Genomic DNA, 115,343 nt, shown 5'->3' on the forward strand with positions numbered 1-115,343 from the left:
GCTTTACGACCCGAAGGCCTTCATCGCTCACGCGGCGTTGCTCCGTCAGACTTTCGTCCATTGCGGAAGATTCCCTACTGCTGCCTCCCGTAGGAGTCTGGGCCGTGTCTCAGTCCCAGTGTGGCCGATCACCCTCTCAGGTCGGCTACGCATCGTCGCCTTGGTAAGCCGTTACCTTACCAACTAGCTAATGCGACGCGGGCCCATCCTGTAGTGTTAGGTAAACCCAACTTTCACTTTGGAACCATGAGGTTCCAAAAATTATCCGGTATTAGCTTCGGTTTCCCGAAGTTATCCCAGTCTACAGGGCAGGTTGCCCACGTGTTACTCACCCGTCCGCCGCTAACTCTCATAAAGCAAGCTTTAATTGAGTTCGCTCGACTTGCATGTATTAGGCACGCCGCCAGCGTTCGTCCTGAGCCAGGATCAAACTCTCCATATAAGTGTTTGATAAAGCTCAAAATAAAACATTGACGAGATAATGTTATCTCTTTAATTGTCTAGCTTCAGACACCATCAACTCGAGACGCTTCAGTTCATCAAACGAAGTCAAAAACCACGACTTCTTTTTGTTGACCTTCCAGCGCTTGTCGTTGATAAGCGGGTGTCTTCCGCCTTTCATATTCGCTTGGCTGTGTGTTCAGTTTTCAAAGAACAATCATTATGTTTTACGCCGTTGTTTTTCAGCGATAAGAATTATTGTATCACAACATTCAATTCTACGCAAGTTATTTTTAAAAACTTTTTTTATCAAAACAACAAGTCATTCAACTTCGCTTTTTAGCGACAAGGAATATCTTATCACATCAAACAGTTCGACGCAATACCTTTTTTAAAAACGTTTAAAAGGTAACTGCTTTTTAAGACGTAATAAAAAGTTCTGCGCAAACACCTTTTGAAGTGACGGTTTTATTAATCTATCATACAACTATTAAAATAGCAAGTAAAATAAACCATAGCTTATTTTCTTTATATTTAATATAGAAAGAGAAAATTCACCTCTACTCATAACTTGAAGAAGTTTAAGTTTATTCGATTATTATAATTAGGGATAAATCCGTTATCTTTTCAAAGGAAACGGACCAACAGCGAGCAAAGCCGGGGTAGGCGTTCATTTTTGTTCAAACAAAAAAGTAGATACACCTATCCTTTATAGGTTTCTAAAAAATTAATTCTCTCTTTTTGAATGTTGATAACATATCTTGAAATCAACTCATTTTGCTAACTCCTTAATTTAAGCCTCTCAGTAGCCCTCTCACGCATTCTAAGGGCTATCTTATTTTTCTATTTCCGCCAAAAAGTAGAACAGTTTGCCTTGTCCAAAATATTAAACTCAATCATTTTCTCAAGTAGTGGGTAATCAACTGGACCATTCCAAGGGATACGTATCAGCTCTTTTGTGTAGTCATATCCAGCCTTCACAATATCATCCTCTACATGAGTGATCGTCACACTTTCAGGGGCGACAGCTAAATGTTTTTTAGATACACTAAAGCCAATAATAAATGTACCATGATCCGTAAACATCGGTTGTTTCCATTTAATTTCTGTGTTTAAATTTGGATATTTCTTTTTTATCCAAGTTTACACATCTTCCACTCTTTCTCGGTGGAACGGGTCATCAATCCCCGCTAAAAATTCAGAAAAAACTTCCATGTTATTCCCTCCAAAATAAAATTTATGCCGTTTCTTGTTACAGAAACACTAACCCACTAAGTTAACTACCATACGTCACATATTATAGATTATTTATTCTTTAAATGATAACCCTTCTTCTTCTAATGAACTTCTCATTATAGGTAAGGAAGCTGGTCCAATACCATGAATTTTTAATATTTCTTTTTCAGTATACTTCGATAGTTCTTGCAAAGTATCAATTCCTTCATAAATCAGTGCATTTCTTGCAGGTGAACTAAGTTTCGAAAGGAAGCCGCTATGAGGCTTACTCTCTTTATCACAGGTAGGGCAACTTGGACAATCACTACTTTTGTAATACTTATGCCCTTTTTCACAAATCCTTAAACTTTTTTCAACAACCAAAATAATCCCCCCTAACAAATTCTGTATTCAATTTTAACATATTTTATTTTGTATATTTCAGTATATGGGGTGAAACTTTAAACATAAGGAAATTTATATCAGCTACAACGCCTATTGTAAACAGTAATATCATCGTACCAAATGAAGCTATTGATGGAATTCAAAAGGGTTTAATCATAACTCCGCCTCTCATTCACTTGCTTAACTAAAGCTTTCGTTTGTTTAATAAAGTAAATTATTGTTTTGGATTATCTTGAACTTCTTTTCCTTCCTTTTCATAGAACAAAAAAGACGGACATCCCAGATAAAATCCAAAAGGCTAATGTAGCTATAAAGTTATCTACTAAAAACGTAATAATTATTACGTTAATTAGTATCGTTATTGAAGCCAGTATTTTGGCAAACATGTTACTCCCCCTTTTATTACAGGAATACTGTTCATTAGCAGAACAGCGATAGCCTTATTCAGCAATCGCATCCGTTCAACAACAAAATCACTTTTCAATTTCCTTTATTTGAATATCAGAGCAATTTATTACAGATAATAACTCTTCTAAATCCGTTATTTCAAAAGGGCAAACTATACCTTTCACTTCATTTCCGATTGCAATTTTTGCTAATGAAGCCGTTACCATAGCTGTTGTATGATAATCAGAAAAAGTTGATAACGCTAACACTTTTACCATTTCTTTGTTTCCTATTGTTCCCTTTACCTCCACAGTTAGAAAAACAGTTTCACTTTCTTTAGGATTATGTTTTACAACCTTAGAAAGCAATTTATTAAACTTATGTACATATTTCAAGAAGCAAATTTTTCTTAATAAAGATAAAAGTATATTAAAGCCATTTGAGTTCCAAGAAGTCCAATAGCTTATCGGTGCAGTTATTAACTTTTCCTTTATCAACAACTTCTCTGAATGGTCAATTAGTCTTATATCTTGTTCTTTAGAATGATTTAGAAAATACATTTTTCTCTTTTTAGTAAATCCAGAAAGAATTTTATTTTGAAACACAATTGGTTGAGCAATTATATTTAACATATCTAAAATCCCAGACACTCCTGCTCTGGCATTTGTACTTTGTAATAATGCTACATTTATCTCTTTTACTTCTTGAAATTTCGAAATAGCTTTTTTTATCATTAAGCCTGACAATCCTGGAAAAAAGCCTGACATTATTATCGAGCCTACATCATTTTTTTCTGCAATTTGATTTAGCTCAATTACTTTCTCCACAAAGTCATAAAACGGTGTAACATCTATACATAATATTCTATTTTGAATACATGCTTGTTGAATATGTGGAATCCTCTGCTTTAAAACAACTACTACAATATCCAAGTTCTTTATAACTTGTTTTATATTTTCTTCATCATTAACATCTAACAATTCAAAGGCAACTTCACTGTCAAGAGAATTTGCTAACTCATTTCCTCTTTCAGTCTTATAATCTGTAACTATCAAATTTATTTGGTTTTCAAATATCCTTAGAAGTTCATTACAAACCAATTTTCCAAGCACGCCAGAAGCCCCAATAACCATAACTTTCTTCATGATTTTTTAGCCCACTTCCATTAAATCTTTACCTAATTTCAAAATATTTTAATTGGCTTTTAGTTTATATTCTGAAATCTTTGCTTTCGATAGATGAATAAAAATAAAGCTGAACTTCAATAAGTGTGGGTTTTCTTTCATACCCCACTGATTGTTAGTTCAACTTATACCACAGGCATAAGAATAACGATTTTTAATAGGATTTACTTTTTTCTTCGAGTTCTCCCCAAACTATGTACGCTATTCCCGTAATCAAAGTAAATAAACTGAAGATATTTAATGTATAACCAACTTCACTTACCATATCCCCTATTATGCTCCCATTACCTATACCTATGGCAGAACCGAAAATGGCAACACTTAAATATTTTATGGATATTAAAAATGCCGATATTGCTATAAATGTTACACCAGCTCCTCGTTTTGTCATAAAAATCCCCTCCATCTCAAAAATAAAAGTACATTCTTAACAAGAAAAGCGCAAGCGCCTTGGGCACGAGCGATAGGCACTGGAAGGCCTTTGACAGAAGCCGCTCTTTGGCTTCTGAAAAGGCCTGAAGTGACCGAGCTCGTAGGCGCTGAAGCTAGACAGTTTCCAAATTAGAAATTTATAAATTCTGGTTATGTAAAAAAATCTTTCATTAACCTGCTCGTAAAAAGCATTGATTCTTTACTTTATTTAACGTAAGTAACGATATAAAATCAGCCTATTTTCTACCTTTGTTTACTTATTATATTGAGTAAATAATTATAGTTTTCAACGTAAACAACGATAGGACTTTACTTGGAGAAGTGGGTATGATAGGCTCATATGCCTGATGAAACTTTAGCTTCGCCTTTCAAGACAAATCGTACCCATTGAGGCTCCAAGTCAAGTCCTTAAACGCTTATCTGTGGTTACATGTAAACATAGATATAAGGTGCTTTCTATCAATCTTTTTAGGACTAATACTAAATATAAGCCTTCGGTTAGTGAATCAAGGATTATTTATCATTATTAAAATTAGCTAAACTTTCTCCAATCGGTGTAACTATCCCATCCATACTTATAGAATTCTTCTGTTTACGATATTCCTCTAAGTCTTGTTCACTTTTATTGGTAGCCCATTGTTGAAGAGTATCTCGTTCACCTTCGTATGAGTAAAAAGGTACACTAAATCCACATGATGTTTTTACTGTTTCAATCTTTGCATGAATAATTTGTCGAGCACCAGGAAGTATGTCAAAATGTTTAGCCATACCTGCCCATTCTGGTGTGCCAGGTAATATTACACTACCGCTACCATAAAGCCTTAAAATCATAGGAGGTCCTTCAAAAGCTAAGAACATAAAAGTAATTCTACCGTTTTCTTTTAAATGTGCACTTGTTTCATTCCCACTACCAGTTAAATCTAAATAAGCTACGTCATTTGAGGAAAATATTCTTAATACATCATGACCTTTTGGCGAAATATTAACATGACCTTCTGCTGTTAAAGGTGCTGAACCAACAAAAAAAATCCGTTGTTTTCTTATAAATTCTTCGTGTTTTGGAAGTATTGATGAATAAACTGTTCCCATAATAAATTCCTCCTCATCTAAAAAATATAAAATTAAAAGCCTACCATCTCATAAGAGACGATAGGCTTTTACCTTCGCGGTACCACTCTTGTTGATTTGTTATTACACAAATCCACTTTATAACAGATTACGGATGTCAACCGTTAAGACTTACATATCAGTCTTACCACTCATGGGCGAGTTGGGGACTTTATTGACTGCCTTTCACCAATCGACAGCTCTCTACACAATAAACATTCCTTAATACTCCCAATCATTGCGTTTCAATATTTTGAATTTTCTTAATTTTATATTGTGCAATTTGATAAGTCAACTTATATTTTAGTATTTCTTATTAAATTCAGGTTCCATCCTAATTTATTTAATAAAATAAATTACCATTTTACAGTATTTTTACATCACACCATATTTTTTTTAAGGGTTGTCCGTCCAATAAGGCTTGTTCTAATAGTTCTACTGTTGAATCGAAAATCTGTATATTATTTGGTCCTTCAAGATTCAACGTACTTTCTCCGTAAATGTGATTATATATTCTTTTGGAACATAAAACTAACTATCTCATAGCCAACATACTCAACGCAGCGGTCTATATCCCTTTTTAAATCATCAAATGAATAATTAATTTTCTCGATAATCATCTTAGCATATCCTTGTACATCACTATCATTATCATTTTTAAAATTTCTATAAAACTATGTAAGGTTTCACCATCCAATTGATGCGTTAAAAAGTTCCATACACTGTTTGCATTTTGGTTTCTAATATTTTCATTAGGATAATTTGTTAACTTTAACAACTGATTACCTAACCAATCAATATCGAGTTCAAATTGCGAAAAATAATTTATTGCCTTAACTAATTCATCAACATTATCCAGTTCTAAAAGACGTGCAAATGTTTCTTTGGTGTATACAGGCATCTCGTATTCTTCATCTTCTCCAACTCCGTACTCTACCGTGAATAAACTTCTGTTAAGGTGTTCAACTTAAACAGATCATTATCTTTTTTCCAAATACTACTTTTCACAAATTTCACCTCGAATTATTACTACTTGTCCACTGAAAATATTGATAGAGTTATAAATATACATTCCACAAACCTCCCCGTTCGACACAAGGGCAACGATTGCTTGTTCAGCTTAAGCTCCCGTTAATTTAAAAGGAAACGAAAACCTTGTAGTTTCTTAATATGAATATTTGTTGTTTATAGGATAACGACACAACCTATAGATTGTCAACAATTTATTTGTTAATATATAAAAATGTTTCATATTAGAAAACTACGAGGTGGTTAGTCTTGGATATTGGTACTAAAATTCGCGCAATACGAAACCGCAAAAAAGTTACCATTGCACAAATGTGTGAAGGAACTGGACTTTCAAAAGGCTTCATTAGCAACGTTGAAAACAATAATACTTCACCTTCCATTAACACATTAAATACAATAGCTTCATTTCTTGGAGTTCCCCTATCGTACTTACTTTTGGAAAAAAAGCAGCATATGCGAGTAGTTCGCAAAGACACAAGGTCACAATCAACTTTTAATGACCTAAAGATCGAACACCTAACCTCTAAGGGTGGTTTACGAATGATGATTGTAGAATTTCCTCCTGGAGCAACGATAGGGGAGCCACATGCCCACGAGGGTGAAGAATGCCATCTAGTTTTGGAAGGGAAAATCCTAGCTGAACAAGGTGAGGACTCTGTTATTATTGAAGCAGGTGATTCATTTAGCTGGAATGCAAGTGTCCCACACTTTGTAAAAAACGTTGGGGATGAGAAAGCTGTGGTATTAGTCTCCATTTATTCAGATACGGAATTAATGGATGTCTTGTAAAAGATAATATAAATAGGAAATCCAATACAAATTAATCGTACTGGATTTCCTACTTATAAACCTTATTAGACTATTGTTTGAAATCACATCCGTTTCTTATCAGACTCTCGCTTTTTTACAAAGCTAGTTATAATAAAAGACTTTTTTTATACAGTAAGGGTCAAATAAATGAAGCTGCAGGAGAATTGGACCAAATTTGGGATGCGCAAGTTTTGTATCAGAAGCCTTGTCAACTGACTCTGCGTATTTTCAGATTAAACTTCTAATCTCTTTTTCAACATTCTCTTGGTCGTGGTTATTTAGGGTCATTTGTATTTTCCCAGATTTTAGTTTGTTTTTGAAATTTGATTAACAAGTTGAGTCAGTGCTTCGTTGATCGGTGTAACTGGACGATTAAGAACTTTCTCAAGATCTTTGCTTTCAACTTCTAGTGAACCGTTCCTAATACTTTCTTGTATTCCTACTACAATCGGAATTACAAAATCAGGTAAACCTAAGCCTTTCATGATCTCTGCATATTTTTCGTCATTTACTTGATGTACAGGTATTTTTTTCCCCAATACAATACCAAGAGCCGAGGCCAATTCTTCTTGAGTTAAAAGAGGTCCAGAAAGTTCATACACTGTATTTTCGTGACCGTTTCCAACTAGAACTGCTGCTGCTGCATCTGCGTAATCTTGTTGTAGCGCCCAACCTACTTTACCTTCTCCAGCAGAAGTTACCCATGGAGCTCCTGCCACGGCACCTTGAATGCTTCCGATTTCGTTTTCAAAATACCAATTGTTACGCAAGAAAGAGTATGGGATACCCGTCTTAATGATGGCTGCTTCTGTAGCAACATGAGGAGGAGCCATTAAATTTTTGCTTTCTGTTGCATTTGCTAAACTTGTGTAAGCAATAAATTTTACCCCTGCACGTTCAGCTGCTTGCACAGCATTAGAATGTTGCATAATTCTTGTTTCATTGTCACCATCAGCAGAAATAATTAATAAGCGGTCAATCCCTTTAAAAGCAGTATCTAAGCTTTGGGGCTGGTCAAAATCTCCCTGACGAACTTCCACTCCACGAGCGCGAAGTCCTTCTGCTTTCTCTGGATTTCGAACACTTACTGCCAACTCACTTGCTGGTATAGATTTTAATAATGCTTCTACAACCTTTGTACCTAATTTCCCTGTTGCTCCTGTAACTAATATTTTCATTTTTAATTCCTCCTATTGAGTTTATCCTGTAACTAAATTTATTACATGTATTCATCTTAATTACCTGTATCGATTTTGTCAACAGGTTAAATGCTATTTTTTATTTTGTTCGTAATTTGGTATAATACACTTGTAATCAAACAAATTACATGATAAACAGATAAATTAAATAACAGGATTGTTAATAAGGGTGGTGACTTAACATGTCCATCAGCAGTCGATTCGCTGTCGGAATTCATATATTGACACTAATTGAATTAAATAAAGAAGGTGTAACATCTTCGGAATTTTTAGCTTCAAGTGTTAACACGAATCCAGCCGTTATAAGAAAACTAATGGGAATGTTAAAAAAAGCTGGTTTAATTGAAGTGCATCCAGGCATTGCAGGGGCTAAACTTGCAAAGGAATTATCTGATATAACACTGTTCGACGTTTATAAGGCTGTGAATGTTGTACAGGAAAAAGAATTGTTTAGCAAACATGAAAATCCTAACCCAGCTTGTCCTGTAGGTAGGAACATCCAGAATACAATTGAACCATTATTCACAGCAGCTCAATTGGCAATGGAGAAGGTTTTAAGAAATGTTACTATAGAAGATGTTGTGAAGGATATTGCTACTAAAGATAATATTTGTTAGAAAAGGCATTCCAAAAAGAATGTCTTTCTCTTTGTTTTTTAACTAACCTTCCTCGGAGATTTAAGTGAATCTCTTTACAAAATGACTAAAAATAAAGATAATTGTTGCACAGTATAAAGTCTAATAGTACAAAGCTTTATCTTCTGATTCCTTACTAATGTCTTCATAATAGTATTTGTCTGATAAATTCCCAAATATCCTCCAACCTTCTTTTTGTTCTATAAAGCTGAACTTCAATCAGTGGGGGGTTCATTCACCCCCCACTGATGAAAGTTATTCTATATCGGACCATAAGGGGCAGTTTATCCCCCACCTAAACTTCTTGATTTTCTTACGTTTTGAAGTGGGGGTCTTACTGCCCCTTAAGAGTGGATAAAGAAAAGAACATATCAACATTTAATTATATGTTCATACGTGTTGTCTATTTAATTTTCCCCTGGGAAAAGACGTCTAAAATAACAATATCCTTATCAAATCAATATCCCCAATCATCAACACGCCAATTATCAACACGCCAATTATCCGAATTATTATCCCTAACTAATATCCAGTTCCAATCGGAATAAATTGAGTTTGGTTCTAAGCTTCCATCGCCGCCGCGAGAATTCACTTCAAAGTTGGATAACAGAACAATTACATTTTCTTCCGTTATACCGTTTGATGAACCTTTGCCATATTTCAAATAGCCATCAATAAATTCATTTGATTTATTTTCTGAATACCATAAATCTGTAAGCTTACAACCCTTAAAATCCTTAATTTTTTTCTTTACAGCAACGACGGCTTCATTTATTTCCTCCTCAGAAAATTTAATAGATTCTTCAATACTTACTTGAACATTATTGGTTTTACCAAATTGGTTATAAAATACAATTGACCCGAAAACAATTATCAAACAAAGAGAAAATATGGTCTTTTTCATATTACCGCCCTCAATAGTTAAGTTTTAATTTGTTGGAAATGTAATTTCATTAACTAGTTTATTTTAACATCATTTTCCAAATGGAGTTGGAGGAATTTATTTCTTTAAGACAAAAGAAACAGCTGAAAAATATTTAGACATGCACTCTAAAAGATTAGCTAGTTTTGGAATAGCAGATGTAAACGCAAAGGTCTTTGCCATCAATTCTAAACTAACTGAGATTACTAAAGATCTAGTTAGATAATAAAGCTGAACTTCAATCAGTGGGGGTTTTCCTTCATCCCCCACTGATTGTTAGTTCAACTTATCGGACCTTTAGGGGCAGTTTATCCCCCACCTAAACTTCTCGATTTTCTTAAGTTTTGAGGTGGGGGTCTTACTCAATGTCATCAGGCTAAGGATACAAATATTGGAATGTTACTTTCTGCTTCTTTTTTTGTAATGAGCTACTATCAAAGTCCCGTAAAATAATCATTGAAATATAGAGAAATAACTTGACTTTTGAAAAAACGCCTAACAATCGATTTGAATACCTTTCGTTGGTATATCAAATGTGATGGTGGGGATTTTGATATGGAAAATAAGACTTTTTTAGAGGCAGTACGTGTNCAATCAGTGGGGGTTTTCCTTCATCCCCCACTGATTGTTAGTTTAACTTATACCACAGGCATAAGAATAACTAATCATCAGCTATCACTGATGAAAGTTATTCTATATCGGACATTTAGGGGCAGTTAATCCCCCACCTAAACTTTCCGATTTTCTTTCGTTTTGAGGTGGGGGTCTTACTCAATGTCATCAGGCTAAGGATACAAATATTGGAATGTTACTTTCTGCTTCTTTTTTTGTAATGAGCTACTATCAAAGTCCCGTAAAATAATCATTGAAATATAGAGAAATAACTTGACTTTTGAAAAAACGCCTAACAATCGATTTGAATACCTTTCGTTGGTATATCAAATGTGATGGTGGGGATTTTGATATGGAAAATAAGACTTTTTTAGAGGCAGTACGTGTGACAGAACGGCTTTTGAACGATGTAATATTTATGTGTGAGTCACGGATGAAGTCGACCTACTTTACACGTCTTGGAAACAACAAAATGGATTTTTCAAGCCTTATATTATTTTGTTTGAATTTCGTGAAAAAATCGTTTCAACTTGAATTAGATGATTTTCACAAGCTACTAAATCTGCCCGATGTAAGTATATCGAAGCAGGGGTTTTCTGAAGCTCGACAGAAAATATCTCCGAACGCATTTATGAAATTAGTAGACGTTGTGACAGAGTGGTTTTATGAAGATGGCGTCATAAATACGTTTAAAGGGTATAGGCTTTCCGCTATTGATGCCTCTATCTTAGAATTAAATAATTCTGAACGATTAAGAATGGCATTCGGCTTTTGTGAAAATAAAACGAAAAAATTTGCCCGTGCTCTCGCTTCCGGTATATATGATATCGAAAACAAAATCATGATCGCATCAATAATCACTCGGTACAATACTAGTGAGCGAGATGTGGCCATTGAACTGATTGAAAAACTTAAGGAAATGGGTTTGAAAAATGACCTTATCCTCTTTGATCGGGGATATCCCTCTAGACATTTCATCTCATACTTACACAGTAACACCATTAAGTTTTTAATGCGCGTTTCTTCTTCAACATTGAAAGAAATCAATGAGAGCAAGGGTCCAGACCAACGAATTCAGATAAAAGGTGTGGATGGAGAAGTGATTGCTTTACGTGTTCTACGATTCACTTTAGATTCTGGAATTGAAGAAATCCTCGTTACAAATGTAATGCATGAAGACTGGGGTATTCAAGAATTCAAAGAGCTTTATTTTAAAAGGTGGGGAATTGAAGTTAAATACATGGAATTAAAAAGTAGGCTTCAACTTGAAAATTTTACAGGTGACACTGCCATCTCTGTGGAACAGGACTTTTACGCTTCGGTTTATTTAGGCAATATGATGGCGCTTTTGAAACACGAAGCGAATGAANAGATTACAGAGGAAAATGACGGAAAAGACCTAAAACATAAGTATGAAGTAAATACAAATATCCTTGTTGGAAAGTTGAAAAATTCGTTGATTCTTATGTTTCTAGAAAAGCAGCCGGAAAAACGCACCTCTCTCTTCCATCGCATCATGCAAGAAATCGTACGAAATAAGGTGCCTATACGGCCTGGGAGATGTTTTAAGCGTAATATGGGATTGAAGGCAAATAAATATTCACTTAATAGAAAGAGATGTCTGTGAGGATTATCGTTTTAGCTTGAAAGAGTAACGTATAAGCTTTTAATAGAATTGGAGAGCAAGAAAACAAGGACTTGTAAAAAAATGACATACAAGCCCCGGGTATCCTATTGCCTTTTTTCCTAAGTTGATTGATCAACTTTTCTTTAGGCTGTATTATATTTTCCTAATTTAGAGGTTTAGATGTAATTTGTAAGTTATTGGCTCTTTAGCCTGATGACATTGGGGTCTTACTNGAAAGAGATGTCTGTGAGGATTATCGTTTTAGCTTGAAAGAGTAACGTATAAGCTTTTAATAGAATTGGAGAGCAAGAAAACAAGGACTTGTAAAAAAATGACATACAAGCCCCGGGTATCCTATTGCCTTTTTTCCTAAGTTGATTGATCAACTTTTCTTTAGGCTGTATTATATTTTCCTAATTTAGAGGTTTAGATGTAATTTGTAAGTTATTGGCTCTTTAGCCTGATGACATTGGGGTCTTACTGCCCCTTAAGAGTGGGATAAAAATAGTAATCTTTAGATAGATGAAAATGCAAAAGAATAGTCCCTATTACAAAATGCCTCTACTCTTTGGATGAAAAACGAGCCTTAGAATCAATTTCGTAGGTTCGCTTTTTCATTACTAACCACTTTTATAGTAGACTTTTCGTTACTTCTTTTTATTCCTTCCACGAGCACTATTTGCTCCTGAATTAACTGCATTTGCTCCAGACGTTGTCGAATTTGTTTTTGTCTGACCCATTGCTCCAGTTTGACTTGATACGTTGCTATTATTAGTCATAAAAAACCTCCTCCTTTAAAAATAAAATTTTGTCCATAACGTACCTCACTATAATGTGTATTTTTACTAAAATTATTAGTAATTAATCTTCTATGGGGACTAAATTTCAATTTTCCCCGCTTTCATAAGTTATTTTATTAAAAGGTCTAACTATTCCAAAATAACATAGTATATGAACAAACAGATTATAGGAGGAATCTATGTTTAGTCGTTACCCATTTTTGGTGAGACCATATTTAAAGACACTTGATTTAGATCCTGAAAATCAGGAGACACCGATACATTTTATAGATAGTAGTATTGTAAGTAATCATTTATTTTATAGAAGAAATCACTTTTCTTCCCCCAAAATTTCTTATCCTAATTTTTGGTTTTCAATAAACGGTTCCGTTAAAACTCCCCTATTACTTTCATTACACAATTTGAAGAGTTTACCCTCTAAAACAATTAAGGTCGTTCTTGAATGTGCGGGAAATAAACGGAACTTATTTGAACCTAAAGTATATGGAGAACAATGGGAAAAGGGTGCGATTAGTCAAGGATATTGGCGAGGAGTTTCATTACAAACTCTTCTTAAATTAGCTGGATTAAATAAAGAAGCCAAAGAGGTTGTTATTGAAGGACATGATTTCGGAAAAAGAACTGACTTAGATAATGTTTACAGTTACACTAGAAGCTTACCGATAGAAAAAGCTCTTCATCCAGACACTATTATTGCATACGAATATAACAATAAACCAATTAGCCCTTTCTTTTTTTAGAATGGGTCTTTTTTTACAATGTAAGAAATTCCTTACCTGGAAACTGTCTAGCTGCAGGCGCCATCGGCTCGAACACTTCAGATCGTCAATTGCGGTTAAGGAGCAGACCGCTTCTTGCCGACCTTCCAGTGTTTGTCGCCAATAGGTGGGCGCCTTGCTCTTTTCTTGTATAATGTGCCATTGATACGTTAAATTCGTTTCTCTGTTATCTTATCGTAAACCCTTCTGGAATTATCACAACCAACCAAATTACTCCATTTAATGAATGATCTTACTATTATAAAGTTGTTGTAATGAATCAAGGAAAGCTTGGAATGATAATAATGCATGTAAAATAGGAGGTGTAATGATGACAAAACGTAATAATAAAGGTAGTAAAAATCAAAGCTCACCAAGTAGAGGCGGTAAATTAGACACGGAATTTGGTCAAGAGATAGCTAGTGGTGATAATAATAAAGGAACGGAATATAACTCTAAACGAGGTAGCAAATCTCAATTAAAAAACTCAAATAATCATTAATTGTATTAGGAACCAGGTGCTGGTTCCTAATTTATTCAAATGCATATCACTCAAACAAGGAAAAGACTCCCCTTCTACAGACAATCAGAAATATTTATTTCAAAAAAGCGATAACCTTTATACAGTTATCGCTTGATCCGAATACGGAGATTAATTCTTATTTTTCTCTTTTCCCTAAACGGAGTGCCTGCTTCATGCCGTCTTTAAACGAAAACTTACCATACATGAGCACACCACCTTTATAAATACGTGCCGCTAAAATATTAATAAGAATGACACTTATCATAAGAACAGTTAGAATGATTAAGATTTCCCATGTAGGTACCGTGGTCATTCCCATACGAAGGAATAACAATTGTGGAGTAAAGAACGGTATATAAGATAAAACTGTAATGTAGCTCGCATCTGGTACGTTAAGACCGAAAATCGAGACGAAAAATGCAATCATCGCAAGAAAGATAAGCGGTTGTATAGCTTGATTTACTTCTTCTGCTCGACTTACTAGCGCACCGAGCATAGCTGCTACTCCACCGTATAATAAATACCCTAATACGATAAGTAAAAAGGCATAGCCTAATAGTGAAATGTCAATGACGTCACTAAAGAGCGTTCTAAGGTAAGTCGCACCGCTAATAATGTAACCAACATAAGAAGCAACTAAGAGAATTAATAAGTTAACAATTCCAGAAAGTCCGATCCCAATGATTTTACCAAACATTTGTGTTACTGGGTTTACACTTGATACAATTAGTTCCATTACCCTTGACGATTTCTCTGTAGCTACTTCGGTAGCGATCATTGATCCGAATAATATTATGATCATATAAATAGCAAATACTAGTCCGTAAACCATCCAGTAAGATTGCATATGACTTTCCTCAGTTTGTACAGTTCCATTTTCACTAAGAGGTAATTCGCGAAAATTAATCGGATTGTAAATCATCGCTAATTCTTCTTCATTTAAACCTAGTTTATTCGTAACAACGGTTTCCTTTATACGTTGAACATCCATTCTTACTTGCTGGGACAACATAAAGTTAGTACCAGCGCCGAAAAGTTCCGCTTCTAGATTTAGATTGTCTCCAGATAATGCAAGCACATAATCATATTCATTATTTTCTGCGGCTGTTTTTGCCGAATTTAAATCACCATCCCTATAATGTATATAGTTAAATTCCCCTTCCTTAAAAGAAACGAGTAACTCTACAATCTCATTATTTACCGTATCACTAACGATCGCAATAGTAGATTTTTCTTTTTCATCGTCTCCTGAAAAAAGATCTACAATCGTTCCAATATTCATTAATCCAATGACAATGACAGACATAATAATGGTCGACCACATAAATGCTTTCGATTTAAGTCTTTTGGCTGTTGTATGTGTCACCGTTATCCAAAAATTATTCATCTGCATCACCCCCAACCTTATCAATGAAAATATCATGTAACGACGGTTCTTCCATTTCAAACTTACGGACAAAACCTTTTTCCGTAATCTTACGGAAAATATCTTCTGCCACATTTTCGTTTTCCACTTTTACTACTACGCCGTGTTTTGATTTCTCCATTGAATAAACTCCATTGACAGACTCGATAAAATCTAACTCATAGTCGGCACGAATACTAACGCTTTTAATCCCATAGGATCGCTTAATTTCTCTTAAGTTTCCGTGCAAAACTGGCTTCCCACGTTTTAACATAATTAGATCTTCACATAGTTCCTCTACATTACTCATTTGATGGCTTGAAAAAACAATCGTCGTACCTTCTCGTTGAAGATCAAGTACTGCTTTTTTTAGCATATCTGAGTTGACAGGGTCAAGACCGCTAAAAGGCTCATCTAAAATTAGTAGCTCAGGCTTATGTAACACCGCAGCCATAAATTGAATCTTTTGTTGATTTCCTTTTGAAAGCTCCTCTACCTTCTTATTTTCATATTCAGGAACTTGAAATCGCTCAAGCCAATGGCGCATTTCTTTCATTATTTCTGGCTTTGTCATACCTTTTAGCCTCATTAAATAAAGTAATTGTTCCTTAACTGTTAATTTCGGAAATAATCCTCGTTCTTCCGGTAGATACCCCACTAAATGCGTACGTTTATAAGTGATCCGCTCTCCATCCCAAGTGACCGTTCCTTCTGTAGGGTCAAGCAGCCCAAGAATCATTCGAAAAGATGTTGTCTTGCCTGCCCCATTCGCTCCAAGCATTCCAAACATTTCTCCTTTTTCTACTCTAAGAGAGATACCATCAACAGCATAATGATGGTCAAACTTCTTTTTAATACCTTTTATTTCTAATGTCATGTCCTTCTCCTTCCTACTTACCTTAGTAAACTCTGATTCTTCGAAAAATAAAGCAATGTTGTTCAACAAGATATATTTTTCTCATACACTTCTTTTGGTTGCGCCGAAATAGGTTTCCATTGATTAATACGTTTAAAAATAACAAAAGTTTCGAGATTTATAATTTTTTTACCTGAGCATCAGAAAAATGGAATTGGAAGTCCATTAATTCATTATGCAGTGAAAAAGGCAAAAATTTTTTTATTACTGCTCCTGTTACCTTTTAATCAAACTGATTTGTACTTAAGGGTCAGAGACACCCACCTCTAAGCGCAGCGTAGGTGGGAACTTCATTTAGGTGGAGTTGAGACTCCATCTGAATTTCCAATGTTTTAGCGAAGCAAGAACGAGTTCTCTTATACAAACGCGTATTGATTTAGCTGACATACTGAAAAACTTATTGGACACGACAATGTTTTTCAACAAATTGTAATACCTATTATATATGCTACAAGTTAAATTTAGACTTAAGGTAATGATATACACCGTCTTCATCACAAGTATATTCCGTTACATCATTGGCGATTTCTTTAATATGGTCCGGTGCATTTTTCATGGCAACAGCATGCCCAACAAAGTTTAACATTGGTAAATCATTGTCACTATCGCCAATGGCCATAATTTCAGTTTCAGATAAATTAAATCGTTGTAAGATTTGATTTATTCCTGTTGCTTTATTTACGTTTGCTACCATTACTTCTACATTGTGTTTGGAAGATATAGAGGTAGAAAAATCGATCTCTTCCTTTAATAGATCAAGCTCCTGTTTCCATCTATTAATATGTTCTTCCGTTCTAGCAAAGAAATAAAATTTCGAAAACTTAGTTCCTTCAATTCTTTCATTCCAATTAATTTTTTCTTTAATTGCTTGTTTTCGTGAAAGCCACTCATTTATGCCAACGCTTTCTGGTTTCGGCTCTCTTATTTCTGCTTCTACATAATGTTTATCTTTTGTTAACGTAACTCTGGGGTTTTCGTATGGGAAAAGCTCGTAATATACTTTGTTTTCTCTTGCTTTTTCTATAATGGTTTCCACTAATTCAAGAGAAAGAGAATGTTCAAATACTACTTCCTCCCCCACATAACCGGCCATGCCATTTGAAGTAATAAATCCATCTACTTGAAAACCTTCAGGTACTACACTTTCAATTTCACCATAAGCTCTGCCAGTTGCGATAAATACATATATTCCTTGTTCTCGTAAGTCATCGATAATTTCTTTTGTACATATACTTACCTTGTTCAGATGATTTAAGATTGTACCATCCATATCTAAAAAAATAGCTTTTGGATTTTCTGCCACTACTTTCTCCTCCTACTGTATTTAAGTTCCTTTTATTTTATCATACACTAAGAAACAGATGGGCTTGTTTAACTTATTTACGTTTCAATCCAATTAACTTCCTTCACTAAAATGCTTCTTTATTTAGCTTCTTCTAGATACATATACTGGTTGGAAAAGGACGTTGGAAAGTTGGAATATGAAATAAAGCTGAACTTCAATCAGTGGGGGGTTCTTTCATCTCCCACCTAAACTTTTCGATTTACTTACGTTTTGAGGTGGAGGTCTTACTGCCCCTTGAGAGTGGGATAAACTTATCATAGGAAGAACAAACAGAAGATATAAAACAGTTGAATAAAAGCTAGAAAATCTCAATTAGTCATAAGGCATATAATTTCAGAAATTGTTCTAGATTTGCTAGATTAATACAGTTGAATGGTAAGACACTGACAAGCAAACCTATAACTTTATCGATTTCCTAACTTAAAGAAATATTTATTAGTATTGTCCTTCCCTCTGGCTACACCTAAGTATGTAAGGGTTTTTATAAAATAATTCAAAGTAAATCTTAAACTCTCAGTTCATACATATAAAAAATTTACTTTTTTATTAACTAATCATCGGGATTTACATTTTAACTATTTGGGCTTGGAGAAAATTCATCCTGAAAATTTATTTTGTGGAATGAAAAAAAGCTTCAACATAATTAAATGGTACAGGTTTACCGAAATAATAACCTTGCATAAAATGACAACCTATACTACATAAATATTGATACTGTTCAATCTCCTCTACACCTTCTGCCAATACTTTTATTTTCAAACTTTTTGTCATTGCAACTATTGCTCTAGTGATCGCTGCTCTTTTTTTGTGCTGAGTGATATCTTTAATAAACGACTTATCAATCTTTATTAAACTAACAGGAAGCTTTTCAAAATAGCTTAATGACGAAAATCCAGTTCCAAAATCATCAAGAAAAATTTCAATCCCAAGATTATTTAATTCATTTAATTTAGACAAAATTTCCTCACTATTTTTCATAGCCGTACTCTCGGTAATTTCAATTTTTATCAAATCTACATTTACACCAAAATCCTCAATATGTTGTTCTAATTTTGGAACTAAATTATGTTGTTCAAACTGCTTTATCGACATGTTTAATGAAATGTAAAAAGATGGAACCGCTTTTTTTGACCATGTGCTTAAGTGCTCACACACCTCTAAAAATACCCATTCTCCAATCTTAAATATTAAATCGGATTCTTCAGCAATAGGTATAAACTCACCAGGAGAAATTGAACCGAGTTTTTCACTCTTCCACCTTAGTAATGCTTCGAATCCTACTATTTTTTTGTTATATACATTTACGATTGGTTGATATTCAAGATACAATTCATTATTGTCAATTGCTTTTTTAAGATTCTGCTCAATTTTTGCTTTCCTATCTATTTCATTCGCAATTTCGACATTGAAAAATTCAACTCTGTTTTTACCTTTCTTTTTTGCGCTATACATGGCTTGATCCGCACGAAGTACAAGTTCATCTAAATGATTTGTATGTTCGGGGAAAATACTAATGCCAATACTTGCACTTACACTATACTCATTATTCAATAATCTTATTGGTTCAGTTAACTTTTGCTGAATCCTCTCTGCCACCTTGTTTATATGTTCTCTATCAGTAACACCTTTAAACAAAACGACGAATTCATCACCACTGTATCTTGCAACTAAGTTTTCAGACCCAACAACATTGTTTATTCGGTCAGCAACAATTTTTAAGACTTTGTCTCCAGCATTATGTCCAAGGGAGTCATTGAAGAATTTAAAACGGTCTAGATCAATAAACATTAGTACAATTGTATTTTCATGAATATCAGCTTCACCTAATATCAACTCTACTAGTACATTTTCAAAGTTCCTTCGATTAGGTAATTCTGTTAAATAATCATACTCTGCCATAAATCGCAAATTTTCTTTACCATTGTATTTTAGCTTTAAATTTTTTCTTTCATTCTTTTTATCTATTAATTGTTGTTCATCTCTACTATTACTTATTTTTTTCCCCATAATCCCCCCCATTCACGCTAATAATTCAGAGAAAACCCTACTAGCGTAAATATGTATTTTAGGCCCAAATTTTTCCCTTATCATTTCTCTATTTAAATTTTGGTACTTTTAGCTCTGTTTTCATATATTATATAAAAAAGTTAAGGTAACCACAACGAGTTTGTTAAATTTTGGAGCGGAAAGATCATTGTTACCCGACATTATCATTTAGGTATTTCTTTACATATTTGCGACATTTTTCAGTGGTGCTACCTTGGCCCTTGTCCACCAAACAACTGATCATATTGGAGAAGATGGTAGCGTTTGGCATCTTCAGGAGAAAATTCATTTACATCTCTACGACTTGAAAAAACAACGGCCCCTTTTGTTGCAGTTTTATTTAAAAACCTCATTATGGGTGTTTGTGGCTGTGAATATTTTTCTAAAACAAATGCTCCTAGGAAAGATGAACTCATACGTAGGTCGGCATTCTTTTCATCTGAGAAATTATCCCAAATAACAAACGGGACACTATACATCTTTTCATAATCATCCTTTTCCCAAAAACGAGGGTTGGCATCATTTAAATAGCCAGTTATTGTATACCCCTCATAGGCAGCACCTAAATATGGTAAATGATCACCAAAAAACACAATAACCGTTGGATCGTCAATCTTTCTAAAATAGTTGACTAAAAGTTGAAGCGAATCATCTGCATCTTTCACTCCAGTACTATAGTTATTCAATACTTTCGTAATGTCCTCAGGCATATCGGTTACTTGGATCCGATCCTCTGGATAGTGACGCATATTATACGGACCATGATTTTGCATCGTTACGGCAAAAATAAATAAAGGTCCTTCAGAATTTTGATGTTCATTAATGATTTGTTTTGACACTTCCAAATCTGAGATGAAGTTGCGTCGATACTCCGGGTTTTTAAAAGATCGATAACTTTCAAAACGATCAAAGTCAAAAAAAGTGTATACTTCATTACGACGGTAAAACCAATCATGATAGCTATGAATCGCGACTGTTTCATAGCCATGATTTTTTAAAGTCGAAGCGAGAGAAGGGTGCGGATGGTTTACAAATTGAGAATATGCAAGTGAGCCTTGTGGAAGCAAATGAATACTGTTTCCTGTTAACACTTCAAATTCTGTATTCGCTGTACTGCCTCCCAACACTGGCACGATTAGTTCGCCAGATGTATGATTCTTTTGAAGACTACGGAAAAATGGAATAGGGTCCTCGCTAAATGTAAGATTAGGTAATCGTGTCGGATCCCAAAAGGATTCATTCATAACAAAGATAAAATTCGGTCTAATTTCAGTTTCAATTTCTTCTTCTAATTGTGTCGACAACTCATTGAACGTTACATCATAATAGCCATCCGGTGGTTCAATCGTTACTTTTTGCAACGAATGAATAAAACCTACTTGTACCCCTTTTCTTTGATATGCAATCGACTTGTTCCAATCATCATCATGAATTCCCCCGAACTTAAATGGTGAAAACGGCTTCTCGAAAAAAAATATAGAAAATACAACAAGTGGGATGAAACAAAACAGAATTCTAGTTTTAGATTCGAACCTCTTTTTACTAAAAAAAGTGGGAAAACTATAAAAATAAAAACGAGACATCCTAATATTGCTTGCTCTGCACTAGTCATTGAAACAAAAGAACCACCTATGTCAGCAGCTTCTTTTCTTAATACTCCAGCGGTTCGCCCTTCAAATTTAGTTTGATTTTACTTGCAGTAAAAAAAAATAGAAAAACACTAGTCGATATCCATAATGCCAACCTACGTTGTCCAGTCAATGATTGCATGAGATAGACTATTGATAAAATAAATATAAAGTTTAAAAACACAATATATGGATTAGTGATCAGCCATTCGAAAACGTGAATAATATTTGAACGATGCCATACTTCCAAGATGAGTAAGACAAAGAAAATATAGCTAATGAATAAGATTTCTTGTAACATATCCCTCATTTTAATAGTACCCCTTATCACCAAATGATAATAGTAACCAAATTCAATAACATCTCCAAATTTACCTTTAACAGATAATTTATGTACTTTTATCCATCTTATTCATAACTACCTGAGTCCATAGTAGACATATAGGGAGGTTTAGAACTTTTGGACTTTGGTTTTCTGTTTCGGCTGTGGTACGTAACGTTTGGGGCCTGTTTCGGTATCGACTGTGAAATGCAACAAGCGGAGGTATTTTGTGCACGACTCCGGTTGATTTCTGAACGAATATCTTTCTGCTTACGCGTTGCTCATTTTGCGCAAGTATACGCTGGGAGGAAAATGCTACTAAAAATAAGAAAAGACTACTATTCGAAACGAAAGTAGCCTAAATAATTATTAACTATGAACCGCAAATTTTGTGAAGATAGTAAGTAAATTGTTGGAAGATTACGTAGAGGATTTATCCTCCGCATACTCTGGTTTCTCTTTTGGCAGAAAGCTAGCTACTAAAAGTACACAGATCAGTGCAATTACAGCTAATATAATGAACACTGAATGTAGTCCTGTCGCAAGGATTTCAGGAGCTACATCGGTACCATTATTTGTATGACCTCCAATATGTTGATTTAGTACAGCTCCCAGAACAGCAATACCCAACGTTTGTCCTAACGTACGTAAAAATGCATTGGACGAAGCAGCTGTACCGCGAAAGTGCCATTGTACTGAGGATTGAACGATTACAGTAAATACAGTAAACGATAGACCAAAACCAAGTCCAATAATAAACATAATAATGACCAAAATAAAATTTGGGGTCGTACTTGTAATAAAAGCTAACGCACTCGTACCTAGAAAAATTAAAATCACTCCAGAAAGCGAAAGTGGTTTTGTCCCTATCTTTACAATAAAGCGACCACTGAAAAATGCGGCAATTGGCCAGCCGATGGACATCGGAATTAAGGTTAACCCAGATGAAGTCGCAGCTAAAAGAAGTACACCTTGTATCCAAAGTGGTAAGTACGCGGTTAACCCAATTAAAATGGCACCAAGTAGTAATCCACTCAAATTAACAATTAATAAGTGACGATTTTTCAGCAATTGAAATGGTAACATCGGTTCTGATACCTTTAATTGAACAATGATAAATAGGGCTAAAAATACAAATGCGACACTAAACAGTACTATCATTTGAAAATCGTTCCACGCAATTTCATTTCCGCCAGTTAGAAGAGCATATAATAATGCAGTTGTACCAATGATAAATGTGACCGCCCCACCATAATCAATGGAACGTTTACGTTTCTCAATTTTTTCATCTAAGTTTTTCCAGATTAAAAACATTGCGATGAAACCAAATGGAATGTTAATAAAAAATATCCAATGCCACGTGAAATAATCGACAAAGAAACCACCTACTAACGGACCGAAAATACCGGCAATTCCCCAAATTGAACCGATAATTGCTTGAGCTTTTGCCCGTTGCTCATATTTAAAAACATCTCCAACAATTGTGAAAGTCATTGGCATTAGAGCCCCTGCCCCGACCCCTTGTAGAGCACGAAACAGAATTAGTTGTTCCATTGATTGTGAAAAACCACAGAGTGCCGAGCCAAGTAAAAATAAAGTTACTCCAGTGATAAAAATCCTTTTTCTACCATATAAATCAGCGAGTTTTCCAAAAATTGGTGTCATAACTGCATAAGTTAATAAATAAATGGCAAAAACCCAACTGATCAAATCTATTCCACCTAGTTCCCTTGTAATAACTGGCATAGCTGTACTAATAACAGTTACCTCGATCGCAGCTAAGAAGGTGGCAATAATAAGTGCAATTGTAATGTTACGCTGATAACGATTCATAAATCTCCTTTTTTGTGTTTGTTATTTGGATCAAGCCCGACTACCATCGTACTAGTGTAATAATAAACCATTTTAAAAAACTGATTTCACTCTCAACATTAATAATTTACCAGTTGTCTTTAAAAATATCTAATAATTAAGCCTTTGACTTTCAAAACGTTGGAGAACTCGTTCTAGCTTAGCTAGAACATCGGAAATTCAGATGGAGACTCAACTCTAACTGAATGGAAGTTCCCACCTACGCTACGCTTAGAGGTGGTGGTCTATGACCCTGAAGTACGAATAAGTTTGAGTAATAGCTTTAATAAGGTATATAAATATCACTTAATACCCACTGCCATTTATTATTGTCGAAAATTAAAAATTTAGTTCCTTCATTTGATTCATTTTTTACCGAATATACAGTATATACTTTTCCATTAACTTTGTTTTTCACTTTGAAGAATGCTTTATTTTGTTCATTTATTAGGCATAGTTTTTCTTTAATGGAAAAACAGACTAATACGATAATGACAACACCTATCATAATAACAAACTCCATAAAATACCACCTTTTTTGTAAACTTAAGTTTTTACTTGCTATGTATTACTTTTTTACTAATCGCATAATTCCAAAGACTATCATTATTATTGAAGTTGGAAGTGTGTACATTAGATTTATAGGTGTAAGGACCCCTAGAAAAAATGTAATTACACCCAATATAATTAATCCAATTCCCACTTTCATTCCTCCGTTTCTCTACCAATTGATTTTGAACATAAAGTGCAACCATTTTCTTTACTATCATTCAACTCGTTTGTCTATTATTATATCAATCCAATATAGACGAATAACATAAAATATACAATATGCTACAAAAACACCGAAAGCTAGTGACCTACATAGTGGTCGCCACCTACCTTTCAAAAAAAACGAGATGATTATAGTTGCTGTAATAAGACACGCGAAAACTATTAACTGTATCATTTCTATTGGATGCAGCTTCTGCCCGTTCAAATCTTACCAGTTAATACAAAATAAAAAGCAGTTCTGTCTTCAACGATCCTATCCTCCAATACTATTTTTTTAGAAATTCATCTTCTAATTCTTTTTCAATTTGTTCATTAGGTATAGATTCTTCAACTTCTTCTTTAATATCAAGGTTCTTTATTATTAAATTTAACTGATACTTTATCGTTGAAAGACTACTAATGACATAAAAAAGAATTAGTAATGGTAACACAATCGAAATAATAGTAAGAAAAGTCATGATTGTTCTCCTTTTGTTATCTTACATAGTAATTTATGGCTCGTCCAAACAACAATAAAACAACATACGGACACCAGATCCGTTAATTCGAAAAAAAATCTTGATTTTTGATTTTTTCGGACAGAGCTTCCGTTATCCAGTCTTGAAATAGCGATTTTATGATGATTTTGATTAAATAGAGGATCTGATGTCCGTTAAAATATATAAAAACGTTTTTTTCAATAAATAACGGATTCTCTGTCCTAAAGGGCAGCTAGAGTTCAAGTTTCATATCTTTCAAATAAAATTATCCTATTATTTTATGAAACAACCTCTCTTCAGATATCACTTTATTGGATCAATAGTTTTGAGCCGTCCTTTATTCGGAGATCGTTTATTCCAAACAAAACTAATTAAATACTGTTGTTTTTCTTCAACTAAATGAAATTCATTATAAGAAACTCTAACTTTTTTATCATTGAGTACTAAATAATATTTTCTGTCCTCATGCTTCTTTTGTTCGACCTCAAACACTCCTACAGTCGATACTTCAAAAGATTGAGAAACAGTTATAGAAACAACAATGATGATCGATGTAATTACTACTATTGCTTGAACAACTGTTTTTAGATTTGTCTTTTGTCTTCCTCTTTTTCGTAAATAATTAATTAAAAAAAAATGTAAATAAGAAACAACACAGGTACAATAAATTGCGCAAAGAAAAAAGGGACATACATTATTTCATGGAGACCATAATTAATATCTGCAATCGCTTGAATTCTACCAAGCTGTAACCCTATAAAGCTGAACTTCAATCAGTGGGGGTTTTCCTTCATCCCCCACTGATTGTTAGTTCAACTTATCGGACCTTTAGGGGCAGTTTATCCCCCACCTAAACTTCTCGATTTTCTTAAGTTTTGAGGTGGGGGTCTTACTTGCACCTTAAGAGTGGGATAAACGCTGAATAAATAAGTCCTAGCAACCAATACAATGCCTACTTTTGAGCTTTGAAAAATCTCTGAATATCCTTCTCGTCATTTTTATTTACATTCATTTTAATCCAGCTCCCAAATTTTCATAAAGACAAAGGGAATAAGTCCCTTTAATACTCACTCGACCCCAATATTCACAAATAAATTATTTATGATTGTTTCCATGATTAAAACTCTTTCCTAAACCACTCAGATGAAAATATTAAAATACAAAATACTTTCAAACATTAGTTAAGTACCTCATTGGGAACCTCCCAAAGAAAATATTTTTTTGTAAATAGCCTTGTTACTATAATAGTGGTCATTTCATCTTTCTCAAAGATATACCCAGACCCCATTTGTTCTTTAAACTCAAATTCCTTTTCTACCATAAACTCCTTAATGATCTTTTCTTGGGATCCACTACCATTCTTTGATACAAATTTTATCCCTTGTTTAGTATCGGTGACTTGTTCGTAATGACTATTTGAGAACTCTAACTTCATAATAGCTGTCAAAACGGGAGTGGGATTTCCTTCTTGACCCAATGCGCTACCAAACTTAATCCCAATAATCCCTATTAAAAGAATAACGATCACTAAAATAATGACTAATAACCTTTTCAAGTCATTCACCACCTAAACAACATTTTTTTACAAACCATTTCACTCTTTAATGTTATCACTGCGTTACTTTATTATTAGGGATACAAAGACTAGTGTCACTGCCATAAACAAGCGCATTTAACTAGTTCTCCTTTGAAAAGTAATAGATTGTTTTACCACTCTTAAAGGGCAGTAGGACCCCCACTTATTGAAGTTCAGCTTTATAATTTTGTATCACTTTATGAATCTATATAATTTACTAACGAATATTACAAAGAACGACATAAAAAGAAGACGTCCAATAAACCATCCAACTTCTCCGTTTTTCAAGTCCGCAAAGTAACCCCAAATTATTGCTATAACTAACGTAATAAGAAAATAAATTGTTTGTTTATTCATTTTTATCCCCGCTTTCGTTTTATCCAAATTTATTTATGGCGATTTAAAATTCTACCGTAAAGAACCAGGTTCATTTACGTACTGAAACTAGTGGAGTAATTCATAGTCTTTAACTTTGGTTCAGTCTACCCTACTGCTTTTGTTGTAGTTCTCTCATTTTTTTCGATTTATAACAGAATATTTTCCTATCCAAAATATTAGTAACGAAATAAAGATTATGTAAGGCTTTGTAGATTGATTTATTACAAAAAAAGAATTTGATACAATATAAACAAAAAATAAAATAATGAACGCTGCTAATAATTCATAGAATGCTATTTTAATTTTTTTCAAACAAAACCATTCCTTTTTTCAATAAGATAGAGGTTCTTTGCTCCCCTTCCAAAAAACGGTGTAAGTTTAACTAATCACCTGATCTAATTGGTTCTTCTCAACTTACTTGCTTTTTTATCAATTACTTTTATATAATCGTTCTTTCCTTCTATGTACATAGCTATGTTTGTGGGGAATTTCTCAGCTAACGTTTGCTTTAATTGACTATATTTCAAGGCTTCCTCTGGATGTGCAATCATATAATCCCTAAATGCTAAGTGACGGTCAATTTCTCCATTTCCATGTTCAAAAATATGAACGTGATGAGTCCGGTTGTCACCACCCTTACTAAAAAAACGCCTATTTGGAATTCCATATTCACCATGAGATTCATAGCCTAGCTCTTCCATTTCGCTAGTAAACTTATCAACTTTACTAATGTTTGTAACTTCTACCATAATATCAACTATCGGTTTAGCATATATAGTTGGAATAGCAGTACTTCCTATATGATATACATGAATAAGTTCATCTTTAAAAACAGTTTTAAGTTTCTCACTTTCTTCTTGAAACATCTCTATCCATTTCTGTTTATGTGGAAAAACCTTAACTTTACGCATTACATTCACCTCGCTTGAATTAGCAACATTTATTTTATAAATCTAAACTTCAATCAGGGGGTATTTTCCTTCATTCTCCACTGATAAAAGTTATTCTATATCGGACTTTTAGGAATAGTTAAGCCCCCACATAACCTTTTTGATTTTCTTACGTTTTGAGGTGGGCTACTTCCCCTTAAAAGTGGGGGAAAAGTGTAGGTTAAATCGACTTAAGTTTCTCATTATTGTTTTTACATAACCAGAATTTGTAAATTTCTAACTTGGAAACTGTCTAGCTTCAGCGCCTATCGCTCGTGACCAAGGCGCTTGCGCTTTTCTTATCAATATAGCAATTTTTAGGGCGACAATTATTCACGTTAGATTCATTAATTCCAACTCAATATTACCACTAATTCCCTTCTATTTGGGAATATAACAAGAAAAAGGGCCTCCGCTTTATCTGAATTTTATTAGGGTAAAAGACCCCCACCTCTAAGCGTAGCTTAGGTGGGATTTTACAATCAGATGGAGTAGACTCTCCACCTGATTTACTCCTTTTTATAAACATTTTTTATATACGGAACAATAGTCCTATTTTTCATCTCTTTAAATTTGTTTTTTTATGTATAATTTTTCATTTTTTAAAAGATAATATAATTGTCAAGTCATTTTTTTCTTGACAACTCCACAAAAAAACCGCTGACGGGAAAGGCGGTTTTTTTGTGTTACGATTAAATTTTAGAATAGTTGCAATTTGTAAAGGACGACAGTAAATATAAAAACTAATTATTTATTTTTGTTTTCTCGCGCTGCTCTTTTTCTTGCTTTTTTACTTTGAACAACTTCTGAACCAAATTCCGTATCGGCTGCTTTATTCCCCCCAGTATGAGGCTGCTTTCGATTATCATTACGATTAGTCATTATTTTCCTCCTTCTTTCACTCATGTTCCTATAATTCCTTATAATAATTAAAACTTTACTTGCAACTAAGTTTATAATGCATTAGTACTATAGAATTTATTCCTGAAATGAATTAAATACATTTGCTCGGTGGAAATATAACTAAAGTTTATAACAGGTTTATATTGGGATTAGGATTGAATTTCCGTTCAAATAACTCAAATAAATATGCTATTAATCATTTTGCAAAGCTATACGCAATGCTTTTTTCAAGATAAAAAATAGCCCGCTCATATTTGACTGAGCTATTCTATATTGGTAAAACCAATTCCTTGAAAGTTATTTTTGATACAGGTGGAGTGCCCTTTTCCCACTTTAAATAAAATTATTTAAAAACTCTTCAAAGCAGTTTGCTAAAGATTCTACCTGCTGTTTTTCATGACTCCAAAAAACGATTGTTGGCTCCTTTCTTGAAGTTTCATAATTGAAGCAGAAATAATTACCAAAGGGATCATTTGCAAAAGGAATCATATCTTTTGGAAGCTGGTTGACCAACCACTCACTTACATCTTTGACTCCACCTTTTGTTGGATGCACTGTTAAAAAGGTTTTTACGACTCTGTCGTTCCCGTTACTAGTTTTTATTACATTCGGTCTCGGTCTTGCTCCGTTATGCTGTTTTACAAGTTGTTGATATGAAAAAGGTAATGTAACTTTCAAATCATTTTCTAGCTGCTTGAGCACTCGATCTGTCGCTACTGGCTTTTCAAATTTCCATTCTACCTTAACGGGCATTTGAACCACCTCCCCAAATTGATCGTCCACCACTATGTCCTGACTTAGCGTGTAGCTCCTCGTCTACTAACTGCAGCTTGCCCAACTGTTCATGGTGGTGCCACGTATAACCGTCTGGTGTTTCACTCTCATATATTTGCTCGAGCTGCTCTACTGTGAATTGACTTGCCATTCCAGGGTCTTTACTAACAGCATCTACTAATTCACTGTTTGCATAGGAAAAATGACGATAGTCACTACTTTCATACATTTTTGCTGGCAGCTCCACTTCAGCTACAGCATCAAATACAGGAAAAACCCCAATAACCTCATTCTCATTCTCTAACACGACCGTTTGTGCTTCGTAAGGAACTCCTGTTTCTGGGTGTAACTGACCATCTAGATGACTATTATGTGTCAATAAAAAATCGCCATTTTCAGCAGCAGACACGTCATCCCCTTCGATAAGATCAAACACCGTAATAGCTACTGCACCAACTATCACCACTTTACCGACACCTTTTATGCCAGTTAACGCCTTATGATAGTCTTTGTGATATACTCCATTAATGACTGCTGCACTATTTTGTAATGTATAAGCACTTGTTTTATAAACAGCTCCCATTGTTTTCCCAGCCGCAGTAGCAAACTCACCTAATCCTTCATAAAGATCAGCTTTGTTTCTACTTACAAAACCTTGTGTTGTTTTCCAGGTTCCTTGGCCTACTTGTCCTGCAATATTACCACTAAACTTAGTTGCACCATGAAGGTTTTTACCAATTTCATCGACAAAGGGACTCTTAACTTTCTTACCAATATAGCTAACGGGTGTCCCGATAACCTTTCCAGCCAAATCGCCGCCTTTTTCAGTATATGTATGGAAAATGCCTTTTCCGGTTGATGATTTCAAATTCCGGTCCTTTTCATCAAATGTCTGATATAACTTTTTCGCACGTCGCAACGTTTTGTCAGCACCAGATTTCACTTGCTTTTTCAACCATTCCTTTTTATCCATAACGACCCCACCTTACATTTTCATAATGATTGAATGTGAGACAAACCGTGATGTAAGGGATTGCTTTTTTCTTTTGACTACTACCAGATTTTTCGTCTATCACTATATAAGCTAGTAATCTTTTCTTGAAATTAGTCCTTAACCATTGGAAAAAATCCCTTTAAAAACTATTAGCCTCGAGGCTGCTTTTCATTATTGTACGTTATATATGAGCAAAATTTGAACTTCAAATAGTTGAGGTTTTTCCTTCCCCACTTATGGTTAGTTAGAGGGTATCTCAAAAGTGTTTGACACCACGCGAATTCTAATTATTATATATCGAGGCAGTATTATCATCTGACAATTTGGTTGGGACAGTTAATCCCCCACCTAAACTTTCCGATTTTCTTACGTTTTGAGGTGGGAGTCTTACTGACCCTTAAGAGTGGGATAAAAGTAGAATCGTTCACTTTATTTGCTTTATCTTTTCAGTCAATTGTTCAATATCTTCGAATAAAACTTCCAACTGAAGATTTAATTTTTGATCAATTTGGGCGAATGTTAACTCTCTTGTCTCACCATTGCTATAACGGATACTGATCGTTTCTATCGTTTTCTGCTTTGGTTTAGTAGTCTTGCTTTCCAAATATGCCTTTTCGTTTTCAGAAATGATCGTTTCGCTTTCAGTATGAGTAATTACTTTACTTTCACTTTCATCCTTACTATCTTCCGCTCTTATTTCTTCTAGTACAGATGTCTGGCTATGACTATTTGGCTTGTCTTCTAATTGAGAAATTTCCGTGGGTCTATTTGTGTCAGAAGTACTAGGTTCACTAGTCTGAGTATCCGCATTATGAGGTACCGTTTCAGTTTTGTCAGTGGCAGGTCTTACTGCTACTCCTTCACTCGGTTTCCTTTGCGAACTCAAAATCTCTCTTTCATCTAATTCAGTTGATAGACTGGCATGAACTTTTTCACTGTTGTTCCCCTGAATACTAGGTTTTACCTCATCGCTAAACTTACTTTGTTTAGCTATTTGTTCACTTGCTTTACTTTCTTTACTTCCTCTTTCTTCCCTAGCTACTGTTGGTGAATTAGCTACCGCAATCATCCGTTCACTTTTTGTTTTTATCACTTCATGCTCTTCATCTTTTTGCGCTATTTCAGGCATATGGTTATAGTAGGTGATATAACTAACAATACACTGAGAAAAATAGTCTTTGTATTGCCTAAACATGTCATCAATTATAGAAAATATATTTTCTTCGGAGCTACCTTTTAATTCATCAATAACTCTTGGGTCGCGAATATACTGAAATAATTTATTTAATTCATCAAAATTTTCACAATAACCATATCTAATTTCTTGATTTATGGCTGATACAACTCGATAAAGATGTGATTTGTTAGTATATGACACATCTAATTCTTCACGTAAAATGTAATCCACATTTCGTCTGAAACGCTTCGTTGAACCATTTCCAATTTCCAAATGAAAACCACGAGAGTTTTTAATTAATATGTTTAATTCATTTATAAGCTTGTTAGAAACAGATACAAGTTTACTTTTAACCTTTTCTACATCATCAAATCGCTCAACGTCTACAAACTTAATTTTAGGCTTTTGGATTTTCTTTTCGATGTCGTTGTTTGTTGATTTGTTTTCTAGTTTAAGTAATTCATTAATTTCAAAGTGAAAATTACTTGCATACTGGTCAAGCTTTTTTATAGTCAGGTTTATGCCTCGGGGATTTAGTTGCAAGCTTTTTTTTTGCTTGTCTAAATATTTCATCACATTTTGATCTATTCGTTGAAAATCCACTTTATCACCTACATAATCCAAACAATGATACTTTGTTCGTTTTGTTTGGCCCTTTCTAAAAAGAAAATTAAATTTGTGAGAGCAGTTGTTTCACGGATCGTCGATAATGAAACAATGAGTGCCTCTAGTTGTAAGTAGGGAATGAAATTTGAACGTAGCATTCCCTTTATCTCTTCGCTGTTGATGTTTTCGATTTCTGTTTCAACTGCCTCTATTTGTTCAGAGTTTAAAAAACCAAGGATCATTCCAGAATTAGAAAGTTGTTGTTGTATCGCCTTTTTTAACGCTTCTTTCTCGACCAATAAGGCTTGTTTTTGAGTCTTATCCAATGCTCGATTGAATGAATTTCTTGTTAGCTGACTATAAAGATTGATATCCTTCTCTAATTGTTGATAGACAGTTGAACTTACCCCGTAATACGTTTGCCTCATGTTCATTCACCTCTCTTATAACCTTAAGCTATTGGTTAATCCAATACTTACATCTGTTGCAGTCACATCCACTACGTATACGGAACTATTTTTTTCGGCTAATTTCTTTTCAAATTCAGCACGAACATCTGGGTTAATGTCTAAATAGTCCTTTGTCACAACAACTAATGAGTTTCCGTCATGACCTTCTACCTGTTTTAACATATGCCCCATTTCATTACGAATATAATCACTTGATCCACATTTGGCTTCAATAAAGAGATCTTCACCTTTGTTAATCTCTAATTCACCAATTTTTATATCGTCTAATGACCCTCGTAAAATGACGTCGGGTTTCGTTTCGCCCCATTCAACTTGTACAACCTGCTGCTTATCTTCAACCTTATCAAAATGATCTTTTAGTGTATCTTTCAACTGATGTTCGAATACAGTTCCTTTATACCGTTCTAACTGCTCATCAACACGTTGGTAATTCAAATCAGAATTATTGGTTTTGAGGGATTCCTCTTGCCTAGTCAAAACCTGGTCTACATTTTCATTTTTAGCGCGAATTTCATCAATGTAAGTTGGGTCAGAAAACTCACGGGTCTTTTCATTGAGGCCGATATCATCTGACATATAGCGCTCTGCATCATTAGCATTTTGCAATTCTTGCTCTAATGGATTCATATATTCAACTTTGTACTTCCACTGATCTTCAAGAGGTAATTTCTCCATTTCGATATCTTTTTGATCCCACTCTTTTATTTTTTCGATTTTATACACTTCTTGCGTTGACTCTGTCTTTGTCGCAATATTTTTTAAACCTTCCACCATCGCTGAGAATTCAAACAATGTAGTCACCACCTAGCTTTTTTTGATTAATTGACAAAAGAGTGTATTCTTTTCTGTGATGCTCGTATTGCTTTGATAAAAGAGCGAGACAAACTTCAAGGTATTTTTCAATAAAAATCCGCTTGTTTATCTGTTTGTTAATTTTCTTGTTCGTTTTAACTAGCTTAAACAAGGCTTCCTTTACAAACGAAAAGACAAATTCATCTACATTAATCCTCATATCAAAACCATATTCACTTGCATGGCTAATAATCATTTCTTTTGTACGTTGATAGTTATTGTGCAATTGTTGAAGTGGTTCTTGAAGCAATGAAAAATAAAATTTTTCCACTTCCTTGGTAAGCTCAGTATACAGAGACATATTCTGAATAATGATTTCCGTTAAAGGGTGCATCTGCTTTGTATCTAAATGATTGTACGAAACACTTTTTTGCTTTAAATCTTGATCGGACATAAAATGAAAATGTTCTTTACCATGTAAAATTTGTAAATGAGCTGGTGCATTCATACCATCGCTATACAAAAGAGCGGCTCCGTTTGTAAGTTTACTAATAAAATGAATTTTCTCGTTAGGTAAGGCAAGTGAATTTGCAACATATTCAGCATCATCCTTTGAAACAATTCTATGAATGATTTTTGTATTCGTATTTTTCAAAACGTCTGGGGCTAATTTTGTTGGCACCTGATCGACAATAATCATCCCTTCGCCATAGGCACGAATTTCAGATAGTATGTTACTTAAACTTTCGACCGCCTTTCCTTTAATGTTCACATGTTCTTGATTACCATGTTGATTGACATTAGCAAAAATCCGGTGTGCTTCCTCTAAAACGAGCAAATGCTTTAATTCCCCCGTAAATTCTGTTTCCTTTGCCTTTAAATACTCATAAATAAAGATGGAAATAAATCCGATGATCAGTGATTTTTCATCATCATCAGCCACGGCTTCAAGTTCTAAAACAGTTGGATATTGTAAAAGTGTCTTAATATCCATCGTTTCTGAAGTGTTAAGCATAAAGCCTTTTCCACCAGTCATTAAACTTTTTATTCGTGTTAATAGAGCCGCACGAATATTATGCATTTGTTCTTGAGCGTAGCCTAGTTCTTTCGTGTAATCATCAATTTCATAGTAAAGGTCTTCGATGGTAGGAAAATATTTCTCATAATTATAATGATCATTTTGGTATATATTTGCGGAAGTCGTTAAACTCCAACCTTTTTTCATATAAATATTATTTATACATTGTTCTAATATGTTAGGCATGGAGGCATACATCGTAAACGAAGCGTTAAATATCACTTTTAGGTGATCAATATGCTGCTGGATGTTCACATGAGCCGGAAAATAAAACGGGTTAATTCGAAGAGGTGAAACCGCCTCATTTCCCATTGTATATACCCGTAAATTAGGAATTACGTTTTGGAGTGCACGGTATTCCTTTTTCGCTGGTTCAATAATTAAAAAGGGTACGTCAACATTTTTTAATAAATTAAATAGTGTGTTTGTTTTTCCACTACCTGTGATACCAGCCACTAAAACGTGCTTAACAAGCTTGCTTTTGTCGAGATGAAATAACGTAGTCGTTTTCTTTTCTCCGTCATAAAGATTTCCTAATGGAATTCCTTTCGTCGCCGTTATGTTTTGGCTAAATCTTGGAACTTGAGAAAATTCATACCCGTTATACTCTTCCTTTGGAACATCTATGGCATACGATAGTTCATCACCTGTTAAAAACGAGAACTCACGAAATTGCTCATGGAATAAATCCATTGTTTGTCCCAAAGCTTCTTTTTCTAACAATCCGATAGTCGGGTACGTATCCTTTAGCAAAAAAATTTGATATGGCTCTACTGCGTCTTTACAATATGTTGACTTATATACTTCACTAGCACTAGAAACGTCGGCATGATCTTTGGCATAAATGGACACAGACGTTTTCCATAGCCCAGATGAAAGAGATTGTTGCAAACGGGCTACATGTACTTCTAACAGAGCATCTACTTCTAATGCTTGATGATCAGATTTTTCCATGTTTTTTGTTAACGTTTCTGTCGTTCCTTTTGTGTCCGAACTGGAACTCGTTGTTCCTTCACTGGTTGAATTACTTGAATTAACGACTAACAATCCACCACCACTATTGCTTCCATCAGTGTATGTTTGTCCTAAACTTGTAGAAGACGAATCAGAAGTAGCCGTGCTTTCTGAATAACTCTGTTTTAATTCAAGTGAGTTTTTTGTTCGTTGCTCAGTTACGTTTTCTAACTGCCGCAGAATCGTTGATTTATTTATAGGTTTCGCTACGATCTCAAGCATCACATCTTTATCGCGAATAAACCTAACGAACGGTTCGATATAGTTAACATATTTTGTATCATTATAGGCTGGGATTCCAGTAATGATAGCTTGGGCTTTATAGTCAGAAACTACGCTTTTTTCATTTACTTCATGAAAATCTACAGATTGAAAAAATGAACTAAATCTTTCTGCAATAGAGGTACCACTCTTTCGGCTTGTCCCAAGCAAAAATGCCAAGGATCGTTTCTCGCGATTGCTTTTCACTCGAAAAATTAGCGGTGCCGTGGAGTCTGCCAATGACGCAACAAACTGCTTTACACAGTGATTGACAAAGCTTTGAATTTCACCTATTTCGAGCTGATCAGAAATGGCGATTTTCATAATTTGAAAAAATTGATAATCAGATAAGTTACTACTTGAGCGACGTAAGCGCTGCTCTTGCAAAGGAGTCTGAATTCGTTTTAATTGAACTATATCTTCTTGCACAATAAATGCAACCCTCTTCCTATGTTAATATCGGCGGCAGGCTTCCTCTAATTGTTGAATGTATTGCATAAACAGAGCTTGGATGACTGCTTTTCTTTGATGAACGACTGTTTCAAACTTTTCTTTATTCACCTTACCAAACCGTCGGACTGGTTTTTCGATACTCGCTGAAAGTTCCTTTGACGTGCTTACAACTGGCTTTACAGTAGCTGACCGAACCATAGTACCTACTAAAGCAAAAGAAAGAGTAGAAATAACGAAAAGCAAAGGATTAGGGCTTTTTGTGATAAAAAAGCCCACTACTAATCCAACGATTGCTCCTACCCCTGTCCCTGCGTTTAAAGTTCCTTGCCGTTCTTGTTTTCCTTGTTGAACCTGATTAGAAATAGGAGTCATTTCTACATGTAAACACTGTTCCTTTGTTAACTGAAATGGTGAGATACTTAGCTTACGGTGGATACCGTCTAGAGCGGTTATTAAATTTATCTTATTATTAGGCGTTAACGAAGCTTTCTCCACCTCGGTTTTTATTTCTTCTAAAATGGCAATACTATAATTTACAAGCTTACTAGTTTCGACGTTGCATTTTTTTTGTAATGTATCAAAGTCGCTTATCCATGCACTGTCCTTCATTAGCTGATCATACATTTTGTCTAAATAATTATTGATAGACTGGGCTTTCGACGGAAAGTTCATCTTCAATAACCTCCTCCGTTAACCCAACTAACCTTTCTTCGAACCTGTGACTAATTTCCTTCACTCTAGAAGCCTTCATCTGTTTGAGTTCAATAGACGCCCTCTTCTCGTCCTCATTACGATCCATTTCTGATTTTAAATCAACTAACACACTCTCTTTAATTTTCACCACATTCGTAATGATTTTGGATACTTCACCATTTATATCATCCATAATCACATTAGACATAGAGAAAATCGGCTCTGAAATCGCTACATGACTTTCCATAAGTCTATTTTTCATCGTATCTGTTAAGTCATCAACTAAAATATCAAGCTCTCGTTTAAAACGGTATAAGTCAAACTTCTCCTCATAATCTTCAGCACCAAATAATCCTTTTAACCAGTTCCATACACCTTTTTTCTTAACCATTGAGACCGAAGAATCATAAGCGTCTCGAACCTTTTCTTGACAATCTTTGGCAATTGAAACGATGATACTTGAAAATTCACGTTCAATATTATTCATCGTAGAACCAACTAAATTATCAACATTTAAATTTCCAATGCGGTCCATCTTTGAACCTAGGTTTTTAATTTCCGCTTCTTCAAACTTTTCTGTAACAGTATTAAGTTGCTGTTGAATATCACTAATTAATACAGAGATAATCTTTTTTACATTCAAGAATGATTGTCTTACTAACTCTTTTACCTTTAGTACAAGGAAATCCTCTGCTTCTAAAATAACCGTTTCTACAATTTCCTCAGCGTTGTGACGGTTAATAGATTGTTTTGCCTTTGACCACTTCTTAAACATTTCTCGTTCAATATCCTTTGCTGTTCCAACTAATTGATGTTGAATTTCATCAGATATTTCGTCCTCTAAGCTACTATCAGAGATCCCACCTCTAATTCTTCTCATAACGAGACTATTAATATTCGCTAGCGTTTCTACTTTTACAGATTCAATTTCTTCTCGAAGCTGGTCTATTTTCTCGATATAAATCGATTGATCTTCTTCAATCGTAGAATAAATTTCTTTCATTTCGAACTTCAGTTTATTTATTGAATCTGAAAGTATATTACGAATACTAGAAATTACGTCTGTAATTAAGTATTGATTTTTACTTTGAAGGTATTCACCAAGGGATTTTTCCAATTCTCTAATTTTACTAAAGTGAATAATATCCAATGCGTTCTCATCGGTAATTTGTCTTCCTGATATGGTGTATTCAGGATCAATAGGATCAGGAATTTTAATTTTACGATCTTTTTGAATATCTGTAATTTCTAGGTCACCACTACGAAGCTGCTTGCCTCTCATACCAAAATAAGCAGATACTTCATGAATGTTAGGCTTCATAATAATTCCTGAGAGAACTTCTTCTAATTCATGTCTAGCTTTTGCGATATCTTCCGCATCGAACACATCAATTTTGTTAATAACAAAGAAAATGTGGCGACCGTCTTCTTCTAAGCTAGAATTTTTGGCAGAATTAACATAATTACGAATTTTATCTGTGAAATTGGCTTCTCCTACACTATCTGGATCTATCATAAAAATGACCGCATTCACTTGTGGAATAATATTATTTGTAATTGCCTCATGTTTTTCATGGCGAGAAAACAGACCAGGTGTATCAATGATTTCTACATTGTCCTTACATATTTCAAGAGGACAATAAACGACGACTTGACGTATAATCTCCTCATTTTTTTCGTCACGAACGGTAGTAATTTTTTTCAACACCTCTTTACAAGTATCATACGTAAGAGGTGCACCGAAGTCGTCTTTCTCAATAACTTCTACCTTATCATTTTGAATATAACTGATCTCTATTTTAATATGCTCCGAGTAACTAATCTTTGTAATAACTGACGTTTCCGCTCGAATATCCATACTTAATAAATCTTTACCAATAATAGAGTTAATAAAAGTAGATTTCCCGGCACTAAAAGGGGCTACAAGAGCAATTTTAAAATCTCCATTTTTAAGTCGATGAATTTCGTCTGAAAGAATTGAGTTATTAATAATATAGCCGTCAATATCCTCTGAACTTTGTAACTCATTAAAAATATTCACTAAATATTTCTTCGTCTCTGCAAATTTCTCTAGCATCGTCCATCACTCCTATTTGTTGTAATAATTGAATAAAACCTGATTGATCCAAAAGAAGTTGAGAAAGTTCCGTTTTATTCCTCACCTTGTTTATTGGAAAATTTAGTGGATCTACCAAGATGATTTCTGGATCGGCGATGATGTCATCCACTGTTATCTCTCCTTGTAGAAGCTTTATATACTGTTGATAATAAGAAGCTGAAACAAAATAAATAGGATCACTTGTATAGCTTTGTATTTTTGTTTTAATTTCTTTTAATAGTTCATCTCGACTTTGATCAAAGAACATAAAATCATCTACTTTGTTTACAATGATCATTTTTTCACTACCAACTGTACTTGTACAAATTTTTTCTAAGTAACTACTATACTTGTCCCATTCAAGGTCAAAAATGACGAACATACCATCATAATATTTCCCCAGATCGACTTCAGCTATATCGTTTTCCACAAAGTGATTGTTTTCTCCAACGCTTTGTTGGAGAAGGTTGGTAAGAAGACTTTTCCCTGTTCGGTCAGGTCCCACCACAAGCCAATTTTTCTTGGCAACGTCAATTCCTGCATTTCGGATACCAGAGGAAAACTGTTGTACAAGTTCAAAAAGTTGCTCCATTTTACTTAACTCAAGAAGCATAGCAGGATGATCTCCTTGTAATTTCTTCCCCATAATCATGTCGCCGTCCTGAGTAGGTACCATGACCTCACGATTTCGCCGAAGGTCTTCCAACGTAAGTTGCCCTCTTTCAAACTGATGATGCAAAGAAGCGTAATAAGAAGACACTTTAAAGACAGTAGGGTTTTTCATGATATCTTTTATAGAAGCTTTCAACTCAAGTGTCACCTTAATAACATCTTCATCATCTAGGCGATGACAATCATCAATAGCTAAAAAAATCGTTTTACTATTTTTACGGACCTTGAACACTTCTTCTACTGCTTTTTTAAAAAACTTATGACCGATTTGAGTCGGTGTTAAGAGAAAAAAGATCATATCGAAGCTTGGTAACCGTTCAATATCACACTCTGATTCAAGTACCACTTCTTTATAATGTAGCTTCGGTTTAAGTTCCTGAAGCGACTCCAACTGCCTCTTGCTTTCGACAATCCATATGGAGTTCGTTTGAAGCATTGAATTCACCTCTTTCTTGGATAAAGTTCTCTAGTCTTTCTAATTGACTAAAATCAAGTAAAAACTGTGAGTGGTACGACTCGATCTCTCGACCACTAAGAATTTCATCATTTTCAATAACAAAAATACTGCGATTTTTTTGAACTTCATTTAACTCTACCTTGTCATCTCTTAATAATTTTCCATATAGACCAAAATAGCCTGAAATAAAAAATAACTGTTTAGGTGAGTAGCTAGGGTCTAAATCCTTAAGAACGATTTCCATTTCATCCTTGATAACTTCGAGATCATCATTATAAATATCCATCTTAGAAAGCGCAAAGGCATATTTAAGTTTTTTTTGCTTTACCACGGTGAGAAAGTCTTTGATTTGTTCAGAAAAATTTGCTTCACCAATATGAGCTGGATTAATTAAAAAGACAACAAGGTCACACATCTCTAGTGCTTGTAATGCAATCTCATTATGATCGGCATGCCTAGAATTTAAGCCTGGCGCATCAATGATAGTTACACCTGGCAGATGTGACATCTTATAAAAAATTTGTACCTCTGTTGGTAATTCAACACTCCGTACCCCAGTAAGTTCTTTCAGTTTTTCTCGCAATTCAATAGGGCATTCGTAATGATATTGTTCAACTCGCTGGTTTTGATATTTTACTAATAGTACATTTTCATCGGCACAAGTGACTTTCGTAATGATTGCCGTTTCCGCTCGAATATCCATACTTAACAATTTTTCACCAAGCAACCCATTAATGAGAGTTGATTTACCAAAGGAAAATGGACTAATAAATGTTACTTTAAAGTTGCCATCATACATTTCATATTGACTTTGAACAAGCTGTTTCTCACTTTTGGCTGTTTTTTGATAACGGCTTACTATTTTATTAATAACAGGCTGTTGGATATTCACTTCCATATCAATGACCTGTAGAGCCAATTGTTCATCCACAAGCTTAAAATTAAGTTTTGCGTTCCCTCTTTTAAGTAATTCCTCTAAATAGGCGTTAGCGCGTAACCGTACAATTTGATATATTTTTTCATACAATCGTCCCGACAAACGATGTGTTCCAATAATTTGATTTGTCATTACAGTGGCAAGAGCTTTGTAAACATGCTTCTCCATTTCTGCTTCTATTTCATAGTTCTTTCTCGTATGATTGTTTTGATTTACGATTACCTCAACATGTGGTAATTCACCTTTGATTAAAGGTTGAAAATGTGTAAGAGACACTGGCAATTCAATACAAAAGGTATGAACACCATCTTTTTTTACAATATAATGATTCAGTTCATTAAAAAATGCTAGTACACGTTTGTCATTTGTTTCTGTAAAAATATGAAAAATGTATTGAGGAAACAAATCAAGGGATCGTTCTACTTGCTTGCCAATTAATACTCGTTGTTGAAAAAAATAAAAATACGGCGGGAGAACTACTACCCCATTTTCACCGCTAATGGTAATTTTGTTATCGCAAAACGTAACGGTTAATTCCATTCTTTCACCCCTACAGTAAATATCCAATGAACACTAATATAAGTACAAAAACAAACCATTTTTTTTGGCTTTTCAATAGCTGCACAGTTTGTTCGTCCACCTTCGCAGTCAACGCTTGGCTATTTTGATTGTTTTTTTCATTCGTTTTAGTTAGCGCTCGATCTAACTGAGCTAACTTATTGAGAATTTCCAGCTGATTATTCTCAAGAACACTTAAGCGTTTATGTAGAGCCTTGTCATTTTCAATTAAAAATTTATTTTGATCTGCAAAAGATTTTTGCAAACATTTGATGTGTTGATTTTGTTGTTCTTGTATTTTTACAAACGATTTTTGATTTCCCTTGTTAAGCTCACTTGTTGATTTTTCAATAGCAGTAGTTCTGTTACAAATAATCGTAAGTGATTGATTGGTAGATTCTGAGATTTCAGACTTCACATTGTTTTCTAGCTGTTTTATTTCTTTTTGAAGCTCTTTTTTATTTTTTTGTAAACTTTTCGACGTTTCTTCTTGCAATTCTTCTAAGTCTTTGGAGATTTCATTAATGGTTTCTTTTGTATCCTGTACTGCTTCCATTGTTTCATAAATAGATGAATTCATTAATATGTTCGTTTCATGAATTTGACCAAGTGTCTTCTCTGCAACACTACCCATCACTTAACCCCTTTTCATATAAAAAAATAATGGCTACCCCTAATAATAGGAATAGCCATAGGTCTTATTACCTTAAAGAGACGATTGAAACTTCTCGGTAACCCAGCCGTCATAGTCACTCGGACCTTTAGACCTGTGGCTTTGCGTCCCTAACTTTCGGTAGGTTTGCCATTTTCTAAAATTATTACTAAATAATACTATATTTATATATTACCATAGACCTATATGCAAATAAACGATTAAATTGATCCGTTTTTACGATTTTTTAAAACTACCAATCTAATAACAATTTACAGTTTCCAAGTAAGGTATTTTTATGCTTTCTTACATTATCAGAAAAAGACGCTTACTCAATTGAGTAAGTGTCATATTTTATTTATTAATTATTTATCCTTTTAAGTTGTTACTTGGATCCCCATCAGGATTAGAACGCATATAGCCGCCACCGTCTTCAACCGTTCTATTTACTGAAGTATCACCATCGCCATCACGCCAATAGCCAGAAACCTCTGTTCCATTAGCTTTAACATAACCCTCTACATAATGCGGCTCAACAAAATGCGTCCCTGGGTCACCACTAACCAAAGGGTGAGCAGTGTCTGTTGCTAAATCAGCTGCTCCATCGACGCCATCAATTACATCCACAACTCCTACTGCAATAGCTCCTACTGCAACAGTCGTTGCAATTCCTTGAACTCCATGCCTAACTCTTTCTTTATCTCCTTCTTTAATACCAGAGTATACATCCTTACCGTTCACATATGTTTTCTTTGCTGTACCATAAACCCCTTTTCCAGTTCGTATAACAGCATCACCCATATTATTTAGTCCTTGATCGCGTTTATGCGCGTCCTTTTGAAGAACTCCATAAGTAGTATCTATAGCACCATCAACAGCTTGTCCAACTGTATCACCAGCAAACTTTGACGCATAGTAGACTTCATCGCCAATTTTTGAAACAACATCAATCTTGGTCACATCTCCAATAACTTTGATGGGTTTTCCTATTACAAACCCTGCTGCACCACCTAAAAATCTACCAGTTTCTCTTATAAACCCCACAAAAAAACACCACCTTAGTTAAAAATACCTATTTTCTATAAGTATAATATATTACCAAAGTTTTATATATAAAAATATGACTCTATTTGAAAAAATTTCATAATGAAACAATAATGAATATCATCATTCGTTATTCTCACGCTAGCATACTATATTTAGTTACATTTAACTGTTCGTAACTAAATATAGATTTATGTTGCACATTTTTGGTAATCATGATATTCACTCACATAAAACAACAAATTGAATATTAACCGAATATAGTGATTGCTTCATGTATGTTCTCGAAACTTCAATAAGCACGAGGAGAAAGAGGATACTAGGTTCTTTCTTGTATAATGGTTTCATTTATTACAATTTCGGAATTTTCACACGTATACGCAAGTGGCTTATACGTTTTGACCCTAGTTGCTAACCTTTTCCAAACTAAACATTGTTCTTCATAAGATTGTTCTACATCAAGATTGAATTCCCCTTTAAACTTATAAATAACACCACCAAGAGGACTTTTTACACCAGCGAAAACAATTCTTTTATGAATATTGCTATTTATATGGTATTCCATATGCGGTTTGACTTCTAGTGGGTTCGTACTTTTTTCCCGTATTATTAGTTCCAGGCTGATATTAAGTTATCACACCCATCATTTGTATACAGTTTAGGGAACCACAAAGAGGTATCATTAAAGAAAAGCGATCAATTCATATTATAGTTTTCACCGTACAAATTTTCTTCTGTTGTAGTGATGAACATAATGGGGCAATAACCGAAATAAGTATTCGATAGACGAGTACAAGGCGTGGGGTTTTAACAATATATTTCCAGAACCACAAAGTGAGATCTTTACAAATAAAAAAGACATTCGAAAAGAATGTAGAATGTAGGCCCAGTTCTTATGAGGATCATGATTTGGTGTGAAATTTGAACGTCACTAAAAGTACAAAGGACGAAACTCTTACTTCTATTTATTTACAAAAGAAGCAAAAGATCCGTCACCTCGATTTCATTAATTATAGCTTTTTTAAATGCTTTTCTGCTATATCATTTACTTTATCAACACGTCTTTTATATTTTTCAATATCTGATAAGAACTCGGTGTTCATCCAAACTTTCACAATTTCGAGTGCAAGAGCTGAACCAATGATTTTTCCGCCAATACACAACACGTTAGTATTTGAATGAGAACGGGCTAATTCAGCACAAAAAGTATCTTGACATACTGCAGCTGATACACCATAAATTTTATTTGCAATCATTGCACTCCCATATCCTACTCCGTCAATAAATATACCACGATCCACTTTTCCTTCAGCAACTGCTAATGAAGCTGGATAAATAAAATCAGGTAAATCACAGGCTTCTTCATCATACGTACCAAAATCTAAAACCTCATGACCCTCGTTCTGTAAAAGTTCTCTAACTTCTTCTTTTAATGCATAACCTGCATGATCATTTGCCAAAGCAATTTTCATTCTTCAAACCTCCGTTGATCAAGAATAATAGTTACATTCAAGTAGCCCTTTCTACATTAAAGTGTAACCTTCAACTGAATGAAAGACAATTTATTTTTTCTAATCAGCTTATTTTTCTTTACCCGTATCAATATGTTTTTTTGAATCTTATTACATTTCAAAAAAATTAAACATCTAACTCCTATGTATTTCGAAACACCTTTGCATATTTCTTTTGATATTTACCATTTTTCTTCCGTGGTTATTAAATCGAGGGCTTTTTGTTTACATACTAAATTTCTTTGTCTGGTAATGCTAAATCGTTAAAATATCTTAGGATTTGAGTTTCCATTTTCATCAACTCCTATTATCACTTTAACATTTCTTAGGCTCTATTGCTTTCTCGTGTATAAAATCATTTTGATTACTGTTTACACATATATTCGGTTATTTACTTTACCTTACTTCTCACATATTCAAGAATGTAAAAGTTGATGCATGTTAATATAGGAATAAAAAAAGCAAATACAAAAATACCTAAACTTGCAAATAAGCCTTCGATTTCTTTCACATGATATACTTTGTAAAAAATAATGGTTAATGCTACTAATAAAAAAGTATTCATGCAGAATCCTACGAGTACAGCTAACCATTTATTTTCTTTTTTATTAAATATCCGTATAGAAACAAAAGAGGACACTATTAGAGAAATTAATAGAGTAATGTAGACAGTAAAATTCATGAAAATCCCCCAAAAATATAGGATGTTTTATTTTATTTACACATTAACATACATTCACAATCCAATGTTATTCATACTTTACTAATAATCTTATGGCAATGACCTTAACTGAAAAAAGCACCTAAACAGGTGCTTTTCGTACTTACTTAAAATTGCATCGTTGTGATGCAAGTCGCGTCTTCTTCAAAGGTAGAAATCTCAGACTCTACCATTCTTCCTTCATGTTCGATCCTTACGAGGTACGTTCGATCTCGTGGTAACCAAAAATCAATAAAACCATTTTCCAAAGAAGTCATAGTTTTGTCTACAATGATGTTTCCTTCCGAATCCTCAATATAAACGTTAAACTCTTCTTCTACCATTTCTCCTTGACAACCTGTCAAGTTATGATAAGTTCATGGATGTGTTTCTTCGATGTATGGTGCAATAGAAACAAAAAACTCGTCTTCAGGTAATCGATAAATGGTTTCAGTATTATCACTGTTAGTAACAAGAAGTTCACGAGCTGTAATTGAGACTCTCGGACTTTCTAAATTACCTACACTGTAATCATGTACCAATTCTTTAATGTTTTCTACCTCTTGTACCTGCTCTTCAGTTTCATTCTTTCCATCGCCACTGCAACCGATTAGGAAAATAGAAATAAGTCCTATCGTTGCAAAGGTTTTTAGTTTCATGTGATTTCCCCTCCCCTGTACAAAACAATTATAACATTTCCTATTGATTAACTACTACATTGATAGATCATTTCACAATAATTTCAATTATTCACTAGATATAGTAGAAAAAAATATCCTAAATTTTTTGTGGCAAATAACCATATCCTTCTTATTTTTTTTGTTGTGATTATTTAATCTCTCATATTGAAGAAAAAGTAGGTTAGTTAGAGGTAAGTATTAAATAGTCCACTTATAGTAAACAAACTTTAAACTGTTTCCATTCATTTCAAATTCTTCATCACTTGTTGATATATACTTAAATCCGTTTTTATCTAAGACTTTTTGTGAGGCTTTGTTGTTAGTCGTTGTCTTCGCTAAAATCCGTTTAATACCTTGCTTGCTAATAGTGCATAAAAACAGCTTCAATGCTTTATTAGCAACACCTTTTCCAGTATATGCTTTTCCTACTCTATAACCGATATAACCCAAATTACGAGATTTATCAATATCTATTAAGTTCATTCGTCCAATGATTAAACCCTTTTCATTCTTAATTAAATAATAATAGGATTGCCCTTTAGTTTGTTCATCTAGTAAGGCTTCGTGTCGTATTTTAAAGGTTTCAAAATAATAATAATCTTCTCCACGACTTGGTACCATTTTTTCAAAATAACCTCTGTTTTCGAGTTCAAATTCATATAACTTTTTAGCATCAGTTGGTTGTAATTTTTCCAAAGTAATTTCCATAATAGTTACCTCTCGTTATTTCTTTGACTACAGTTTATCCTACCATCCTTCTCCCACTAATTTGGATCTTTAGTTTAACACCACTTCCAAAATGTTTAGATAAAAAAAGAGTTACTATAATTGCATCTCAAAATTTTACTATCACTTTCGTTACTGGAAGAGAACTCGTTCTAGCTTTGCTAGAACATCGAAAATTCAGATGGAGTCTCAACTCCACCTGAATGGAACTCACCTACGCTACGCTTAGAGGTGGGGGCTATGACCCTAATATGAACAAATCAGTTCGATTATCTAAACTATTCAATATCGAATAAAAAGGAATAACTGGCATTACCTTGCTCACATGTAACAAAAATTTCAAAAACAGTTCTCCCTTTATGACTAAAAGTGTCTATTTCATAAATGTGCCTGTAACATCATTATTTTCATCCCAAGTCTTAACCTCGTATCTAATTGGAGTTGTCTCAAAATCTATGGAAATAGCCGAACCAGAAGTTACTTTCAAGGGTTCCTTGTTTTGAACTAAGTTAGGTGGCGCGTCAGAAGATGCTTCAATACCTGTTGTTTTCCCATTTTTACAACAATAAGTCCAGCTATATAGTCCAAGTACACCATTAACTTCCTCTACACCATTAGAGATTGTAACATTAGGTGGATTCTTGTAGATACTTTCTTGCAGTTCTTCATTTTCGTTATTCACTTCATTATAAATATCAGTTTCATTCGTGCAACCACCTATTATTAAAAACAGCAAACTAAAAAGAATTAGTAAAAATTTAATTCTCATTTATTCCCCCATAAAAATAGGATTTTTCCTATTATATTACTACTTAATTAGACGGATTAGATGGACTTAAAGTTTCAGTTTTAGCTCTATTCTTCTCAACTTTTCTGCTCAATACTCAAACACAAGCGTCACCGCTGCTATTGCAGTAACGGTTTCGTTCGTATAAATAAGATAGATATTACTTATTTTTTTCATTATCAATCTTTCTGTTTCTTATAAAACCAAAAATAACCAGTCCAATTAGAAAAAATGATAATAACGTAAAAGAGATTCCGTAACCAATTTCTTGATTAATATAATTTTGATTTGCGAATATCCCCATCGAAATGGAACTCATAATTAAAGATATTAGTATAAATGGGTGAACTTTGGCTTTGTCCAACACATCTCCCCCTTAAAACTTAAAAAATCACTATCTACTATATTTCTAAACATACTCTTCTTGTCTGATAATCCAGTTCAAAACTAAAAAAACGTAGGTAACGTTGCAACAACAGTTCCTCAACAAAAGCTTTTGTTAGTGTAATAACCAGAGGAAAATTCTTTCAACAATTGTACCAGGAGTGTTAAGTGGTGTATTACCAAAAGTTTGATTTTTTACAAGCGAACATTAATAGTAATCAAGTCGCCCAATTTTTCAATACTCCTTCTAATCTTATTTTTCTTTTATTATTTTCATCTTGTAATTTTTGCAATTGATACATAACAAACCCAACGAATAGACCGCCTACTGCAAACCCTAAAATATTCGGTAAATAGGAAGTTATCTCAATGGATTCATCTTTGAAATAATCTGTTATGATTAATAAAGTAGTTGTTAATATGGGAAATATTATTATCCAAGTCAACGCTGTTTTTACAAATTTATTCATAGCATTATCCTTTTCTGATGTTCATTTCTTTTACTTTTCCCCCATTACTAAAACAGGGGTAGCACTTGATATCGCCAAACCTATTAGCATAGAAATTAATCTAATAAGAAAACCAACCGTTATTAATTAAGGGGTCTCTCAAAAATAATTTCAAAATATGAAGCAGAACCATAACCTTTAGTTGCTGGTGCAAATAGTTGGATAAACCTCCATCCCTCTTTTGCATGTTTAGTGATCACAACTTGATAATCTTCTTTTGGTTTACTACTCCATGAACTAAGCTCAATTTTTACAAATTTATATTCATACATATTTTTCCCTCCTGTGTAAAGTAGTTTAGTTATTATACGGATAAAGTTGGATTATCGTTTCAAGATAAAGAAAATATCAATACGAGTTAACAGTTCACATTATTGTTCTACACTTTACCATTAGGCGTTACAATTGACCCTAGTTGTCCTTGCCCTTTTTGTTCGTAAAAGTAAACAAAAAGTAACGTTGCTTTTTTCAGGCTATTGGTTTCAAATGATCATGCTATCATATTCATTTTCCATACTTACAATTTTGGTCATTCTTTTATAAAATGTATCTAAGTAACTTCTTTAATTGACCACTGGCGTTAAAAATCTTTTACTAAAAAAGAAAGGAGTGTTTTCATCTTGACGTTAACGATGGGGATTATAGGATTTGGAAAAAGTACCAACCGGTATCATCTTCCTTACATAACTTTAAGAAAAAACATTCGAGTTAAATCGATCTTCAACTTACGAAGAAAACCAGAATCAGAAAAAAATTATACAGATTTTAATATTCATTTCACAACCGATTTAGACTCATTTTTAAATGATTCAGACATTCAGCTTGTCACGATATGTACACCTGCCTCTACCCATTTTGAATATGCAATGAAATGTTTAGAATACGGCAAAAACGTATTAGTTGAAAAACCTTTTTGTGCCACTGTTGAAGAAGCAAAAAAGTTACTAGAAATTGCTGAAAAGAAAGGCTTAATGATTATGCCTTACCAAAACCGAAGATTTGATGGTGATTTCTTAGCTGTAAAAAAAGTATTAAACGATGGTTACATTGGAGAGCCAATTGAATTAGAATCGCATTTTGACTACTTTCGTCCAGATAACAGTGTCTATCACGGCTCACCAGTGGATGGTACATTTTATGGGTTGGGCGTACACACTATGGATCAAGTAATTTCACTTTTTGGTCGCCCAAAGCATGTTTCTTATGATATACGGTCGATCCGAAATTCAGAAAGCATTGATGATTACTTTGATGTGAGCTTATTTTATGGAAAATTAAAAGCGATTGTAAAAACAAGTCATCTAGTTAAAAAAGAATATCCAAAGTTTATCCTTCATGGCACAAAAGGCAGCTTTATTAAATACGGTATCGATCAACAAGAAAATGATTTAAAACTAGGTATCATGCCAGGTACTGATGACTTTGGAATGGATAGCCCTAACCAATATGGAATTGTCACTTATCAAAATGCAAATGGTGATTGGATTGAAAAACAAATACCAACACCAACTGGTGATTATGGGCGTGTTTATGATGCGTGTTATGAAACGATCATTAATGGGGCGCCAAAATTAGTAAGTAATGACGAAATAATGACGAATATCGAAATTTTAGAAAAAGGGGGTATGCAGCCTAGTCCTAGTACCATATCTCTTGACTAAGTGAGGTCCATACAATCAAAAAAACTTCTTATTCTAATACTGATGATCAACTCTAAATCACTTCATTACTTTAGCAGCCAAATCGATGAAAATTATGTGGTAAGCAACTACCCTAACAAGTGTACTTATATTTTACAAAACATGAACAATTTTTTATTAAATAAAGCTGAACTTCAATCAGTGGGGGTTTTCATTCATCCCGCACTGATTGTTAGTTCAACTTATACCACAGGCATAAAAATAACTCATCATCAGTTTTCACTGATGAAAGTTATTCTATATCAGACCTTTAGGGGAAGTTAATCCCCCACCTAAACTTCTCGATTTTCTTATGTTTTGAGGTGGGGGTCTACTGCCACTTAAGAGTGGGACAATAATAGTCCGCGCCTAATTTCTTAGGTATGGACTATTTTTGTTTTAAATAAAAAAATGTAATCACAGCAACTTCGCACATTTATGTTCTCATTTTGTATCATAACAATTAACTGAACTTAGCTAGTTTTGCTTTTATTTAACTCTATCCATCTAATTCTCTAAAAAAATATGCTGTACCCTGTTGAAGCCTAAATAATTATAATTAATAACTAAAGTGTTAAAGTCTATATCGAAATTTTATCTTTTAATTCAAGTTTAAAGCAAGAGCATAACTACTCTGTTCTAGTAAAAACCCAGAAATAGGAATAAGTTCATCCATTATCCCTCCTTCCTTCACCGTTACTTCATCAATTGCTCCTACTCTCATACTTTTATCAATAAATGGGGTAACTGCAATTTGCTCAACGTTTTCTTCAAGTATGGTACCATCGGTTTTCATTAGATAGACATCTAGAAGAATAGGTTTTCCAACCCCATTCCAACGAAGTGTATAACCCCCTAAATATATTACTTTTTTTCTTCAAATGCCGCTTTTGTAATCCATGTGTGATCTCGTTTAGTAAAATGGCCCTGATTTTGTAAATAAGAAAACCCGATTATTAAAGTGAAAGTGACGATTAACGAAATCATTATTATCCTTTTATTTCTCATTGCTAATATTCCCCCAATAGTTGAAAACTTTTACATGTTCAATATATTACTATCTCTAAGTTATTCTGTTTTTTAGTAATCTCTTACACTTATATTCAAGTTTAATAAAGCGAACTGAAGTTGGTCAAACTTATAATCTTTACTAAAAGTGAACTATTAGTTGTGGTTCATTCACTTCTGCTATTCCTTAAGTTCAAGTCCTTATTTTTTTACTAAAATAATACACAGATCCCTTTTATGAAGAATGTATCGGCTACGTTCCTATTTCTTGTCCGGTATGTTTACCGATTGGGACTCGATAAGTAAGAAATTTTACATTCTCTTGCAAAAAAAATACGCATTGGCTTTATTTTGTCCAATGCATTAAATAAGTTATTTTTGATATATCTTCATGACAGGCTATTTTTCTCTTGTTAAAAATGGTGACTCTTTTATTTTGTTTCTCCTTTCACTTTCCATAACCCGTATAGGTGGGTAACGATGACCTTTCCAATAGCATAGATCGGAATAACTAGGATCATTCCTACAATACCGATAAACCTTCCTGCAACTAACACTAATATCATGACAGTCACTGGATGGATAGACATCCTTCTACCAATCACTTGAGGTTGAACGAACACACTCTCTATTTGTTGGATGACAATGACAATAATCAATACAAACAATGCCATCATTGGGGAATGAAGTAAACCTACCGTGACAGATGGTACCGCACCTATCCAAGGACCAATATATGGTATAACATTTGTAAGCATTCCAATAATCGCTAGGATTAATGCATACTCTAAACCAATAATTGAAAAACCGATGTAGTAAAGAACTCCAATAAACGAACAGACGATTAAAACTCCTTGAATATAACTACTCAATGTTTTATCCATGTTTGTTAATATCGGTCCAACTTCTTGTTGTTTTTCTTTACTAAAAAAATGTAAGAAATAATTAGGGAGTCGCTCCCCTTCCTTTAACAAATAGAACAAAATAAAAGGAACAATAATAAATAATAGTAATGTATTAAAAATTGTCCCTATAAATCCAAAAGTATTAGCAACAAGTTCACCAATGAGTCCACCTACTACAACACCTATTTGTTCAATCTGATCTCTCAAATTAAATACTTCTACCAAACCAAATCGTTGGACGAGTTCATTTTGCTGCAACTCTATCATTAACAATTGTAAATCTGAGATAATTTGAGGCATGCTATTAATTAATTTGAAAAATTGTTTTTGAATTTCTGGTCCGATAAAAGAAATGAAACTAATACCCAATGTAATTAAACCAAGATAGATGAGAATGATTGATAACACTCTGGACATTTTTTTGCTTAACAGGTGAACCAATGGTCTTAATAAGTAAAATAGTATTCCTGCAAGAAGAATAGGAACAAATAATGTTTGAACAAACACAACAACAGGTCGGAATATCCAATCAATAAGAGTCCCTAAATAAATAATTAAAAAAAGCAGAATTACTATTGAACCTATTTTCAGGATCTTTATATACATTTATCATACCACCTTTTTTTCTTATCAAAAATACAAGTAAGTTCATTTTTCACATTTCGTCTAATAGTCAATGATAGAATCTATGTTACTTGTCCAAATCGATTATGTACTCGACAGCGCTGTCCCAAACTTTTTATGATGTAAACTAGTTTACTAAACTTCGATCGCACTCTCTGGCGACAGTAATAACACTTATTGAAATTCAGAATTATGTAAGTTGCAGTATATAGAATTCTAATCTTGAAATCAACCCCAAAAAAACCATTACATCATTATTTAGATAACTTATATCTAATTAGAAACACACCTTACCAACTAGATATAGGGAGCTTGTTTTGATTCTGTTTTCACTTTTCAATTAAGTATTTTTTAAAATATCACTTTCAAATGAAACCTAAACTATAAAATAGGTGACAAGAGTCGTGATATCGATTCTTTGAATTTGATTAGATTAGATCTATTTTGATATCGCTCTAAAGTAAGAACCGAACACACAGTAGAATCTTCCAAAAACATTTGCTTAAGCTGTGTTGCTACCTTCTCATCATATACTGTTGCATTAATTTCAAAATTCAACTCGAAACTTCGATTATCAATATTAGTCGTACCAACCGTAGCCACTTCTTGATCTACTACCATTGTTTTCGCGTGCAAAAAGCCATTTTCATATAATAAAATCTTTGCACCATAAGCTAATAGCTCACCTACATACGACCATGTTGCCCAGTACACAAAAGGATGATCGGGTTTATTCGGAATCATAATACGTACATCGACTCCAGAAAGAAGAGCCATCTTACAAGCATCCATAAAACTAGAATCCGGGACAAAATACGGCGTTTGGATCCACACTTCTTTCTTCGCTGATGAGATTAATTTTATATACATGTTTTTAAGATGTTGAGTTTTTGAACTTGGACCACCTGATATAATTTGAACGATACTATCTGCTTTATATGTTTCTGTTGAAAACGAAAACTTCTTTATGTTACCTGTTTGTTGTTTTGTCGCTTGATTCCAGTCTAAAATAAACCGCCCTTGAATATGTTGAACAGCATCCCCCTTTATCCTCAAATGTGTGTCACGCCAGTAGCCAAATTTTTTATGAAGCCCTAAATATTCATCACCGACATTAAAACCACCTATGTAAGCAATCTTTCCATCGATAATACAAAGTTTCCGGTGATTCCTATTGTTAATACGAAAGTTAATCAACTTAAAAATTGAAGGGAAAAATTCACCTACTTCACCACCATTTGCTATCAGGTCTTTGTAAAAAGATGACGAGATTTTTCTCGAGCCAATCCCATCATATAACACACGAACTTTTATCCCATCCTTTGCTTTCTTTGTAAGTTCATCCCTTAGTTTTTTTCCTAATGAATCTCTGCGTATGATGTAATATTCAATATTTATTTCTTCTTTAGCATTCCTTATATCATCAAACAACGTATTAAATTTATCTTTTCCGTCATTTAATATTTCAATTTCATTATTGGTTGTCATCAATGCATTTGCTGACGTTAGGTTCATCCGAATCGATTCTCTATATTTCGTAATTAATGGCTTTTGTGAAAATTCTTCATCATTTAGCCTTTGAAGCTGCTTATCAACCATCGATTGCAAATATTCTTTTTCTTCAACCGACATCCGATAAAAGTTTTTACGTCGTAATCGTCGACCGAAAAAAATATAGAATAAAAAACCAAGGACCGGTATAAAATAAATCACCATTAACCAAGCCCAAGTAGTACCAATGTCTTTTCTTTCAATAAAAACCAAAATTCCAGCCAAAATAAAATTAATCAATACAATGATTGTAACTAAGTTTGTTGCTATGTCACCAAAATCCATGTACACTTACCCCTATTCCTAGCATTCACTTCTTAAATTATCATACCCCATAGTATATCATGATCGAAAGTCCATAATAAAACGCTACATATAAGTAAATGTAGACCTAGTGATTGAGTAAATACAATTCATCCTATAATTCAATAATAACTGATAATGAACTCCAATGGCTATTGAGATAATGAAATCTAACGAAATAAAAGCACTTAAATTCAAGTGCTTTTATTAATAGTAATTCAATCTTTGATTTTATGTTCATATAAAAAAATTCTTTCCTCGCCTCATTGATCGCTTCATAATTTTTTTAAATTTGCTCTAATTTGGTTGTTCTTATTAATCACTAAGTGCCTATGATAAGCCCTCTTCCTAGTTTCCGTGGAACTAAAAGCTACTCTAACTATCACCATAAACTTTCCACTTACATTAACCGGCAACTTCGTGCACTAATTTAACGATTTTTGGTATGAATTCTCCCACTTCAAGCGCTTTTAAATGGTGAGCAGTTTAACCAGTAAATACTTCATCTTCTGGATATCTAATGTTGGATTTTTTAGGTTTTGCTAATGTAAATGCCAAGGTAAGTGGACCTATCCTTCCAATGAACATCATTAAAATAATAATTTGTTTACCAATTGGAGACAATTCTCCAGTCAACCCCATGGATAAACCAACTGTTCCAAAAGCTGATATTGTTTCAAAAACAACCATAAGGAAAGAAGCATTTTCAGTAATCGTTAAAGTAAATATTGTTAGAAAGATAAATATAAGACTGACAACGATAATGGCAAGTGCTTTTAATATGACATGCGGTTTTATAGTACGATGGAAAACAACAGTTTCATGCTTACCTTTAAGAAAACTTAAAGTCGCCAATATCATTACAATGAAAGTTGTTAACTTAATACCACTTCCTGTAGAACCGCTTCCTGCACCAATAAACATTAACATTAGAAGATAAAAAATTGATGTAGTTGTCATATCACCAATTTCTATTGTATTAAAACCTGCTGTTCTTGGTGTTACAGCTTGAAAATAAGAAGCCCAAATTTTATCCCCTAGGCTTAATTGACCTATAGTTGCTGGATTTGTATATTCCAATGTAAAAACCAGTAGCATAGATACTACATTAATTACTAAAGTACCAATTAACATTAACTTTGTATGAAGGGATAGGGTTCGAAATCTTCTTTTGCTCCAAAGATCTGCTAATACTGTAAACCCAATACCACCTGTAATAAATAAAAAAGTAATAGTCAAATTAACAATTGGGTCTCCAACATAACCTGAAAGGCTATCGCCCCATAACGAAAAACCAGCGTTATTAAATGCTGAAATTGTATGAAATAAACTTGTATACATACCGTAACCTAAACCATATTCAGGAACCCACCGAAGCGAGAGAATAATAAATGCAAGAAACTCAAAAGTAAAGGTAAAGATAAGTAATATTTTTACTAGGCGTACAAGCCCCCCAATTGAAGTTTGATTTAGGGCTTCTTGGATAAGAACTCTCTGATGTAGTCCAATTTTTTTTCCTAATACCATTACTATTAAGACAGCAAATGTCATTAATCCTAGACCACCTAATTGAATTAATATCATAATAACCACTTGCCCGAAAACTGTAAAATCAACACCTGTATCTACAACAACTAAACCTGTGACAGTGATCGCAGAAGTGGCAGTAAATAGTGCGTCTAACCAAGAAATATAAGTGGTTGATGCAATTGGTAATTTTAATAATATAGTTCCTAAAACAATAAATACTAAAAAACTAAACGCTAATGTTTGTGGTGGTGAAAGATATATAACTCGTTTGTTTTTAAACTTAGTAATTATATCCATCATTATAACCTTTCATCTTCAAACTTCTTAATATCATGATTTCCACCTACCATAATCAGAATATCTTTTTCATAAATGATTTCTGTTGGAATAGGAGATATAATTAAATCGTCAGCACGTTTAATACCTAGGATAGTGCAACCAAATTTTGCCCGTACATTTAACTCCGATAATGATTGACTCGATATTTTGGCTGTTGCCATTACTTCAACAATACTGTATTCAGGAGAAAGCTCTATGTAATCAATAATCTTATCAGAAACTAAGTAATGAGCAATTCTTACTCCCATGTCATGTTCTGGATGCACGATTCGATCCGCTCCAATTTTCTCCAACACTTTATGATGGTAATTATTTTGTGCTTTTACCCAAACATTTTTTACTCCTAATTCTTTTAGAACCAATGTACAGAGAATGCTTGATTGAATATTGTCACCAATTGCCACAATTACATATTCAAAATTTCTGATACCAAGAGAGGTTAATGCATTTTCGTCAGTAGCATTTGTTACAACAGCATGGGTCGAAAACCTAACGTAGTCATTAACACGAGCCTCATCACTATCAATTGCCAAAACTTCATGGCCTAAAAGATTCAATTCTTTACAGACACTTCCTCCAAATCTCCCTAACCCAATAACTGCAAATTGTTTCTTCACGCTAAAATACCTCTTTTCTATAAATAACGGATTAAATTTATTATCTACAAAACCAAAAAAGGCCATTACAAAAAGAATGGACCAATAATCATTGTTTTTTTGCTCCCTCCTCTTTAATAACGCTTACGAGGTTAGCTGCCGGGTTAGGGACAAAAGAGTATCCCCCTTACTAATGTAAGATTCACCCCATACAGTCGAGGACTGAAAAAATGGTTCCCCCGCTCAAATTTGATTCAGCGATTTTTTAGGATATTATGATATGTAAATTTACTCCTATAATTAAAAGTTGTCAATAAAAAATATTGATATCAAAAAATACTTAAACAGATTTCTTAAAGTTTACAAAATTATGTGATTGATCATCTTTAACTTTCTTTTTTAAATAAGCGACATCTTCATCATTTAATACTTTCCAAGGCCTAAGTGTAGACGTGATCGCAGCTAAATCTGATTGATTTTCATTATCTAGACAAATTATTTAGTAGAGTTTTTGTTATTTCTAGAGGAACTTCAAGCACATATGATGTAATTGGGTTACCAAAAACAATCGTTTCATTCTCTTCGAGTGCATCGTTATATAAATGAGGATTTTTATACATTAGCACAATCTATTCATCTTGTTGTGCTTTGGAAACAGGAAGAACAATTTCAACCTCATAAAAAGAAGTAAGATAACGCTTTTTTCTCATCGTTGTATGAAAGAAAAGAAAATCACCCGGCTTAACATTTTCACGTAACTTCTTTCCATTTAACTTGAAGTCACCATATGTATACTCAGAAAAATACGGGTCCTCATGTCCTTCATTTCTTCTTGGATCGATATATCCAATTAAGTAACTAGCCATCAGTATCTCTTGTTTCACAAGTTTAGTTTAGAATATATTGAGCAATTGACTTGTATTTATACTAACTTACTGTTGTTCTGTGTAGGGCTACGATGCATTCTTAACAAGTCTAATGTGGGACAATGACTCTATAAACTGTCCCCACTGAATTTAGATCTCCATATAACTAATTTGTTTTACCTTACGCACTATTCACTCTTTAAAATACGGTACGGGAAATTAATTTAGAGAATTGAGCCTATTAATCTCTATACAACATTCACAGAAACGGCTAATGATGGCCCTACTTATCTTGAAATGACTTTTATTTACCGATAATCAAACATAATTATGTAGAGCTACTCCTATCGGGGGGGATCTGCGCGGTAATTCGGAATTGCGCTCGATTGTTTGTCGAATATGCGCGATCACCTCTTGTTTGTGCGCGATTCTCAGAATTTATGCGCGCACCGTTGATTTGCGCACGATCGGGGGTGGGGGCTGCGCGGTAATTCGGAATTGTGCTCGATTGTTTGTCGAATATGCGCGATCACCTCTTGTTTGTGCGCGATTCTCAGAATTTATGCGCGCACCGTTGATTTGCGCACGATCGGGGGTGGGGGCTGCGCGGTAATTCGGAATTGTGCTCGATTGTTTGTCGAATATGCGCCGTCACCTCTTGTTTGTGCGCGATCCTAAGAATTTATGCGCGCACCGTTGATTTGCGCAGGATCGGGGGTGGGGGCTGCGCGGTAATTCGGAATTGTGCTCGATTGTTTGTCGAATGTGCGCGGTCACCTCTTGTTTGTGCGCGATTCTCAGAATTTATGCGCGCACCGTTGATTTGTGCACGATCGGGGGTGGGGGCTGCGCGGTAATTCGGAATTGTGCGCGATTGTTTGTCGAATATGCGCCGTCACCTCTTGTTTGTGCGCGATCCTCAGAATTTATGCGCGACCAGCAAAACACATCAAAATAATCCTTACTAGCAGTATTTTTAACTATTGGTAAGGATTTTCCTTTTTTTATACTATCAGCATAAAATTTTATGGATGATAGTATAAAAAAAGCTAAGGCTTTCGCCATTAAGATTTGGCGATAAGCCTTAGCTTTTTTCTAATCTTCATGTTTGCTAACTTTAGTAACAGAAAAATCAGTAATGACTTTTCGTCACTGTCGACTTAATCTCTCAATTTCAGATTCAACTTTAAATACTCTTTTGTTTAGTACTTCTGTTTTGTCATCAACATGTTCAACAATTTTCTCTGTATAAGATCCTAAGCTATCAATTAAATTCTTCTGTAATTTTTCTTGTCCAACTTCAAGTCTAACTTGTCCCTTTTTTAGTTCTCCGATATCAGACTTTATCTCTTTTAGCTCATTTAACATTTGTTTTAATATTTCTTCCATAACACTTACCTCCGTCCTAAATAATTCACTAAAAAGATTATACCATGGGACAATCTATCCAAAAAGTATAACTATCGAAGAAAATATCAATTACAATGACCTTCGCATGTGGATGGCATTTTCAGCTTAACATCTATCTCATAACATTTTCTCCTTCTCTATTAAAAGAAAAGCGATTTTTTTACATGTCAAAATAATCCTTACTAGCAGTATTTCAACTACTAGTAAGGATTTTCCTTTTTTATACCTAATCATTTTTTATTCTTAACAAACCAAGGATGTATTACCATATGCATGGTACTCAAAACAATATCAATGTTATGGTTTATTATTTCGCGAACGTGGTTAGAACGAACCATATTAAATTATACTTCAATAGTTTTAATTACTTTAGCTGGATTACCTCCAACTACAACATTAACTGGTACATCTTTAGTAACTACTGCACCCGATGCAATGACAACATTGTTGCCTACCGTTACACCAGGGTTTATTATGGCATTTCCACCAATCCATACATTGTTTCCAATTGTAATAGGTTTTGCATATTCTTTACCTGAATTACGTTCAGTAGGATGAAGTGGATGGGTCGCGGTGTAGATTTGTACGCCTGGTGCAAGCATACAATTATCGCCAATTCGCACCTCACATACATCCAATATAGTACAGTCAAAGTTTGCATAAAAGTTTTCTCCTACGTGTGTGTTATACCCATAACAAAACGTATATTTGGCTCCATATACACGTTTTCTCCAGTTGAACCGAGTAATTCATTTAATAATTTCGTCCGCTTTTCCCCTTCAGATTCTAAAGTTTGATTATAGATCCTTACCTTACGTCTTGCTTCCTTCCGTTCCTTTACTAAAACTGGGTCAGCAGGATTATACATTTCTCCAGCAAACATTTTCTCTTTCTCCGTTCTCATTAGGCCATCTTGCTTTTTGGAATTAATAAATTTTATTCATATCATTATTAGAAATAATTTTCATAAAATCCCCTCGTTTACGGTCCACAATAGCTAAAAGCAACAATCTTTTAGAAAAGAGCGTTTCGAAAAAAATTTATTGTAATAATTCAGGATGAAAGTCGTCCTTTTTTTAAGTAAAAAGAGAGATTACTTAGTTGCTAATATCCAATGTCCACTTGTCCTATCCACCAAGCTGAATACCTTCTGCCACGAGAGATTTACGTAGTGTTTGTGTAAATTCAAGTCCTTTTGGTCCATCCCCGTGTACGCAAATCGTATCTGCTTGTATCGAAACCGTTGTCCCGTCGACCGCTTTGACGGTACCTGTTTTCACCATGGAAAGTACTTGGTCGATCGCTTTATCAGTTTCATGAATTAAGGCATTTTCATTTGTTCGCGGCGTCAACGTACCATCTGGCTGATATGTACGATCCGCAAACACCTCATTTGCTATTTTCAAACCTATTTTTGCGCCAGCTTTTGTTAATTCGCTTCCGGAAAGACCATACAAAATTAATGACGGGTCGATATCATACACAGCCTTTGCAATCGCCTCTGCTAGGATAGGATCTTTGGCCGCCATATTATATAGAGCGCCGTGCGGCTTCACATGGTTCAGCCGAACGTTATTACATTTACAAAATCCTTGTAACGCACCTATTTGATATACGACAAAATGATAAATGTCATCTGGTTCTGTTTCAATAACTCTTCTTCCAAAACCGAGTAAGTCAGGAAATCCCGGGTGCGCTCCAATACTTACTCCTTTTTTCTTGGCCATTTGTACAGCCTTAGCCATTACATTATGATCACCGGCATGGTAACCGCAAGCGATATTTGCTGAAGTAATATGTTGTAAAATCAATTCATCTTGCCCAACAACAAATGCACCAAAGCTTTCTCCTAAATCACAGTTAAGATCAATAGACTTCATCTAATCCCTTCCCCTTTCTTCTATATAAAATAATTGTGGAATCATTTGAATTAGTGTACGAACACCTAAGAATGCAGCTTCCAATACTGGTGCTACTACTCCCTTTAAAAAACTAGCTAACTAGACAATTACGAATTGATTTAGTAAAATTAGGGATAAATTTTTTCTTTTTTATTTAAAAATCATTATGAACCTAAAATCTAATTAAAATAAGAATAAACTTTGTATCTTAGGTCAAAGGAGAGTACTACGTGCAAAACAAAAATAAAACAGTCGTTAAGTCAATGAAACTCCTGGATCTTTTTCGAACAAATTGGAAACTGAGTTTAAATGAAATCGTCGAGCTTTCCGGTATACCTAAAACGTCTGTTCATCGGATGTTAGGTTCACTTGAAGATATGGGTTTACTTCATAAAGATCATGAAGGTAAGTATACGCTTGGTATGCTATTTCTTGAATTTGGACAACTAGTTGCCGACAGACTTGATATGAGGCAACTTGCCTACCCAATGATGAAAGAACTCCGTGATGAAATTGGGGAAGCAGTCAATCTAACGATGATTGATAATATGGAAGCCATCTATATTGAAAAACTAGATACGCTCCACCCAGTTCGATTATACACAAAAGTTGGCAGACGCTCTCCGCTTTATGCTGGTGCTTGCTCAAGAATTATCCTCGCTCATTTACCAGAAAGTGAAATAGAGACTTACTTAAAGGAAACCGAACTAAAACCGATCGGTATAGGAACTATTACTGACAAACAGAAACTTCGAACAGTTTTACAACAATCCAAACTAGATGGCTATACGATTAGCTATTCTGAACTTGAGGATCATACATCATCTGTAGCGGCACCGATTTTCGATTACACGAATAAAGTAGTAGGTGGCTTAAGTATAGCTGGTCCAGATGTCCGTTTTCCAAAGGAACATGTGCCACATATCATCGAAAAAGTTAAACGAACAGCAGCTGAAATATCCCAAAAGCTAGGTTATTCTAACCAAAAATAAGAGGATACTTTTTTACTGTACAACCTTTTTTGTGAAGGTTGTTTTTTGTTTTAATGTAAGAAAATTCCTTACTTAGAAACTGTCTAGCGCAAGCAGCCTACGAGCTCGGTCACTTCAGGCAAGCAACTGACTTCAATTACCTCTTGAAATCCTTCGTTGATTAACTTCATGCAGCTTTACTCCTGCGATTACTCGTCGCACAAAACACTGCTTCGAGGAAGCTTACTACGAAGCTAGTACTTGAAGACGCAGAAGCACGTGAGAAGCCAAACAGCGGCTTTGCTCTTGAGCAAGCGGAGTGGCACAGGAGCAGCTGCTCGTGACCAAGGCGCTTGCGCTTATCTCATTAATAACTTAATGAATTTCATAATTGTTTTTTCCGCTACTCTAAAACTAAATGTTGTTGGATGAAGATCGTTTCCAACAACATTTAGACTTATATAGCTCCATTTTGGTAATTATGAAATTCACTCTACTGAATTCTTAAAATTTATCCCACTCTTAAGGGGCAGTAAGATCCCCACCTAAAAAAGTAAAAAAATCAAAAAGTTTAGGTGGGGGATTAACTGCCCCTAAAGGTCCGATATAGAATAACTTTCATCAGTGATAGCTGATGATTAGTTATTCTTATGCCGTGGTATTAGTTAAACTAACAATCAGTGGGGGATGAAGGAACCCCCCACTGATTGAAGTTCAGCTTTATGATGTTTGAGCTCTACGTTAATCTTAAGCAAGACAACAAAGCTATTTTTTATTTATTTTCAAATTCAATCCTGTTTTTAACTCATTTAATTCATTTTCTCTAGATATATACAGTGCTTCTGCTTCCTCTATACTTACCTTTTTAAACCGAATTTTTTTCCCTGGTTTGAGTTGAGCTAAAGTCGGAATATCAACCGATACGACTTGACCTATTCTCGGATAACCACCAGTAGTTTGTCGATCAACAAGCAAAATAATTGGATTTCCATCTGACGGTACTTGAATTGTGCCAAGTGTAACGGCTTCAGACAACATTTCAAAACGATTAATAAGCTGTAAATCTGGTCCCGACAACCGATAGCCCATTCGATCCGATTGAGGGGTAATTGTGAATGTATCATGGTAAAATGCATTTCTACATTCTTCTGTAAAAAGATCCAAATGAGCTCCAGCTATTACTCGTATCGTGTTGATTTCGGTATCTTGTCCCATCCATTCCGTATTCACATTCCAAGATGTTGTAGAAAAATAAGGTTCTGTCAAAGAACAAATCTGTTCTATAGCTTTACTTTGTTCAGTTCGTATTTTTAATGAAACAATGTCTCCCTTTTGTAGCGCTCGTCCTTGGAAACCACCGAGATTTGCTCGAAGGTATGTACTGCAGCTACCCATAACCTCATCTACTGAAAATCCACCAGCAACTGCTAGATAAGCACGACAACCTTTTTTACATGCACCAAAATGAAGAACAGCCCCATTTCTCACTAAAACAGGTTTCCATAAAGGAACTGAAACGTTTTCGATTGAGGGAGATAAATCGCCACCAGTTATCGCAATTAAGCAATCTTGCTCAAATTTTAAAGAAGGACCTGTGACTGTCATTTCTAGGGTAGCTGTCCCTTCGTCATTCCCTACTAATAGATTGGCAATTCGCAATGCATAAGGATCCATCGCACCACTTACAATGACTCCATACTTTTGAAATCCGAACCTACCTAAATCTTGAATGGTTGTTAACAAACCAGATCGAAGTATAACAATGCTCATAGAGGTCCCTCCTTATACTCTTCAAACTCTTTTTGAGAAATAGGGACAAATTTTATGATATCTCCTGCTTGTAATAAAGAAGGTCGATCTTCTTCAGGAAGAAATAGCTGTATTGGTGTACGGCCAATTAATTGCCACCCGCCAGGAGTTGAAATGGGATATACACCCGTTTGATTTCCAGCTATCCCCACAGATCCTTTTGGAATACTTGTTCTCGGGCTTGATCGACGTGGTGTCGCTATTTTTTCAGGCATTCCACCTAAATAAGGAAATCCTGGCGCAAATCCAATCATGTAGACAGGATATTCTCCTTGTGAATGGATGTTAATGACTTCAGCTGAAGTAAGGTTATTTTGTTCGGCTACTAATTGTAAATCCGGACCAAATTCCCCACCGTAACAAACTGGTATTTCTACTACTCTCTTCATGTTGTCACTATCATCATGTGCCTGAATGACAAATTCATTCATCAAAGAGGAAACAATTTCAAAAGCAGATTTTCTATTCTTCAAAACATTATTTCCATTTGCTTCACCTTGAATGACTTGTAGAGGATCGTAGAACAACGTGACACTTGAATAAGCAGGAACCGTTTCGATAAACCCTTGAAATGAATGTTTTTCTATGTATGATACGAGTGCTTTTACTCTTTTATTTATTTTTACATCAATCTTTTTTCCAAACTCAATTACAATAGCCGTTTCACTTAGAGCATATATGTTTATTTTATCCACCGTTTCAGGCATTTCCATTCCCCCAGCAAATACATCGTTCCGTATTTCGGAATTTGAATTCCGTTTATTAAAATTACTTTAATTGCTTGTGCATAAAAATTCAATATTATTGTCAGAAAATATAACAAATATAATTGCGTGAATTTCATAACGCCAACTACTGAGCCACATCAAGCTACATCTAGTTGAGAACGGTTTAACTCAACTAGATGTAGTATCCTAGTGGCGTTTAATCTATATAATGAAATTCATTGAATTACTAAAAATTATATTTACTTCTATTATAGTCTCAACTCCAATTATTGTTCACTAACCTCATCCCTTCATATTAAATTTTTTATTAATTGACGAAAAGGTGTTGATGCAAATGGTATAATTTAGAAGATACTACTTTAAATCCACGTTCATTTAAATAAGGTTTTAAGGTATAAACCACTGTTTTCTTGTAACCATGACATTCATAAGAAACTGATTTCATGGCATGAAGTTCACGTTAATAATCCTGCTTATCAAATATGGAGGTGTTCGAAATGTTAACTAATTCACAACAAACAAAAGTATTAAGCAATACTCAAACAAAGTTACTTCAGGACCTTTTGGAGCAACTAGCGGGGATGAAAGGTGTCAGGCATGCCATTATGGCTGTAGAGAGTAGAGATGGTTCGTTTAGTTGGAGTGGAGCTAAAGGTATTGCGAAGCCTGATGGAATTCCCATAGATATCGATACGCCATTTTGGATTGCAAGTGTGACAAAACTCTACATTGCTACATCCGTCCTCAAACTACACGAAACAGATATGATTTCCATTGATGATTTTGTGATTGATTATCTACCAGAGCATCAACTAAAGGGGGTCCATGTAATCAATGGCGTAGATTATTATGATCAATTAACGATAAGACACCTTCTAAGCCATTCCTCTGGAATTCCAGACTATCTGGAGATAAAAGCCAAAGGTGAGCAAACACTAATCGATAAGGTGCTAAAAGGAAGCGACATGTCCTGGTCTATTGAGGACACGCTTCAGATTGTTCGGAAGGTGAATGCTCCGCTTTTCCCACCACAAACCTTAAGTAATATGAAATACCGGATACGTTATTCAGACACCAACTTTCAAATGCTGATTGCCATCATTGAAACGGTAACGAAAAAATCCATAGAAGACGCGTTTAAGGATATGCTTTTTCAACCATTGAATTTAATAAACACATTTCATCCTGGATCTAAACCACCGGAAGAGGTGGGACCTGTTGCAACGGTTTGGGTTCAAGACACACCATTTGATAACAAGCCACAGGCAATGCGATCTTTTGGCGATCTCAATAGTACAATAAAAGATTTGATTATCTTTATGAGGGCGCTACTCAATGGTAAAGTGTTTGAGAAGCCAGAAACTTTAAATTTAATGCTTGCTGGGTGGCAAACGTTTGGGTTGACCCTTAGCCCATTAGCACCTGGATGGCCTATCCAGTATGGGCTCGGAATGATGCGTTTTAAAATGCCTCGTCTTTTTACGCCGTTCCACCCAATGCCTGAATTAATAGGACATACGGGAGCTGTTGGATCCTGGCTCTTTTATTGTCCAAGACTGGATCTAATTACTGCTGGAACTGTGAGCCAAGTAACAGCGGCGGCTGCCCCTTTTAAAATTATACCTAAGCTTCTTCGGATACTGGAAGATACCTAGACTTAGCTATAGACGACTGTGATAAATTCAATAGTAGTGATGCATCTTTAGATCGTCTCTATGGCTTTTAGGATTAAAGCCTATCAATCTCTGCACTGAGATTGATAGGCTGAAGAATCATAGGAATGAGAAAAAAGTTTGTATCATCATTTTTTTCCTTTTTAACGTGGTGATATAGGTTTTAGTTGGATATTGAAATATACTTTATTTCACCTTAATCTGAAGCCGATAACCTACGTTTGGCTATCAGCTCTGTTAACATAATAAATCAAATAGTGTCTTCGACGAATCCAATTATTTAATAAGTGCCATAAGTATGACAATCGTTATATATACAAAGAAAAACAATCCAGCACCCTTCAAAATTAGGCGACCATAGTATCTTTTCCAGAGTTCATTATTCTTAACTTGGGATTCTGTTGTTACTGGTTGATCTATTACTTTTATTTCAATTGGTGATTTCATCAGCTCGTATAACTCGCGGCAGTTAGAACAACCTTCCAAATGGTCCGCTACAACTTTATTTGTATTTTGTGAGCAGTCACCTTCTATATAAAGTGGCAACAAATCTCTAATTAAGCTACACTTCATATTTATCATCCTCAGTTCTACTAAAATGCATACGAAGTTCAAGTTTTGCTCGGTGTAAATTTGTTTTTACCTTCGAAAGCTTCCACCCCAAAATTTCAGCAATTTCGTCATATGATAATTGTTGGTATTCACGTAAAATCAATACTGTTTGATAATCCTCTTTTAATGAATCAATGGCTGCCAAAAGTAGCGCTTGTTCCGCCTTTTGATCTACGACTTCTTCTGGATTTTTGTATGTTTTTTGTTCTAGTGAGAATATTTTTTCAATCGGGTGATTATGGTATTTGGATTCACGACGATACCAGTTTATGAATGTATGATGAGCGATTGTATAAAGCCATGTTCTTACACTTGAGTTTCCTTTAAAGGAAGCTAACCCATTAAATGCTTTTAAAAAAGTGTCCTGGGCAAGATCTTGAGCTAGCTCTTTTTGTCTTGTTCGTTGTAGTAAATACCTAAATATCTCTTCATAATAAAGGGAATATAAATCCTCTAACGTTCTCCAATTACTCATTTACCACAAGTACCAGATGGACATCCAAATGGCAAGAAAAAAGAAAATACTGTATAACGACATCGTCATAATACGAATGCCCCAAATTTTCTCGCTGTCCTCATGAAGGGATAAATTTCCTTCACTGACCTTTCTGTTTTTTTGACAATCAGCACATGTAGTCTCATGCTCCATCATCCATTGTTTCGTTTCATCTTCAACTTCCTCTTCTCTATACAATTCATACAAATCTTGAAATATTGCACACTCATCTTTTTTATTCATAGAGAGAGACCCACTCTTTCGTTTCAATGTCTACTAAGTAGAGACGATGCTCTGCCTTTTTATACGGCTGGATCACAAGTAACCAAGCCAATCTCATTTCATCATTTTCATCTATTACATGAGTTAACCTCGCTCTTGAGGCATAAGGAATAAAATCTATTGAACTTGCAACAGCCTTATATGCTTCCTTATTTGTGGCAACAGTCACTTTTGTGCTTGGTTGATGACGATAATCGACGTTTTTGGAGTAGGTAAAAAGCGGTTCATCATTTGAATAGCTAAATTCATGGACAAAGGAAAGTTTCTTTTCTTCTGGGCTTCTATCTTTTTCTCTCCACTTCCAAAAGTTAGAAATACCTTCTCGCTCCCAATTATCGATTTGAATGTTTTTACTAGTTAATACTTGGTTTTCTAACTCTTGCAAATGAATTGTTTCATAATTAGCCAGCTCGCCACTAAAATACAAGATTTCTCCCGAACGACCATCCAGATGGATCGTATGTTGATTTACTGTAGTAATATTAATCTCAATCGTCCTGTTACTATACCCATACGTTACATTTTCAACTACGTAGCCAGGTACCTCTTCTCCTAACATTTCGTACCATTGATGCAGGATTAATTCAATGCCTTCAGATGTTATGAAAATATCTTTAAGCGTTTCAACAGGATATAAGTTGTATCGTTCATGAAATTGCATTAGAGATTCCTTTTCCCAAGAAAAAGAAGTGTTCATCCATCCATCTAACACAGAACCATCGGAATACTTAGGTACCATCTCAACATGAACGCGACTTTCTTCTTCCGTTACAGTCGTGTAAATTTGATCATCCTCTATCAATGTTCTCCCCATTTGTTCTAACAATTGCTTTGAAAGAGCAACATATTCCTCAACAGAAAGGGTTTTGCCTTCTGGTTCGGTCTGGCGATGTACATTCATAACAACTCCAGAAACCCCATCAATATCAACCGAATAATTTTTTGACCTTAGCCAATATCGATTATGGAAATCTTGTGTTTCAGGCTGACGGAATGAAAAATGCCCATCTTTTGTAATTTTCGTAGCTAACGTTTTGGCTTCTTCTAATTGCATTAAATTGGTTGTTTCAAAGTAACGTAATCTTAATTCCGCATCAGTGTTAGCAAGGGCCACATCAGCCGCATTATAAAGTGGGTTGCTTAAGGCTAGAAAAAGAATTGCCATCGTTAACTGAAACGGCTGTTTTAACTTTTGGAGTAACAGAAACTTATTTCTTTTAATAAGGTGATACGTCATTAATAATCCTAAGAAAAAAATGAGATTTGACACTTCCATCAAATCCACTATACCAGTAATGTAAAATAATATTAAGCAAATTCCTATGATTAAATAAAATGGAATAATGGTTTCCAAGCGAAACTCCCAGTAGTTTTGGAAAAATAAATACAGACTTGCTCCAATGATAGTAAACATAATGAGAAATCCGATCACATCAGCAAGAATTAATTCCCCTTTAATCGCAAAAAAGAAAAAACTAGTTAGTAACTGTAATGCTGGTAGCGCCATTACGGCAATATCAAAAGTATAAAAGATACCTTGATTCTTTTTTTGCTTTAGAGTAACGATATAGTAAAAACCGACGACAATGATATAGCCAAAAAACAAAAAGTGGAGAAACTGTCGTAAAGACGGTTGCCTATCGTAATAAACAGTCGTAATTTCCGTTATACTAGCTTGATGGAGCATTTCAATAGATAAACCGATTAGCAACACTATGCGTACAGCAAACCCAACATATATAGGCGCTCTTGCATCATCCCAATTCCTTATAAAAAATGTAACTAAACCATAGACTGCTAATGCCGTTAACGTCCACTGAATAATAATTTTGCTAAAATGACTTAATAAAAAAAAGTTCTCAATATGTAAGACAAACCTACTAATGATCTCCATTACTTTACACCCTTCTCTTATTTTCTATGAGCTCACACTATATAGACAATCGCAAAGGAAAAAAGTTTCATAAATCAAAGAATTTCATAATAAAGATTAAACGCCATTAGGATCCTACATCAAGTTGAGTTAAACCGTTCTCAACTTGATGTAGCTTGATGTGGCTATTTTAATGGCATTATGAAATTCACTCAAATCAAGAAAAGCGCAAGCGCCTTGGTCACGAGCAGCTGCTCCTGTGCCACTCCGTTTGCTCGTCGCAAAACAGCTTCGAAGTAATCCAAGTAGTAGCCTTCACTGGGGCGGCCTTTGACAAAAGCAGCTCTTTGGCTTCTTACGTGCTTCTGCGTCTTCAAGTACTGCTTCGTAGTAGCTTCCTCGAAGCAGTGTTTTGTGCGACGAGTAATCGCAGGAGTAAAGCTGCATGAAGTTAATCAACGAAGGATTTCAAGAGGTAATTGAAGTCAGTTGCTTGCCTGAAGTGACCGAGCTCGTAGGCTGCTTGCGCTAGACAGTTTCCAAGTTAGAAATTTATAAATTCTGATTATGTAAAAAAACCTAAAGATGAAAACTTTCAACAGACTTAACTCAACTTTTTACCCATTTTTTTTGAAGGGCTTTTTGTACACAAAAAGCGATAACCATTAGTAAGCTATCGCACCTTTATCTATAAAACTATATTTCAATCAGTGGGGGTTTTTCTTTACTCCCCCACTGATTGTTAGTTTAACTTTTACCACAGGCATAAGAGTTAAATGGTCTATTTTATGTCTTTTTTGTTTCGAAGCAAGTCTACATTTCCACAATTTGTATTTCTACTGTTCTGTGGTTCAAGCAAGAGAACTCGTTCTAGCTTCGCTAGAACATCGAAAACTCAGATGGAGTCTCAACTCCACCTGAATGGAAGTTCCCACCTACGCTACGCTTAGAGGTGGGGGGTCTATGACTCTTAAGTTCAAATCAGTTTGATCAACTTTACAATTTTAACGTCACTATTAAAGATTGTCTGTCAAGATCCCAAATTTCAATTTGTCCATTTTCATAAAACGCAAATGATTTTGTACCGTCTTTTGGAATAGTCGTACTTCCAGGATTGAGTACGATTATTCCGTCTTGTTCTTTCAGTACTTTGACATGCGTATGGCCAGATACAACAACCTGACAACCGAACTCTTTTGCTTTCTGTATTCTCTCTTCTTCCGTCTCTTCATATCCATGTACGAGATAAAATCTATAGTTGTCGAAGGTTATTACCCTCGATTTATAGGAAAGGTCTTGCTCTAATACTGCCTCGTCTACATCCGCATCACAATTTCCACGGACATACATAATATCTGTACGCCCCTTGAGTAATTCGGTTAATTTTTTTGGATTATAAGTTTGCGGAATATCGTTTCGCGGACCATGATAAAGGACATCCCCCAAATGGCAAATTTGATCAGAGTCATTAAGAAGTTTTAGAGCTTGTACTACATTTTCATAACCGCCATGCGTATCACTAATAAATCCCAATTTCATATCAACATTCCCTCCATGCTCGAGATTTTATTTATGTAAACAAGCTTCACGACTGTCTCTTAACCTAGATTGAATACTGATTGAAGCTTGCTGTTATAACAGTGTTCACCTTTTTTCCTCATCTTTACATTAACTAACTATGAAAATTAATTCAATACTTCATTAAAGTTCTCTCAAGGAATACTTATCGTGTGTTGCCTAATATCCCTTCTCTATTGTAACTTTGACCAAAGTTCAACTACAATATCTTTCGTTGGGAAAATTATAAAAAATGAGATCGTGGTGTAAAATAGTTGACGCAAACTGTCAACGTTCTTATCTCCCTCATTGCTATGTAGGGTGATTTTTTGTTTTCAAGATGCCCTTCTGAAAAAAAAAATTCTGATTTCCTGCGCTATTCCTTTTGAGATTCTAGTTACATACTCTACTACTATGACTTGACATTCATTTTGTGTAAAAAAAACCCAAAGTCTTTGGCTGAGACGATGACTTTGGGTGAGCACTTTTTAAATATTTTGTAGCAAAGCGACTTTATCGCTTTAAAGCATCGGGGGTCAGACCCCCAAAAAACTCGGAAACCTTCTTAAAATGCAAAAACATGATTACCAATAATCGTCGATACAGTTCTACTCCTCACCCAAGTATCACCTGTCTTACTTGGATTATAAAAATATAATGAACCATTGGTAGGGTCTTCACCATTCAAGGCTCTTTTTGCGGCATCATAATTAGTGGAATTCGGTTGTGCCATATCTAGTGCCCCATTTCCAGCTGGACTAAACTGATAGTGTCCATGACTTCTTTCAAAAATTACTTCCTTCACATTGTTTGGGAATTGATTACTTTTTACGCGGTTTAAGATTACCGCTCCAACAGCGATTTGTCCGTTTAATGACTCTCCCCTAGCTTCGGCATAAATTATACGTGCAAGCCATTCTAATTCTTCTTGATTTATATTATTTCCTACCTCTGTCGACGGAGCAGTCCTTACTACAGAACTACTAGGAATAGCTAGTACTTGTCCTACTTGTAAAAAATCAGACGTTAATTGATTCGTAATTTTGATTGCTTCAACGGTTGTACCATAAGTATTTGCAATTTTCCATAACGAATCACCAGCTGCTACACGATGTGTTCCTTCAGTTTGTTCCGGCTGTTGAATTGTTGATGAGTTATTATTAGTTGATATGACTAACGTTTGGCCTATTCGTAAGAAATCTGTCGTTAAATTGTTACTGTTTTTAATGGCGTCAACGGTTGTGCCATTTCTTTTAGCTATGTGTGATAACGTGTCACCAGCAACAACAACGTATGTACTATTTTGTATATTTCCAGATGGAATAGTTAATGTTTGACCAACTCTAATTAAGTCTGTTGTTAAATTATTTTGTAGTTTGATTGCATTAACAGTTGTACCAAATCGTTGAGCTATTTCTGAGAGCGTATCTCCAGCCACTACTTGATACGTTGTAGAAATAGTTTGTTGTACATTTGCTGATGCTTCCGCTTTTGTTGTAGGACTAAAAAAACCAATAGTTGTAACTAATAATGCGCCAGCCATAACTTTTATAGCTTTTACTTTTAAATTAGGAAACTGTTTTTTAGTATAACGAACGGCCTCTTCTTCAATAGTTTGTTTATTAGCATGCTGTATGGATCCAAGTTCATCTGCAAACTCCATCATATTTTCATTTAGAAATAAAATGATTTCTATACCATTATTCGTTTTATTTAATCGATAATGAGTAAATGACTGCATATACTTCACTCCTTTGCAGTTAATATCCCCAAGAAAACATTTTTTAGGAATTAAAAGCAAAGGAATTGTATCTTTTTATTCTCCGTACTTATTAGGTACCAGGCGATATTGGTTAATCGTTTACAAATTCATAATAAGTGCGTTAGTGTGCAGTAGCTAAACAGGTTACCGACTTTATTAAATTTCGTTAAAAAACACTAAGGGTTTCCCCTTAGTGTTCGTTTACAGAAGATTCCTCTTCTTCATTATTCGCAAAATCATACCAATCATCTAAAACTTTAGCATCAAGTACTTTCTTTTCAACATAATCAATTTGCTTTTCAGTAAATGAATCATCCCACTTTACATCAAGCTCTTTAGAAAGTTTAATAATAGTTAATAATTCTTGCCATGCCACATATCGCTTATACCAGAAAAATTGCGGATGTTCACTCATATATGGATATAAAGTATCAAATTCAGTATATTTACAATCGATGGTGCGTTCAAACTGGTTCTTAGCTTCTATAACTCTTTCTTGAAAAAATGCCTTAAGATCTACACTACTCATTTCTCTACTTCCCTCCAATATTTGAACTAGTACGTTTTTTTAATAGTATTAATAATCATAGTAACATCATCAAGTTTACCATAAATGCTTTCTTTTTTGCAGTAAAATAACTTGGGAATTTCAAGTAAGGCTTATATCATTCACCAGATTGTTAAAAATATCCATTAACAAACTGATGATTTGTACTATTCTTTGACCAAAAGTCGATTTTCTTTAAAGCGAAAAAGATCACGATAAATAATTTTATCAGAAAAATAAAGTTCCCATGCACCTCGTTCACGATTTGGTTCACAAAGCTCCAAAGGAATTTTTTCACCATTTTTATAATTTAAACAGGTTTCATTTATAAAAATATTTTCTTCAGTGACCACTGTTCCATTCCGCAATACCGCAAACCCCTTTCTGTCTTTTGAGAACAAATCATTACCGAACATCGTATGGTCTCTTTCAGGGATGCCTAACAAATTTAACAATGTTGGCATAACATCAATTTGACCTGAAATTGTATCAAGTACTTCTCCTTTAATTCCTGGGATGTGTATGATAAGAGGTACTCTATTTAATTTTACTTCTTCATATAAATCAATCTCTTTATCTAAAAATCTAGCAAGTTGTTCGTAATGCGTATTGGCAATTCCGTAATGATCACCATACATAACTAGCATTGTATTTTCATAAAGACCTGCTTCTTTAAGCTTTTCAACCAGAACTCTTATCGCTTCATCCGTATATCGAACAGTAGGAAAATATTGATTTAAGATTATACTTTCAGAATCAAAAGGTTCGATCAAATGATCTTCTTCATCTAGGTGAAATGGAAAATGATTCGTTAACGTAATAATTGTACTATAGAACGGCTCATGAAATTTGGTGATATAATTCATCGATTGTTCCACAAAATCTATATCTTTTAAACCCCAACCAACAGAATTTCTAATTGAAATATTATAATCACTAAAAGAAAAGTATTTGTCGTATCCTAGATTCGGATACATAACATCACGATTGTAAAAAGTTTTATCATTGGCATGTAATACTGAATTAAAATACCCATATTGTGACAATGTTTCTGGCAAAGCCTGGTACTCATTTGTATCATGAGTTAAGAATACAGCTCCTCTCCCCAAAGGATATAAAGAGTTATTAATTAAAAATTCCGCATCCGATGTTTTGCCTTGCCCTGTTTGATAATAAAAATTCTCAAAATAAAAGCTATCATCGATCAGTTCGTTTAAAAAAGGGGTAATTTCCTCACCATATAACGTTTCTCCAATAACGAAACTTTCAACTGATTCTAATGATACAACGATCACATTCATATCTTTAGCAATACCAAACATATCAGGGTTAGGGGATACGCGATATTCATTTAGATGTTTTTCAATTCTTGACCAATCATCTTCATTAGAAAAGACAGGTTGTGCATTTGTCTGAGTATGTACAAACATGTCATAAACATAAAAACTATAGAGCCCAATTGTTCTAACAAGCTGATCACGATTAAAAAAATGTGTTTTTTCTAGAACGTTGCCCAGGGAGATCACAATCGTCATAATGATGATTGTAGTAAATACATATCCTTTTGTTTGTTGAAAAAATATTTTTTGAACATTAAAACAATTTGTTTTTTTCATCAATAGATACACAATCAAAATTAAGTCAAAAAAATAAATAATATCGTACCATTTAACTAAAGCAAAAATACTAGTGCTTAAATCCCCCATGTTTGCGCTCATTGAAAGCATTGGCAAAGTTATAATATCTGTAAATTCTCGATAGTAAACAACGTTTGCATATAAAATAATTGTCAACAAACAATGTAAAAATAAATAATATCGATTTTGCCACTTTACATTAAGATATATTCCAAGACCATATGTCATAATTAAAAAGCCTAATGTACTTCCTAGAAAAAATAGGACTTCAAATATTCTGGCAATATGCAGTTGGAATATCAGTGTAGAAACAACAAACGTTTTTAGCCAGGTAATCATAATAAAAAATAAAATAGATCTGTGATTTTTATAAAATGTTTTTATACTGCCCGCTTCTCCCAATAATGACACCCCATATAACTAGTATTAACCTATTTTAATATAATTGAGGTTGTTTTAACAAATAATTGCCATTTTTAAATTGGAGATATTTTTTGTCAAAACTCAATTTTTTTTAAGCGACTATTTTAAGATCTTCCTACTCATAATATACACTAGGAGGATTTTAAAAATGAGATTTTCATTATTACTCGTATTTTTCGTTTTAGCTCAACTAACAAATGTAAATGAAGCTAGTCTTACCTTAACATTAAACGGTGAAACAATCGGAAACGTAAGTAAAAGCGATTTTTTTTCTAATTTAGGAGAACCGGTCATTGATATTGGAAAATCGAATGATTTTATCGAAAAATTAGATAAGCAAATTTATTATCATCCGATAAACGCTTATATTAATAAGGAAGGAAAAATCATTCCAGAACAACTCGGTTACAAACTAGATCAAGAAAAATTTATACAGCTATTTTTTAACTACTTACTAGGTAATTCTCCATCACAAATTGAAATACCTACGATTCCTCTTTATCCAAAAGTAGATAGTGAATTACTAGCTAATATCCGTGTAAAACCAATTGGGCATTTTGTTACATATTTTAATAAAAGAAACAAATCCCGTGCCCATAATATTAACCTTGCAGTTGAAGCAATAAATAACCATGTTGTATTTCCTGGTGAGGTGTTTTCTTTTAATGAAGTTGTTGGAAAACGAACATATGAAAAAGGCTATTTACCAGGACCCGTCATTATTCGCGGGAGGGTATTTCTAGATTTTGGTGGAGGCATCTGTCAAGTATCCTCTACATTATTTAATGCCGTTGATCGTGCTGGGGTTGAAATAGTAGAGCGTTACTCTCATAGTAAGCGTGTACCTTATGTTCCACCCGGGCGTGATGCTACAGTAAGTTGGTATGGTCCTGACTTTTCTTTTAAAAATATTCACAATCAACCTATTTTAATTTGTGCTCATATATATGGAAATATGGTAAGCATAAATATTTACTCTTCTGAAGTCATTAACTACAAATGAATATTTACTGAGCTTAAGAAAATAATTCTTAAGCTCAGTTTTAATCAAACTGATTTGTTCTTAAGGGTCAAAGAACCCCCACCTACTTTCTGAAACTTGGCCTACTTTAAATTTACCTGTAAGAACACCTTGGGCTAATGGGGAGAAGACAACTTGACCGACACCATTTTTTTCACTTACTGGTAAAACTTCTTTTTCAATATTGCGCTTAAACATTTTGTATTGAGGTTAATTCACCACAATACGATCTAATTAATATGCGTCTATCTGCAATCTTAATGTCTTCATCAATTTGCGCTGCACTCCATTCACATACTCCCGCATACAAAACTTTACCTTAACGAATTAAATCATCAATTGCACGTAACGTTTCCTCTAACGGAGTTTCAACGTCATAGCGATGGCAATAAAAAATTAGAGCTTATAACGGAATGTCGGCCTCAAGAAACCTTATATATGTTATTTAAAATAACTGAAACACTGTCCCTGAAATTTTAAAACACAGAAAAAAGAGGTTACAAAGTATAAAGTAACCTCTTTTTTCTGTAATAATTTTTTTTATATCATTACTTTACAAATATCATTTGTAAAGTCAACTGGATCTTCAATTGGTAAGCCTTCAATGAGTAAAGCTTGGTTATACAGTAAGTTTGTAAATAAACTTAGTTTTTCTTTATCATTATTAAATGCAACTTTTAAAGATTGGAAAACCTCATGGTTACTGTTAATTTCTAATACTTTATCAGCTTTAATATTTTGATTATCAGGCATTGCACTTAAGATTTTTTCCATTTCAATCGTTACTTCGCCATCTGTAGATAAACAAACTGGATGAGTTTTTAACCTTTTAGAGATACGAACATCCTTCACTTTATTTGAAAGGATATTTTTCATATACTCAAACAGTTCTTTGTTCTCAAATTGTTCGTTATCTTTTTCTGTTTGAGTATCTTCTTCATCGATACCTAAATCTCCACTAGATACAGATTTAAATTCTTTTTCTTTATAGTTCATCAACATTTTGATTGCAAATTCATCAATATCATCGGTGAAATATAAGATTTCATAACCTTTTTCTGCGACAATCTCTGTTTGTGGTAGCTTTTCAATTCTTTCATTCGATTCACCAGACGCATAATAAATATATTTTTGATCTTCAGGCATTCTTGAAACATACTCATTTAACGTAACAAGTTTCTTCTCTTTTGATGAATAGAACATTAGTAAATCTTTTAAATCTTCTTTGTTTGCTCCAAAGTCATTATAAACCCCGAACTTTAACTGACGACCAAAGGAGTTATAAAACTTTTCATACTTTTCACGTTCATCTTTTAACAAGCTTTGTAATTGACTCTTAATTTTATTCTTAATATTTTTCGCAATAAGCTTTAGTTGGCGATCGTGTTGTAATATCTCTCTTGAAATATTTAAAGATAAATCTTCAGAATCAACCATACCTTTTACAAAGCTAAAGTAGTCTGGTAGTAAATCTGAGCACTTATTCATGATGAGTACTCCATTTGAATATAATTCTAATCCCTTTTCATATTCCTTTGAATAATAGTCGAACGGAATATTTTCTGGAATAAACAAAATCGCATTATATCTAACTGCCCCATCAACATTTAGGTGAAGGTGTGTTAACGGCTTATCATAACCATAATGCTTTTCAGTATAGAAGTTCTCATAATCTTCAGTTGTCAATTCATTTTTGTTTTTTCTCCAAATCGGAACCATACTGTTAATAATTTGCTCTTCTTGGTACTCCTCAAATTCCGTCTCGCTATCTTCTTTTGGTTTACTAGTTGTTACATCCATTTTAATTGGGTATCGAATGAAATCAGAATACTTTTTAATAATCCCTCTTAAACGATACTCTTCAAGATATTCATCAAATGTTTCTTCTTCTGTATTTTCTTTTATTGTAAGCGTGATTTCAGTACCAACAGAATCTTTTTCAACTGGCTCAATTGTATAGCCTTCTGCACCTTCAGATTCCCATTTGTAAGCTTCATTACTGCCAACTGCTTTACTTACAACCGTCACTTTGTCTGCAACCATAAATGCTGAATAAAAACCAACACCGAATTGACCAATAATATCGTGACCATCTTTTGCTTCGTTTTCTTTTTTAAAAGCAAGAGAACCACTTTTAGCAATTATTCCCAGGTTATTCTCGAGATCTTCTTTCGTCATTCCGATCCCTGTATCAGTGATAGATAAAATTCTATTTTCTTTATCAGCTGAAACTTTTATGTAATAATTTTCTTTTTCAAAACTTATCGAATCGTCTGTTAATGCTTTATAGTACATTTTATCAATAGCATCACTCGAGTTAGAAATTAACTCCCGTAGAAAGATTTCTTTTTGAGAATAAATAGAGTTAACCATCATTTCTAATAACCTTTTAGATTCAGCTTTAAATTCTTTTTTTACCATGAAACTTTCTCCCCTTTCAATAGTAACAAAAACGTTTTTTTAGTTAGCACTCAAGCAAACCGAGTGCTAACCCTCTTTTTATTTACCATATATTAAAATTCATGTCAACAAAAATCCATGCATATAATATCTATATTTAAATTGAGGAGAATTGAATTCATAGTTATTCTTCTTTCACTGTAACTTTATAAGCAATTGGTGTTACGTTCATTTTATCGAAAAATTCTTTACCAGAAATTCTATACATGTCGGCCTGTCCTGTTTGTTCATTAAAATTGTATACTCTAACAATTTCCGCGTCTTCTTTGTACACTTCTAAGAACGATTTTTCGTTAGCAGATAAATAAAATGGTGTGTATTTCGGTCCAGTTGTTGTTTTTACTTCGAGAAATTTAGGTTTTCCAGATCGATCGTATGATAAGATATCGTACCCTGCCCCATCTCCTTCTTCTACCGCTACATGAATTACCTTGTCACTGAGTTCAGTAGGTAACCTTTCTTTTTCATATTGAAGAACATACTCTTCGCCCTTTTGCCCTAACACTTTATTTCTAGCATTAATCTCGTCAAAGTCCACTATTTTAGCTCGGAAATTACGTTTTTTTCTTTTTCGTTCTTGAACTTCTTGTGTTTCAACTTCATCGATTTGAGTTTTAGACAATGATTTAGAACGTAAAACACCATTTCTACCCACCTTCTGATATTCACAATACTTTAACAACTCATTGTTTTCTCGATGTGAAACCATATTCCGAACTTTTTGGTCAAATTTAGTGTCTGTTCTATTTTTATTTTTTCCTAAATCATTTCCAGTTGGGTTCATTTCCTCAAATAATGCTTCTTTCAACTCGGTTGTCGTCATAGCCCCTGATTCTTCCAATAGTTTTATTGCAACTGCAATTATTTCTTTTTCACTATAATTACTCATTCGCAAACCACCTTTATCTATGGAAAATTTATTTCTTAAATGAAGAAGTTAAGTGCTCTTAAGGTACTGAGTGATTAGCGTAACAAATACAATGAAAGTAGAACATTAATGTCCTACTTCATAATTTGTAATAATGATATGCTCAACCTTTTTATCATTACGATCCATAAAACTAACACTATATGACTTGTCAAACCCAATAATATTTATTCCTGGTTGGTTATAAAGCTGATAAATGAAATCAGTATTCTTTATTATTACCATAAATTTACTACCGCAACGATTGAGTAAAAAATCAGCAAGCCTTATCTGGTCATCACTTGCAAAAGAATGATTCGCATAAGTGGAAAAGTCACTGTCATATGGTGGATCTAAGAAAATGAAATCATCTTCATGAAGGGGAATTGCTTCAAAAAAATGTTCAAAATCTAAATTGAAAATAGATGCGTTTTGTAAAACATTATGGAGTTCATTAGTCCATAAATACTCAATCTTATTAATAAAAGCTTTGCTATTATAAGAAGCACCACCATACGGAACATTAAAACCACCACTTTGGTTATAACGAAACATTGACGAATAACAAAATTCCCTTAGGTAGAAAAATAGAGCAATGTGCATTTCTCTATTTATTTGATATTGCTCTCTTTGATTATAAAGAAAACGATAATACGTATAAATACTCGCACGGATACTTGCTTCAAAATTTTTCCGATAATCTTCTTCAGGTAAATCCCCTTTTTTCCCTTCATTGTTTTTTGTATTGGTCATTTTAGAGGCAATAGATGTTTTGAGTTCTCTAATTAAACGGTGAGAATTAAGATTAAGGCTATGAGGAACTACACACAAAATATCATCAAAATTTCCTTCAACGAATTCGCTAACTTCTTCCTTTAATTGTTCTTTCGTTACCTGTTCGCTTTTGTAACGTCCATATAAATCTCTTAACACTTCATAATGACGATCAGAGAAGGTTCCGAAATAACACCATAATTCCCAAATATCAAGTAAGTAAGAACGAAATAACTCATTTCTATCCTTAATAAATAAATATAAAGAAATAAGTTCATCTGAAAAGTCATTAACAAAAGCTTGTTGATATCTATCTTTATCTAATGAAAAAAAACAAGCTCCTCCTCCTAAGAAAGGTTCAATATAATTATTTATGCTTCTCGGCATATACTGATGTATTATTTCAAGCTCAGCTGTTTTACCACCTGGCCATTTAACAAACGGCTTTACCAAATCTGTACTCCCCCTGCTAGTAATCTGTGTATCATTATAGCATGAAAAATAGTATATAATACAATTTAATAGCTATTTAGTTGATGATAAAGCTCTTTAATAAAATAAAGGTCAAGAGTACTATTAATTCGAACTCTTGACCTTTTGAATAAATAATAATTTTCAAATTTCATACACCAACCACACTATAAAAAGAAAGAAAAACCAGTATACAAAATAACGGAAATGGATGCTGCAATCAGTGCCGGCTTCAATTTAAATTTTGCATACTCCATGACAGGGATGTCTAATATTTTTGCAATTGTATTTGTATCATCACTAAGTGGCGATGCAAATGCTCCAAATGATCCACTTGCAAATACTGCCCCGATGATTAATGGTAATGATACATCAGCCGTAAGAGACAGCGAAACACCTAAAGGCATTAATATCCCCCATGTACCCCATGCTGATCCTATAAAATAGGATACTAATGCACCAAATACGAATAACATAGGTGTAATAAACATGTCAGGAATCCAATCTGTATAAGCAGTGACAAATTCTGAAAAACCTAAATCATCAGTAACTGATGATAAGCCCCAAACGACTGATAATAACACGATGACAGGCATTAGATCATTTCCACCTTCAATAAAGCTAAGAATTATATCATTTAATTTAAAGCGCTGTAGTAATAACAATGGAATTGTAATAAAAATAGTAATTAAAAGAGCAACAACCATAGCTTGCAACACATCTGCCTGGATAAATGCTTGAAAGAACGTTACGCCTCCTGTGCTTCCATCCCACCAAGTTAAAAATAACGTTAATGTAATAACTAAAATTATCGGAATAACTAGATTCCATGGCTTTGAAGGAAATTCCTTTGATACAGCAGGATGACAGTCATGCCAATCATCTTCCTGTTTGTCATCATCGATATCAATGGGAGCATCTGTATGAGACGGGTGGAAAAAACTTAAGTACACCCCTAAAATAATCATGACGATTGCAAAAAAATTAAACGGAATACTTTGAATGAATAAATCGTATGGATCCAATGTTCCACCCTCATTTTGAATAGAGATGTGAATAATAGAAACCATATATCCAACAAAAGCAGTAGCTACCGGAATTAACACGATTATGGGGGTTGCTGTTGTTTCAATAACAAATCCTAGTTCTTTTGTAGACATTTTTACCTTCTTTAATAGTGCTTTCATAATTGGGGTTATAGTCACGAAACGAAATGTAGGTGCACTAAATGTTCCAATTGTTGATATATATGTTAGAAGCAATGCTTGCTTTTTTGTCGTAATTTTTTCTGCTGCATTTTCCACAAAACCTCTAATTCCTCCACTCGTTTTAATGATTCCGACAAGGCCAGAAAATGCATACAAAAAAACAATGATTTTAATATTGTTGTGATCAACCAATGCTTGTACGACATAAGTTAACATCGTTTGAACTCCACCTAGTAAAGTAGGTGAGATTAAATAAGAGCCTACGATTAACCCTAATAGTAGCCCCGGTAAAACTTCTTTTGTATAAATCGCAATCGGTATAACAACTAAAAACGGGACGATTGACAGCCAATTTACTTCCATTTGAATTCTCCTCACTATAAAGCTCTTTTTCATAGTTTGATTTCGATATATAAAAATATGTAAGAAATATTGCACGCAAACGATATTTAATCAAACTGATTTGTACTTAATGGGCAGACGCCCACCTCTAAGCGTAGCGTAGGTGGGTACTTCCATTCAGGTCGAGTTGAGACTCCATCTGAATTTCCGATGTTTTAGCGAAGCTAGACGAGTTCTCTTTTTTATCTATTCCCTTATAAACGCTAATAATAAATTTACTTTTCTAAAAAAACATCTTGTATTTATTTAAATTACTCGTTAAACTATTCTTCATAGTTAAAATAATTTAAATAGTCAAACAATTTACCGGAGGGAAACGGAACATGGGTACATTTTTATTTGCAATCTTCTTATTAATTATCGGATATCTTTTTTATTCAAAATTTGTTGAAAAGATTTTTGGTATAAATGATAAAACTCCTACCCCTGCTTATTCACAGACAGACGGTTTAGATTATGTTCCAATGAGTTGGTGGAAAGGGAGTTTAATTCAACTATTAAATATAGCAGGTTTAGGGCCGATTTTTGGTGCTGTTATGGGAGCATTGTATGGTCCAATTGCATTTATATGGATTGTTATTGGCTGTATCTTTGCAGGTGCTGTTCATGATTATTTTTCAGGGATGATCTCACTACGCCATAACGGAGAGCAGTATCCAAACATTGTCGGTCGTTATTTAGGAAATACTGTACGCTTTTTTATTAATGTTGTTTCGATTATTTTAATGGTTTTAGTTGCAGCAGCTTTTATTGCAGGTCCTGCTCAATTAATTTCACAATTAACACCACTTAGTTTTATAGCAGCAATCGCACTGATTTTTGGATACTTTTTAATAGCGGCTGTATTACCTGTTAATAAAATTATCGGGAGAATTTATCCTATCTTTGGTGGAATCCTAATTTTTATGGCAATAGCCATTGGGGTAGCTTTACTTTTTACTGATAAGCAAATTCCTAACTTGACTTTAACCAGCTTTCATCCAAACGAATTGCCAATTTGGCCTTTATTAATGGTTACCATTTCTTGTGGAGCTATTTCTGGGTTTCATAGTACCCAAAGTCCAATCATCGCTCGTACACTAAAGAAGGAATCAGACGGTAGAAAAGTGTTTTATGGTGCTATGATTGCTGAAGGTATTATTACCTTAATCTGGGCTGCTGCTGGAATGACTTTTTTCGGAGGTACTCCAGGTTTACAAGAAGCTTTAGCTGCTGGTGGACCATCAGGTGTTGTTAACGAAATCTCAACTTCTTTACTAGGTACATTAGGTGGCATTTTAGCAATTCTAGGTGTCATTATTTTACCAATTACAACAGGGGACACAGCCTTACGCTCTTCAAGGATGATCTTAGCAGAACTTCTAGATAAGTTTCTAACAAATATGAGTGGCAAAGCGAAAGTCTTGCTAGTTACAAGTTTAGTAACTGTTCCAACACTATATTTAGCAACAATTGACTACTCGTTTTTATGGCGTTATGTAGGTTGGACAAACCAAGTGGTCGCAACTGTTATGCTTTGGACAGGTACAATGTACTTATTAAAAAACAGTAAGTTTCACTGGATTTCTGGAATACCAGCTCTATTTATGACAAGTGTCGTATGTACGTACATTTTCTACGCTCCAGAAGGCTTTAGTTTAAGTTATCAAATTTCTTTACGTACTGGCTTAAGTTTAACAGCATTAGTTTTGATTTGGTATGTGAAACAAATCATCGTTCACAAACGTCCACCTTCAAATCATGTAAAATCGAAAGCTTCTTAAAAATTTTCTAACAATAGGTGTTAAGATCTTCTCACCATTGTAAATAAAGCTGAACTTCAATCAGTGGGGGTCTTACTGCCCCTTAAGAGTGAGATAAAGTTTGTACCATACACAAAACAATTATCTAAATAAAATAAAAATAGAGTGCGAAACTAAGCGTTTCGCACTCTATTTTTAAGAGTTCGCTGTACCTTTAGCGATTAATGATAGTTTTCCCGTAATAAACCTCATCCATTTCAAGCTTTAATTGTTTTGTAATTTCTTCTTGTTCTTCTTTGGTCAATTTATCTTTTTTGTATCCGAATAGATAGTTGTTTAAATCAAATTTCTTAAGTTTGCATTTTGTATGAAAGATGTTTTCTTGATAAATGTTTACATCAATCATATCATACAACTCTTTTACTTCTTCTGGTATATAATTTTGGATTGAGTTTATATCATGGTCAATAAACAACTTGTGTCCATTTATATCTCTTGTAAAACCACGAACTCGATAATCCATTGTCATAATATCTGTATCAAATGAATGAATAAGATAATTTAACGCTTTAAGTGGTGATATTTCGCCACATGTTGAAACATCAATATCTGCCCTAAACGTACTAATTCCTTCATAAGGATGATATTCTGGATACGTATGAACCGTAATATGGCTTTTGTCTAGGTGAGCAAGAACAGTTTCTGGAAGAGGACCAGGAGATTCTTTAAAAAATCCTTGTGGTGCATTATTTACCGGACCTTCAGAAACTAAAATTGTAACACTAGCGCCTTGTGGTTCATAATCTTGTTTGGCGATATTTAATACATGAGCACCAATAATACTTGTCACATCTGTTAAAATTTTTGTTAAACGTTCAGCATTGTATTGTTCATCTATATACTCTATGTAAGCTTCTCGCTCTGCTTTTGTTTTTGTATAGCAAATGTCATACATGTTAAAGCTTAATGACTTTGTAAGATTATTAAACCCATGTAATTGAATTCGTTCTTCTCGTGTAAGCATCATTAATTCTCCTTTTAAACACCTTCAATGTTCCGAAAATACATCCCTTAAAAAAGAGATAATGTATCAAAGATACGTTTAGTATTTTTCACACAATTATAAACTACCATAAAGTGAAAATGAAATCTATAAACATTGTACTCTACTTTATTATTTTTTCACTTTTAATATAATAAATGAGTAAGTTTTATCATCATATAAATCAAGCTATATGTTAGTTACGAACGCATTAATTCAACTAGACATAGTATTTTGTTGGTTCAAAAATCTATATTATAAAATTAATATTATTATTTTCTAAAACTTTTCAAATAAAATAACCATTCTTCTATATAAATAGTTATTTTAATTACATTTTTTATTAGAAAAGTTACATTCCTAAAACTACTTTGATCATCGCTCTCTGAATTAATCAATGTGTTGTTTACAATAATCACTAATTATAGATAATTCTTCATCCTCTAATTCAAACTCTAAGAATTTTTCAGTCTCTTTTTCGTATATATCGTACTGGACTATGCGAGACCCTTTTTCATCTTGTGCATAAATTACTTTTACTCGTAAGCCTAATTCTGAAAATAAATCATCTTCTTCCGGCACTTCTACATCTATAAAAAATTCATAACGATCACCACTTAAAATTCCTATTGTATCTTCGACTTTTTCAATCGTATGGCCAATAATATTCATCTTTGTAAACGCCCTTTCTATTTCTAACTATATAGTATACTATACTATACTTCGTAGTATTTCATTTACTCGATTATTTAGCAAACTTTTCTTTTTTAGCTTTATTAAGTTGTTTAAAGATTATTCCGTAAATTTTATACGTTAACAAAATTTTCACTTGAGGTATCATGTAAGATAAACTGCCAAACTCCACCTATTTTTTCAAAATTTATGTATAATTTATAGGACGTGTTACTATTTGTTATTAAAAAGAAGTAATAAAACTACAAATAGTAACTATAGAATGTTTTTACACAACCTACATTTAATTAATATATCTACTATCACAACAAATATTTTTAGCACTATTAGGGGGGAACTATGGGAAACTGGGTTTCAGCAACCGAGAAAAGTAGTTTTTTAAAATGGTTTTTAAAACATTATCAACTCAAACAGAGAGAAGCACGAATGTTTTTAGAATATCTTTTGAAAAAACACCATATTCTTCAAAACTTATCTTTTACAGATAAAATTAAATATAATGAAAAGACGGTTGTTATTTCAAGTATACAGGCAGATGAACCTGGTTTTGTCTATTATTCAACTCGTGGCAAATCAGAAAATGTTTCAGCTGCTCTTAATGATCTAATGAGTAATCCGACTGGTAAGTTGAATATTGTTCTTCACTTTCAGGGGAAGCAATTAAATTATCGTTATTTAAAATTGTTGGAATCAAAAAGTGATAGTTTAAAAACGTATAGACAGTTCGAACAATATTCTAAAGATGCCGATGCATTAATTAATAAAGTGTTGTTAGAACAAGAAATAAAATTTATTAAGTTACTTATTGATGAAGCATTGGACAATAGGGATGAAAAAGAATTTAAAAGATTAATTTTAAAATTACAAGATCTAGAAAATGAATTAGCTTCTAAAAAGAAACCGTAGTAAATTTTCATTTGACTACGGTTTCTTTTTTTATCAATCTGATTTGAACTTAAGAGGCATAGACCCCCACCTCTAAGCATAGCGTAGGTGGGAACTTCCCCATTCAGGTGGAGTTGAGACTCCATCTGAATTTCCGATGTTCTAGCGAAGCTAGAACGAGTTCTCTACTCCTAAATAATAATAGTTTGTACATATCTATGATACTTGTCTCATATTCTTAAAGTATCATCTTCACAGGATAGGGGTTTGGAAAAATGAAGTTATTTTATCGAGGAGTTATACTTTTAGCGATTGCCGCTTTTTTAGGGGAAAGTCTTGAAGTAATAATAAATATTGTGTTAGCAAGAGAGTTGGGAGAAAAAGGGTTGGGTCTTTATATGTCAATCCTACCATCGATTATGCTTATTGCCGTACTAGCTAGCATGGAATTACCTATTTCGATTTCAAAGTTTGTCGCAGAAAAAGACAAACAGTATCACCGAAGTATGCTACGACATGCGCTCGCATTAGCACTACTCATATCATCCCTTATTTTTATCATTGCGATCATGGTTATACCGTACGTTTCTGTCTTTAATCAGTACCACCCTTTTGTTCGTAAACTTATTTTCATTTTAATCCCACTCATGTCTTTTTCGGCAGTTTTTCGAGGGTATTTTATGGGTTCACACCAAATGGGGAAAATTGCATTTTCAAATTTTTTAAGAAGATTTGCTCAATTACTTCTACTCGTATTCATTTACCAGTTATTTCAATTTGATCGCGATTTAGCTTTACTGATTGCCTTATGTACAATAATCGCAAGCGAATTTCTCGTTTTTGCTTATATGGGTACGATGTTTTTTATCGAAATGAAATCAAAAGAGTTTAAAAAGAAATCAAAAATAATGGATGGTAGAACAGTTAGAAAAAGCCTCTTATCTGTTTCACTTCCGATGACTGGTGTAAGACTCTTTCATTCTATCACGTTTGCGATAAAACCTTTTTTAATAAAAGCTGCACTAGTAAACGCAGGTTTAACCGAGGCGTTAGCAACTGCTCAATTTGGTAAGTTAGCCGGGGTTGCTTTTTCAATAGGTTTTTTTCCAACTTTCATCGCCCATTCGTTACTAATCGTGCTCATCCCAACAGTAGCCGAGGCTTACGCAAAAAATGATTATGTTAAATTACAACAGTTATTAGTTAGAGTAATGAAAATAACGATGTTTTACGGTGTTCCATCTGTTTTTATTTTTTACTTTTTTGCCGAACCGTTAACGGGGCTTTTTTTCAAAAATTCTCCAGCAGTTGTTTACTTACAGATTTTAGTTCCATACTTTTTGTTTCACTATTTTGTTATACCGCTTCAAGCCTATCTAATTGGTTTAGGTTTAGCAAAAGATGCTTTAATTCATGCAGTTTGGTCTTCTCTAATTTCATTTGTACTTATGTATTATCTTGGATCAATGGAACATTTACAGATGCACGGTATTATTATAGGTATGAATACAGGGATCGTATTACTAACGTTAATGCACTACGTAACTGTTTGTAATGTTATCGGTATTTCTTTAACAATGCGAGGTCCAGCATTTAATAGAGTATAGCTACTTCAACGGGTAGAAAAACCAATGCTTCCTAAGAGGATAGACAAATTATGTTATAGCCTAAACAATAAAGATAAATAATACAACCTTTACCGATCATTTATCTAGCTAGAAACTGCACTTACTTATTGAGTTGCTAACGTAAAAAGGATTTTTTTCAAGAACAACTGGTATTTCAGATTCAGGAGCATCAGCATAAAGTGTTTTATTTTCCCTAATAATTGTTTCAAAAGTTGGTATATTTTGATTGCTCACTTGTTGGATAAACTCTCTTAAAGCCGAAACCTCAAGCTCCTTGTACTGCTTGAAAAATATACACTTTTCTATCTTAAGAATTTCATAATCCGCTATTCTCGCCACTAAGATACTAAATTTGTCCCACTCTTAAAGACCCCCACCTCAAAACGTAAGAAAATCGGAAAGTTTAGGTGGGGGATGAAGGAAAACCCCCACTGATTGAAGTTCAGCTATATGCGACTTGTTTTTGGTTATTATAAAATTCATTCATCTTCCCCAAAAAAGTAAAACAACTAAGTGGCTTAGTTGTTTTACTTTTTCTAGTTTATTTTTGATATGGAATATTTAATAGTTCTGGAACAGTCACAAACTCATACCCTTGTTGCTGTAGAGTTGGAATAATTTGGCGAAGCGACTCAATTGTATTTGTTCGATCTGCATCCCAATCCCCACCGTCATGCATTAATATAATTGCACCAGGGTGTACGTGGTTTAAAACATTCGCAGCAATTTCTGCTGGTGGCTCCTCTTCCCAATCTAATGAATCAACCGACCATACGATGATCGAATAATTTAATTCAGCTAATTTTTCTACTAGCTCATTATATAAAAATCCATATGGAGCACGAAACAATCGTGTTCTATATCCAAGGATTTCATTTAGTACATCCTCAGTTCTAGTTACTTCTCTCTCAAGAGTATCTAGATCAGCTTCCTTAACTAAATTTGGATGAAAATAAGTATGATTACCAATAATATGGCCTTCTGCAACCATACGCTCGACGATTTCTGGATATGCGACAGCCCTAGATCCCATCACGAAAAATGTGGCTGGTATATTGTATTCCCTTAATACATCTAACACTTGTTCACTGAAACGTGGATCAGGTCCATCATCAAACGTTAGTGCTATTCTGTTTTCTGTTGTCGGACCTTGTAATACAACTGTTTCAGGATATCTTTGTTGAAGAATAATATTAGAAATCGGTTGCTGTCGGTTTCTTTCTGGATTTTCTGCACCACCACTTAATTCAGGAAAATCATCTTCTTTTTGTTTATTACGATCTTTTTTCCACCATAATTGTTGATCCACCTGAGTCGAAACTTCATCATGAGCATAAACGTCAATTAATCCAGAAAATTGAGTTGTTGCTATGGATGTCAATATAAAAAACACCTTGATCCAATTCATTTTCATTTTTTCAGCTCCTTCATTTTCTCAAATACAAAGTTATTCTTTTCAAGATTAGGAAAAGTATGCGAAAAAAATGAATAAAAATGGAACAGGCCTTATCTTAATAATTATCATATCACACCATAAAAAAGCACTTTGCAAGCTATTATGCAAGTGCTTTATAAGCGAATTTGTCTTGCGAGTTTGTAATCTTCAGGAGTATCGATATCAAAAAAACTTGTAGATGACGTTAAGGGAATAAGAATTTTATTACTAATACTATTGATTAATTCTTTCCCACCACAATCCCCTTTCACCAAAGTAAGGTCTAATGATTGGAAATGCCCAAATAGAACAGGGTGCCCAGGCTTTTTGTCAAGAACTGGACGTATAACAAAGGGGTCAGTTGTTTGATTAAGAACAACTAGCGATTTTTGAAAAATTGAAGATACTACGCGACTATCAATGAATGGCTGATCACCTAAAAAAAACATCACTGCCGAGTTGCTATTTGATAAAGAATGAAAAGCAGTAAGAAAAGAAGTACTCAACCCTTGCTCGTAATGAGGATTGTAAATCCACTCAATTCTTGAGTCATCTACCGGTATTGAGCTTGTTATTTTCAATGCTTCATAACCAACGATAACTTGAATTTTATAAAATGGATGTACAAGTATGTTTTCGATGACATGCTGTAATACTGGTATATCATTTAAAGGGAGTAGTTGTTTTAATGTTCCCATTCTACTAGAACAACCCGCAGCTAATATTGTAGCAACGACGTTCATTCAAATCACTTCCCACTTCAATTACTTTCTAGTGCTTTCTAAATTGTTGCTTTTTTTGTTTTTTCATTAAGACGCGTTGCTCATTTCTTACTTTTATTAATTCTGCAACGATACTAACACTAATTTCTTCTGGACCTTCTGCAAAAATATTAACTCCTACTGGAGAATGAACCCATTCAGGAATATAATGAGGAAAAACTAGACGTTCGGTTCGTTGTTTTGGACCTAATATCCCAATATATTTCGGCGGTTTTTTTATAAAATAGTTAACTAATTTTTTATCTTTTATAAAACTATGTGTCATAATTAATACATAACTATTTCTATCAAAATTTTCATTACCAATCAATCGTTCAGGATGTTCACATATGAAAGAATGCGCATCAGGGAAAACTTCTCGGTTACATCGACTACTTCTAGGATCAATGATAATTGGTAAAAAATGATACTGCTTCACTAACTTTACTAAAGGCTCTACATCAGGACCAGCACCAAAAATAAATAATTTGTCGTTTGGCTCATATAATTCAAATATAAATTTTGACTTACCTATCAGTTCGGTAATTATTAATTGATCGTTCCTAAAAAATTCCGTTAATTTTTCAAGTATATGAACTTGAAGTTTGGGTATTTCGCCAATGGTATGCCCCTCTTCAGTTAAAACGAGATGCATCTGTTGACTTACAGGTTCGAGTACCCTAGCACTAGCTACTTTTCTCCCTAGATTTAAATGTTTTAGTATTTGTTTGTTCGTATCATCCCATTGAACTGGTTCTAGATAAACATCAATTTGACCATTACAGCCAGCACCCATCCCCCAATCAAGATCATCTTCAGACCGAAGATCATATGTTACTATCATTGGTTTTCTAGTCACCATTACTTCCTTAGCTTTATAGGATAAGTCTTCTTCTAAACAGCCCGCACTGATCGTTCCAAATTGTTTTTCATTATCAAAAAACAACATCTTTGCTCCTTCATGTCTGTAGGACGAACCTTTGACACGTATAACCGTTGCTTTAATAAATAGTTTTTGCGGATGTTGGCTCAAGATTTCTAACATTTGATATGCTTCTTTCATACACACCCCTCGCTAAGTCTTTACATCTTGTAATGTAAACTTATTCCTTATAATATTCACATATTCTTTCTAAAGAGCGAAGAATTCCACCATAACCTGTACAACGACAGAGATTACCTGATAATCCCACTTTTAAATCATCTACAGTTGGGTTGGGACATTCATTTAATACTCCTTTCAAAGAAATGACCATCCCTGGGGTACAGTAGCCACATTGAAACCCACCTTCTTCAAGGAAAATTTGTTGGATTTGATCCAATCTACCTTCACTAATCCTCTCAATTGTCTCGATTTTTTTTCCTTCACATTGATATGCCATAGTTAAACATGAATTATGTGGTTTTCCATTAACGAGCACCATACACGCCCCACATCTACCGATTCCGCATGAAATTTTTGTTCCTGTTTTATTTAAATCCTTTCTCAAAACATCGATTAAACGTTTAGAAGGATCTACAGAAAGTGAAACCATTTCACCATTAAGTTCGAATATTAAACACTCACTGACCGTCTCATTATTATTCGTTTTTTTGCTTTCTTGCTTCACCTAAATCCCCCCTTTTATCGAAGTATGGTACGTGAAATTTAATTGTTAATTTTTCATACACCAGAATTTATAAAGCTGAACTTCAATCAGTGGGGGTTTTCCTTCATCCTACACTGATTGTTAGTTCAACTTATACCATGGGCATAAGAATAACTAATCATCAGCTTTCGCCGATGAAAGTTATTCTATATCGGACCTTTAGGGGCAGTTTATCCCCCACCTAAACTTCTCGATTTTCTTACGTTTTGAGGTGGGGGTCTTACTTGCCCCTTAAGTGTGGGATAAATTTCTAACTTGGAAACTGTCTAGCTTCAGCGCTTTTCTTGCTGAAAATAGGTTCGAGGAGCGACTCCGGTTTTACTGGTAATTTTGTCAACCATTTCCCTGTAGCTTGATTAATTGCAGCTACAATTGCAGGTGCAAGTGCTACTGTACCAACTTCACCTACACCACGGGGTCCGTACTGATCATCTGGCAACAGTTTTTCGATTGCCTCTACAGATTGGCTAACGGGGACATCAAAAATCGTTGGTATCAAATACGTATCCAGATTTTTCGTCACATACTGGGCGACATCCATGACAGCATCTTCATGTAAAGTAAAACCGAGAGCCATGATCCCACCACCTTCTATTTGACCTAAGTAGCCCATTGGATTCACTACAGGACCAGCTGCTACTACATGATCAATTTTGAAAACGTCTACCATCCCTGTGAGCAAGTTTACTTCTACTTCACAAACGACAGCCGTACAAGTATAAAGGTAATGAGCACCAACAATAGGATCAGGTGTAGTGGGAAAATGGAATTCTCGTGAACATTCATAATGATTTATTTTAGCGAGTTCTTGATAAGTTATTACGCATTTTGATTGGTCAGCCACGTCAATCCAAATCCCTCCAGGTCCGGTTCTTAGTTTTTTCATTTCAATACCAGTTAGATTTGATGCTGCTTCAAATAATGCTTTACAAAATGGTGGCTTTAAATGGTTTAAAGCTTGCCAAACCATGTTCGTAGTTCTTGATGCAGTAGAAGAACCACTTACCGGAACTCGATCTGTATCTCCGATAATAATACTTATATCGTCTTTACTACATTGAAAATGATCTATCAATAATATTTCGATCGTACTAAGTAACCCTTGCCCCATTTCTTCATGACCAAATGCTACTTCAATTTTCCCTTCTTTATTTAATCTAATAGTACCTCCGCCGTGATCAGGGAGACCGTATCCGAGACCAGAACCATGCATCGCCATAGCTGCACCAACCCCACGGCGGGCCCATGGTTTTTTTACGTTAGGTTTCTCAAATCTCTTTTTCCACAAGTCTGATTCTTGTATTTTTCCCCATACATCAGATGCTCCAGTTGTAGGTACAATTCTTTGTCCAAGTGGACCTAAATCATCTTTCTTTCGTAAATTAATAGATCGAAATTCCCATGGATCTAGCTCTACCTTAGCAGCTAGACGGTCTATTTGACCTTCTAAAGCAAAAATTACTTGGTTTCCTCCAAATCCTCGAAACTCACCCGATACACCGTTATTCGTATAAACGGCTTTTCCATCCACTTTTACATTTGGTATTTGATATGGACCGATACAATGTTCGGTTGCAAAGTTTAATACGGGAGCTCCTAACGTTGAATATGCGCCCGTATCAGATAAAATCTTGACTTGATGAGCAATAATTTTCCCTTGTGAATCTGTTCCAGTTTTCATCTTTATTTTCATCGGATGACGCTTTAACCCAGCTTTTACAGATTCCCATCTTGAAAAATGCATTTTTACTGGCATCCCAGTATGAAGTGCCAATAAGGCTCCATACGGTTGGACATTTAACTCATCTTTCCCACCAAATGAACCACCTATTGGACTTGAAATCACACGAATTTTTTCTTCGGGAATGGCTAAAATTCTTGCTAATTGCATACGATCTTTATAGCCATGCTGAGTTGGAGCATATATTTCTATATTTCCTCCATCTGAAGGAACGAATAGGCCCCCTTCCGTCTCTAAATACGTATGCATTTGACGTGGAGTTATATAGGTTTCTTCTACAATAATTGAACAGATTTGGAATGCAGCATCAATATCTCCTCGAAAATATTTCGTTTCATGGAGAATATTACCGTTCTCATGTAGCTTTGGTGCGGTGGGTACAAGTGCGGCTTCTGGAGAACTAAGTACTGGTAATTCTTCGTATTCTACTCTGATCAACTTTAAGGCCTCGGTAGCAATTTCTTCAGTCACTGCGGCAACACAGGCTATCGCATCACCTTCATAGCGAACATGCTTGTCACAAAATACAGGTTGATCGGGTTGTGCAATACCAAATCCGTTTATTCCCGGTATATCAGAGTGTGTAAGAACAGCTTTGACGCCTTCGTAGACGATGGCTTTACTTATGTCTATTGATAAAATCTGAGCATGAGGGATACCACTTCGAAGTACTTTTCCATAGAGGACTTCAGGTAAAGTAAGGTCCGTTAAATAGCGAAGTTTCCCCGTTACTTTTTCTTCTCCATCAGGTCGAATTTTCCATTTCTCTCCTCTATTTTCACTATCCAACCGCATTTTGATCACCACCTTGTTCCACTATATTACACAATTCAGCCGTAATAAGATTTGCTGCAACTGTTTTTTTATATTGGTCAGTCATGAACGCATCAGAAACTACCACATATTCATCGAAAATAGCAGTATGAACCTTTTTCAATAACGACAATGAAAACGGAAAGCCGTTGAGTACTCGTTCGGCCTCAAATAACTTTATCGGTAATGAAGACCCACCTCCAACCGCTAATGTAACAGATTGAAAATTATTCAGGTTATTAATTTTTCCTTTTCCAGCAACAGAAACGATCGCTGGTGTGAACGTCTTCCTTCTTCCTATTTTTTTATGAAAATAGAATGATTTTTTTGAATTTTCTTCGAGAGGAATGTTGATATGAACTAGCAACCTAGTTTCATTCTTATGAGGTTCAAACTGACGGGTGATCAACCATTTTTCTAATAACTCCGACTCAAATAGCTTCCCATCATACCAAGTTAACTCCGCATCATAGATTAATAATGCAGGTAATGTATCGCCTACCGCTGTAAGGATATTTCCACCAATAGTTGCCTGATTACGTATCGATGGTGCGGCAATTTTTTCACATGACATAACTAAAGCTTCTGTATTTTTACGTAAAATTGGATTTTTAATACAATCAGCTATTGTTGTTGACGATCCAATTTTTACAAACTCTTGATTATTTTCAGTTCGTTGCACAATGATTTTCTTCAATTCTTCAAGAGATTCCAGACTAATAATGTCTGAAGGTGAATTAAGCAACCCTGCTTCCCACTGTGTTCGAAGCCAAGTGCCCCCTGAGACAAAACAACTTTGGTCAATTCCAGTTTGGCTATGAATGCTCCAAGCTTCTTGTAAGTTCTTTGGTCTCCATACTTTACATCTCGTTACCATCGAATAGCCTCCTTTATTGTAAAAAATAAAAGTGAAGACCCAGTCTATTTTTAAACTTTAATCAAACTGATTTGTAGTTAAGTCATAGACGCCCACCTCTAAGCGTAGCGTAGGTGGGAACTTCCATTCAGGTGGAGTTGAGACTCCATCTGAATTTCCGATGTTCTAGCGAAGCTAGAACGAGTTCTCTTGAGCAAAAAGTAAGTAACTACTATTAAATATTTGGCATTTTTTTTATCAATCTTTTAATCGATCGATTAGCCCCTTCTAATACATCTTCTTTATTCATAGTTTTCATAATTCTATTTTCCATAACGACCTTTCCATTAATAATTGTCGTCTCAACATCGGCACGTGTCGCAGAATAAACAATTCTTGAAATAGGATTCACATCAAACATAGGATACGTATGAAAATCGTTTAAATTTAAAATGACAAGATCTGCTTTTTTTCCAACTTCGATACTACCAATTTCATTGCCCATCCCTACGGCTTTCGCTCCACCAATCGTAGCCATTTTAAAAACGGTTTGTGCATCCATGGCTGTAGGTCCGTGAAAAGGTTTTTGAATAAGCGCAGCAAGTCTCATTTCATTAAACATATCTAAATTATTATTACACGGGGCACCATCCGCACCTAAACTAACTGAAATATCTTGGTCTAATAAGTTCGGTACATTAGCAATACCAGAAGCTAGCTTTAAATTTGAACCAGGACAATGACTTATATTTACTTTTTTTTCTTTGATGATTCTTTTTTCTTCTTCATCTAACCAGACACAGTGCGCTAAAATTAACCTTTCATTAGCTAGTTCAAGATGGTCTAGGTACGTAACATTCCTCATACCTGTTTCATACTCGACAATTTCAATTTCACCCCGATTTTCTGATGCGTGAGTATGCACATAAACATGATAAAGATTAGATAATCTACTCACTTCTTTTAATAATTCCTCAGAACAAGAGACTACAAATCGTGGTGAAAAAGCGTATTTAATTCGACCTTGATCATACATGTTCCATTTTTCAAGTAAATCAACACTTTTTTGGATTGACTCTATTGTATTTTCTTGTAAATTTTTAGGTACTTCGTTTCCCTTATCCATCATGACCTTACCTGATAATGCACGAATACCACTCGCAGCAATTGCTTGAAAAGCAAAATCTGTGTGATGTACTGTCTCCATATCGACAATCGTCGTCGTCCCACTTTGTATTAACTCACCAATACCTAATAGAGCAGAATAATATATGGACTCTTCATCATGAGCAGCCTCGAGTGGCCATATTTTTTTCTTTAACCAATCTAGTAACTCTAAATCATCTGCTTTTCCTCTAAATAACGTTTGACATAAATGGATATGTGTTTGAACAAATCCTGGGATGATTGTTCTGCCTTTACCATTAATGACTTTATCTGCATGACTGATCGGTAAATTCTCACCTATTTGATTGATTAAATCATCTTCAACATAAATATCCCCAACAAAAATATCGTTTTTTTCATTCATCGTAACGATTTCTATGTTTTTAATTAACAAGTTTGCCATCTATATTCACCTCATTAGTAATACATAGGGCCTAAGGTTATTTGCGAACGTCAAAGAGACCTGACCGCAAAAATAAACCCTTTAGGAATATTTTTCGTAGCCAGGTCTTTTACGGTGCCTTGTAGAAACCCCCAAACCATATTTTTGAGGTTATACGAAATAGTAACGTATTAAACTTATGAGTCAATCATAAATCGAAACTGACATTTAAACTATAAAAATGGTAGAAAATATCTCAAATATAATTCAGTACCAAACGCTTATTGAAACATGCGATGTTTACTGTTATTGGTGACCGTTTCTTTATTACGCTAGCTTCAAAATTTTCCAACTTGGAAAAGAGATATTGAAAAACTCAATCCCTTTTGAGAACCTTTGATTACTATAGCAACATGATACTTAAATTTTTTCTAGAAAAATAGGCGTAACTTTTAATTACTCTTAATAGAATCTAATAGACGCGGCAATAACGTTATGAAACTTCAGTAAATGACGTAACAAAAATAATAACATGAAGGAGTTGATATGATGATTTACCAAAAAATCCAAAGTAATTATAAACCTACGTATGCCAAATCACTTAGAAGCCGTCTATTCAATACGTCTTTCTTGCGCGAGTATGGAAATATTATGACAACGATTATTGACTCAAATGAATTTTGGAATAACTTAAGACAACGTGTTGATTTTCTTGTTTATGCTAATGTTCTTAAATATAGTTCTTTTGATAAAATTAACCCCGAAGAAACCAATATAATAGAAGCTAATTTCTTATTTGAACAGATTGAGAAAGAGATTAAATCACTAAATTTAGATTATGAAGAAATTTTGATCGATGAGCTATTCCGCCAGTTTACTAGATGCATCAATGGGAAGTTCATTTATTCAAACAATGATTATGAGTATTTTTCTGCACCTTATTTTTCAAGTGAAGTCTATGGCAATATCCCAGACCAAGGTACGATATATTTAGACAACCTAACTACCGATTTGTTTGATGAGCCTTTAGAAGATCTTATCAAAGCCATCACAATAAGGATGGAAAAGTAGTCTTTTTAGAGCATGCCTAACACTCACTGACAAAACCTGGTAATTTTTTTACGTTTCCATTGATTGAGAAAGAGCTGACACCCTAATAAGACGTTTCCTTTTGGGTGATCATTCACATATAAAACCTTCAATCAGTACGAGTTTCCGCACTGATTGAAGGTTTAGCAAAAATCTCAGTCGCCATTTATCCGCTATATATAAATTTAATCTCCCACTAACTACTCCCCGGATACGGCTAGTCTTTTAATTTTTAATGATGGAGAACCAATATACCCTCCTGATGGCATACCAAAGTCTAAATCATTAGCAACAGTCTCAATCTCTTCTAACATTGTATAAAAATTTCCAGCGATAGTAATTTGGTTTACAGGCCGTTCAATAACTCCAGCTTTTACAACATACCCATTTGCTGACAATGAGAAGTCACCAGAAATTGCATTTGCTCCTGAATGGAGACCTTGTAAGTCCGTAATCACAATCGCTTCTTTTTCAGATGCTACTAATTGTTCATATGTTTTTTCTCCTGGCTCTATAAACAAATTAGAAGGAGCTATCGTCATTGTTCCTTTATAAGAAGACTTTGCACCATGACCTGTAGGAGGTATTTGATCTTTTGTCGCTGATTTCAAATTGTGTAAATACGTTTTTAAGACACCTTTTTCAACGACTTGTAACCGTTGTGTCGCAACCCCCTCACTATCAAAAGATCGACTCATAAAACCACTCTTTAAAAAAGGATCATCAACAATGGTAACGTATGAGTTTGCTATACTTTTACCTAATTTGTTTGCTAGTTTTGATTTACCTTTATGAACGTTATCCGCTGAAAACGAAGGAGTAAACACTCGTAATAATGCAGCCGCTGCTTTATTTCTTAAAATTATGGGGTAATCTTTACTAGCGATCGAAGTTGCCCCTAGAGTACTTAGTGCTTCTTCAACTACTTCAGTTGCCAGTGCAGTTGCGTCAAACGTTGAAAAATCTCTCGCTAATGTAACCTTAGATGCAGTTTTAATATCCTCTCCATCTTTTACAACGACAGAAATATACGTATACACGACATTCCCTTTTTCGTACTTTTCAAGTCCCTTTGTATTGGCAATCATTTTTTCTGAAGCTACAGATTCTAGTAAGCAATAATTAACACTTGTTACTTTGTCACTTAATGAAAAGCAAATAGTTTCGATTTTTTTCAGCAAGTTTATTTTCTCTTCATTCGTTACTGATGCTAATTTTTCAGAATATAATTCGATTTCTTCGTATTTTTCCGAACCTGAAAAAATGATTTCATTGTCTTCACTATCAATAATTGTTGCATTCTCTTTTGCTTCCTCAAGTAAAAACTGTATCGATTCTTCATCAATTTTTTCCGTATAGGCATAGCCCATTTTCCCCTGATAAATACCGCGAAATGATACACCACCTACATTTGCGATACTAAAACTATCAACGTCACCTTTATAGATTTTTGTACTAAATTTGCCGCCACTTTGATAATACAATTCCATCTCTGAAAAACCATAGTCTTTTCCTTTGGTAAAGAGGCTATTCTTAAAATTTAATATGTCCATCATTATTTCCCCTTTCTCCCACCAACCGTAATCTCACTAACACGGATCATTGGTTGCCCTACATTTACGGGAATTGAACCACTAGATGACCCACACATTCCTTGCCCGTGAGCCAAGTTGTTTCCAACCATATCCACTTTTTGAAGTGTTGTCGGACCATTTCCAATTAATGTTGCACCTCGAACCGGTTCTGCGATTTTCCCATTACGAACGATATATCCTTCATTTATCGCAAAATTGTAATCACCTGTAGCAGGGTTTACGGAACCACCACCCATATACTTCGCGTAAATTCCAAACTCGGTATTCGCAATAATTTCTTCAGGTGTTGATTTTCCAGGTGCAATGAATGTATTGGTCATTCTTGAGGTCGGAGCATATTTATATGATTCTCGTCGACCAGAACCAGTAGATGTTGTTCCCATTCGTCTAGCTCCTAATTTATCAACCAAATAACCTTTTAATATACCATTTTCGATAAGGACATTTTTACGTGTCATTTCACCTTCATCATCTACATTGGCAGAGCCCCATTCATTAGCCAAAGTCCCGTCATCAATATACGTCACAAATTCTGGAGCAACTCGCTCGCCAATTCGATCAGCAAAAACCGAGTTTTTCTTCGCAACCGATGTTGTTTCTAATCCGTGCCCACACGCTTCATGGAAAATAACACCTCCAAACTCGTTATCGATGATTACCGGGAACTTTCCACTTGGACATTCTTTTGCATGGAGCATTGTTACTGCAATTCTAGCAGCCTCTTCACTGTAATGTTTTAAATCAAGTTGTTCTAATAATTCAAATCCTTTATGAGCACCAGGTGAATAAGAACCCGTTTGCATTTGATTCCCTTGAGTTGCTACTGTTTGGATCGCTAAACGAGTACGAATCCTTTCATCTTCGACTAATCGGCCTTCAGAATTTGCGATTTGTACTCGTTGCTGCTCGTCCCGATAGCCAACTGTTACTTGTGAAATATGTTCATGGTAATTTTTTGCAGTTTGATAGATATCTCTCATGACATTTATTTTTTGTAATTTCGGTACTTGCCTTGGTGTATGTACAATTGAATGTTGGTTTGTGAATGAACGACAAGTAAAATTTAATATGACGTCATTTGGTTGTCCTTTCATTGCTTGTGCAGCTTCTCGAGCGACTTTAACTAACTTATCTCTATCGTGTTCATTCGTATAGGCGTAGACACTATTAACCCCTTGAAAAATTCGAATACCAATCCCATAGTCCCTACCAGAGATACACTTTTCAACTTTCCCACCGACTAGTGAAATATTTGTATTACTTTTATCTTCTACAAAAACTTCAGCAAAATCGCCTCCTGTACTTAATGCTGCAGTAATTAAATCTTCAATAATTGATTGATGAAGCATTTTTTCCCCTCCCTAAATTTCATGGTGTTTGATTAGCACCTTAATACAAGAACGTTCTTTTTACCCGTTTCAAAATATAAATTTACTTTCTCGTTCGAAAAAAAACATTCATTGAGGTATGACATCTTATGGATACCTCTACGTTGAATCGAAGCTTCCATTTCAACGTACTTCTAGAATATCTAAAATAATAGATGAAAGAAATAGATTCGACGATAAAGTATCTTTTTTATAATTTAACCCTTTAGCGAAGTAAAACTTAAAGTACAAAAAAGACATGAACAAAACAGTCCATATCTTTTTTGATTACCTCTATCTATTGTGGGCCTTTTCGTACGACTCAAGTATGATTTCCATTGGATGTCTAACTAGTTTATTTGTCACTTGATTTAATTGATTTTTGCACATTCCACATTCTGTAACTGTATAATCACTATCTACTTCGGCAACAGTTTCAGCTAAATCATTTCCTAGTTTCATTGAATATTCATATTTTTCTTCTTTAAACCCAAAGGTTCCACATTGTCCACAACAAGAAGCAGCAAGATCTTGAATTTCGTAGCCAGGAATTAACTCCAAAATATCCATGGTAGGATTACCAATTCCTTGCCCTTTCATATGACAAGGAGCGAAATAAGCTGCCTTCACTTCCGTTGGAGCAAAATCCACATTCAATTCATCTTGGTCATATAGTTGGCGTAAATATTCATTAGCATCATAAATATGCGTTGCTAATTCGTTTGCCTCTTCAGTCCTTAAAAAGGAAGTGTATTCTTTCTTGAAAGCTAGTGTACAACTTGTGCACGTCATGACAATATCATAACCTTGACGAGTATATTCTAGAAGTTTATCTGTATTGTATGTGGCATTTTTCAATCCTTGTTTCATTTGTCCATTCGCAAACATCGGCACTCCACAACATTTTTGCTCTGGTATTGCTACTTCAATATGATTGTACTCCATTACCTTAACAAAAGCTTCGGCTACTTCAGGTGCGTTGTAAGTAGCATAACAACCTACAAAATAAGCTACTTTTCGTTTCGTACTGGATTGTTTCTTATTATATTTTCGATGAAAATGATGAAATTGATAAGTTGGGAACTGGCGGTCGGCATGTATTCCCATTAACATTTGCATCATTTTTCGGATTGGTTTTATCTTCATCGTCACATTTGTCACAGGCGCAAAAGCTGACGCTATTTTTCCTACTAATTCTGCATTTCCTAATACAAAATCACGAAATTTTGTTCCTTGTTGCTCATTATGAATCGCCTTCAAATAAGAGGTAAGTGTTGATATATGAACATTTTCTGGACATGAGATGTCACATGTACCACACAACGTACACAGTTCAATTCGATGATCATCAATGATCTGTTGGTTGTCGGTCAACCTTTTTAGTTCTGGTCCTAAATGTTTTGGTCCTCCAAAGTCTATTGACGCACTAGAAATAGGACAATTTGCGGTACAGACATGACACTTTAAACATTTTTCAAATGTAGCATCGTGAAAGTTTAATTCATGCATGCTGTAATCCCCCATTTTGTTCTATCTTTTGTATTTGTAAGTTTGTAGAGTAACTAGATACGATGGAATAAATTCCACCTGTAATTCCATGAGAGCAAACATTTTTGCCTAAGGCCGCTCCAACTGGGTAAACATTGATTGGTTTCTTGATGAATGCTCCATTATGATCTACAGGAAGTTGTAATGCCGTTTCTTTGATATTTGTCGTTGTTACCTCTAATCCACCACCTAAAGCTCCGCCAGTAGCAAGAACAAAATGGTTTCCTTTTATTTGGGAAAGTCGATGATTTGATCGTACTGATATCTGCGTTAATCTTTCTGCCCGAAGTTTACATCCAATTACTTCAGCATCTAAATAAAAACGTACTCCTAATCTAGTGGCCATCCTTCGTAAAATTTCATCGAAACGTACCGCACTTGCATTAGGTGGCAAACCAGGGGCTTCGGTTATTTCAGCGTGTAATTCCGTTCTAAATTGACCTAACGTCTCTTGCCAATTTTGAATACCAAGCGCAGATGGAAAAATAAACATATCTACCTTAGAAAGTTTACATTCGTTTAACTTTTCCTTTATTTGGTTAATAACGCGTTCACGAACTTCTTTTTGATCTAGTAAACGCGCGGCATCTAACTGCGTCATTGTTCGTTGTGAAGAAGCACCAAGCTTTACCTTCATCGTTTCAACGGTTAACATGGGCCTTGCGGTTAACAAATTCCCTTTCATAAATTGTGGTTGAAAATCGATCATTTCGTGAAAACCAACAACTACTACACAACCACCTTCTATTATTGGAGTAACTGATTTTGGGTATAATGCTGTATACTTCACATGACCACTAGCAGTTACAATAGGAACTGGATTTTCAATTTCTCCTAAATATGGATAAGATCCTTGATCCATTAACGACTTAAAATGGTTGATACCATGTTTGATCATGATTTTATCTTGATTTATAAAATCAAAATATTTTAACCATTCAGCTAAACCTTTCGTAGAACCTGGTAATAAATCCATTAAACCTGTAGATTGTTGATTTTTCCCTGTCCCTTTAGCAACAAGAGCCACCTTTTTGTTTTGTTGTTTGGCATAAATCGCTGACAGTAATCCCGTTAATCCTTGACCTACAACGACCACATCATACATGTTATTCCTCCCCCTTTCGAACACCTAACGAAACATGGTAAATCGTATCCATCATTTGTAATTGCTTACTCGTTTGTCCCGTAGCTACGACTTCCATTCCTTTTTTACGATTGTGAACAGCTTCATTTAACGCCCAATTTGCTTCATCTTGAGTTGCTATCCCCTTTTCAACGGCAAGCGCTGCGACACGATGATTACAAAACGTCCCTTGACAAGGCCCCATACCTAGTCTAGTCCGACGACGAATGTCACTAAGATTAAATCGTCCTTCTGGCATAGCCGCTTTAATTTCTGCCCATGTAATTTGCTCGCACTCACAAACGACAATGCGATCATCACTGTCTGTTTTAAGCGACGTTTCAATCGTTTTGGCATTTACCCCTGCCCAATGCTGAAGTTTCGTTTTTGCAGCTGTTGCAAGATGAATGTCATTAAAAAATTCTTTAGCATCACGATGTGCAACTTGTTCTTCAGCCGTTGTACACGTTGCCGAAATCCCTAATTTCTCGCAAGCCATATCCACCGTTTTTTCTGCCATATGGCGAAAGGTTGTTAATTTACCACCCGTAATCGTAACAAACCCTTCTAACCCATCTCGTTTTTGATGATCTAGTAAAGCGATACCACGTGTTACATTCCTCCCACTAGAATCATGGTCAGCATGATCTTGATACAAAGGTCTACTGCCACAAAAAGCACGGATCATTCTCATCTGTGTAACTTCTGGAACTAAGGCACTACCTTCTTTTAACATTTCAATCATTTCTTCACGCTGCAAAGTAAAATCATTGGGATTATTAACATTTTTTCCAGTTGTTCCAAAAATGGTTACATTATGGGCAGGCACGAATATATCTGCATCACCAGGCAAACGCAGGCGATTAATGACTTGTTTATTTATTCGATGATTTAATACGGTTAACATTCCTTTATTATTGATCAGTTTTAATGGAATTTCTGCAAGTGCACAAACTCTTGCTCCCCATGGCCCTGCAGCATTAATAAATAAATTCGCATAAATGTCCGTTTCTTCACCAGTATATTGATTTCGAATAGTAACACTACAAACTTTATTAGCTGATTTATTAATTGAAATAACCTCACTATAAGTTAAAACGTTGGACCCTCTAGTTACTGCATCAGCACAAACGTCAATCGTTAAAGTAAATGGATCGACTGCCCCATCCGGCACATGAAAAACCGCTTGAACATTTTTATTTAAATAGGGTTCCTGTTGTAATGCTGTTGAAATTGGAATTTCGGTAACTGGTATTCCTACTTTTTCACATGACTTAAGCCACTCACCTACATAGGCATCATCATCCTCCGGTACTTTTGCAAAAATACCACCAGTTGCTTCAATAGATCCAGGAACCGTTTTTTTCAAAATTAAATTTTCACAATAACTTTCTATTGCTGCATCTTCATCGCCTACTGCATAGCGAGCACCTGAGTGCAGTAAACCATGATTTCTCGAAGACGTCCCATGTACCAAGTCCCGTTGCTCTACTAAAATTGCTCTAATCCCACGTAAAGCTAAATCACGAAGCACCCCTGCTCCTGTCACTCCTCCACCAATAACAACTACTTCTGTTTCTAATCTCTGTCTCATCATTGTCCCCTCCCCACTCTATTAGGAAGTAATTGGAAATCACTAAATATACAAAAAGCCATAAAAACCCACAGAGGGATTCCAAAGAAATCCCTGTGAGTTTTTATGGCTGTCTCCAATACTCCGGCCAACTATTATGTTTGATTTAAGATTACCACAATTAGTGTTTGGTCCACTAAATTAATTATGACAAAGTGATGAAACCTTAAGTAAATGATTATTTTATGCCCGTGGTATAAGTTGAACTAACAATCAGTGGGGGATGAAGGAAAACCCCCACTGATTGAAGTTCAGCTTTATCTTTTTATGAATTTCATTATATCCTACACATAGATACTCCTGCACTTAGTTCCATTGAACCGTTCGTTACTAAATATAGATGTTTATCGGTCCTTTTTAGTAATAAAATCTTCCTTATAAAAAGTAAAAGACCGATTATCAAAACGTTAAAAATCGGCAAGGATGGATAATAAAGCTTCTTTGTTATATTACTAATGGAGCTTTACTGTAAAAAAAGGAAGTGAAAAGGTGAATAATCTAAAAATGTCCTTCACACAAATCCGTTCAAATTTTTGGTATATTCCAACTTTATATGGATTTATAGCAGTACTTTTTTCATTTTTTAGCTTATACGTTGATCCATTTTTAATGAATTTTGACAACGCATATGTGCTTATTCCTACAGTATTATTAATTGATATTGATTTAGCAAGAACAATATTAAGTTCAATCTCTGCCTCATTACTTACAATGACTACCATTACATTCTCAACGATTTTAGTAGTATTAACGACATTTTTATCTGAATATTCACCACGAACGATTCAAAATTTCATTACTGATAAAAATACACAAAGGGTTTTGGGAATATTTGTTGGTGGCTTTATTTATTCAATTCTTTTGTTATTGTTTTTAAGAGAAACAGCTTCCGTCACACAGTTCATTGTTCCCTCGTTTGCAGTACTTTTCTCAATTATTTGTTTAATTGTGTTTGTATTTTTTATCCGGCATGTTTCGACTTGGATACAGGTAAGTAATCTCATTCACCATATCACTTTAAACACAATTCAAAAAATCGAGAGTACACTTAGTGCTGCAAGGGAAAATCATAAAGATGCTCCTTGGGAAGATTGGGAAACTGAGGAAATTACCCAAGAAAAACCACAACAAATCAGCTTCACTAACGCTGGTTATATTAAACATATTAATATTGAAGGGTTAGTTGAACAAGCAACGAAAGACGATATTATTATTAAAATCGAGAAAAATATCAGTGAATACGTTGACAATGATACTCCACTTCTTTCTTTATGGGGGACAAAGGAAAAGCTGAATATCGAACAATATAAACAATACTTTTCAATTGGAACTGAAAAGGCCCCTATAGATAATATAGATTTTGGGTTAACGAAGATTGTCGAGATTACGCTGCGAGCTCTATCTTCTGGTATCAATGATCCAAATACTGCTATTAATTGTATTGAAAACCTAGGAAAAATCCTTTCAAAACTTGGTAGTAAACATTTACCGAGATCCTATCACCACGATAAAAACAGAAATTTACGAGTTATCTATGATAAACCAAATTTTAACAACTATTTGTATAAATGCTTTTATCAGATTAGACAATATGGTTTTCAAGATATTTCTGTACTCTCTGCAAGTCTTAAAGCTTTTACACTGATAGCAGAAACAAATTCTGAAGAGATTAAATCTTCCATTTGGGAATTTACAAAGTATGTAATAGAAGGAATTGAAAAAGATAAAATGTTATCGTTGGATCGGAACTATATCAATCAAAAAATAAAACAACTCGCAAAAGTTACTGGGCACATAAAAGACTACAAACCATTATAAAGCTGAACTTCAATCAGTGGGGGTTTTCCTTCATCCCCACTGATTGCTAATAATTCTATATCGGACTTTTGGAGCAGTTAATCCGCCACCTAAACTTTTCGATTTTCTTACGTTTTGAGGTGGGTGTCTTATTGCCCCTTAAGAGCGGGATAAACAATAAGTCTTCTCATCATGTGAGTGGGCTTTTTTGTTTCAGTGATTCATGAAAAAAATAGTTAAGATGATCTTTAGTGTTTTCAAACTTCTTTTCTTAAATTGAACCTTTCTATTAAAATCGACTTAAAACACGTTAAAATCTATCAAGAAAATATAACCCTCTAATTATTTCCCCCAAAAAAAATCACTTTTAATAATAGTCAATACCTTATAATCACTAGACTTAGTGTCTTATTTCTGTTAGATTTTATAATATATATATCGACATATTACGATAGTGTCTTTTAATTTTTGGCACTCCCAAGGCTCGTTTCGCTAGACAGTTTACAAGTTATAAATTTTATAAATTCTTATCTTTTAATATAAACGGGAGGGGAAATATGACATTTATCGTTTCATAATGTATCGATAAATGTCATATTTCATATCATTCAATGAAAATTAGTTACTTAGTTATCATATTACTGTTTCAAATTCTTTTAATTTATCATTTAATTTCATCAATGATTGCATTCAATGATAGTTTAGAAATCTATGGTATACCTGTCCATTTGGTCTTTGTCGTTTTATTAAATTTACTTTCACTTATTATACTAGGAAAGCTCTATAAACGTGAGGAACAAAGAAAGATTCAAAGTACAGAATCTACACATGTCGAACAATTTCGTTCGTTAGTTACTTCTGTACGGTCTGATCGGCATGACATGAACAACCATTTAACGGTCATTTCAGGTTTGTTGAAAATAAAAAACTATGAAGCTGCCAGTAATTACATTAAACAAATGATCGGTGATATTTCTATTAATAATCAAATATTAACAATTAAAAGTCCAATACTTGCGTCTATGTTATTTTCAAAAATGAATAAGTTCCAAAAAGAAGATGTTTTATTTAAACTTACTATTTCGAATGAAGATATAGTTAATCATTTTTCCTCTACAGATTTAATTCGATTACTTAGTAATCTCCTTGATAATGCTTATGATGCAGTACTTGAACTACCGCGAAACGAACGCAAAATCTATTTAGATCTTTACGAGGTCAATCATCAATCTATCATTTCTGTTAAAAATACTAGCGATAAGAAATGTATAGATGAAAACTTTTTTGAAGCTGGCTATTCAACAAAAGGAGAAAATCGTGGATTTGGGTTGTCGATTATCCAGGAAATCACTAAAAAGTATAACGGAACGTTGGTTACTAAATCTACTCATAACCTCATTATGTTTGAACTAGTTTTTGCGAAAGGAGAAAATAAAGGATGATCAGTATCATAAGCCAGCGATTAGCTGAAAAATTATATGATCTTGTAGAAAATAAACATGAGGTGGATTACCTCCGTTACGGCATTGAAATCATCCTCTCAGGTTTCATTAAGCTTATCGTTCTACTCATAACAGCTCTAGTTCTTGGCCTTCTTCAACCAATGATCACTGTTCTTTTCACTTTCGTTCTGTTTCGAACTTTAACTGGTGGATACCACTACTCTACTTATGGTCGTTGTTTAGTTGTCGGACTTCTTATGATGACTGGCATTTCATACTTTTCAGTGAAATTAGCTGTTTTTTTAAATTTTCAGATATTGTTAAGTTTATTGATTATATCTTTTTTACTAGGTTTGATCTTAACTTATAGGTTTGCGCCTTCTAATCACTTCTACAAACAAATTACAGATAGACAAAAACAAAAGCTTAGGAAATATGCCTTTATCGCAATCGTTATTTGGTCATTTTTGATTTGTTATTTACTAACGAATTCCTATTCTTTAGAATTAATCCTTGCTTCAATTTTAGGATTTTTATTTCAAATGAGTACGATCCATCCGTATTCATACTCATTTGTAAATAAAATAGAAAATTTAATCGAAAGGGTGAATTAATCATGAAAAAATCAGCAAAGGTTGTAGTAGGTTTCATCATAACAGCTATTGTTTTTCTAGCTAAAACTGAGATTAGTACTGCATCTAGTAGTATCTTATATCAACCAAAGTTACCAAAAGAAACAAAATAATTATGTAATTAAGGTCCAAAATCTTTGGACCTTTTTTGCATTCTTAAATCGATGTAAACATTAGTTTATCGTCAGATTTTAGTCTCTAGTAATATTTTACTACTATTTCCACCTGTAAAATCTCCTTACCATGAAAAAAATGTCGATTTTTGGCGGGGTATCATGTATACTAACAAAAGTGATTATTTCTACAACATGAGAGGAGTTTTACATGGCTTGGTTTAGTTATTTTTTATTATCAGTTCCAGAAGCATTCTTTATGATTTTAATAGCATTTGCTTTAGTAAATATTGCTATTAAAGAAAATATTAAATCGATGATCATTTTTTCATTTTTATATGGTGGAGTTGCATTTCTATTAAGTACGTATATGCAAACATCATTAAAACCACTGATAACGTTTATTATATTTGGTTTATTAGTAGCTGGTGTTTTTCATATTAAATTAATAAATGGATTTATTATTAGCTTAATTGCATTCTTCTTTTTACACACGTATGAAATTATATTTATCTTGCTTTATGTACAAATTTTCCCTATTACGATTGAACAAATCGTATCAAGCCCATGGCTACGAATTTTAGCAGGTTATTTCGCTGTCCAAATTCCAATATTAATAACAACATTAGTGCTACTTAAATTTAACCTTAAAATCAAATTACCTTTATTAAGATAGATAACTCGTTCTAGCTTCGCTAGAACATCGGAAATTCAGATGGAGTCTCACCTCCACCTGAATGGAAGTTCCCACCTACGCTACGCTTAGAGGTGGGGGCTATGCCCCTTAAGTACAAATCAGTTTGATTAATTTCCCAATTAAACATAGGCAGTTGAAGTCATTCTATTAAAGCCGTTCATTTAATAGAGTGGCTTTCTTAATTTTTAATACAATTACATTTGTAAGCCTACTAGACTTATAATCCTAATTCTGTTAGATTTATAATTAAGTACGTTTCGACAAATTGCGATAATGACTTTTATTTTATAAAGGAGAATATATGGCTATTATATGGTTTTCAAATTCAATAAGCCGTATCTTACGTTAATCAAATGGGTATTATTTTTTTAGTATTCATCATATTGATACAAATATTTCTAGTTTCAAATTTTATCATATCTATTATTGTAATTGGTGAAAGCTTTAAAATAGTAGGAGTACCAATTCAATTAATTATTATTATTTTATTAAATATGCTGTCAATTTTTATTCTTAGTAACATTTATAAGCGTGAAGAAAAACGAAAAATTAAACATACAGAAGCGACTCATTTGGAGCAATTTGGCTCTTTAGTTGCTTCAGTACGTTCTGACCGCCACGACCTTAATAATCACTTGACAGTTATTTCAGGATTATTAAAAATAAAAAGTTATGATGCTGCCTCTAGTTATATTGAGCAAATGATTGGTGACATTCGCATTAATAATCAAGTGTTAACGATAAAAAGTCCTATTCTTGCATCCATTTTATTTGCTAAAATGAATGTATATCAAAGCGAAGAAATTTTATTTGAACTAAATGTGAAAAATGAAGAAATTGTCAAACAAATTTCTTCTACAGATTTAATTCGGTTAATTAGTAATTTACTAGACAATGCCTATGATGCAACCTTGGAACTGCCGTTTAATGAACGTAAAATCTCATTAGATATCTACGAGTTAGATGGTCAGTCAATCATTAATGTGAAAAATACTTGTATCCTTAAAATAATTGATAACACATTTTTTGAGTCGGGTTTTTCAACGAAAGGCGAAAATCGCGGTTTCGGTTTAACGATCATCAAGGAGATAACGAATAAATATAACGGAATATTAGTTACAAATAATAATGATAATTTAGTTTCTTTTGAAATCCGTTTTCCAAATAACGGGAAAAACGTGGCTTAGTTGCTACTATTGCTGTAGAGGTCCCGCTTCACTACGGGGGCCTTTTTCTCACATATGAAACTATACAAGTTTTCGTTTAATACTAAATTAGTAAATAAAGCTGAACTTCAATCAGTGGGGGTTTTCTTTCATCCTCCACTGATTGTTAGTTTAACTTATACCACGGGCATAAGAATAACTTTTATCAGCTTTCGCTGATAAAAGTTATTCTATATCGGACCTTTAGGGGCAGTTAATCCCCCACCTAGGCTTTTCGACTTTCTTAGCTTTAAGGTGGGGCCTTACTGTACCTTAAGAGTGGGATAAATTAAATTATGGCCATTTTTTTGATTTTTATTAAAATTTATGTACATACATCATGAAGGGAGATTCACATGGCTTGGTATAATTTATTTTTATTATCTATTCCAGAAGCATTCATTTTGCTTACACTCGTTTTTATGCTTTTAGGAATTTCGATTAAAGATAAGCTTAAATCTATCCTTATTTTTTCATTTTTATATGGTGGAGTTGCTTTTACCTTAACACTATTTATTAATATTACATTAAAGCCTTTCCTAACGTTTATTGCATTTGCATTATTTGTAGCTGTTATTTTTCGCTTCAAACTAATAAATGGATTTATTATTAGTTTAATCGCATTTGTGTTAATAAATATATTTGAAATAGCATTTATTTTACTTTATTTACAAATATTCTCTATAACCATCGAACAAATTCTAGCTAGCCCATTGCTACGAACATTAATTAGTTATGCCGCTGTACAAATACCAATGCTACTTACAACATTGCTGTTACTTAAATTTAATCTGAAAATTAAGATGCCATTATTAAGATAAAGCTAAATTTCAATCAGTGTAGAGGTTCTTAATCACCACTGCACCGAAACTTTTCGATATTCTTACGTTTTGTGAGGTGGAGTTTTTACTGTCCCTTGAGAGTGGGATAAATATTAGAAACTTAACAACATAAATCGGTTGGTACTAGATACCAACCGATTTATTCCATTTCATCTAAAAAGCTTCTTGTTCTAGTACCATCTCTACGTAAAAATACTTTCGCCTGAACAGTAATTTCGGCCTTTTTAAACTCCTCATCCCAATTTTCCTTTACCTTTTTAAACTTTTGGTAATGCTGCCTTCGTAACGCATCTCCAAAGCCAAAAATATCGATCCCGAATTCTTCTTGGACATGAGTAATTGTATCCTTGATAGTTTTTTCAATTTCTTTTTTCGTTTCTTCCTCCATTAAATCAAATCGAGTTAGATTATCTACCGGAACTACACTTTCGTCTGAAAGTAAATCACCTTCAATCATCAAATCTATGGTAATTTCAGGTCGATTATTTTTATAATCGGTTTTAAGACTAGTATGTGAATTAAAAATCTGTACAGCGAAAAAGTTCCCTTCTGGTGTTGTCGCAGTCAAGGTTGTTTTTTTAATATTATTTCGTGTCCACATATAATCTCGTGTTTGATCCACATTTAAATAGCCCACTAACTTATCTTTGTTAAATAACGATAACCCGTTTAATACAACGATGGCATCAAGATCTGATTTTCTATTATTTTCTACACTATCTCCTTTTTTCGGGTCGCCTTGAACGGTAACAGCTGCAGCAACTGAATGCCTACCTTCTGAAATAATATTATGGGTGAAATCTGTTAAACGAAGCTCGGGATACCCGCCCCATTCCTCTTCCATCGATCTAAATTGTGCATCCATCTTCATTGAAGGTATACGATAAAGTGGATAAGTCGTACCAATAATATCGCTCGCTTTTACTCCTCTTGCAATCACTAAATGAAAGTCGTTACGAAATTCAGCACTTCTCTCAATATATTGTAAAAAAGGCGCTATTCCTTCCCTTGCCAATTCTTCGTCAATCACAACCACTCGAGTATGTGAAAAATTCAACACTCTTGTTAACCCGACGTTCATTTTATCACTTATTTCGGCAATTAAATTTCCTTCAGCCGAAAAAGTAATTGTACCAGTATTTCCTTGTGTGGTCTCACCACCAAATTCTTCAGCATTTATTGCTTCAACAGTTAATAAATATTGATATTTATCACCTTTTTCAATCGCCATTCCTGAGACAAAGCTAACCTCATTTAATTCAGTTCGATCCCAACATCCACATAATCCAAACAATATTACAATGAGCAAAAGTAGACGTACCATCCTCAAGATTTTCCACCATCTTGACTTGAATCTACTGACATTTCTGCTATATTACGATTGTTCAAATAATGGGGACGTTTTTTTAAAGTTTGCATAGGGAAGCGAACAAATACATCCTTTTGATCTTCCATGATAAATGGACCTAAAGGAGCTAAATATGGTATACCAAAAGAACGTAAACTTGCCAAATGCGTGATGACAAGGATGATCCCAACGATCATTCCATATAAACCAAGAGCTGCGGTGAGTATCAGTAATCCAAAGCGCAAAAGCCTTGATGCATTCCCAAACGAATAAATTGGCGACACGAAGCTAGCAATTGCTGTTAGAGCAACGATAATTACTAAGAGGTTAGATACAAGCCCTGCTTCAACAGCTGCTTGACCAATAACCAATGTGCCAACAATGGATACGGCTTGACCGACTGCTCTAGGCATTCGTACACCTGCTTCGCGTAAAATTTCAAATGTGACTTCCATAGTTAAAATTTCAATAACTGCTGGAAATGGTACTCCTTCTCTTTGGGCTTGTATCTTAAAAACTAGAGCTGTGGGAATAAGCTCATGGTGAAACGTTGTTAGTCCGATATAAAGTGACGGTAAAACCCAAGAAAGTGAAAAAGCTAAGTAACGAATCATTCGCACAAAAGAGCTTATAAGGAAACCTTGATAATAATCTTCACTCACTTTAAAAAAATCTGTTATTACTACTGGCATGACCAAAACAAACGGCGTGCCGTCAACGATAACAGCAATTTTCCCCTCAATTAAAGACTGGGCTATTGTATCAGGTCGGTCGGTATGATAAATCGTGGGAAATGGGGTGACCACCTGATCATTGATTAACTCCTCTAAATTTCCCGAATCAAAAATACCATTGATTTTTAAATCTTGAATACGTTTTCGAATTTCCTCAACAATTTCTCCACTTGCAAGATAGTCTAAGTACGTAATACAAACAGATGTTTTAGTATCCTGACCTATGATGATATTCTCACATATTAATTTCGGGTTTTTTATTCTTCTTCTTATTAAGCTTACATTGGTAGTTATAGATTCTGTAAAACTGTCTTTCGGTCCACGAATAATCGTTTGGGTATTTGATTGCTCAATTGCTCTTTGTTCACTTGAAACTGTATTGATAGCTAACCCA

102 protein-coding genes, 1 rRNA gene, 3 pseudogenes, 3 riboswitches and 1 other annotated feature (1 of these 110 running past the window's edge) are annotated in these 115,343 nt (G+C 34.2%); of the genes and pseudogenes, 21 read left to right on the forward strand and 85 right to left on the reverse strand.

Annotation, left to right across the window (positions count from 1 at the left end):
* From BKP45_RS07895 to BKP45_RS07925, 8 genes and pseudogenes are all read right to left on the reverse strand, one after another.
* Positions 1-442: ribosomal RNA gene (locus BKP45_RS07895) — 16S ribosomal RNA — on the reverse strand; the annotation flags it as partial.
* Positions 443-1,284: 842 nt separating this feature from the next.
* Positions 1,285-1,656: pseudogene (locus BKP45_RS07900) on the reverse strand (iron chaperone).
* 93 nt (positions 1,657-1,749) lie between these two features.
* The gene (locus BKP45_RS07905) at positions 1,750-2,040 is read right to left on the reverse strand and encodes an RNA polymerase alpha subunit C-terminal domain-containing protein (RefSeq protein WP_071389192.1); all 291 of its coding nucleotides are present in this window, start codon (positions 2,038-2,040) and stop codon (positions 1,750-1,752) included.
* Between the two features lie 275 nt (positions 2,041-2,315).
* On the reverse strand, positions 2,316-2,447 hold the full coding sequence (locus BKP45_RS23265; RefSeq protein ID WP_281243135.1) for a hypothetical protein: 132 nt from the start codon (positions 2,445-2,447) through the stop codon (positions 2,316-2,318).
* A gap of 87 nt (positions 2,448-2,534) precedes the next feature.
* Positions 2,535-3,593 (reverse strand): saccharopine dehydrogenase family protein, encoded by a 1,059-nt coding sequence (locus tag BKP45_RS07910; protein WP_071389193.1) that lies wholly within the window; start codon positions 3,591-3,593, stop codon positions 2,535-2,537.
* 193 nt (positions 3,594-3,786) lie between these two features.
* Complete coding sequence (locus BKP45_RS07915) at positions 3,787-4,023, reverse strand: hypothetical protein (protein ID WP_071389194.1); 237 nt, start codon at positions 4,021-4,023, stop codon at positions 3,787-3,789.
* A 554-nt stretch (positions 4,024-4,577) separates the two neighbouring features.
* A complete protein-coding gene (locus BKP45_RS07920) occupies positions 4,578-5,153 on the reverse strand; it encodes a pyridoxamine 5'-phosphate oxidase family protein (protein WP_071389195.1) in 576 nt (191 codons plus the stop codon).
* Between the two features lie 50 nt (positions 5,154-5,203).
* Positions 5,204-5,419 (reverse strand) — a binding site (T-box leader).
* A 368-nt stretch (positions 5,420-5,787) separates the two neighbouring features.
* Entirely contained in the window at positions 5,788-6,072 is a 285-nt protein-coding gene (locus tag BKP45_RS07925; protein ID WP_071389196.1) for a hypothetical protein, read from the reverse strand.
* A gap of 377 nt (positions 6,073-6,449) precedes the next feature.
* Between BKP45_RS07925 and BKP45_RS07930 the strand changes: the two genes are divergently transcribed.
* Positions 6,450-6,989 (forward strand): helix-turn-helix domain-containing protein, encoded by a 540-nt coding sequence (locus BKP45_RS07930; protein ID WP_071389197.1) that lies wholly within the window; start codon positions 6,450-6,452, stop codon positions 6,987-6,989.
* Between the two features lie 326 nt (positions 6,990-7,315).
* Here BKP45_RS07930 and BKP45_RS07935 read toward each other — a convergent pair whose 3' ends face one another.
* Positions 7,316-8,188 carry an SDR family oxidoreductase gene (locus tag BKP45_RS07935; protein ID WP_071389198.1) on the reverse strand — a complete coding sequence of 291 codons (873 nt, stop codon included), beginning with the start codon at positions 8,186-8,188 and terminating at the stop codon, positions 7,316-7,318.
* Between the two features lie 203 nt (positions 8,189-8,391).
* Here BKP45_RS07935 and BKP45_RS07940 point away from each other — a divergent pair, with 203 nt between their 5' ends.
* Complete coding sequence (locus BKP45_RS07940; RefSeq protein WP_071389199.1) at positions 8,392-8,826, forward strand: Rrf2 family transcriptional regulator; 435 nt, start codon at positions 8,392-8,394, stop codon at positions 8,824-8,826.
* Positions 8,827-9,301: 475 nt separating this feature from the next.
* On the opposite strand, the gene BKP45_RS22805 is transcribed toward BKP45_RS07940, so the two are convergent.
* On the reverse strand, positions 9,302-9,748 hold the full coding sequence (locus BKP45_RS22805; protein ID WP_071389200.1) for a DUF4829 domain-containing protein: 447 nt from the start codon (positions 9,746-9,748) through the stop codon (positions 9,302-9,304).
* 94 nt (positions 9,749-9,842) lie between these two features.
* Here BKP45_RS22805 and BKP45_RS21505 point away from each other — a divergent pair, with 94 nt between their 5' ends.
* Together BKP45_RS21505 and BKP45_RS07950 are read left to right on the forward strand one after the other, a co-directional pair.
* On the forward strand, positions 9,843-9,992 hold the full coding sequence (locus BKP45_RS21505; RefSeq protein ID WP_084787729.1) for a YdhR family protein: 150 nt from the start codon (positions 9,843-9,845) through the stop codon (positions 9,990-9,992).
* An 819-nt stretch (positions 9,993-10,811) separates the two neighbouring features.
* Complete coding sequence (locus BKP45_RS07950; protein WP_456061762.1) at positions 10,812-12,005, forward strand: IS4 family transposase; 1,194 nt, start codon at positions 10,812-10,814, stop codon at positions 12,003-12,005.
* A gap of 647 nt (positions 12,006-12,652) precedes the next feature.
* On the opposite strand, the gene BKP45_RS23270 is transcribed toward BKP45_RS07950, so the two are convergent.
* Positions 12,653-12,784, reverse strand: coding sequence for a hypothetical protein (locus BKP45_RS23270; RefSeq protein ID WP_281243136.1), 132 nt, complete (start codon positions 12,782-12,784; stop codon positions 12,653-12,655).
* Positions 12,785-12,984: 200 nt separating this feature from the next.
* Between BKP45_RS23270 and BKP45_RS07955 the strand changes: the two genes are divergently transcribed.
* Positions 12,985-13,545, forward strand: a complete 561-nt coding sequence (locus BKP45_RS07955; RefSeq protein ID WP_071389202.1) for a molybdopterin-dependent oxidoreductase — start codon at positions 12,985-12,987, stop codon at positions 13,543-13,545.
* Between the two features lie 349 nt (positions 13,546-13,894).
* Positions 13,895-14,065: a hypothetical protein gene (locus BKP45_RS22460; protein WP_169824078.1), complete on the forward strand. Its 171-nt coding sequence runs from the start codon at positions 13,895-13,897 to the stop codon at positions 14,063-14,065.
* A 157-nt stretch (positions 14,066-14,222) separates the two neighbouring features.
* Here BKP45_RS22460 and BKP45_RS07960 read toward each other — a convergent pair whose 3' ends face one another.
* The 33 genes from BKP45_RS07960 to BKP45_RS08135 form a co-directional block, all read right to left on the reverse strand.
* Positions 14,223-15,473 carry an ABC transporter permease gene (locus tag BKP45_RS07960; protein WP_071389203.1) on the reverse strand — a complete coding sequence of 417 codons (1,251 nt, stop codon included), beginning with the start codon at positions 15,471-15,473 and terminating at the stop codon, positions 14,223-14,225.
* Positions 15,466-16,368, reverse strand: a complete 903-nt coding sequence (locus BKP45_RS07965) for an ABC transporter ATP-binding protein (RefSeq protein ID WP_071389204.1) — start codon at positions 16,366-16,368, stop codon at positions 15,466-15,468. The genes BKP45_RS07960 and BKP45_RS07965 overlap by 8 nt, the downstream gene beginning before the upstream one ends.
* Before the next feature lie 487 nt (positions 16,369-16,855).
* Positions 16,856-17,710: an HAD family hydrolase gene (locus BKP45_RS07970; protein WP_139193784.1), complete on the reverse strand. Its 855-nt coding sequence runs from the start codon at positions 17,708-17,710 to the stop codon at positions 16,856-16,858.
* Positions 17,711-18,361: 651 nt separating this feature from the next.
* Entirely contained in the window at positions 18,362-19,759 is a 1,398-nt protein-coding gene (locus tag BKP45_RS07975) for a putative bifunctional diguanylate cyclase/phosphodiesterase (protein ID WP_071389205.1), read from the reverse strand.
* A gap of 248 nt (positions 19,760-20,007) precedes the next feature.
* Positions 20,008-21,159: an LTA synthase family protein gene (locus BKP45_RS07980; RefSeq protein WP_169824079.1), complete on the reverse strand. Its 1,152-nt coding sequence runs from the start codon at positions 21,157-21,159 to the stop codon at positions 20,008-20,010.
* Positions 21,160-22,168: 1,009 nt separating this feature from the next.
* Entirely contained in the window at positions 22,169-23,581 is a 1,413-nt protein-coding gene (locus BKP45_RS07995) for an MDR family MFS transporter (RefSeq protein WP_071389209.1), read from the reverse strand.
* A gap of 301 nt (positions 23,582-23,882) precedes the next feature.
* A complete protein-coding gene (locus BKP45_RS08000; protein ID WP_071389210.1) occupies positions 23,883-24,122 on the reverse strand; it encodes a hypothetical protein in 240 nt (79 codons plus the stop codon).
* Positions 24,123-24,639: 517 nt separating this feature from the next.
* Complete coding sequence (locus tag BKP45_RS08005; RefSeq protein WP_071389211.1) at positions 24,640-24,831, reverse strand: hypothetical protein; 192 nt, start codon at positions 24,829-24,831, stop codon at positions 24,640-24,642.
* Positions 24,832-26,029: 1,198 nt separating this feature from the next.
* Positions 26,030-26,407, reverse strand: a complete 378-nt coding sequence (locus tag BKP45_RS08015) for a hypothetical protein (protein WP_071389213.1) — start codon at positions 26,405-26,407, stop codon at positions 26,030-26,032.
* Between the two features lie 213 nt (positions 26,408-26,620).
* Positions 26,621-26,785, reverse strand: a complete 165-nt coding sequence (locus BKP45_RS22465) for a hypothetical protein (RefSeq protein WP_169824080.1) — start codon at positions 26,783-26,785, stop codon at positions 26,621-26,623.
* Positions 26,786-27,201: 416 nt separating this feature from the next.
* Positions 27,202-27,717: a GrpB family protein gene (locus BKP45_RS08025; RefSeq protein WP_084787733.1), complete on the reverse strand. Its 516-nt coding sequence runs from the start codon at positions 27,715-27,717 to the stop codon at positions 27,202-27,204.
* A 765-nt stretch (positions 27,718-28,482) separates the two neighbouring features.
* On the reverse strand, positions 28,483-28,617 hold the full coding sequence (locus tag BKP45_RS23275) for a hypothetical protein (RefSeq protein ID WP_281243029.1): 135 nt from the start codon (positions 28,615-28,617) through the stop codon (positions 28,483-28,485).
* A gap of 354 nt (positions 28,618-28,971) precedes the next feature.
* On the reverse strand, positions 28,972-29,391 hold the full coding sequence (locus BKP45_RS08030) for an SMI1/KNR4 family protein (protein ID WP_071389215.1): 420 nt from the start codon (positions 29,389-29,391) through the stop codon (positions 28,972-28,974).
* Complete coding sequence (locus BKP45_RS08035; RefSeq protein WP_071389216.1) at positions 29,381-30,385, reverse strand: HNH endonuclease; 1,005 nt, start codon at positions 30,383-30,385, stop codon at positions 29,381-29,383. The genes BKP45_RS08030 and BKP45_RS08035 overlap by 11 nt, the downstream gene beginning before the upstream one ends.
* Positions 30,386-30,830: 445 nt before the next feature.
* Positions 30,831-32,186, reverse strand: coding sequence for a hypothetical protein (locus BKP45_RS08040; protein ID WP_071389217.1), 1,356 nt, complete (start codon positions 32,184-32,186; stop codon positions 30,831-30,833).
* An 8-nt stretch (positions 32,187-32,194) separates the two neighbouring features.
* On the reverse strand, positions 32,195-32,617 hold the full coding sequence (locus BKP45_RS08045; RefSeq protein WP_071389218.1) for a hypothetical protein: 423 nt from the start codon (positions 32,615-32,617) through the stop codon (positions 32,195-32,197).
* A gap of 15 nt (positions 32,618-32,632) precedes the next feature.
* Positions 32,633-33,451, reverse strand: a complete 819-nt coding sequence (locus tag BKP45_RS08050) for a hypothetical protein (RefSeq protein ID WP_071389219.1) — start codon at positions 33,449-33,451, stop codon at positions 32,633-32,635.
* Positions 33,444-36,233, reverse strand: a complete 2,790-nt coding sequence (locus tag BKP45_RS08055; protein WP_071389220.1) for an ATP-binding protein — start codon at positions 36,231-36,233, stop codon at positions 33,444-33,446. The genes BKP45_RS08050 and BKP45_RS08055 overlap by 8 nt, the downstream gene beginning before the upstream one ends.
* A 24-nt stretch (positions 36,234-36,257) precedes the next feature.
* A complete protein-coding gene (locus BKP45_RS08060) occupies positions 36,258-36,929 on the reverse strand; it encodes a hypothetical protein (protein WP_071389221.1) in 672 nt (223 codons plus the stop codon).
* On the reverse strand, positions 36,895-39,027 hold the full coding sequence (locus tag BKP45_RS08065) for a dynamin family protein (RefSeq protein ID WP_071389222.1): 2,133 nt from the start codon (positions 39,025-39,027) through the stop codon (positions 36,895-36,897). The genes BKP45_RS08060 and BKP45_RS08065 overlap by 35 nt, the downstream gene beginning before the upstream one ends.
* Positions 38,978-40,156, reverse strand: a complete 1,179-nt coding sequence (locus BKP45_RS08070) for a hypothetical protein (RefSeq protein ID WP_139193785.1) — start codon at positions 40,154-40,156, stop codon at positions 38,978-38,980. Before BKP45_RS08070 ends, BKP45_RS08065 begins: the two co-directional genes overlap by 50 nt.
* Positions 40,089-41,654 carry a dynamin family protein gene (locus BKP45_RS08075; protein ID WP_071389224.1) on the reverse strand — a complete coding sequence of 522 codons (1,566 nt, stop codon included), beginning with the start codon at positions 41,652-41,654 and terminating at the stop codon, positions 40,089-40,091. The genes BKP45_RS08070 and BKP45_RS08075 overlap by 68 nt, the downstream gene beginning before the upstream one ends.
* Positions 41,655-41,664: 10 nt before the next feature.
* Positions 41,665-42,306, reverse strand: coding sequence for a hypothetical protein (locus BKP45_RS08080; RefSeq protein WP_071389225.1), 642 nt, complete (start codon positions 42,304-42,306; stop codon positions 41,665-41,667).
* A 93-nt stretch (positions 42,307-42,399) separates the two neighbouring features.
* A riboswitch (cyclic di-GMP riboswitch) is annotated at positions 42,400-42,486 on the reverse strand.
* Positions 42,487-42,693: 207 nt separating this feature from the next.
* Positions 42,694-43,368 (reverse strand): hypothetical protein, encoded by a 675-nt coding sequence (locus BKP45_RS22065; protein ID WP_139193786.1) that lies wholly within the window; start codon positions 43,366-43,368, stop codon positions 42,694-42,696.
* A 319-nt stretch (positions 43,369-43,687) separates the two neighbouring features.
* Positions 43,688-43,993 (reverse strand): hypothetical protein, encoded by a 306-nt coding sequence (locus tag BKP45_RS08090; protein WP_322788160.1) that lies wholly within the window; start codon positions 43,991-43,993, stop codon positions 43,688-43,690.
* Between the two features lie 385 nt (positions 43,994-44,378).
* On the reverse strand, positions 44,379-44,840 hold the full coding sequence (locus BKP45_RS08095; RefSeq protein WP_071389227.1) for an RpiB/LacA/LacB family sugar-phosphate isomerase: 462 nt from the start codon (positions 44,838-44,840) through the stop codon (positions 44,379-44,381).
* A 430-nt stretch (positions 44,841-45,270) separates the two neighbouring features.
* Positions 45,271-45,561: a hypothetical protein gene (locus BKP45_RS22470; RefSeq protein ID WP_071389228.1), complete on the reverse strand. Its 291-nt coding sequence runs from the start codon at positions 45,559-45,561 to the stop codon at positions 45,271-45,273.
* Positions 45,562-45,707: 146 nt separating this feature from the next.
* Positions 45,708-46,238: a CueP family metal-binding protein gene (locus BKP45_RS21510; protein WP_169824081.1), complete on the reverse strand. Its 531-nt coding sequence runs from the start codon at positions 46,236-46,238 to the stop codon at positions 45,708-45,710.
* Between the two features lie 219 nt (positions 46,239-46,457).
* Entirely contained in the window at positions 46,458-46,967 is a 510-nt protein-coding gene (locus BKP45_RS08115) for a GNAT family N-acetyltransferase (RefSeq protein WP_071389231.1), read from the reverse strand.
* A gap of 391 nt (positions 46,968-47,358) precedes the next feature.
* A complete protein-coding gene (locus tag BKP45_RS08120; protein WP_071389232.1) occupies positions 47,359-47,754 on the reverse strand; it encodes a hypothetical protein in 396 nt (131 codons plus the stop codon).
* Positions 47,755-47,932: 178 nt separating this feature from the next.
* Positions 47,933-48,136: a hypothetical protein gene (locus tag BKP45_RS08125; RefSeq protein ID WP_071389233.1), complete on the reverse strand. Its 204-nt coding sequence runs from the start codon at positions 48,134-48,136 to the stop codon at positions 47,933-47,935.
* A 238-nt stretch (positions 48,137-48,374) separates the two neighbouring features.
* Positions 48,375-48,626 carry a hypothetical protein gene (locus BKP45_RS08130; protein WP_071389234.1) on the reverse strand — a complete coding sequence of 84 codons (252 nt, stop codon included), beginning with the start codon at positions 48,624-48,626 and terminating at the stop codon, positions 48,375-48,377.
* Between the two features lie 122 nt (positions 48,627-48,748).
* Positions 48,749-48,937 carry a DUF4177 domain-containing protein gene (locus tag BKP45_RS08135; RefSeq protein WP_071389235.1) on the reverse strand — a complete coding sequence of 63 codons (189 nt, stop codon included), beginning with the start codon at positions 48,935-48,937 and terminating at the stop codon, positions 48,749-48,751.
* Positions 48,938-49,285: 348 nt separating this feature from the next.
* On the opposite strand from BKP45_RS08135, the gene BKP45_RS08140 reads away from it, so the two are divergent.
* A complete protein-coding gene (locus BKP45_RS08140) occupies positions 49,286-50,326 on the forward strand; it encodes an oxidoreductase (RefSeq protein ID WP_071389236.1) in 1,041 nt (346 codons plus the stop codon).
* 619 nt (positions 50,327-50,945) lie between these two features.
* Here the strand turns inward: BKP45_RS08140 and BKP45_RS08145 are convergent.
* The 10 genes and pseudogenes from BKP45_RS08145 to BKP45_RS08185 form a co-directional block, all read right to left on the reverse strand.
* On the reverse strand, positions 50,946-51,140 hold the full coding sequence (locus BKP45_RS08145) for a hypothetical protein (protein WP_071389237.1): 195 nt from the start codon (positions 51,138-51,140) through the stop codon (positions 50,946-50,948).
* A 68-nt stretch (positions 51,141-51,208) separates the two neighbouring features.
* Positions 51,209-51,352, reverse strand: a complete 144-nt coding sequence (locus BKP45_RS22475; RefSeq protein ID WP_169824082.1) for a hypothetical protein — start codon at positions 51,350-51,352, stop codon at positions 51,209-51,211.
* A gap of 431 nt (positions 51,353-51,783) precedes the next feature.
* Entirely contained in the window at positions 51,784-52,863 is a 1,080-nt protein-coding gene (locus BKP45_RS08150) for an AI-2E family transporter (protein ID WP_071389238.1), read from the reverse strand.
* Between the two features lie 399 nt (positions 52,864-53,262).
* On the reverse strand, positions 53,263-54,717 hold the full coding sequence (gene cls, locus BKP45_RS08155) for a cardiolipin synthase (RefSeq protein ID WP_071389239.1): 1,455 nt from the start codon (positions 54,715-54,717) through the stop codon (positions 53,263-53,265).
* A 504-nt stretch (positions 54,718-55,221) separates the two neighbouring features.
* Complete coding sequence (locus BKP45_RS08160) at positions 55,222-56,553, reverse strand: TrkH family potassium uptake protein (protein ID WP_169824083.1); 1,332 nt, start codon at positions 56,551-56,553, stop codon at positions 55,222-55,224.
* 11 nt (positions 56,554-56,564) lie between these two features.
* Positions 56,565-57,221: a potassium channel family protein gene (locus BKP45_RS08165; RefSeq protein ID WP_071389241.1), complete on the reverse strand. Its 657-nt coding sequence runs from the start codon at positions 57,219-57,221 to the stop codon at positions 56,565-56,567.
* A 104-nt stretch (positions 57,222-57,325) separates the two neighbouring features.
* Positions 57,326-57,470: riboswitch (cyclic di-AMP (ydaO/yuaA leader) on the reverse strand.
* 359 nt (positions 57,471-57,829) lie between these two features.
* Positions 57,830-58,066, reverse strand: a complete 237-nt coding sequence (locus BKP45_RS08170; RefSeq protein WP_071389242.1) for an Nmad3 family putative nucleotide modification protein — start codon at positions 58,064-58,066, stop codon at positions 57,830-57,832.
* A 1,149-nt stretch (positions 58,067-59,215) separates the two neighbouring features.
* Positions 59,216-59,455, reverse strand: a complete 240-nt coding sequence (locus tag BKP45_RS08175; RefSeq protein ID WP_071389243.1) for a hypothetical protein — start codon at positions 59,453-59,455, stop codon at positions 59,216-59,218.
* Between the two features lie 365 nt (positions 59,456-59,820).
* Positions 59,821-60,380, reverse strand: a pseudogene (locus tag BKP45_RS08180) (sugar O-acetyltransferase).
* Positions 60,381-60,603: 223 nt separating this feature from the next.
* Complete coding sequence (locus BKP45_RS08185) at positions 60,604-61,356, reverse strand: 5-oxoprolinase subunit PxpA (RefSeq protein WP_071389244.1); 753 nt, start codon at positions 61,354-61,356, stop codon at positions 60,604-60,606.
* 251 nt (positions 61,357-61,607) lie between these two features.
* On the opposite strand from BKP45_RS08185, the gene BKP45_RS08190 reads away from it, so the two are divergent.
* Entirely contained in the window at positions 61,608-62,369 is a 762-nt protein-coding gene (locus BKP45_RS08190) for an IclR family transcriptional regulator (RefSeq protein ID WP_071389245.1), read from the forward strand.
* Positions 62,370-63,113: 744 nt separating this feature from the next.
* On the opposite strand, the gene BKP45_RS08195 is transcribed toward BKP45_RS08190, so the two are convergent.
* Together BKP45_RS08195 and pxpB are read right to left on the reverse strand one after the other, a co-directional pair.
* The gene (locus BKP45_RS08195; protein ID WP_071389246.1) at positions 63,114-64,118 is read right to left on the reverse strand and encodes a 5-oxoprolinase subunit C family protein; all 1,005 of its coding nucleotides are present in this window, start codon (positions 64,116-64,118) and stop codon (positions 63,114-63,116) included.
* A complete protein-coding gene (gene pxpB, locus BKP45_RS08200; RefSeq protein ID WP_071389247.1) occupies positions 64,115-64,864 on the reverse strand; it encodes a 5-oxoprolinase subunit PxpB in 750 nt (249 codons plus the stop codon). Before pxpB ends, BKP45_RS08195 begins: the two co-directional genes overlap by 4 nt.
* Before the next feature lie 518 nt (positions 64,865-65,382).
* On the opposite strand from pxpB, the gene BKP45_RS08205 reads away from it, so the two are divergent.
* A complete protein-coding gene (locus BKP45_RS08205) occupies positions 65,383-66,540 on the forward strand; it encodes a serine hydrolase domain-containing protein (RefSeq protein ID WP_071389248.1) in 1,158 nt (385 codons plus the stop codon).
* Between the two features lie 294 nt (positions 66,541-66,834).
* Here BKP45_RS08205 and BKP45_RS08210 read toward each other — a convergent pair whose 3' ends face one another.
* From BKP45_RS08210 to BKP45_RS08245, 8 genes are all read right to left on the reverse strand, one after another.
* Entirely contained in the window at positions 66,835-67,131 is a 297-nt protein-coding gene (locus tag BKP45_RS08210) for a zf-HC2 domain-containing protein (protein WP_071389249.1), read from the reverse strand.
* Positions 67,121-67,645: a sigma-70 family RNA polymerase sigma factor gene (locus BKP45_RS08215; RefSeq protein ID WP_071389250.1), complete on the reverse strand. Its 525-nt coding sequence runs from the start codon at positions 67,643-67,645 to the stop codon at positions 67,121-67,123. The genes BKP45_RS08210 and BKP45_RS08215 overlap by 11 nt, the downstream gene beginning before the upstream one ends.
* Positions 67,646-67,909 carry a hypothetical protein gene (locus BKP45_RS08220; RefSeq protein ID WP_071389251.1) on the reverse strand — a complete coding sequence of 88 codons (264 nt, stop codon included), beginning with the start codon at positions 67,907-67,909 and terminating at the stop codon, positions 67,646-67,648.
* On the reverse strand, positions 67,902-69,842 hold the full coding sequence (locus tag BKP45_RS08225; protein WP_071389252.1) for a hypothetical protein: 1,941 nt from the start codon (positions 69,840-69,842) through the stop codon (positions 67,902-67,904). Before BKP45_RS08225 ends, BKP45_RS08220 begins: the two co-directional genes overlap by 8 nt.
* A gap of 975 nt (positions 69,843-70,817) precedes the next feature.
* Positions 70,818-71,360: a phosphodiesterase gene (yfcE, locus tag BKP45_RS08230; RefSeq protein WP_071389253.1), complete on the reverse strand. Its 543-nt coding sequence runs from the start codon at positions 71,358-71,360 to the stop codon at positions 70,818-70,820.
* Positions 71,361-71,943: 583 nt separating this feature from the next.
* Positions 71,944-73,119, reverse strand: coding sequence for a LysM peptidoglycan-binding domain-containing protein (locus BKP45_RS08235; RefSeq protein WP_071389254.1), 1,176 nt, complete (start codon positions 73,117-73,119; stop codon positions 71,944-71,946).
* 211 nt (positions 73,120-73,330) lie between these two features.
* The gene (locus BKP45_RS08240; RefSeq protein ID WP_071389255.1) at positions 73,331-73,669 is read right to left on the reverse strand and encodes a hypothetical protein; all 339 of its coding nucleotides are present in this window, start codon (positions 73,667-73,669) and stop codon (positions 73,331-73,333) included.
* 185 nt (positions 73,670-73,854) lie between these two features.
* Positions 73,855-75,726 carry an LTA synthase family protein gene (locus tag BKP45_RS08245; RefSeq protein ID WP_245747412.1) on the reverse strand — a complete coding sequence of 624 codons (1,872 nt, stop codon included), beginning with the start codon at positions 75,724-75,726 and terminating at the stop codon, positions 73,855-73,857.
* 169 nt (positions 75,727-75,895) lie between these two features.
* On the opposite strand from BKP45_RS08245, the gene BKP45_RS08250 reads away from it, so the two are divergent.
* The gene (locus tag BKP45_RS08250; RefSeq protein ID WP_071389256.1) at positions 75,896-76,750 is read left to right on the forward strand and encodes a VanW family protein; all 855 of its coding nucleotides are present in this window, start codon (positions 75,896-75,898) and stop codon (positions 76,748-76,750) included.
* A 96-nt stretch (positions 76,751-76,846) separates the two neighbouring features.
* Here BKP45_RS08250 and BKP45_RS08255 read toward each other — a convergent pair.
* The 5 genes and pseudogenes from BKP45_RS08255 to BKP45_RS08275 all read right to left on the reverse strand — a co-directional run.
* Positions 76,847-77,165: pseudogene (locus BKP45_RS08255) on the reverse strand (aldo/keto reductase); the annotation flags it as partial.
* 143 nt (positions 77,166-77,308) lie between these two features.
* Positions 77,309-79,189, reverse strand: coding sequence for a molecular chaperone HtpG (gene htpG / locus BKP45_RS08260; protein WP_071389257.1), 1,881 nt, complete (start codon positions 79,187-79,189; stop codon positions 77,309-77,311).
* Positions 79,190-79,352: 163 nt separating this feature from the next.
* Positions 79,353-80,117, reverse strand: coding sequence for a DUF3883 domain-containing protein (locus BKP45_RS08265; protein ID WP_071389258.1), 765 nt, complete (start codon positions 80,115-80,117; stop codon positions 79,353-79,355).
* A gap of 105 nt (positions 80,118-80,222) precedes the next feature.
* Complete coding sequence (locus tag BKP45_RS08270) at positions 80,223-81,362, reverse strand: DNA adenine methylase (protein WP_084787741.1); 1,140 nt, start codon at positions 81,360-81,362, stop codon at positions 80,223-80,225.
* A gap of 185 nt (positions 81,363-81,547) precedes the next feature.
* Positions 81,548-82,951: a Na+/H+ antiporter NhaC family protein gene (locus tag BKP45_RS08275; protein WP_071389260.1), complete on the reverse strand. Its 1,404-nt coding sequence runs from the start codon at positions 82,949-82,951 to the stop codon at positions 81,548-81,550.
* 362 nt (positions 82,952-83,313) lie between these two features.
* Here BKP45_RS08275 and BKP45_RS08280 point away from each other — a divergent pair, with 362 nt between their 5' ends.
* Complete coding sequence (locus BKP45_RS08280; RefSeq protein WP_071389261.1) at positions 83,314-84,753, forward strand: carbon starvation CstA family protein; 1,440 nt, start codon at positions 83,314-83,316, stop codon at positions 84,751-84,753.
* 193 nt (positions 84,754-84,946) lie between these two features.
* On the opposite strand, the gene speD is transcribed toward BKP45_RS08280, so the two are convergent.
* The gene (gene speD, locus BKP45_RS08285; protein ID WP_071389262.1) at positions 84,947-85,759 is read right to left on the reverse strand and encodes an adenosylmethionine decarboxylase; all 813 of its coding nucleotides are present in this window, start codon (positions 85,757-85,759) and stop codon (positions 84,947-84,949) included.
* 405 nt (positions 85,760-86,164) lie between these two features.
* Positions 86,165-86,446 carry a DUF6509 family protein gene (locus BKP45_RS08290; RefSeq protein ID WP_071389263.1) on the reverse strand — a complete coding sequence of 94 codons (282 nt, stop codon included), beginning with the start codon at positions 86,444-86,446 and terminating at the stop codon, positions 86,165-86,167.
* Positions 86,447-86,806: 360 nt separating this feature from the next.
* On the opposite strand from BKP45_RS08290, the gene BKP45_RS08295 reads away from it, so the two are divergent.
* Entirely contained in the window at positions 86,807-87,373 is a 567-nt protein-coding gene (locus BKP45_RS08295) for a YpiB family protein (protein ID WP_071389264.1), read from the forward strand.
* Positions 87,374-87,627: 254 nt separating this feature from the next.
* Entirely contained in the window at positions 87,628-88,959 is a 1,332-nt protein-coding gene (locus BKP45_RS08300) for a polysaccharide biosynthesis protein (RefSeq protein WP_071389265.1), read from the forward strand.
* 562 nt (positions 88,960-89,521) lie between these two features.
* Here BKP45_RS08300 and BKP45_RS08310 read toward each other — a convergent pair.
* The 7 genes from BKP45_RS08310 to BKP45_RS08340 form a co-directional block, all read right to left on the reverse strand.
* Positions 89,522-90,394 carry a polysaccharide deacetylase family protein gene (locus tag BKP45_RS08310; protein WP_071389267.1) on the reverse strand — a complete coding sequence of 291 codons (873 nt, stop codon included), beginning with the start codon at positions 90,392-90,394 and terminating at the stop codon, positions 89,522-89,524.
* A gap of 155 nt (positions 90,395-90,549) precedes the next feature.
* The gene (locus BKP45_RS08315; RefSeq protein ID WP_071389268.1) at positions 90,550-91,158 is read right to left on the reverse strand and encodes a nucleotidyltransferase family protein; all 609 of its coding nucleotides are present in this window, start codon (positions 91,156-91,158) and stop codon (positions 90,550-90,552) included.
* Positions 91,159-91,186: 28 nt separating this feature from the next.
* A complete protein-coding gene (locus tag BKP45_RS08320) occupies positions 91,187-92,239 on the reverse strand; it encodes an XdhC family protein (RefSeq protein ID WP_071389269.1) in 1,053 nt (350 codons plus the stop codon).
* A 40-nt stretch (positions 92,240-92,279) separates the two neighbouring features.
* Positions 92,280-92,786 (reverse strand): 2Fe-2S iron-sulfur cluster-binding protein, encoded by a 507-nt coding sequence (locus tag BKP45_RS08325; protein ID WP_281243137.1) that lies wholly within the window; start codon positions 92,784-92,786, stop codon positions 92,280-92,282.
* A 289-nt stretch (positions 92,787-93,075) separates the two neighbouring features.
* The gene (gene pucD, locus BKP45_RS08330; RefSeq protein WP_071389270.1) at positions 93,076-95,361 is read right to left on the reverse strand and encodes a xanthine dehydrogenase subunit D; all 2,286 of its coding nucleotides are present in this window, start codon (positions 95,359-95,361) and stop codon (positions 93,076-93,078) included.
* The gene (locus tag BKP45_RS08335) at positions 95,348-96,256 is read right to left on the reverse strand and encodes an FAD binding domain-containing protein (protein WP_071389271.1); all 909 of its coding nucleotides are present in this window, start codon (positions 96,254-96,256) and stop codon (positions 95,348-95,350) included. The genes pucD and BKP45_RS08335 overlap by 14 nt, the downstream gene beginning before the upstream one ends.
* Positions 96,257-96,470: 214 nt before the next feature.
* The gene (locus tag BKP45_RS08340; RefSeq protein WP_071389272.1) at positions 96,471-97,805 is read right to left on the reverse strand and encodes a 5'-deoxyadenosine deaminase; all 1,335 of its coding nucleotides are present in this window, start codon (positions 97,803-97,805) and stop codon (positions 96,471-96,473) included.
* A 77-nt stretch (positions 97,806-97,882) separates the two neighbouring features.
* Positions 97,883-97,983: riboswitch (purine riboswitch) on the reverse strand.
* Positions 97,984-98,333: 350 nt separating this feature from the next.
* Here BKP45_RS08340 and BKP45_RS08345 point away from each other — a divergent pair.
* Positions 98,334-98,855: a hypothetical protein gene (locus BKP45_RS08345; RefSeq protein WP_071389273.1), complete on the forward strand. Its 522-nt coding sequence runs from the start codon at positions 98,334-98,336 to the stop codon at positions 98,853-98,855.
* Positions 98,856-99,073: 218 nt separating this feature from the next.
* On the opposite strand, the gene BKP45_RS08350 is transcribed toward BKP45_RS08345, so the two are convergent.
* The 5 genes from BKP45_RS08350 to glpA all read right to left on the reverse strand — a co-directional run bounded on the left by BKP45_RS08350 (position 99,074) and on the right by glpA (position 106,100).
* Positions 99,074-100,426 carry a TldD/PmbA family protein gene (locus tag BKP45_RS08350; protein ID WP_084787743.1) on the reverse strand — a complete coding sequence of 451 codons (1,353 nt, stop codon included), beginning with the start codon at positions 100,424-100,426 and terminating at the stop codon, positions 99,074-99,076.
* A 2-nt stretch (positions 100,427-100,428) separates the two neighbouring features.
* Entirely contained in the window at positions 100,429-101,817 is a 1,389-nt protein-coding gene (locus BKP45_RS08355; RefSeq protein ID WP_071389274.1) for a TldD/PmbA family protein, read from the reverse strand.
* A 312-nt stretch (positions 101,818-102,129) separates the two neighbouring features.
* The gene (locus tag BKP45_RS08360) at positions 102,130-103,344 is read right to left on the reverse strand and encodes an anaerobic glycerol-3-phosphate dehydrogenase subunit C (RefSeq protein ID WP_245747413.1); all 1,215 of its coding nucleotides are present in this window, start codon (positions 103,342-103,344) and stop codon (positions 102,130-102,132) included.
* On the reverse strand, positions 103,337-104,488 hold the full coding sequence (locus BKP45_RS08365; protein ID WP_071389276.1) for an FAD-binding protein: 1,152 nt from the start codon (positions 104,486-104,488) through the stop codon (positions 103,337-103,339). Before BKP45_RS08365 ends, BKP45_RS08360 begins: the two co-directional genes overlap by 8 nt.
* Position 104,489: 1 nt before the next feature.
* Positions 104,490-106,100: an anaerobic glycerol-3-phosphate dehydrogenase subunit GlpA gene (gene glpA / locus BKP45_RS08370; RefSeq protein WP_071389277.1), complete on the reverse strand. Its 1,611-nt coding sequence runs from the start codon at positions 106,098-106,100 to the stop codon at positions 104,490-104,492.
* Positions 106,101-106,628: 528 nt separating this feature from the next.
* Between glpA and BKP45_RS08375 the strand changes: the two genes are divergently transcribed.
* From BKP45_RS08375 to BKP45_RS08400, 7 genes are all read left to right on the forward strand, one after another.
* On the forward strand, positions 106,629-107,957 hold the full coding sequence (locus BKP45_RS08375) for a DUF2254 domain-containing protein (RefSeq protein ID WP_139193787.1): 1,329 nt from the start codon (positions 106,629-106,631) through the stop codon (positions 107,955-107,957).
* A 590-nt stretch (positions 107,958-108,547) separates the two neighbouring features.
* On the forward strand, positions 108,548-109,378 hold the full coding sequence (locus BKP45_RS08380; protein WP_071389278.1) for a sensor histidine kinase: 831 nt from the start codon (positions 108,548-108,550) through the stop codon (positions 109,376-109,378).
* Positions 109,375-109,992, forward strand: coding sequence for an accessory gene regulator ArgB-like protein (locus BKP45_RS08385; protein ID WP_071389279.1), 618 nt, complete (start codon positions 109,375-109,377; stop codon positions 109,990-109,992). Before BKP45_RS08380 ends, BKP45_RS08385 begins: the two co-directional genes overlap by 4 nt.
* Positions 109,993-109,994: 2 nt before the next feature.
* Positions 109,995-110,123 (forward strand): cyclic lactone autoinducer peptide, encoded by a 129-nt coding sequence (locus tag BKP45_RS21515; RefSeq protein WP_084787747.1) that lies wholly within the window; start codon positions 109,995-109,997, stop codon positions 110,121-110,123.
* Between the two features lie 211 nt (positions 110,124-110,334).
* The gene (locus BKP45_RS08390; protein WP_071389280.1) at positions 110,335-110,799 is read left to right on the forward strand and encodes a hypothetical protein; all 465 of its coding nucleotides are present in this window, start codon (positions 110,335-110,337) and stop codon (positions 110,797-110,799) included.
* Positions 110,800-111,203: 404 nt separating this feature from the next.
* On the forward strand, positions 111,204-112,007 hold the full coding sequence (locus tag BKP45_RS08395; RefSeq protein ID WP_071389281.1) for a sensor histidine kinase: 804 nt from the start codon (positions 111,204-111,206) through the stop codon (positions 112,005-112,007).
* 374 nt (positions 112,008-112,381) lie between these two features.
* The gene (locus BKP45_RS08400) at positions 112,382-112,846 is read left to right on the forward strand and encodes a hypothetical protein (RefSeq protein ID WP_071389282.1); all 465 of its coding nucleotides are present in this window, start codon (positions 112,382-112,384) and stop codon (positions 112,844-112,846) included.
* A 160-nt stretch (positions 112,847-113,006) separates the two neighbouring features.
* On the opposite strand, the gene BKP45_RS08405 is transcribed toward BKP45_RS08400, so the two are convergent.
* Complete coding sequence (locus BKP45_RS08405; protein WP_071389283.1) at positions 113,007-114,191, reverse strand: Ger(x)C family spore germination protein; 1,185 nt, start codon at positions 114,189-114,191, stop codon at positions 113,007-113,009.
* A 2-nt stretch (positions 114,192-114,193) separates the two neighbouring features.
* On the reverse strand, positions 114,194-115,343 hold the 3' portion of the coding sequence (locus BKP45_RS08410) for a spore germination protein (RefSeq protein ID WP_071389284.1). 437 nt of this gene lie beyond the right edge of the window; 1,150 of the gene's 1,587 nt are visible here — the last part of the coding sequence; the start codon falls outside the window, past its right edge; the stop codon is at positions 114,194-114,196.

The sequence above is a fragment of the Anaerobacillus alkalidiazotrophicus genome (genome assembly GCF_001866055.1).

Coding starts and splice junctions, on each gene's coding strand:
- BKP45_RS23265 (WP_281243135.1), bottom strand. CDS start 2,447: ATGTTTGCCAAAATACTGGCTTCAATAACGATACTAATTAACGTAATA.
- BKP45_RS07910 (WP_071389193.1), bottom strand. CDS start 3,593: ATGAAGAAAGTTATGGTTATTGGGGCTTCTGGCGTGCTTGGAAAATTG.
- BKP45_RS07915 (WP_071389194.1), bottom strand. CDS start 4,023: ATGACAAAACGAGGAGCTGGTGTAACATTTATAGCAATATCGGCATTT.
- BKP45_RS07920 (WP_071389195.1), bottom strand. CDS start 5,153: ATGGGAACAGTTTATTCATCAATACTTCCAAAACACGAAGAATTTATA.
- BKP45_RS07925 (WP_071389196.1), bottom strand. CDS start 6,072: ATGCCTGTATACACCAAAGAAACATTTGCACGTCTTTTAGAACTGGAT.
- BKP45_RS07935 (WP_071389198.1), bottom strand. CDS start 8,188: ATGAAAATATTAGTTACAGGAGCAACAGGGAAATTAGGTACAAAGGTT.
- BKP45_RS07940 (WP_071389199.1), top strand. CDS start 8,392: ATGTCCATCAGCAGTCGATTCGCTGTCGGAATTCATATATTGACACTA.
- BKP45_RS22805 (WP_071389200.1), bottom strand. CDS start 9,748: ATGAAAAAGACCATATTTTCTCTTTGTTTGATAATTGTTTTCGGGTCA.
- BKP45_RS23270 (WP_281243136.1), bottom strand. CDS start 12,784: ATGACTAATAATAGCAACGTATCAAGTCAAACTGGAGCAATGGGTCAG.
- BKP45_RS07955 (WP_071389202.1), top strand. CDS start 12,985: ATGTTTAGTCGTTACCCATTTTTGGTGAGACCATATTTAAAGACACTT.
- BKP45_RS22460 (WP_169824078.1), top strand. CDS start 13,895: ATGACAAAACGTAATAATAAAGGTAGTAAAAATCAAAGCTCACCAAGT.
- BKP45_RS07960 (WP_071389203.1), bottom strand. CDS start 15,473: ATGAATAATTTTTGGATAACGGTGACACATACAACAGCCAAAAGACTT.
- BKP45_RS07965 (WP_071389204.1), bottom strand. CDS start 16,368: ATGACATTAGAAATAAAAGGTATTAAAAAGAAGTTTGACCATCATTAT.
- BKP45_RS07975 (WP_071389205.1), bottom strand. CDS start 19,759: ATGGGGAAAAAAATAAGTAATAGTAGAGATGAACAACAATTAATAGAT.
- BKP45_RS07995 (WP_071389209.1), bottom strand. CDS start 23,581: ATGAATCGTTATCAGCGTAACATTACAATTGCACTTATTATTGCCACC.
- BKP45_RS08000 (WP_071389210.1), bottom strand. CDS start 24,122: ATGGAGTTTGTTATTATGATAGGTGTTGTCATTATCGTATTAGTCTGT.
- BKP45_RS08005 (WP_071389211.1), bottom strand. CDS start 24,831: ATGACTTTTCTTACTATTATTTCGATTGTGTTACCATTACTAATTCTT.
- BKP45_RS22465 (WP_169824080.1), bottom strand. CDS start 26,785: ATGAATAAACAAACAATTTATTTTCTTATTACGTTAGTTATAGCAATA.
- BKP45_RS08025 (WP_084787733.1), bottom strand. CDS start 27,717: ATGCGTAAAGTTAAGGTTTTTCCACATAAACAGAAATGGATAGAGATG.
- BKP45_RS23275 (WP_281243029.1), bottom strand. CDS start 28,617: ATGACTAATCGTAATGATAATCGAAAGCAGCCTCATACTGGGGGGAAT.
- BKP45_RS08030 (WP_071389215.1), bottom strand. CDS start 29,391: ATGCCCGTTAAGGTAGAATGGAAATTTGAAAAGCCAGTAGCGACAGAT.
- BKP45_RS08035 (WP_071389216.1), bottom strand. CDS start 30,385: ATGGATAAAAAGGAATGGTTGAAAAAGCAAGTGAAATCTGGTGCTGAC.
- BKP45_RS08045 (WP_071389218.1), bottom strand. CDS start 32,617: ATGAGGCAAACGTATTACGGGGTAAGTTCAACTGTCTATCAACAATTA.
- BKP45_RS08060 (WP_071389221.1), bottom strand. CDS start 36,929: ATGAACTTTCCGTCGAAAGCCCAGTCTATCAATAATTATTTAGACAAA.
- BKP45_RS08065 (WP_071389222.1), bottom strand. CDS start 39,027: ATGCTAGAGAAATTTGCAGAGACGAAGAAATATTTAGTGAATATTTTT.
- BKP45_RS08070 (WP_139193785.1), bottom strand. CDS start 40,156: ATGCTTCAAACGAACTCCATATGGATTGTCGAAAGCAAGAGGCAGTTG.
- BKP45_RS08075 (WP_071389224.1), bottom strand. CDS start 41,654: ATGGAATTAACCGTTACGTTTTGCGATAACAAAATTACCATTAGCGGT.
- BKP45_RS08080 (WP_071389225.1), bottom strand. CDS start 42,306: ATGGGTAGTGTTGCAGAGAAGACACTTGGTCAAATTCATGAAACGAAC.
- BKP45_RS08095 (WP_071389227.1), bottom strand. CDS start 44,840: ATGAAAATTGCTTTGGCAAATGATCATGCAGGTTATGCATTAAAAGAA.
- BKP45_RS22470 (WP_071389228.1), bottom strand. CDS start 45,561: ATGAATTTTACTGTCTACATTACTCTATTAATTTCTCTAATAGTGTCC.
- BKP45_RS08115 (WP_071389231.1), bottom strand. CDS start 46,967: ATGGAAATTACTTTGGAAAAATTACAACCAACTGATGCTAAAAAGTTA.
- BKP45_RS08120 (WP_071389232.1), bottom strand. CDS start 47,754: ATGAGAATTAAATTTTTACTAATTCTTTTTAGTTTGCTGTTTTTAATA.
- BKP45_RS08130 (WP_071389234.1), bottom strand. CDS start 48,626: ATGAATAAATTTGTAAAAACAGCGTTGACTTGGATAATAATATTTCCC.
- BKP45_RS08135 (WP_071389235.1), bottom strand. CDS start 48,937: ATGTATGAATATAAATTTGTAAAAATTGAGCTTAGTTCATGGAGTAGT.
- BKP45_RS08145 (WP_071389237.1), bottom strand. CDS start 51,140: ATGAAAACCGATGGTACCATACTTGAAGAAAACGTTGAGCAAATTGCA.
- BKP45_RS22475 (WP_169824082.1), bottom strand. CDS start 51,352: ATGAGAAATAAAAGGATAATAATGATTTCGTTAATCGTCACTTTCACT.
- BKP45_RS08150 (WP_071389238.1), bottom strand. CDS start 52,863: ATGTATATAAAGATCCTGAAAATAGGTTCAATAGTAATTCTGCTTTTT.
- cls (WP_071389239.1), bottom strand. CDS start 54,717: ATGGATTTTGGTGACATAGCAACAAACTTAGTTACAATCATTGTATTG.
- BKP45_RS08170 (WP_071389242.1), bottom strand. CDS start 58,066: ATGGCTAGTTACTTAATTGGATATATCGATCCAAGAAGAAATGAAGGA.
- BKP45_RS08175 (WP_071389243.1), bottom strand. CDS start 59,455: ATGGAAGAAATATTAAAACAAATGTTAAATGAGCTAAAAGAGATAAAG.
- BKP45_RS08185 (WP_071389244.1), bottom strand. CDS start 61,356: ATGAAGTCTATTGATCTTAACTGTGATTTAGGAGAAAGCTTTGGTGCA.
- BKP45_RS08195 (WP_071389246.1), bottom strand. CDS start 64,118: ATGAGCATTGTTATACTTCGATCTGGTTTGTTAACAACCATTCAAGAT.
- pxpB (WP_071389247.1), bottom strand. CDS start 64,864: ATGCCTGAAACGGTGGATAAAATAAACATATATGCTCTAAGTGAAACG.
- BKP45_RS08205 (WP_071389248.1), top strand. CDS start 65,383: ATGTTAACTAATTCACAACAAACAAAAGTATTAAGCAATACTCAAACA.
- BKP45_RS08210 (WP_071389249.1), bottom strand. CDS start 67,131: ATGAAGTGTAGCTTAATTAGAGATTTGTTGCCACTTTATATAGAAGGT.
- BKP45_RS08215 (WP_071389250.1), bottom strand. CDS start 67,645: ATGAGTAATTGGAGAACGTTAGAGGATTTATATTCCCTTTATTATGAA.
- BKP45_RS08220 (WP_071389251.1), bottom strand. CDS start 67,909: ATGAATAAAAAAGATGAGTGTGCAATATTTCAAGATTTGTATGAATTG.
- BKP45_RS08225 (WP_071389252.1), bottom strand. CDS start 69,842: ATGGAGATCATTAGTAGGTTTGTCTTACATATTGAGAACTTTTTTTTA.
- yfcE (WP_071389253.1), bottom strand. CDS start 71,360: ATGAAATTGGGATTTATTAGTGATACGCATGGCGGTTATGAAAATGTA.
- BKP45_RS08235 (WP_071389254.1), bottom strand. CDS start 73,119: ATGCAGTCATTTACTCATTATCGATTAAATAAAACGAATAATGGTATA.
- BKP45_RS08240 (WP_071389255.1), bottom strand. CDS start 73,669: ATGAGTAGTGTAGATCTTAAGGCATTTTTTCAAGAAAGAGTTATAGAA.
- BKP45_RS08250 (WP_071389256.1), top strand. CDS start 75,896: ATGAGATTTTCATTATTACTCGTATTTTTCGTTTTAGCTCAACTAACA.
- htpG (WP_071389257.1), bottom strand. CDS start 79,189: ATGGTAAAAAAAGAATTTAAAGCTGAATCTAAAAGGTTATTAGAAATG.
- BKP45_RS08265 (WP_071389258.1), bottom strand. CDS start 80,117: ATGAGTAATTATAGTGAAAAAGAAATAATTGCAGTTGCAATAAAACTA.
- BKP45_RS08275 (WP_071389260.1), bottom strand. CDS start 82,951: ATGGAAGTAAATTGGCTGTCAATCGTCCCGTTTTTAGTTGTTATACCG.
- BKP45_RS08280 (WP_071389261.1), top strand. CDS start 83,314: ATGGGTACATTTTTATTTGCAATCTTCTTATTAATTATCGGATATCTT.
- speD (WP_071389262.1), bottom strand. CDS start 85,759: ATGATGCTTACACGAGAAGAACGAATTCAATTACATGGGTTTAATAAT.
- BKP45_RS08290 (WP_071389263.1), bottom strand. CDS start 86,446: ATGAATATTATTGGCCATACGATTGAAAAAGTCGAAGATACAATAGGA.
- BKP45_RS08295 (WP_071389264.1), top strand. CDS start 86,807: ATGGGAAACTGGGTTTCAGCAACCGAGAAAAGTAGTTTTTTAAAATGG.
- BKP45_RS08300 (WP_071389265.1), top strand. CDS start 87,628: ATGAAGTTATTTTATCGAGGAGTTATACTTTTAGCGATTGCCGCTTTT.
- BKP45_RS08310 (WP_071389267.1), bottom strand. CDS start 90,394: ATGAAAATGAATTGGATCAAGGTGTTTTTTATATTGACATCCATAGCA.
- BKP45_RS08315 (WP_071389268.1), bottom strand. CDS start 91,158: ATGAACGTCGTTGCTACAATATTAGCTGCGGGTTGTTCTAGTAGAATG.
- BKP45_RS08320 (WP_071389269.1), bottom strand. CDS start 92,239: ATGAAAGAAGCATATCAAATGTTAGAAATCTTGAGCCAACATCCGCAA.
- pucD (WP_071389270.1), bottom strand. CDS start 95,361: ATGCGGTTGGATAGTGAAAATAGAGGAGAGAAATGGAAAATTCGACCT.
- BKP45_RS08335 (WP_071389271.1), bottom strand. CDS start 96,256: ATGGTAACGAGATGTAAAGTATGGAGACCAAAGAACTTACAAGAAGCT.
- BKP45_RS08340 (WP_071389272.1), bottom strand. CDS start 97,805: ATGGCAAACTTGTTAATTAAAAACATAGAAATCGTTACGATGAATGAA.
- BKP45_RS08345 (WP_071389273.1), top strand. CDS start 98,334: ATGATTTACCAAAAAATCCAAAGTAATTATAAACCTACGTATGCCAAA.
- BKP45_RS08350 (WP_084787743.1), bottom strand. CDS start 100,426: ATGGACATATTAAATTTTAAGAATAGCCTCTTTACCAAAGGAAAAGAC.
- BKP45_RS08355 (WP_071389274.1), bottom strand. CDS start 101,817: ATGCTTCATCAATCAATTATTGAAGATTTAATTACTGCAGCATTAAGT.
- BKP45_RS08360 (WP_245747413.1), bottom strand. CDS start 103,344: ATGCATGAATTAAACTTTCACGATGCTACATTTGAAAAATGTTTAAAG.
- BKP45_RS08365 (WP_071389276.1), bottom strand. CDS start 104,488: ATGTATGATGTGGTCGTTGTAGGTCAAGGATTAACGGGATTACTGTCA.
- glpA (WP_071389277.1), bottom strand. CDS start 106,100: ATGAGACAGAGATTAGAAACAGAAGTAGTTGTTATTGGTGGAGGAGTG.
- BKP45_RS08380 (WP_071389278.1), top strand. CDS start 108,548: ATGAAAATTAGTTACTTAGTTATCATATTACTGTTTCAAATTCTTTTA.
- BKP45_RS08385 (WP_071389279.1), top strand. CDS start 109,375: ATGATCAGTATCATAAGCCAGCGATTAGCTGAAAAATTATATGATCTT.
- BKP45_RS21515 (WP_084787747.1), top strand. CDS start 109,995: ATGAAAAAATCAGCAAAGGTTGTAGTAGGTTTCATCATAACAGCTATT.
- BKP45_RS08390 (WP_071389280.1), top strand. CDS start 110,335: ATGGCTTGGTTTAGTTATTTTTTATTATCAGTTCCAGAAGCATTCTTT.
- BKP45_RS08400 (WP_071389282.1), top strand. CDS start 112,382: ATGGCTTGGTATAATTTATTTTTATTATCTATTCCAGAAGCATTCATT.
- BKP45_RS08405 (WP_071389283.1), bottom strand. CDS start 114,191: ATGGTACGTCTACTTTTGCTCATTGTAATATTGTTTGGATTATGTGGA.